131 protein-coding genes, 1 tRNA gene and 1 pseudogene (2 of these 133 only partly in view) are annotated in these 110817 nt (G+C 54.8%); 60 read left to right on the forward strand and 73 right to left on the reverse strand.

All coding sequences use genetic code 11. From position 1 onward, the window contains the following. The 13 genes from CIK78_RS00820 to CIK78_RS00880 all read right to left on the reverse strand — a co-directional run. Window positions 1-464, reverse strand: the 5' portion of a protein-coding gene (locus CIK78_RS00820; RefSeq protein ID WP_096276309.1) for a glutathione S-transferase. It extends 208 nt beyond the left edge of the window; the window shows 464 of its 672 coding nt (coding positions 1-464); the start codon lies at window positions 462-464; its stop codon lies beyond the left edge, outside the window. A gap of 176 nt (window positions 465-640) precedes the next feature. Next, entirely contained in the window at window positions 641-1219 is a 579-nt protein-coding gene (locus CIK78_RS00825) for an antibiotic biosynthesis monooxygenase (RefSeq protein ID WP_096276311.1), read from the reverse strand. Between the two features lie 223 nt (window positions 1220-1442). Beyond that, window positions 1443-1670: a DUF2835 family protein gene (locus CIK78_RS00830; RefSeq protein ID WP_096276313.1), complete on the reverse strand. Its 228-nt coding sequence runs from the start codon at window positions 1668-1670 to the stop codon at window positions 1443-1445. Between the two features lie 382 nt (window positions 1671-2052). Continuing rightward, a complete protein-coding gene (locus CIK78_RS00835; protein ID WP_096282211.1) occupies window positions 2053-2565 on the reverse strand; it encodes a C40 family peptidase in 513 nt (170 codons plus the stop codon). Between the two features lie 67 nt (window positions 2566-2632). Further along, on the reverse strand, window positions 2633-3262 hold the full coding sequence (locus CIK78_RS00840) for a histidine phosphatase family protein (RefSeq protein ID WP_096276315.1): 630 nt from the start codon (window positions 3260-3262) through the stop codon (window positions 2633-2635). A 39-nt stretch (window positions 3263-3301) separates the two neighbouring features. Further along, entirely contained in the window at window positions 3302-4117 is an 816-nt protein-coding gene (gene phnE / locus CIK78_RS00845; protein ID WP_096276317.1) for a phosphonate ABC transporter, permease protein PhnE, read from the reverse strand. A 91-nt stretch (window positions 4118-4208) separates the two neighbouring features. Further along, a complete protein-coding gene (gene phnE / locus CIK78_RS00850; protein ID WP_096276319.1) occupies window positions 4209-5045 on the reverse strand; it encodes a phosphonate ABC transporter, permease protein PhnE in 837 nt (278 codons plus the stop codon). Beyond that, window positions 5042-5887: a phosphonate ABC transporter ATP-binding protein gene (phnC, locus tag CIK78_RS00855; protein WP_096276321.1), complete on the reverse strand. Its 846-nt coding sequence runs from the start codon at window positions 5885-5887 to the stop codon at window positions 5042-5044. Before phnC ends, phnE (CIK78_RS00850) begins: the two co-directional genes overlap by 4 nt. 77 nt (window positions 5888-5964) lie before the next feature. After that, window positions 5965-6942 (reverse strand): phosphate/phosphite/phosphonate ABC transporter substrate-binding protein, encoded by a 978-nt coding sequence (gene phnD / locus CIK78_RS00860; RefSeq protein ID WP_096276323.1) that lies wholly within the window; start codon window positions 6940-6942, stop codon window positions 5965-5967. A gap of 135 nt (window positions 6943-7077) precedes the next feature. Next, window positions 7078-9009 (reverse strand): alkaline phosphatase D family protein, encoded by a 1932-nt coding sequence (locus CIK78_RS00865; protein WP_096276325.1) that lies wholly within the window; start codon window positions 9007-9009, stop codon window positions 7078-7080. 15 nt (window positions 9010-9024) lie between these two features. Next, entirely contained in the window at window positions 9025-10404 is a 1380-nt protein-coding gene (locus CIK78_RS00870) for a HAMP domain-containing sensor histidine kinase (RefSeq protein WP_096276327.1), read from the reverse strand. Then, entirely contained in the window at window positions 10401-11075 is a 675-nt protein-coding gene (locus tag CIK78_RS00875; protein ID WP_096276329.1) for a response regulator transcription factor, read from the reverse strand. The genes CIK78_RS00870 and CIK78_RS00875 overlap by 4 nt, the downstream gene beginning before the upstream one ends. A gap of 30 nt (window positions 11076-11105) precedes the next feature. Further along, window positions 11106-11474, reverse strand: a complete 369-nt coding sequence (locus CIK78_RS00880; RefSeq protein ID WP_096276331.1) for a hypothetical protein — start codon at window positions 11472-11474, stop codon at window positions 11106-11108. A 148-nt stretch (window positions 11475-11622) separates the two neighbouring features. Between CIK78_RS00880 and CIK78_RS00885 the strand changes: the two genes are divergently transcribed. Then, on the forward strand, window positions 11623-12099 hold the full coding sequence (locus CIK78_RS00885) for a hypothetical protein (protein WP_096276333.1): 477 nt from the start codon (window positions 11623-11625) through the stop codon (window positions 12097-12099). Between the two features lie 147 nt (window positions 12100-12246). Beyond that, entirely contained in the window at window positions 12247-13254 is a 1008-nt protein-coding gene (locus CIK78_RS00890) for a DUF1853 family protein (RefSeq protein ID WP_255249073.1), read from the forward strand. Here the strand turns inward: CIK78_RS00890 and proB are convergent. From proB to rplU, 4 genes are all read right to left on the reverse strand, one after another. After that, complete coding sequence (gene proB / locus CIK78_RS00895) at window positions 13249-14388, reverse strand: glutamate 5-kinase (RefSeq protein WP_096276335.1); 1140 nt, start codon at window positions 14386-14388, stop codon at window positions 13249-13251. The genes CIK78_RS00890 and proB overlap by 6 nt on opposite strands. 98 nt (window positions 14389-14486) lie before the next feature. Then, window positions 14487-15674 carry an Obg family GTPase CgtA gene (gene cgtA / locus CIK78_RS00900; RefSeq protein WP_096276338.1) on the reverse strand — a complete coding sequence of 396 codons (1188 nt, stop codon included), beginning with the start codon at window positions 15672-15674 and terminating at the stop codon, window positions 14487-14489. 171 nt (window positions 15675-15845) lie between these two features. After that, window positions 15846-16103, reverse strand: coding sequence for a 50S ribosomal protein L27 (gene rpmA, locus CIK78_RS00905; protein WP_096276340.1), 258 nt, complete (start codon window positions 16101-16103; stop codon window positions 15846-15848). A 29-nt stretch (window positions 16104-16132) separates the two neighbouring features. Next, window positions 16133-16444 carry a 50S ribosomal protein L21 gene (gene rplU / locus CIK78_RS00910; RefSeq protein WP_096276342.1) on the reverse strand — a complete coding sequence of 104 codons (312 nt, stop codon included), beginning with the start codon at window positions 16442-16444 and terminating at the stop codon, window positions 16133-16135. Between the two features lie 327 nt (window positions 16445-16771). On the opposite strand from rplU, the gene ispB reads away from it, so the two are divergent. From ispB to CIK78_RS01025, 23 genes are all read left to right on the forward strand, one after another. Next, window positions 16772-17776: an octaprenyl diphosphate synthase gene (ispB, locus tag CIK78_RS00915; protein WP_096276344.1), complete on the forward strand. Its 1005-nt coding sequence runs from the start codon at window positions 16772-16774 to the stop codon at window positions 17774-17776. Window positions 17777-17866: 90 nt separating this feature from the next. Further along, window positions 17867-17943, forward strand: a tRNA-Pro gene (locus tag CIK78_RS00920). A 126-nt stretch (window positions 17944-18069) separates the two neighbouring features. Next, window positions 18070-18738: a beta-ketoacyl synthase chain length factor gene (locus CIK78_RS00925; protein ID WP_255249074.1), complete on the forward strand. Its 669-nt coding sequence runs from the start codon at window positions 18070-18072 to the stop codon at window positions 18736-18738. Beyond that, entirely contained in the window at window positions 18735-19523 is a 789-nt protein-coding gene (locus CIK78_RS00930) for a lysophospholipid acyltransferase family protein (protein WP_096276348.1), read from the forward strand. Before CIK78_RS00925 ends, CIK78_RS00930 begins: the two co-directional genes overlap by 4 nt. Then, entirely contained in the window at window positions 19495-19770 is a 276-nt protein-coding gene (locus CIK78_RS00935) for a phosphopantetheine-binding protein (RefSeq protein WP_096276350.1), read from the forward strand. Before CIK78_RS00930 ends, CIK78_RS00935 begins: the two co-directional genes overlap by 29 nt. Then, window positions 19760-20026 carry an acyl carrier protein gene (locus tag CIK78_RS00940; protein ID WP_096276352.1) on the forward strand — a complete coding sequence of 89 codons (267 nt, stop codon included), beginning with the start codon at window positions 19760-19762 and terminating at the stop codon, window positions 20024-20026. Before CIK78_RS00935 ends, CIK78_RS00940 begins: the two co-directional genes overlap by 11 nt. A gap of 2 nt (window positions 20027-20028) precedes the next feature. Continuing rightward, complete coding sequence (locus CIK78_RS00945) at window positions 20029-20553, forward strand: hypothetical protein (RefSeq protein ID WP_225734356.1); 525 nt, start codon at window positions 20029-20031, stop codon at window positions 20551-20553. Then, window positions 20514-22247 (forward strand): AMP-binding protein, encoded by a 1734-nt coding sequence (locus CIK78_RS00950; protein ID WP_225734357.1) that lies wholly within the window; start codon window positions 20514-20516, stop codon window positions 22245-22247. The genes CIK78_RS00945 and CIK78_RS00950 overlap by 40 nt, the downstream gene beginning before the upstream one ends. Beyond that, window positions 22240-22992 carry a glycosyltransferase family 2 protein gene (locus tag CIK78_RS00955; RefSeq protein ID WP_096276356.1) on the forward strand — a complete coding sequence of 251 codons (753 nt, stop codon included), beginning with the start codon at window positions 22240-22242 and terminating at the stop codon, window positions 22990-22992. The genes CIK78_RS00950 and CIK78_RS00955 overlap by 8 nt, the downstream gene beginning before the upstream one ends. Then, on the forward strand, window positions 22989-23930 hold the full coding sequence (locus CIK78_RS00960) for a glycosyl transferase (protein ID WP_096276358.1): 942 nt from the start codon (window positions 22989-22991) through the stop codon (window positions 23928-23930). Before CIK78_RS00955 ends, CIK78_RS00960 begins: the two co-directional genes overlap by 4 nt. Beyond that, window positions 23914-25482: an aromatic amino acid ammonia-lyase gene (locus CIK78_RS00965; protein ID WP_096276360.1), complete on the forward strand. Its 1569-nt coding sequence runs from the start codon at window positions 23914-23916 to the stop codon at window positions 25480-25482. The genes CIK78_RS00960 and CIK78_RS00965 overlap by 17 nt, the downstream gene beginning before the upstream one ends. Next, entirely contained in the window at window positions 25472-25912 is a 441-nt protein-coding gene (locus CIK78_RS00970; RefSeq protein WP_096276362.1) for an acyl-CoA thioesterase, read from the forward strand. The genes CIK78_RS00965 and CIK78_RS00970 overlap by 11 nt, the downstream gene beginning before the upstream one ends. Beyond that, window positions 25909-26484, forward strand: a complete 576-nt coding sequence (locus tag CIK78_RS00975) for an outer membrane lipoprotein carrier protein LolA (protein ID WP_096276364.1) — start codon at window positions 25909-25911, stop codon at window positions 26482-26484. The genes CIK78_RS00970 and CIK78_RS00975 overlap by 4 nt, the downstream gene beginning before the upstream one ends. Then, window positions 26481-28787, forward strand: a complete 2307-nt coding sequence (locus CIK78_RS00980; protein WP_096276366.1) for a hypothetical protein — start codon at window positions 26481-26483, stop codon at window positions 28785-28787. Before CIK78_RS00975 ends, CIK78_RS00980 begins: the two co-directional genes overlap by 4 nt. Next, the gene (locus CIK78_RS00985) at window positions 28787-30073 is read left to right on the forward strand and encodes an NAD(P)/FAD-dependent oxidoreductase (protein WP_096276368.1); all 1287 of its coding nucleotides are present in this window, start codon (window positions 28787-28789) and stop codon (window positions 30071-30073) included. Before CIK78_RS00980 ends, CIK78_RS00985 begins: the two co-directional genes overlap by 1 nt. Then, window positions 30070-30639, forward strand: coding sequence for a DUF3261 domain-containing protein (locus CIK78_RS00990; protein WP_096276371.1), 570 nt, complete (start codon window positions 30070-30072; stop codon window positions 30637-30639). Before CIK78_RS00985 ends, CIK78_RS00990 begins: the two co-directional genes overlap by 4 nt. Continuing rightward, entirely contained in the window at window positions 30624-31817 is a 1194-nt protein-coding gene (locus CIK78_RS00995; protein WP_225734358.1) for a beta-ketoacyl-ACP synthase, read from the forward strand. Before CIK78_RS00990 ends, CIK78_RS00995 begins: the two co-directional genes overlap by 16 nt. Next, on the forward strand, window positions 31810-32304 hold the full coding sequence (locus CIK78_RS01000; protein WP_096276373.1) for a hypothetical protein: 495 nt from the start codon (window positions 31810-31812) through the stop codon (window positions 32302-32304). Before CIK78_RS00995 ends, CIK78_RS01000 begins: the two co-directional genes overlap by 8 nt. Then, the gene (fabG, locus tag CIK78_RS01005; RefSeq protein ID WP_096276375.1) at window positions 32301-33026 is read left to right on the forward strand and encodes a 3-oxoacyl-ACP reductase FabG; all 726 of its coding nucleotides are present in this window, start codon (window positions 32301-32303) and stop codon (window positions 33024-33026) included. Before CIK78_RS01000 ends, fabG begins: the two co-directional genes overlap by 4 nt. Further along, window positions 33026-34285: a beta-ketoacyl-ACP synthase gene (locus CIK78_RS01010; protein ID WP_096276377.1), complete on the forward strand. Its 1260-nt coding sequence runs from the start codon at window positions 33026-33028 to the stop codon at window positions 34283-34285. The genes fabG and CIK78_RS01010 overlap by 1 nt, the downstream gene beginning before the upstream one ends. Window positions 34286-34359: 74 nt before the next feature. Beyond that, window positions 34360-34809: an excinuclease ATPase subunit gene (locus CIK78_RS01015; protein ID WP_225734359.1), complete on the forward strand. Its 450-nt coding sequence runs from the start codon at window positions 34360-34362 to the stop codon at window positions 34807-34809. Then, complete coding sequence (locus CIK78_RS01020; protein WP_096276381.1) at window positions 34806-35396, forward strand: 4'-phosphopantetheinyl transferase superfamily protein; 591 nt, start codon at window positions 34806-34808, stop codon at window positions 35394-35396. Before CIK78_RS01015 ends, CIK78_RS01020 begins: the two co-directional genes overlap by 4 nt. A 148-nt stretch (window positions 35397-35544) precedes the next feature. Further along, window positions 35545-36690, forward strand: coding sequence for an MFS transporter (locus CIK78_RS01025; RefSeq protein ID WP_255249075.1), 1146 nt, complete (start codon window positions 35545-35547; stop codon window positions 36688-36690). Between the two features lie 21 nt (window positions 36691-36711). On the opposite strand, the gene CIK78_RS01030 is transcribed toward CIK78_RS01025, so the two are convergent. After that, on the reverse strand, window positions 36712-37494 hold the full coding sequence (locus CIK78_RS01030; RefSeq protein ID WP_096276383.1) for a sulfite exporter TauE/SafE family protein: 783 nt from the start codon (window positions 37492-37494) through the stop codon (window positions 36712-36714). Between the two features lie 353 nt (window positions 37495-37847). On the opposite strand from CIK78_RS01030, the gene CIK78_RS01035 reads away from it, so the two are divergent. Next, window positions 37848-38894 carry a CAP-Gly protein gene (locus tag CIK78_RS01035; protein WP_096276385.1) on the forward strand — a complete coding sequence of 349 codons (1047 nt, stop codon included), beginning with the start codon at window positions 37848-37850 and terminating at the stop codon, window positions 38892-38894. 77 nt (window positions 38895-38971) lie between these two features. Here the strand turns inward: CIK78_RS01035 and CIK78_RS01040 are convergent, their stop codons facing one another. The 9 genes from CIK78_RS01040 to CIK78_RS01080 all read right to left on the reverse strand — a co-directional run bounded on the left by CIK78_RS01040 (window position 38972) and on the right by CIK78_RS01080 (window position 48612). Further along, entirely contained in the window at window positions 38972-40735 is a 1764-nt protein-coding gene (locus CIK78_RS01040) for a peptidase M14 (protein WP_096276387.1), read from the reverse strand. Further along, a complete protein-coding gene (locus CIK78_RS01045; protein ID WP_096276389.1) occupies window positions 40732-41586 on the reverse strand; it encodes an ABC transporter permease in 855 nt (284 codons plus the stop codon). Before CIK78_RS01045 ends, CIK78_RS01040 begins: the two co-directional genes overlap by 4 nt. A gap of 2 nt (window positions 41587-41588) precedes the next feature. After that, window positions 41589-42512: an ABC transporter permease gene (locus CIK78_RS01050; protein WP_096276391.1), complete on the reverse strand. Its 924-nt coding sequence runs from the start codon at window positions 42510-42512 to the stop codon at window positions 41589-41591. Window positions 42513-42609: 97 nt separating this feature from the next. Next, window positions 42610-44139 (reverse strand): ABC transporter substrate-binding protein, encoded by a 1530-nt coding sequence (locus tag CIK78_RS01055; RefSeq protein WP_096282216.1) that lies wholly within the window; start codon window positions 44137-44139, stop codon window positions 42610-42612. Between the two features lie 114 nt (window positions 44140-44253). Further along, window positions 44254-46110, reverse strand: coding sequence for an ABC transporter ATP-binding protein (locus CIK78_RS01060; RefSeq protein WP_096276393.1), 1857 nt, complete (start codon window positions 46108-46110; stop codon window positions 44254-44256). A gap of 265 nt (window positions 46111-46375) precedes the next feature. Continuing rightward, window positions 46376-46711: a hypothetical protein gene (locus CIK78_RS01065; protein WP_096276395.1), complete on the reverse strand. Its 336-nt coding sequence runs from the start codon at window positions 46709-46711 to the stop codon at window positions 46376-46378. 88 nt (window positions 46712-46799) lie between these two features. After that, window positions 46800-47837: a histone deacetylase family protein gene (locus CIK78_RS01070; RefSeq protein ID WP_096276397.1), complete on the reverse strand. Its 1038-nt coding sequence runs from the start codon at window positions 47835-47837 to the stop codon at window positions 46800-46802. A gap of 9 nt (window positions 47838-47846) precedes the next feature. Beyond that, window positions 47847-48146, reverse strand: a complete 300-nt coding sequence (locus tag CIK78_RS01075) for a GIY-YIG nuclease family protein (RefSeq protein WP_096276399.1) — start codon at window positions 48144-48146, stop codon at window positions 47847-47849. Then, window positions 48139-48612, reverse strand: coding sequence for a YchJ family metal-binding protein (locus CIK78_RS01080; protein ID WP_096276401.1), 474 nt, complete (start codon window positions 48610-48612; stop codon window positions 48139-48141). Before CIK78_RS01080 ends, CIK78_RS01075 begins: the two co-directional genes overlap by 8 nt. A 186-nt stretch (window positions 48613-48798) precedes the next feature. Between CIK78_RS01080 and CIK78_RS01085 the strand changes: the two genes are divergently transcribed. Continuing rightward, window positions 48799-49110: a hypothetical protein gene (locus tag CIK78_RS01085; RefSeq protein WP_096276403.1), complete on the forward strand. Its 312-nt coding sequence runs from the start codon at window positions 48799-48801 to the stop codon at window positions 49108-49110. A gap of 77 nt (window positions 49111-49187) precedes the next feature. Here the strand turns inward: CIK78_RS01085 and CIK78_RS01090 are convergent, their stop codons facing one another. Beyond that, a complete protein-coding gene (locus tag CIK78_RS01090) occupies window positions 49188-50090 on the reverse strand; it encodes a LysR family transcriptional regulator (RefSeq protein ID WP_096276406.1) in 903 nt (300 codons plus the stop codon). A gap of 89 nt (window positions 50091-50179) precedes the next feature. On the opposite strand from CIK78_RS01090, the gene CIK78_RS01095 reads away from it, so the two are divergent. The 5 genes and pseudogenes from CIK78_RS01095 to CIK78_RS01110 all read left to right on the forward strand — a co-directional run bounded on the left by CIK78_RS01095 (window position 50180) and on the right by CIK78_RS01110 (window position 53932). After that, window positions 50180-50818, forward strand: a complete 639-nt coding sequence (locus CIK78_RS01095) for a 4-carboxy-4-hydroxy-2-oxoadipate aldolase/oxaloacetate decarboxylase (protein ID WP_096276408.1) — start codon at window positions 50180-50182, stop codon at window positions 50816-50818. Between the two features lie 79 nt (window positions 50819-50897). Then, window positions 50898-51863: a tripartite tricarboxylate transporter substrate binding protein gene (locus tag CIK78_RS01100; protein ID WP_096276410.1), complete on the forward strand. Its 966-nt coding sequence runs from the start codon at window positions 50898-50900 to the stop codon at window positions 51861-51863. Window positions 51864-51945: 82 nt separating this feature from the next. Next, window positions 51946-52395 carry a tripartite tricarboxylate transporter TctB family protein gene (locus tag CIK78_RS01105; RefSeq protein ID WP_096276412.1) on the forward strand — a complete coding sequence of 150 codons (450 nt, stop codon included), beginning with the start codon at window positions 51946-51948 and terminating at the stop codon, window positions 52393-52395. Between the two features lie 78 nt (window positions 52396-52473). Then, window positions 52474-52526 (forward strand): annotated as a pseudogene (locus CIK78_RS17970) (hypothetical protein); the annotation flags it as partial. 74 nt (window positions 52527-52600) lie between these two features. Further along, window positions 52601-53932 carry a tripartite tricarboxylate transporter permease gene (locus tag CIK78_RS01110; protein WP_255249076.1) on the forward strand — a complete coding sequence of 444 codons (1332 nt, stop codon included), beginning with the start codon at window positions 52601-52603 and terminating at the stop codon, window positions 53930-53932. Window positions 53933-54099: 167 nt separating this feature from the next. Here CIK78_RS01110 and argE read toward each other — a convergent pair whose 3' ends face one another. Beyond that, a complete protein-coding gene (gene argE / locus CIK78_RS01115) occupies window positions 54100-55269 on the reverse strand; it encodes an acetylornithine deacetylase (RefSeq protein WP_096276414.1) in 1170 nt (389 codons plus the stop codon). Between the two features lie 206 nt (window positions 55270-55475). On the opposite strand from argE, the gene ugpB reads away from it, so the two are divergent. The 4 genes from ugpB to CIK78_RS01135 all read left to right on the forward strand — a co-directional run bounded on the left by ugpB (window position 55476) and on the right by CIK78_RS01135 (window position 59803). Then, window positions 55476-56804: a sn-glycerol-3-phosphate ABC transporter substrate-binding protein UgpB gene (gene ugpB / locus CIK78_RS01120; RefSeq protein ID WP_096276416.1), complete on the forward strand. Its 1329-nt coding sequence runs from the start codon at window positions 55476-55478 to the stop codon at window positions 56802-56804. Between the two features lie 159 nt (window positions 56805-56963). Further along, window positions 56964-57848, forward strand: a complete 885-nt coding sequence (gene ugpA / locus CIK78_RS01125; protein WP_096276418.1) for a sn-glycerol-3-phosphate ABC transporter permease UgpA — start codon at window positions 56964-56966, stop codon at window positions 57846-57848. A gap of 49 nt (window positions 57849-57897) precedes the next feature. Continuing rightward, the gene (ugpE, locus tag CIK78_RS01130) at window positions 57898-58746 is read left to right on the forward strand and encodes a sn-glycerol-3-phosphate ABC transporter permease UgpE (RefSeq protein WP_096276420.1); all 849 of its coding nucleotides are present in this window, start codon (window positions 57898-57900) and stop codon (window positions 58744-58746) included. A gap of 1 nt (window position 58747) precedes the next feature. Further along, the gene (locus tag CIK78_RS01135; protein ID WP_096276422.1) at window positions 58748-59803 is read left to right on the forward strand and encodes a sn-glycerol-3-phosphate import ATP-binding protein UgpC; all 1056 of its coding nucleotides are present in this window, start codon (window positions 58748-58750) and stop codon (window positions 59801-59803) included. Between the two features lie 148 nt (window positions 59804-59951). Here the strand turns inward: CIK78_RS01135 and CIK78_RS01140 are convergent, their stop codons facing one another. Genes CIK78_RS01140 through CIK78_RS01150 form a run of 3 tightly spaced genes read right to left on the reverse strand, consistent with a single transcriptional unit; the run spans window position 59952 to window position 61533 of the window. Further along, complete coding sequence (locus CIK78_RS01140; protein ID WP_141393015.1) at window positions 59952-60464, reverse strand: tetratricopeptide repeat protein; 513 nt, start codon at window positions 60462-60464, stop codon at window positions 59952-59954. A 50-nt stretch (window positions 60465-60514) separates the two neighbouring features. Continuing rightward, window positions 60515-61048, reverse strand: a complete 534-nt coding sequence (locus CIK78_RS01145) for a hypothetical protein (RefSeq protein WP_096276426.1) — start codon at window positions 61046-61048, stop codon at window positions 60515-60517. Continuing rightward, window positions 61045-61533 (reverse strand): PAAR domain-containing protein, encoded by a 489-nt coding sequence (locus tag CIK78_RS01150; protein WP_096276428.1) that lies wholly within the window; start codon window positions 61531-61533, stop codon window positions 61045-61047. Before CIK78_RS01150 ends, CIK78_RS01145 begins: the two co-directional genes overlap by 4 nt. Window positions 61534-61846: 313 nt before the next feature. Between CIK78_RS01150 and CIK78_RS01155 the strand changes: the two genes are divergently transcribed. From CIK78_RS01155 to CIK78_RS01170, 4 genes are all read left to right on the forward strand, one after another. Further along, complete coding sequence (locus CIK78_RS01155; RefSeq protein ID WP_096276430.1) at window positions 61847-63088, forward strand: RNA polymerase sigma factor; 1242 nt, start codon at window positions 61847-61849, stop codon at window positions 63086-63088. 82 nt (window positions 63089-63170) lie between these two features. Next, window positions 63171-64016, forward strand: coding sequence for a YciI family protein (locus tag CIK78_RS01160; RefSeq protein WP_096276432.1), 846 nt, complete (start codon window positions 63171-63173; stop codon window positions 64014-64016). After that, window positions 64013-64375 (forward strand): YciI family protein, encoded by a 363-nt coding sequence (locus CIK78_RS01165; protein WP_096276434.1) that lies wholly within the window; start codon window positions 64013-64015, stop codon window positions 64373-64375. Before CIK78_RS01160 ends, CIK78_RS01165 begins: the two co-directional genes overlap by 4 nt. Before the next feature lie 24 nt (window positions 64376-64399). Next, window positions 64400-64768: a DUF1428 domain-containing protein gene (locus CIK78_RS01170; protein WP_096276436.1), complete on the forward strand. Its 369-nt coding sequence runs from the start codon at window positions 64400-64402 to the stop codon at window positions 64766-64768. Between the two features lie 21 nt (window positions 64769-64789). Here CIK78_RS01170 and CIK78_RS01175 read toward each other — a convergent pair whose 3' ends face one another. From CIK78_RS01175 to CIK78_RS01180, 3 genes are all read right to left on the reverse strand, one after another. After that, window positions 64790-66313, reverse strand: coding sequence for a 5'-nucleotidase C-terminal domain-containing protein (locus CIK78_RS01175; protein ID WP_255249077.1), 1524 nt, complete (start codon window positions 66311-66313; stop codon window positions 64790-64792). Between the two features lie 12 nt (window positions 66314-66325). Next, window positions 66326-66460: a hypothetical protein gene (locus CIK78_RS17975; RefSeq protein WP_255249078.1), complete on the reverse strand. Its 135-nt coding sequence runs from the start codon at window positions 66458-66460 to the stop codon at window positions 66326-66328. A gap of 200 nt (window positions 66461-66660) precedes the next feature. Next, window positions 66661-67662 carry a porin gene (locus CIK78_RS01180; RefSeq protein ID WP_096276438.1) on the reverse strand — a complete coding sequence of 334 codons (1002 nt, stop codon included), beginning with the start codon at window positions 67660-67662 and terminating at the stop codon, window positions 66661-66663. A 365-nt stretch (window positions 67663-68027) separates the two neighbouring features. Between CIK78_RS01180 and CIK78_RS01185 the strand changes: the two genes are divergently transcribed. From CIK78_RS01185 to CIK78_RS17720, 5 genes are all read left to right on the forward strand, one after another. Then, the gene (locus tag CIK78_RS01185) at window positions 68028-69191 is read left to right on the forward strand and encodes a glycosyltransferase family 1 protein (RefSeq protein ID WP_096276440.1); all 1164 of its coding nucleotides are present in this window, start codon (window positions 68028-68030) and stop codon (window positions 69189-69191) included. Then, window positions 69154-69693, forward strand: a complete 540-nt coding sequence (locus CIK78_RS01190) for a phosphatase PAP2 family protein (RefSeq protein ID WP_096276442.1) — start codon at window positions 69154-69156, stop codon at window positions 69691-69693. Before CIK78_RS01185 ends, CIK78_RS01190 begins: the two co-directional genes overlap by 38 nt. A 1056-nt stretch (window positions 69694-70749) precedes the next feature. Continuing rightward, on the forward strand, window positions 70750-70878 hold the full coding sequence (locus CIK78_RS01195) for an entericidin A/B family lipoprotein (protein WP_096276444.1): 129 nt from the start codon (window positions 70750-70752) through the stop codon (window positions 70876-70878). Between the two features lie 5 nt (window positions 70879-70883). Further along, window positions 70884-71450: a YqiA/YcfP family alpha/beta fold hydrolase gene (locus CIK78_RS01200; RefSeq protein WP_096282217.1), complete on the forward strand. Its 567-nt coding sequence runs from the start codon at window positions 70884-70886 to the stop codon at window positions 71448-71450. A 41-nt stretch (window positions 71451-71491) separates the two neighbouring features. Further along, the gene (locus CIK78_RS17720; protein WP_141393016.1) at window positions 71492-71665 is read left to right on the forward strand and encodes a DUF6435 family protein; all 174 of its coding nucleotides are present in this window, start codon (window positions 71492-71494) and stop codon (window positions 71663-71665) included. Between the two features lie 3 nt (window positions 71666-71668). On the opposite strand, the gene ntrC is transcribed toward CIK78_RS17720, so the two are convergent. The 4 genes from ntrC to CIK78_RS01220 all read right to left on the reverse strand — a co-directional run bounded on the left by ntrC (window position 71669) and on the right by CIK78_RS01220 (window position 77503). Next, window positions 71669-73102, reverse strand: coding sequence for a nitrogen regulation protein NR(I) (ntrC, locus tag CIK78_RS01205; RefSeq protein WP_096276446.1), 1434 nt, complete (start codon window positions 73100-73102; stop codon window positions 71669-71671). Then, complete coding sequence (gene glnL, locus CIK78_RS01210; protein WP_096282218.1) at window positions 73095-74156, reverse strand: nitrogen regulation protein NR(II); 1062 nt, start codon at window positions 74154-74156, stop codon at window positions 73095-73097. The genes ntrC and glnL overlap by 8 nt, the downstream gene beginning before the upstream one ends. A gap of 307 nt (window positions 74157-74463) precedes the next feature. After that, on the reverse strand, window positions 74464-75870 hold the full coding sequence (glnA, locus tag CIK78_RS01215; protein WP_096276448.1) for a glutamate--ammonia ligase: 1407 nt from the start codon (window positions 75868-75870) through the stop codon (window positions 74464-74466). Window positions 75871-76474: 604 nt separating this feature from the next. Further along, on the reverse strand, window positions 76475-77503 hold the full coding sequence (locus CIK78_RS01220) for an acyltransferase family protein (RefSeq protein ID WP_096276450.1): 1029 nt from the start codon (window positions 77501-77503) through the stop codon (window positions 76475-76477). Window positions 77504-77604: 101 nt separating this feature from the next. Between CIK78_RS01220 and CIK78_RS01225 the strand changes: the two genes are divergently transcribed. The 3 genes from CIK78_RS01225 to CIK78_RS01235 all read left to right on the forward strand — a co-directional run bounded on the left by CIK78_RS01225 (window position 77605) and on the right by CIK78_RS01235 (window position 79838). Beyond that, on the forward strand, window positions 77605-78585 hold the full coding sequence (locus tag CIK78_RS01225) for an alpha/beta hydrolase-fold protein (protein ID WP_096276452.1): 981 nt from the start codon (window positions 77605-77607) through the stop codon (window positions 78583-78585). Between the two features lie 45 nt (window positions 78586-78630). After that, window positions 78631-78933: a hypothetical protein gene (locus tag CIK78_RS01230; protein WP_096276454.1), complete on the forward strand. Its 303-nt coding sequence runs from the start codon at window positions 78631-78633 to the stop codon at window positions 78931-78933. A 236-nt stretch (window positions 78934-79169) separates the two neighbouring features. After that, window positions 79170-79838, forward strand: a complete 669-nt coding sequence (locus CIK78_RS01235) for a hypothetical protein (RefSeq protein ID WP_096276456.1) — start codon at window positions 79170-79172, stop codon at window positions 79836-79838. 367 nt (window positions 79839-80205) lie between these two features. Here CIK78_RS01235 and CIK78_RS01240 read toward each other — a convergent pair whose 3' ends face one another. Then, the gene (locus tag CIK78_RS01240) at window positions 80206-81123 is read right to left on the reverse strand and encodes an SDR family NAD(P)-dependent oxidoreductase (protein WP_217990259.1); all 918 of its coding nucleotides are present in this window, start codon (window positions 81121-81123) and stop codon (window positions 80206-80208) included. A 61-nt stretch (window positions 81124-81184) separates the two neighbouring features. Here CIK78_RS01240 and CIK78_RS01245 point away from each other — a divergent pair, with 61 nt between their 5' ends. From CIK78_RS01245 to CIK78_RS01275, 7 genes are all read left to right on the forward strand, one after another. Continuing rightward, window positions 81185-82126: a LysR family transcriptional regulator gene (locus CIK78_RS01245; RefSeq protein ID WP_096276458.1), complete on the forward strand. Its 942-nt coding sequence runs from the start codon at window positions 81185-81187 to the stop codon at window positions 82124-82126. Between the two features lie 443 nt (window positions 82127-82569). Continuing rightward, the gene (locus CIK78_RS17840) at window positions 82570-82719 is read left to right on the forward strand and encodes a hypothetical protein (RefSeq protein WP_176483343.1); all 150 of its coding nucleotides are present in this window, start codon (window positions 82570-82572) and stop codon (window positions 82717-82719) included. Then, window positions 82716-83441, forward strand: a complete 726-nt coding sequence (locus CIK78_RS01255; protein WP_096276462.1) for an ABC transporter ATP-binding protein — start codon at window positions 82716-82718, stop codon at window positions 83439-83441. The genes CIK78_RS17840 and CIK78_RS01255 overlap by 4 nt, the downstream gene beginning before the upstream one ends. Continuing rightward, complete coding sequence (locus CIK78_RS01260; RefSeq protein WP_096276464.1) at window positions 83434-84324, forward strand: metal ABC transporter permease; 891 nt, start codon at window positions 83434-83436, stop codon at window positions 84322-84324. The genes CIK78_RS01255 and CIK78_RS01260 overlap by 8 nt, the downstream gene beginning before the upstream one ends. 36 nt (window positions 84325-84360) lie before the next feature. Next, entirely contained in the window at window positions 84361-85461 is a 1101-nt protein-coding gene (locus tag CIK78_RS01265; protein ID WP_096276467.1) for a zinc ABC transporter substrate-binding protein, read from the forward strand. Between the two features lie 18 nt (window positions 85462-85479). Next, window positions 85480-86670 (forward strand): class C beta-lactamase, encoded by a 1191-nt coding sequence (ampC, locus tag CIK78_RS01270; RefSeq protein WP_096276469.1) that lies wholly within the window; start codon window positions 85480-85482, stop codon window positions 86668-86670. Window positions 86671-86828: 158 nt separating this feature from the next. Further along, window positions 86829-87494 carry a cupin domain-containing protein gene (locus CIK78_RS01275; RefSeq protein ID WP_096276471.1) on the forward strand — a complete coding sequence of 222 codons (666 nt, stop codon included), beginning with the start codon at window positions 86829-86831 and terminating at the stop codon, window positions 87492-87494. Here CIK78_RS01275 and CIK78_RS01280 read toward each other — a convergent pair. Next, window positions 87491-87859, reverse strand: a complete 369-nt coding sequence (locus CIK78_RS01280; RefSeq protein WP_096276473.1) for a DUF6164 family protein — start codon at window positions 87857-87859, stop codon at window positions 87491-87493. The two genes, CIK78_RS01275 and CIK78_RS01280, sit on opposite strands and share 4 nt — an antisense overlap. A 180-nt stretch (window positions 87860-88039) precedes the next feature. On the opposite strand from CIK78_RS01280, the gene thiM reads away from it, so the two are divergent. From thiM to CIK78_RS01305, 5 genes are all read left to right on the forward strand, one after another. Beyond that, a complete protein-coding gene (gene thiM / locus CIK78_RS01285) occupies window positions 88040-88849 on the forward strand; it encodes a hydroxyethylthiazole kinase (protein WP_096276475.1) in 810 nt (269 codons plus the stop codon). After that, window positions 88839-89462 (forward strand): thiamine phosphate synthase, encoded by a 624-nt coding sequence (thiE, locus tag CIK78_RS01290; RefSeq protein ID WP_096276477.1) that lies wholly within the window; start codon window positions 88839-88841, stop codon window positions 89460-89462. The genes thiM and thiE overlap by 11 nt, the downstream gene beginning before the upstream one ends. Continuing rightward, window positions 89459-90379: a LysR family transcriptional regulator gene (locus CIK78_RS01295; RefSeq protein WP_096276479.1), complete on the forward strand. Its 921-nt coding sequence runs from the start codon at window positions 89459-89461 to the stop codon at window positions 90377-90379. Before thiE ends, CIK78_RS01295 begins: the two co-directional genes overlap by 4 nt. A gap of 80 nt (window positions 90380-90459) precedes the next feature. Next, window positions 90460-90879, forward strand: coding sequence for a DoxX family protein (locus CIK78_RS01300; RefSeq protein ID WP_225734361.1), 420 nt, complete (start codon window positions 90460-90462; stop codon window positions 90877-90879). A 56-nt stretch (window positions 90880-90935) separates the two neighbouring features. Then, a complete protein-coding gene (locus CIK78_RS01305; protein ID WP_096276483.1) occupies window positions 90936-91673 on the forward strand; it encodes a class III extradiol ring-cleavage dioxygenase in 738 nt (245 codons plus the stop codon). A 7-nt stretch (window positions 91674-91680) separates the two neighbouring features. Here CIK78_RS01305 and CIK78_RS01310 read toward each other — a convergent pair whose 3' ends face one another. The 32 genes from CIK78_RS01310 to fusA form a co-directional block, all read right to left on the reverse strand. Next, the gene (locus tag CIK78_RS01310; protein ID WP_255249079.1) at window positions 91681-92556 is read right to left on the reverse strand and encodes a DMT family transporter; all 876 of its coding nucleotides are present in this window, start codon (window positions 92554-92556) and stop codon (window positions 91681-91683) included. An 81-nt stretch (window positions 92557-92637) separates the two neighbouring features. Continuing rightward, a complete protein-coding gene (locus CIK78_RS01315; RefSeq protein WP_225734362.1) occupies window positions 92638-94032 on the reverse strand; it encodes a D-alanyl-D-alanine carboxypeptidase in 1395 nt (464 codons plus the stop codon). 232 nt (window positions 94033-94264) lie between these two features. Beyond that, a complete protein-coding gene (rplQ, locus tag CIK78_RS01320) occupies window positions 94265-94651 on the reverse strand; it encodes a 50S ribosomal protein L17 (protein WP_096276486.1) in 387 nt (128 codons plus the stop codon). 39 nt (window positions 94652-94690) lie between these two features. Continuing rightward, on the reverse strand, window positions 94691-95686 hold the full coding sequence (rpoA, locus tag CIK78_RS01325) for a DNA-directed RNA polymerase subunit alpha (protein ID WP_009288137.1): 996 nt from the start codon (window positions 95684-95686) through the stop codon (window positions 94691-94693). A gap of 140 nt (window positions 95687-95826) precedes the next feature. Beyond that, the gene (gene rpsD, locus CIK78_RS01330; protein WP_096276488.1) at window positions 95827-96447 is read right to left on the reverse strand and encodes a 30S ribosomal protein S4; all 621 of its coding nucleotides are present in this window, start codon (window positions 96445-96447) and stop codon (window positions 95827-95829) included. A gap of 12 nt (window positions 96448-96459) precedes the next feature. Next, a complete protein-coding gene (rpsK, locus tag CIK78_RS01335) occupies window positions 96460-96846 on the reverse strand; it encodes a 30S ribosomal protein S11 (protein ID WP_096276490.1) in 387 nt (128 codons plus the stop codon). Window positions 96847-96898: 52 nt separating this feature from the next. Then, window positions 96899-97255, reverse strand: coding sequence for a 30S ribosomal protein S13 (rpsM, locus tag CIK78_RS01340; protein WP_096276492.1), 357 nt, complete (start codon window positions 97253-97255; stop codon window positions 96899-96901). A gap of 124 nt (window positions 97256-97379) precedes the next feature. Then, window positions 97380-97493 carry a 50S ribosomal protein L36 gene (gene rpmJ, locus CIK78_RS01345; protein ID WP_008959154.1) on the reverse strand — a complete coding sequence of 38 codons (114 nt, stop codon included), beginning with the start codon at window positions 97491-97493 and terminating at the stop codon, window positions 97380-97382. 69 nt (window positions 97494-97562) lie between these two features. Next, complete coding sequence (secY, locus tag CIK78_RS01350) at window positions 97563-98894, reverse strand: preprotein translocase subunit SecY (protein WP_096276494.1); 1332 nt, start codon at window positions 98892-98894, stop codon at window positions 97563-97565. Continuing rightward, entirely contained in the window at window positions 98895-99329 is a 435-nt protein-coding gene (gene rplO / locus CIK78_RS01355; protein ID WP_096276496.1) for a 50S ribosomal protein L15, read from the reverse strand. A gap of 3 nt (window positions 99330-99332) precedes the next feature. After that, window positions 99333-99515, reverse strand: coding sequence for a 50S ribosomal protein L30 (gene rpmD, locus CIK78_RS01360; protein WP_096276498.1), 183 nt, complete (start codon window positions 99513-99515; stop codon window positions 99333-99335). Window positions 99516-99521: 6 nt separating this feature from the next. Next, a complete protein-coding gene (gene rpsE, locus CIK78_RS01365; protein ID WP_096276500.1) occupies window positions 99522-100022 on the reverse strand; it encodes a 30S ribosomal protein S5 in 501 nt (166 codons plus the stop codon). Between the two features lie 11 nt (window positions 100023-100033). Next, the gene (gene rplR / locus CIK78_RS01370) at window positions 100034-100384 is read right to left on the reverse strand and encodes a 50S ribosomal protein L18 (RefSeq protein WP_008959159.1); all 351 of its coding nucleotides are present in this window, start codon (window positions 100382-100384) and stop codon (window positions 100034-100036) included. Between the two features lie 9 nt (window positions 100385-100393). Further along, the gene (gene rplF, locus CIK78_RS01375; protein ID WP_096276502.1) at window positions 100394-100924 is read right to left on the reverse strand and encodes a 50S ribosomal protein L6; all 531 of its coding nucleotides are present in this window, start codon (window positions 100922-100924) and stop codon (window positions 100394-100396) included. Between the two features lie 9 nt (window positions 100925-100933). After that, window positions 100934-101326: a 30S ribosomal protein S8 gene (gene rpsH, locus CIK78_RS01380; protein ID WP_096276504.1), complete on the reverse strand. Its 393-nt coding sequence runs from the start codon at window positions 101324-101326 to the stop codon at window positions 100934-100936. Between the two features lie 32 nt (window positions 101327-101358). Next, on the reverse strand, window positions 101359-101664 hold the full coding sequence (rpsN, locus tag CIK78_RS01385) for a 30S ribosomal protein S14 (protein ID WP_096276506.1): 306 nt from the start codon (window positions 101662-101664) through the stop codon (window positions 101359-101361). Between the two features lie 10 nt (window positions 101665-101674). After that, window positions 101675-102214, reverse strand: coding sequence for a 50S ribosomal protein L5 (gene rplE, locus CIK78_RS01390; protein WP_096276508.1), 540 nt, complete (start codon window positions 102212-102214; stop codon window positions 101675-101677). Window positions 102215-102232: 18 nt separating this feature from the next. Continuing rightward, window positions 102233-102547: a 50S ribosomal protein L24 gene (gene rplX / locus CIK78_RS01395; protein ID WP_096276511.1), complete on the reverse strand. Its 315-nt coding sequence runs from the start codon at window positions 102545-102547 to the stop codon at window positions 102233-102235. A 14-nt stretch (window positions 102548-102561) separates the two neighbouring features. Then, the gene (rplN, locus tag CIK78_RS01400; protein ID WP_096276513.1) at window positions 102562-102933 is read right to left on the reverse strand and encodes a 50S ribosomal protein L14; all 372 of its coding nucleotides are present in this window, start codon (window positions 102931-102933) and stop codon (window positions 102562-102564) included. A gap of 49 nt (window positions 102934-102982) precedes the next feature. Continuing rightward, window positions 102983-103243: a 30S ribosomal protein S17 gene (rpsQ, locus tag CIK78_RS01405; protein ID WP_096276515.1), complete on the reverse strand. Its 261-nt coding sequence runs from the start codon at window positions 103241-103243 to the stop codon at window positions 102983-102985. Between the two features lies 1 nt (window position 103244). Then, window positions 103245-103436 carry a 50S ribosomal protein L29 gene (gene rpmC / locus CIK78_RS01410; protein WP_096276518.1) on the reverse strand — a complete coding sequence of 64 codons (192 nt, stop codon included), beginning with the start codon at window positions 103434-103436 and terminating at the stop codon, window positions 103245-103247. After that, complete coding sequence (gene rplP, locus CIK78_RS01415; protein ID WP_007112000.1) at window positions 103436-103849, reverse strand: 50S ribosomal protein L16; 414 nt, start codon at window positions 103847-103849, stop codon at window positions 103436-103438. Before rplP ends, rpmC begins: the two co-directional genes overlap by 1 nt. A 15-nt stretch (window positions 103850-103864) precedes the next feature. Continuing rightward, window positions 103865-104563, reverse strand: a complete 699-nt coding sequence (gene rpsC / locus CIK78_RS01420) for a 30S ribosomal protein S3 (RefSeq protein WP_096276520.1) — start codon at window positions 104561-104563, stop codon at window positions 103865-103867. A gap of 10 nt (window positions 104564-104573) precedes the next feature. Continuing rightward, entirely contained in the window at window positions 104574-104906 is a 333-nt protein-coding gene (rplV, locus tag CIK78_RS01425; protein WP_007112002.1) for a 50S ribosomal protein L22, read from the reverse strand. 18 nt (window positions 104907-104924) lie between these two features. Next, window positions 104925-105200 (reverse strand): 30S ribosomal protein S19, encoded by a 276-nt coding sequence (rpsS, locus tag CIK78_RS01430; protein WP_096276522.1) that lies wholly within the window; start codon window positions 105198-105200, stop codon window positions 104925-104927. 33 nt (window positions 105201-105233) lie between these two features. Then, window positions 105234-106064: a 50S ribosomal protein L2 gene (rplB, locus tag CIK78_RS01435; RefSeq protein ID WP_096276524.1), complete on the reverse strand. Its 831-nt coding sequence runs from the start codon at window positions 106062-106064 to the stop codon at window positions 105234-105236. Between the two features lie 16 nt (window positions 106065-106080). Beyond that, the gene (rplW, locus tag CIK78_RS01440; RefSeq protein ID WP_096276526.1) at window positions 106081-106377 is read right to left on the reverse strand and encodes a 50S ribosomal protein L23; all 297 of its coding nucleotides are present in this window, start codon (window positions 106375-106377) and stop codon (window positions 106081-106083) included. Then, the gene (gene rplD, locus CIK78_RS01445) at window positions 106374-106979 is read right to left on the reverse strand and encodes a 50S ribosomal protein L4 (protein WP_096276528.1); all 606 of its coding nucleotides are present in this window, start codon (window positions 106977-106979) and stop codon (window positions 106374-106376) included. Before rplD ends, rplW begins: the two co-directional genes overlap by 4 nt. Before the next feature lie 15 nt (window positions 106980-106994). Then, the gene (gene rplC, locus CIK78_RS01450; protein ID WP_008959169.1) at window positions 106995-107633 is read right to left on the reverse strand and encodes a 50S ribosomal protein L3; all 639 of its coding nucleotides are present in this window, start codon (window positions 107631-107633) and stop codon (window positions 106995-106997) included. Between the two features lie 163 nt (window positions 107634-107796). Beyond that, entirely contained in the window at window positions 107797-108108 is a 312-nt protein-coding gene (gene rpsJ, locus CIK78_RS01455; RefSeq protein ID WP_096276530.1) for a 30S ribosomal protein S10, read from the reverse strand. 159 nt (window positions 108109-108267) lie between these two features. Further along, entirely contained in the window at window positions 108268-109461 is a 1194-nt protein-coding gene (gene tuf, locus CIK78_RS01460; protein WP_096276532.1) for an elongation factor Tu, read from the reverse strand. Between the two features lie 29 nt (window positions 109462-109490). Beyond that, window positions 109491-110817 carry the 3' portion of an elongation factor G gene (gene fusA / locus CIK78_RS01465; RefSeq protein ID WP_096276534.1) on the reverse strand. 797 nt of this gene lie beyond the right edge of the window, so 1327 of the gene's 2124 nt are visible here — the last part of the coding sequence; its start codon lies off the right edge, out of view — the gene reads right to left on this strand; its stop codon occupies window positions 109491-109493.

A 110817-nucleotide genomic window follows, 5' to 3' on the forward strand; every position in this document is an offset into this window, starting at 1 on the left:
TTAATAACGCTGAGATGCTGCTTAATCTGAGGCGCCAGGAAGCGCTTGCTCACCGTATCGCTAATGCCTTTTGCCAGCGGCTTTATCAGCCACGGCGACTGTTTAGGGATCTGCCCAAACACAAGCTGCATCACCAGCAGCGGCATTAGCGAGCCTTCGGCGTAATGCAGCCAGTACCGATAGTCTACCCACGCATGCATATCTTCCTGAGCAGGCTGTAGCCGGCCTTGCCCATAGCGCTGCAGCAGATAATCAATGATAGCCCCCGACTCGGCCACGGTCAGATCACCATCCGTAATCACCGGCGACTTGCCCAGTGGATGAATTTTTTTCAGCGATGCTGGCGCCTGCTGCGTTTTCTCATCGCGCTGGTAAACGACCAGTTCGTAGTCCAGCTCAAGAGCTTCGAGTAGCCACAGAATGCGATGAGAACGCGATTTTTCCAGATGGTGAACCTGAATCATAAAAGCTCCTTGGGACTGAGTTAGCCGCACGCATTGCACCAGCGACAGCGATCCTTTTCTGTCAGTACATTTCTACTAGAACCGTGCGCTTATTGCTTTAAACCACGCTTATCAAGATCCGATTAGATAGAACCTATTGACCAAGACTAGCACCATCTCAGCGAGATCCAGCATTATTATGATCGAGACGTTTGGCGCCAGCGCGCCAGCATATCCAGCGGTGACCATTTACCTTGCAGCCAGGGCGCTAATAGGCGCATAGAGAGTGGAATAAACACAAACACCATGACAGGCGTTAGCATTAAGGTGCTCACTACTACCCGCGGCACTAGTGCCCACTCGGCTAATACGCCGCCAAATAACCATTGAAACAGCAGCGAGATAGGGAAAAAAGCCAGCCAGACGGCCACCGCCTGTTTCCAGCGCGGAGGAATGCTGCTAACGCTAGTTTGAAACCAAGTATCCAGCCCCGTAGCGCGATGCTCATGGGGCGCCTCATAGAGCCCTGCCCCGCGTTCGAGCCAAGCATGGCGTGAAGCGGAGTGCTCCCAGGCTGCTAAAGTCTCACTACTGCTAAAGCGAAATATGATCTGATATTCGTTATCGTCAACCGGTGGCGCCAATACGCCAGAGCCGAGATAACCAGCAAAATCAGCCGCTAGCTCCCGCCCTTCGTTAAGCCAACGATTAAAATCGAAATAGCGACCGTGCTCAACGCGTCGAGCCACCATCAATGTGACAGGTGAGGCAGACATGGTATATCTCCTAATGTGCTGACAGCGCAGGCCGGGTAGGCAGGCTGTTTGCTTTCAAGCGGATAAGCCTGAAAGTCCAATAACCACATTATACAAGCAATGTTGATGCCATGTTATGCCTGTTTGAGTACGGCCATTGAGAGCCTGCGAGTAGGGCAATGAGCCTAATCGCGCAATGCGCGGCACTTACTAGATAGATTTTTGATAGGAATACGTTTAAAGCTCAGCGTGTATTTAAGGGGGCAATACTTATAAAGCGGCCCTGCTCAGAAAAACGTAATCGATAGATACCGCGTACACCGTCACGATTGATCACTTTGCGAATTGCCTCTGCGGGAAATATTACCCAACGGCCATCTACACTGCGTGTACGCACATTGGCAATACGTCCCTCGTAATAGGCTAAACACTCGTCGTAATGGAGATTGATGACCACATCAATGGTTGGCATAGTGCAGCGCTATGGTTAATTTATAAAAATTTAGCAACATTACGGTGCATGATGGGCTGTCTACGCTAGTGAATGCCATTCAACACGCGATGGTCAATGACCTAACCATACTGGCAATGCTCCAGCAGGCATTGGCCTTGCAATACCATAGCCTTGCGCTAGCTCGCACCTAAAAGCCATTAACGCTCTAACATGCTCAAGTGCTTCCATACACTCTGCCAACATGGGCCGTTCAAAGCGACTGTCCATATAAATGACACTCTCCGCAATCGCCATATCGACTGGTTGGCGTAACTTAACAACATGTTGCCCTGGACGTAATCATCAGGATAGATGGCTGAAGATGACGCGCATGGACGGAGATGACAGAGAGCACAGTTACTTAAGGGGCAGGGCTGGCGGCACCTAAAAAGCGCGCCTGCCAATAGTCGATTTCTAACGGCACGCTCACCACACGACGACCATTACCGGGCGCATGAATCATTTGGCCGTTGCCACGATAGATACCGACATGTGTCGCTTTGCGGCGCTCACCAAAGAAAAGCAGGTCGCCGGGGCGCGGGGCATCGGCCTTTGGCAAGGCTTGAAACTGTTCATTGGCGGTGCGCGGTACACGAATGCCCGCCGCCCGATAGGTCATTTCCACCAGCCCCGAGCAGTCTAGACCTTCCGGTGTATTGCCTCCGAAGCGATACGGCGTGCCAATGGCCTGCTGGGCATGGGAAAGAATGAGCGCACGCTCCATAGAAATACCGGCGCGGTCGGGTGGTGCATCTATCGGCGTCAGCTCGCGGCTGGCACAGCCCGCCAACACAAGCATGAATAGGCAGGGCAACAGCCACCCGCGGCGCAAGACGACCGCATAAGGTAAAGACGACAGGCGAACCAATGACATGGACAGGCGCTCCGGTAAGCTAACTGCCCTCATAATGGCGTAAAGCATGCCTAGCCGCCAACAATGCTTAACGCCCTATCCACTCAATAAAGCTAGTGTCACCAAGCGCATGGCGCTCATGACGCACTCGGCTCATCGCTGCATAGGGCAAATCCATCGCCAGCACTCGCGAAAGCGGCTGCTCAAGAACCTGTCGCAGCAGGCCGTTGCAGACAAACAGATGGGCCACGATCAGCACATGCTGACCGGGCGGATGGAGAAGCAGCCGCCGCCAAACTTCGGCGAGCCGGGCATCAAATGCTTGCAGTGTCTCACCATCAGGGGGCGCGACCTCAGCCGGATTATGCCAAAACGCACCCATTCGTGCGGTGCCTTCTACGGCGGTTACCTCTGCATAGGTTTTGCCTTCCCACTGCCCCAAGTGTAGCTCGGCAAGATCGTCTTCCACCTGCACAGGGAGATCAAACTCCTCCCCCAACCACAGAGCAAACTCTCGGCAGCGCATTAGCGGCGACGTAACAATCGCATCGTAAGGTAAATGGCCCTCGACCGTATGGCGCATGACCGCATCCGTCACCTGCTGCCATCCTGCGTCACTCAGAGGATGATCAGTTGAGCCACGCAACATGCGCCCACCCACCGGTTCACCATGGCGCAATAAATCAATGGTGGTAGCGCTTGCATCAGAAAAACGCATTTTAGGCTCCTTGCTGTTTACTCAATGCAGCGGCTAAGGCTAAATAATAGCATGACGCACGCGGGCGGAAATCCACTCAGACACCAGCACGGTGGCAAAAATCATAACAAAAATAACGCTGACCTGATCCCAAGCAAGGCTATTGATCGAGGCATTGAGCTGCAGGCCTATGCCGCCAGCACCGACCAGTCCCAGCACCGTCGATTCACGAATATTGATATCCCAGCGGTAAACACTGATGCCAGCGAAAGCGGGCATTATCTGGGGCAGTACGCCGTAATTCATCACCTGAAGTCGGCTCGCCCCGGTCGCGCTAATCGCCTCAACCGGCGTCGGGTGGATTTCTTCAATCGCCTCATATAGCAGCTTACCCACAAAGCCGATCGAGCGTAGCGCGATGGCAATAATCCCCGCCAACACGCCAGGGCCAAGAATGGTCACCAGCAGCATCGCCCAAATCAGCGAGTTGATCGAACGTGAAGAGACGATGACCAGCAGGGCAGCGCTGCGAACAAGGGGATGCGGTGTGGTATTACGGGCAGCTAAAAACGCTACTGGAAAGGCCATTACAATGCCCAAGGCGGTGCCTAAGGTCGCAATGTTCATCGTGTCCCACATGGGCTTCCACAGCACGGTGGCGTATTCCCACTTCGGCGGCGTCATGCGACTGATAAGATCCGCTCCTTGGCGACCGGCATCATGCACAAACACCCACATGGTGTTATCAGAAATTATCTTCCAACAGATTAAAAATAGGCTAACGCCCGCCAGCCAAGCCACGTATTGCAGCCACTGAGCGCGCGTCGTGCGCCGCTGCCAAGCCGGCACACCCTGCGATGTCAACGAAACAGGCATTTAATATCTCCACACATGACGAATCCAGAAACGAGGAATCTAAAAACGATGAATTTAAAAACGATAGAACCGAGGTTTACTGAACAATAGATTACTGGGTCCAGCGGCGCACATGGCTTGAGCTGTACTCACATAGCAGCACGATCGCGATAATAATCAGCAGAATCGCTGCGGAGGTGTCGTATTCATAGCGGCTTAGCGATGTGTTCAACGTAGCGCCGATACCACCCGCGCCAACAATGCCGATCACAGCTGACTCACGAAAATTGATATCTAACCGGTACATCGAAAGGCCTATCAAACGCGGCATTACTTGAGGCTGCACGGCATGATTCATGATTTGCCACCAGTTCGCACCGGTAGCGCGTATAGCCTCGACCTGACGCCAATCCAAGTCTTCAATATCTTCTGCTAGCAGCTTAGCCATAAAGCCAATGGTCGCGAAGGCCAGCGTAATCATTCCCGCCAATGGCCCGAAGCCGAACATCACCACAAACAAAATGGCGATTATGATTTCTTGAAAAGTCCGTGACACAGCAATAATCGCGCGGCATACGAAGTAGATAGGCAGCGGGGAAATATTGCGCGCGGCGCCAAGTCCCACGGGGATCGCCAGCAGAACACCTAATACCGTGGAGGTGAGCGTCATGGTTAAGCTTTCCAGCAATCCTGCAACGATATCATTTTGACGACTGACAAAATCGGGCTGCATAAACGCACCCAGAAAATTTGCCGCTCGACCGGCCCCTTCGGCAACCCGCGCCCAGTTAACGTCCACTGATGCCAATGCCAGCAGCAAATAGATAACCGCGCCGATGGCGATGCCCCAGCGCAAGCGAGGGTCATGAATCAGGGGAAGGCGCCGCCACTGGCCCTTGCGCGCCGCGTACTGGCGGGCCTGCATTTGCGCGTCTACCCGCTCGCTCATCGCACGCTCCCTGCAGCAAATTCCGGCACGGCCGATGCTAAACGAAGCTTAGTGTCGCGCTCATCGACGACGGCGTCTTCCATCGGCTCGGGCGTGGTGTCCCAATCCTCTTCACCGTAGATTGTGGTGAGAATCTCGCTGGTCAGCTCACTTGGCAGACCATCAAAGACAATTTCACCCGCCCGTAACCCGACAATACGGTCCGCAAACTGCTGGGCCAGCGTCACGTCGTGAATGTTGATAATCGCGGCCAAGTCGCGCTCGGCGCATAGCTCGCGAATCAAGCGCATGATCTGGCGCGAGGTTTTAGGATCAAGACTGGCAGTGGGCTCATCCACTAACAACAGTTTAGGGCTTTGCAAGAGCGCTCGAGCAATACCTACGCGCTGGCGCTGCCCCCCTGAAAGAGCATCGGCGCGTTTATCAATGGCATGGGGCAGGCCTACTCGCGCCAGTAGCCGGAATGCTTCAACCACGGCTTCTTGCGGATAGCGTCGCAGAAAGCTGCGCCAAAATCCTACATAGCCAAGCTGACCCGACAGCACATTTTCCATCACCGTGAGCCGATCTATCAGCGCATACTCCTGAAAAATCATGCCCATCGAGCGGCGCGCCTGGCGTAATTTATGGCCTGAGAGCTGCGTGATCTCGGTGCCTTCCAAGCGGATACTACCCTGGGTTGGTTCAACCAGCCGATTCACACAGCGAATCAAGGTGCTTTTACCGGCTCCCGATGGCCCAATGAGCGCCATGACCTGACCTTTGGGCAGCGTGAGCTCAATATCCGTCAGCGCGCGGTCGCCGGTAGGGTAACGCTTGCCTACGCCGCTTAGTGTCAACATTGTGCCACCTCATTTACATAGCGTAACGGCCAGAAGAGACGATCTCCTGGCCGAATAAAGTGTTATTAACTAAACGATTAGTCGCAGTCGTACGTCACACCGTTGGCATCGGCAATGGTGCGAACAACGGACCAGTTATCTTGATAGGTAATCGGAATAAACTGCGCTTCACCCGAATTAGTGAACTCAGCTTCAAGAGGCGTACCTTCCCAGTCGTAATTGAAGAAGGCGTTCTGAATCTTTTCAGCCAGCTCAGGGTTCAGGTTATTTGCCAGGCCGTAAGCCGTCGTGGGAAAGGTTTCTGAGGTGTAGAGAATATCGTAATCGCCTTCGTTCACAACGCCCCGCGCGATCATGCGCTTGCCCACGGAGTTGGCAATGGCAGCCGCATCATAATCCTGGTTGACCACACCCAGAATGGAGTTGTCATGGGAGCCGGAAAAGGCCGTCTCGAAGTCTTCGCCAGCTTCAAGGCCATACTCCGAGCGCAGCAGTGCCGAAGGCGCCCGGAAGCCGGAGTTCGAGGTTTCGGCGGTAAAGGCCAACTGACGGCCTTCCAGATCTTTAACACCTTCAATGCCACTGCCCGGGTAGGTGATGATTTCCATCTCGTAACCGAAGCTGCCGTCATCGGCAGCCATCATGGCGAATGGGCGAAAGCCGCCGCAGTTCACTGCCACCGGCGTACTGCCGGTATTGAATCCCGCTACATGCAGGCGCCCGGCGCGCAAGGCTTCTAGCTGTGCAGCGTTAGACTGCACGGGGAAGAACTGCACCCGCTTACCAGTAGCTTCTTCCAAATGGCTGAGAAAGTCTGACCAGACATCGGCATATACGGCAGGGTCTTCAACCGGCGTATAGGCGAACACCAGCGTATCGGGATCGACCCACTGTGATTCATCGCTGGGCACGTCCGCAACCATGTCGCCGTCATTATCGACATAGCGCGACGAGAGGTCTGCGGAGGCATTAATCGCAGCAAAGGCAAATGCACTTGCAATAGCGGCACTGATGAATGTGCGGGGTAGCGCACGGGAAAAAGAAGACGCCTGCATGAATCACCTAAAAGGTAGTCAGAAGATAGCGATATCCTGACCCCTTCAGATGACAGCACTGGGGCACTTCTGTGACGAGTTAATGACGCTTTGGAAAACGGGTGACATCATCCTGTCAAAGCCCCACCCCAACGGTTAACGCCCGCCTTTTGGCTTGAGACGCTCGGGCGGTGGGAACACCACATCGCTACCGTTCACATCGAGCTGGCGGATATCCGTTGGGTAGCCTTTCTCGTCGAGTGTGACTAAACCAATGCCGCTGGCGTTCCAAAGCCGTTCCCCGGCACTCGCCCGGTCGGGGTCACGGGGATGAACGCTGAGTTTGCGGCGCTTCGTAAACCAGTTAAGCGGCGACCACGGGGCATACATCCAGCGGTTCAGTCGATCAAAGGTATTGAGAAGATTCTTGGGAAAGGTGTTTTTAATCCCGCTGGAGGTAATCTGCCACAGATGAGGAGCGCGCCGCTGATGACGCACGACAATGTCGTAGACAAACGAGTAGTGCACATCGCCAGAAAGAATCACGTAGTTGCCCGGCGTTTTAGAGTGCTGCCAAATTTGCAGCAGCGCGTTAGCGGCGCCTCGGTGCGCCATCCAGTTCTCAGCATCCACTACTAACGGTTTACCCACGGCGGTAAATAGCTTTTGAATACTTTCAATTAATTTGACGCCAAACATCGGCGCAGGCGAAATGATCACTGCGCTCTTAGCGCCCATGAGCGCCTGCTGCATTTCCATCAGCGCTTCCCAATCCATGAGGCCAGAAGGCCGCTTGGGGCTGCGCTCACTGCGCCAACGGCGGGTGCGGGTGTCGAGCACAATAAGCGCAGGCGTACCGGGGATTTGAAACTCCCAGCCCTGAAAACGCAGCAAACGCTCAATTAATCCATCTTGTTCAGCACGCGCGAGCATCTGGCGACCATCGCCCAGCAGCGTAGCGGCATGGTGAATTAATGGATTAAGCTTATCCGGATCATTACCCCATGCTTGGCAGAGTAAATACGCGACCAGGGCATTACCGATAATGCGCTTAGAGAACGGGTGGCCGTAGGCGGTTTGCTCCCAGTCAGCGGTGAGGTTCCAGTCATCGGTCACGTCGTGATCATCAAAGATCATCAGGCTCGGCAAGTGCGCCAGCAGCCGCGCACACTGGGGCAAGCCCTCAACAAAGGTATCGATCACCTTCTGCTCTTGGCGATAAAGCTCGGCATCTTTTTCATCTAATACGGGCGGCGTGGGAGCAATCGCTTGCCAGGCCACCGGCGACCACACCAAACAGTACATGGCGAGCATTTCCGCCAGCGTCATTAAATGGTTGTGAGCATTGGCTGAGGTAAACACCGGCTTTTTGACACCGCCGAAAAAGCGCTCGCGCAGCGCGGCATTACTGGTGAAATCCGGCAGCAGCGCCGCGCGGCAATAATAGCTGTCAGGCGAGTCGTACAGCGCTTGGCTATCGTCTACCGTGGCGCCTTCTAACTGTTCGTCGACTAATCCTAGGCGTTCAATCAGTGCATGTACGGCGCGCAGCATCGGGCCGGCAACGTCGTCGGCGTAGACTTGGTCACCGGTCATCAGTAGCCAGGCAGGCCACTCGGTAGGCGCTGCCTGCTGATCGCCAAGCCAGCTGTCAGCACGCACCAAACCATCGGGGCTATCGTGATGTGGCTTACGGCAAGACCCATGCATCAGCCGGTGATGGCGCGAGGCAATCACAAACGCAGGGTAATCAGCTCCTTCATAGCACAGCCAGGGCGCCCACTCAGGCAACGACTGCACGCTACCCTGCCTCGTTTCAATCTGCAGGTCGTATTCGATACGCTCGTCGCAGGGCAGCGGCGTTTCAAGCTCAATATCGATCAGATGGATAAAGGCGCGCTTACCGATGGCAACGCACTGATGATGATGTGCTAAATAGATGGACTCGGCGTCATGCTGGCCGGGCCGTAGCACCAGCGTCATGGTCAGTGGCCGAGTGGCCACAAGCCACATCACCAGCCGGGTCGTGCTGATGCGCCGCACTAAAGGGCCAACTAAAATATCGGGCAGCGTATCCGTGCCATGCATTCAATGAAATCTCCGTTATCCGTTCGCCACTACGGGCAGCCCAACCACTACGTTTAAGCCTCCTTCGCTGGCGCGGGAAAGCTGCATATGGCCACTGTACAAAGCGACAAGGTCGGTGACGATAGCCAGCCCCAAACCACTGCCAGAGCGCTGCTCATCCAGGCGCTTTCCTCGCTGCAACGCCTGCTGGCACTGCGCGTCAGACATGCCGGGGCCATTATCACTTACGATAATAGTGAGCTGTTGCTCGTTAACCTGGGCCTGCAGCTGAACATCGCTGTGCGCCCAGCGCAGCGCATTATCCATTAAGTTACCTACCAGCTCCTGAATATCTTGCCCATCCATATGCACGTTCACGTCACGCTGCCATGTTTGGCGCAGCGTAATGCCGCGCCGCTGGCCAAGCTTGGCCAGCCCGTTTAGCAGCGGCGCTAACGTGGCATGCAGGTCAATGGGGGCAAAGCGAGCGCCCTCGCCTGCCGCCGATGCACGCGCTAAATGATGACGTACCGCGCTGTCTAAGCGCGTTAACTCCACTTCCCAGGTAGCACGGCTGTCTTCCGGCAGCTGGCGAAGCTGTAGACGCATCACGCTCAGCGGTGTCTTCAGCGCGTGGGCCAGATTACCGGCCGTGTGACGCCCGCGCTCAATTAAGCGTTGGTCCCGCGCCAGCACCGCATTCATTGAGGCGGCCAGGGTCGCCAGCTCGTCGGGCAAGCGAGTATCCAGCTGCTCTGCATGCCCCTGCTCTACCTCATGCAGGTTGGCCCGCATACGCCGCAGCGGCGCTAACCCCCAGCGAACTTGCAGCGCCAAAACGCCTAATAGCAAAATGCCTAGGCCCGCCAAACCGCCCCAAAGAAGACGTTGGAATTCGCGAATATCCGCAGCTAATACATCGTCCCGCGCGGCAACGCTGATATGCAGGGGTCTTTCCAAAGGCGCTAAATAGATATCACGCTCAACAACGCGCAGCGATTGCCCGCGCGGGCCTGACAATGAGCGCGCGCTGAGAGTGTCATTGGCAATAACCGGCAGACGTTGATCCCACAGCGAGCGGGAAGCCAACGTATGCTGGCCAGCATCGGTTATTTGCCAGTACCAGCCGGAGTAAACGTTATCAAACCGTGGGTCACCCAGCGCCCGATCGTGGACAAGCTGCTGGGCGGTGCGGTCATAGGTGACGCCGGCGATAATCACATTGAGCGTGGCCTCCAGGCGCTCGTCAAAGGCCTGGGTCGCCGCTAAATGGTAATGGTGAGAAAGCAGCGTACCGGCAACGGGGAGGGCCAGCCCGACCATCAGCAGCACCGCCAGTAGTAGCCGCACGCCGATGGAACGCCCGGCCCAACGCTTTTTCCATTGATTACGCCACGCAGAACGGGGGTGACTCATTCGCTGGCGGGCTCTTCTTCTAAGAGCCGATACCCCTGCCCCCGCAGCGTGGCAATGCGCCAGCTGCCCAACTTACGGCGCAGGCGGCTGACCTGCACGTCGATCACGTTAGAGTCCGGCTCATGGTCACGGTCGTATACGTGCTCTGAAAGCTCGGTACGACTCACCACGCGCGGTGCGGCATGCATCAAGTAGCCGAGCAGGCGCGTCTCTTGGGCGGTTAAGCCCACCGGACGCCCCGCCAACGCGACGTGCTGCGTATGCGTATCTAAGCTGAGCTCGCCGGCTTTCAATATCGGGTGTGCATGCCCGTGGCTGCGGCGAACCAGGGCGCGCAGGCGAAAAAGCACTTCCGCCGGTTCAAAAGGCTTAGTGACATAGTCATCGGCACCGGCGGTAAAGCCTGCTGCTTTATCGGCCCAGCGCTCACGGGCGGTAAGAATGAGCACGGGCAGGTCAATACCATCTTCGCGCCAAGCCGCTAGCCAGCGAGTACCGTCACCGTCAGGCAGGCCTACATCCAAAATGAGTGTGTCATAAGCTTCCGTGCGCACCAGGAAATCGGCATCTTGGCCCGTGGCCGCATGCTCTACAAGCCAATCGCCGTCGCGCAGCGCCTGACTTAGCTCGCGGGCGAGCGCGTGGTCGTCTTCTACCAGCAAACACTTCATGACTGACTACCCTTTTCTTATATAAAAAAGCTAACGGCGCATATCGTTAATGCGCGCACCTTCAATAGACATTAGCTCACCGCTTTGGCCGTCAAATTCAAATTCAACGATCTGGCCTTGGGGTCCGAGCAGCTTAATTTCATACTCTACAAACCCGCGCTCACGCTCCACCTCAACTTCGAGCACCTCACCAATATAGTGAGCTTCAAGCCAATCTAAAATAGTGTCCAGCGACACCACTTCGCCACGATTCACCTCGCCATGCAGAGATTCCCAGGGCTGATCGCCCACTGCGCTACTGACCAGTAATAGCGCTAAGGCTAAACTGGCAACACTGCGGCAAGCGCTTTTTTGGAAGCGGCCTAGTGGCGTTATAAGGTGACGTACGACATTACTCATATTGCCAGAATGCCTAAGGCAACATGAACGTTAGATGAACGGTTTTGTCAGCTTAAGGAAAGTATCCCAGTGGTATAAATTCCCTGTCGCATTGGCTGAGTGCCATTGATTCACGTAAATGATTCGTCACGTAAAGAAGGAATTTGCTATGAACACCATGAAAAAAATGCTGCTGATCCCGACCTCTGCCCTACTACTTGCCGCTGCGGCTGGCAGTGCTCAGGCTGACTCACTGCCAATGGATCGTATTGATGACGTATTGACCCACGCAGGCGACTACGGTTTCACCCATTACGAAGAAATTAGCATTAAAAGCCGTGGCCGTGTGGAAGTAGAAGGCTGGCTGGACGATGAGTGGTATGCCGATATTGATTTCTCACTAGATGACGGCGAAACGTTGCAAGAGCAACGCGAGCGCCTAGTCACCGGTGCCTGGGGTATGAGCGAAGACGATATTCGCCAAGCGCTGAATGTTGCCAGCCAGGAAGGCATGGTTGAGTTTGAAGACCTCGACATGGATAAAAGCGGCATGATCGATGTTGAAGGCCGCGACGAAAATGGCCGTGAGCTAGAAATCAGCGTACGCCAAGGTGCTGATCAAGTCAGCGAGATTGATCGCGACTAATCTATCGCATCAACTCTACTCGCGGTGTTTGAAGCCGCCCTGCGGGCTCCCTTTAAGGGAGCCCGCTGCGTTATAGCCCCAGCAATAGCCAAGCGTCATAATGACCTCAGCAGGAAGCGAATATAGCCGCAGACTGAGGAGAACGCCGTGCATAATGACAACATTGATGGCCACCCCTCCGGCGACACGCTACCCACCGCGGCGCTGCGTGATTTAGCCTGGTTAGCCGCCACGCCGGACCTTATTGAGATGGCGCCACCGATTCCCTGCGCAGGCCGCCCGACGCTTAAAGAACTAGGGCTGGAAAACTCGCTGTTGCCCTGGCTGCGCCAACTCCCAATACCTTCGCTAACAGCTTTAACGGGGTCGCGGGCCAATCGCATGGGGCATTATCACGAACGCCTTTGGCACACGTTGCTCGATCACGCCCCCAACACACGCATGCTAGCGCACAACGTACGCATTACGCGTCAGCGCATTACGCTGGGTGAGCTGGATATGCTTTACCGCACTCGCGACAATCCGGCACCGATACATTTGGAGGTGGCGATTAAGTTCTATCTGGGTTTGCCGGAAGGGCCTGGGGACGTGCGTAGCCAAAGCCGCTGGATTGGCCCTGGCGGAGCAGATAGCCTAGCGCTTAAATGTGCCCATTTACAGCGCCACCAGTTGCCGCTTTCCACAACGCTGCCTGCGCTGGCAACCCTAAATCATTGGCTAGCACCGCGTGACCTGGGCGCCTCTAAACTAACGTTAGGTGAGCAATTAACGCAACGGCTAGCCATACCTGGCGTTCTGTACTACCCCTGGAAAACGCCCTGGCACACAGAGATGCCTCCACCAGAGGGCGCCACGCTGAATCACCGCCGTGGCTACTGGTGCTACTGTCGAGATTGGCCTGCGTTTGTCGCCAGTTCAGCTGCAGTACCGACGATAGCCTGGCTGGAAAAACCGCATTGGCTGGCACCACCGCTATCCAGCGTTTTTCGCCCCATTGATAAAGTGCTGCCCGGCGTCATCGATAAAGTGCACGCATGGCGCTCGCCTCAGCAGATCATGCTCTATTACCAACATGAACACCGCTATGAGCGCGTTTTTTTGGTGCCTGACGACTGGCCGCACCAAGTGCCTTTACCGCCGCCAGCTCGCTTATAGAACCACAAGATTATCGCGGTGAATCAATTCGTGAGCCTCTACGTAGCCAAGGATCGCTTCAATCTGATGGCTGGGCTGCCCCGCCAGTTGGTGCGCTTCATCAGCGCCGTAGTTCACCAAGCCTTTGGCCACTGATGCGCCCTGCTCGTCCACGCATACCACCATATCGCCACGTTTAAAGCTGCCCTGCACACTGCGAACGCCAACGGCTAATAGGCTAGAGCCTTTATCGCGCAGCACTTTAACTGCGCCAGCATCCAGCACCAGCGTGCCGCGCACCTGCAGTTGCCCCGCCAGCCAACGCTTACGCGCCGCGATCGGCACCTGATCAGGGCGCAGCAGCGTGCCCAGCGACTCACCCGCCATTATCCGATTGATAACGTCAGGCTGACGCCCGCTCGCAATGACAGTGACCGCCCCAGAGCGCGCCGCCAGCTGCGCCGCACGCACTTTAGTACTCATGCCACCACGCCCTAGCGCACCGCCGCTGCCTGCAACAGCCGCTAAGCGAGGGTCGTCGGCGCGCCCTTCGGCTATCATCTGAGCATTTGGATTATGCCGCGGGTCAGCATCAAACAGACCTTCCTGATCGGTCAACAGCAGCAGCGCATCGGCTTCCAATAGATTTGCAACCAGCGCTCCGAGCGTATCGTTATCGCCAAAGCGAATCTCATCGGTGACCACGGTATCGTTTTCATTGATCACCGGCACCACGCGCATTTCCACCAACGTGCGCAGCGCCGAAAGCGCATTGAGGTAGCGCTTGCGGTTAGAAAGATCGTCGTGGGTGAGCAGCACCTGCGCCGTGAGCATATTGTGGCGCGCAAAATGCTGCTCATAGCACTGGGTGAGTCCGTTTTGACCCACCGCCGCAGCGGCCTGAAGCTCATGCACCGCGCTGGGCCGCACCTGCCAGCCAAGACGCACCATGCCAGCAGCCACGGCGCCAGAGGAAACCAGCACCACCTCAACACCGCGCTGATGCAAGGCTGCGATTTGATCCACCCAGCCGCCAATGGCCGGTTCGTCCAGGCCGCGACCATCGTTAGTCAGTAACGCACTGCCGATCTTTACCACGACTCGACGCGCACGACTCAACGCGCTGCGTCCGAGAATTTGCTCGTTACTTTCCATCCGCCCCACCTTTATCAGACACAATAAGGGCCGCGCGAACGCAGCCCTTATTAGCTTACTATCTTATACCCTTAGCTGGGTCACGCTATTTTGCCAAGCTATGGGGCATATTCAACTTCAACATCATAATCATCGTCGTCGAAATCTTCGTCGTCTTCATCGTCACGCTTACGCCGACGACCCAGACGCGCTTCAGTACGTGCGACCGACTCTTCTTCCATGCGACGGCGCATTTCCTGCTCACGAATCAGCGCTTCTTCATCTTCGTGCTCAAGGCGACGCTGTTCGGTCAGCCAGCGATACGCCGCCTGAACCAGCTTATCGGTGCCATCGCTACTGATGGCCGAGATACGGAACACCGGGCCTTCCCAGTTAAGCGCCTGAATAATCGCCTGGGCGCGCTCTTCGCGCTCGTCTTCCGGCAGCAGGTCAAACTTATTCAAGACCAGCCAGCGCGGACGCTCAGAAAGCGCCGGTGAGAACTGCCCCAGCTCGCGCACAATCGCCTTCGATGCCGCGACCGGATCAGACTCATCAAACGGCGCTACGTCGACGACGTGAAACAGCAGCCGCGTACGCGTCAGGTGCTTCAAGAAGCGCAGCCCTAAGCCGGCACCGTCAGAAGCCCCTTCGATCAGACCCGGCACGTCGGCCATTACGAAGTGTTCGTGCATGCCCAGCTTCACCACGCCTAAATTGGGCACTAGCGTAGTGAACGGATAGTTAGCGACCTTGGGCTTGGCGGCAGACACGGAACGAATCAGCGTGGACTTGCCCGCATTAGGCATACCCAGCAGACCCACATCGGCCATTACCTTCATTTCCAAACGCAGGTTACGGCGATCACCGTCGGTACCGGTTGTGGTACGACGCGGCGCGCGGTTGGTCGAAGACTTAAAGTGGATGTTACCCAATCCACGCCGACCGCCTTCACCAACCAATACTACCTGGCCGATCTCGGTCACATCCGCGATGACTTCCAAAGTATCTTCGTCAATCACCGTGGTGCCGACCGGCACTTTTACGTGTAGGTCTTCGCCGGCCTTGCCGCTCATTTGACGGCCCATGCCGCCCTGACCGTTTTCCGCTTTATAAAAACGCTGGAATTTGAAGTCGATCAAGGTGTTAAGCGCATCGTCACCAATCAGGTAAACGCTACCACCGTGACCGCCATCACCCCCATCGGGGCCGCCCCTGGGCACATATTTTTCGCGGCGAAAGCTCAGACAGCCATTGCCGCCTTTGCCCGCCTCAACAATAATCGAGGCTTCATCGACGAACTGCATTGGATTCTCCCGGCCGCTTCCGCCGCCCTAATATGCAATACTTTTTTTCACCGGCGCTTTTATCCACCATCGTGGTAGCAAAGCGTATGCGAAAAGAGTTTTAACCGACAAAAAAGCCCCGCCATAGCGGGGCTTTTTTACGCAGCATCTATCTAGCGCTGCGTTTTTCGTTTATGCAGAAACGATGCTAACGAACTTACGGTTTTTGGGACCTTTGGTCTCAAATTTCACAAAACCGTCGCTCAGCGCGAACAGCGTGTGATCGCGGCCTAGGCCAACGCCTGTGCCAGCGTGGAAGCGCGTGCCGCGCTGACGCACGATGATGTTACCCGCAGTCGCCGATTGGCCACCGAACAGTTTCACACCTAAGCGTTTAGACTCGGAATCGCGACCGTTACGCGTGGAGCCAGCTGCCTTCTTATGAGCCATTGCAAAAACCTCCTAAAGGGACAAACCGCTTACGCGGAAATTCCGGTAATTTTGACTTCAGTGAACCACTGACGGTGGCCCTGACGCTTCATGCTGTGCTTACGGCGACGGAACTTGATGATCGTCACTTTTTCGCCACGGCCGTGGGAAACCACTTCGGCAGAGACTTTAGCGCCGCCAATCATTGGCGCGCCAATGTTGAAGTCATCGCCGTCTGCAACCATCAGCACTTCATCAAACTCGATCGTTTCGCCGGTGGCGACTTCGATTTTTTCGAGCTTGAGGGTCTGACCTTCTTGAACGCGGTACTGTTTGCCACCGCTTTTAATAATTGCGTACATGTCACTCTCCGGACTTGTCGTTAATGCCAATTACGCCCCGCGTAACCAGCGCTCATCGCCTTCCGCTCTTATCGACCTGCTGCGAGTGGCGCCCCTTCTGGAGCCATCTGACAGGGAGCATGATGAGTGGGTCGCGGATTATAACGACTATCGCCTCTTACCACAAGACTACCTGTACTCGTCAATGGTTGGGAGAAGCCATCACGGCTGAGCGCGCCTTGACGCCCAACAGGCAGCGCCATAGCATGAGCCCAACGCATCACCATAACGAATGACATAACTACGGGCGGCACTTACCGCCTTCACCTGCCGCGATGAACGGATCCAATGACCGCTAACGTCTCCTCAGCCCAACCCGTCAGCCCAACGCCTTCACCGCTGCACGCCGTGGTGGCCGAGGACTTTGCAGCCGTCAATCGGACAATTATTGAGCAGCTCACGTCTAAAGTGCCGCTGGTCGAAACCATCGGCCAGTACATCATTGAAAGTGGCGGTAAGCGCCTGCGCCCTCTATTGGCGCTTTTAGCCGCGCGCGCGCTCAACTACACCGGCGAAAAACACATCCCGTTGGCAACGCTGATTGAGTTTATGCATACCTCGACGCTGCTGCATGATGACGTGGTTGATGAATCTCACATGCGCCGGGGCAAGAAAACCGCTAACGATGCCTGGGGCAATGCGCCGTCGGTGTTGGTGGGTGACTTTCTCTATGCTCGCTCCTTTCAGATGATGGTCGACGTGGGCTCCATGCGCATCATGGCGATTCTCTCCGGCGCCACCTGCATCATCGCCGAAGGAGAAGTGCTGCAGCTCACCAACATTGGCAATCCCAGTATTTCTGAGGCGGACTACTTCGAGACCATTTTGGGTAAAACCGCCATGCTGTTTGAGGCGGCTTCCCACAGCGGTGCCGTGCTGGCCCAAGCTACTCCCGAACAAGAGCACGCGCTTCAGTATTATGGCCGCTATCTGGGCCTCGCGTTTCAGCTGATTGATGACCTGCTGGATTATCAGGGCGACGCTGACGCCATGGGCAAGAACGTTGGCGACGACCTGGCCGAAGGCAAGCCGACGCTGCCGCTGATTCACGCCATGGAGCAAGGCACCCCAGAGCAGGCCAAGCTCATTCGCCAGGTGATTCGCCAAGGCGGGCTTGAGCAGCTAGACGCCGTACTGGAAATTGTTCATGCCACCGGTGCACTCGACTACACCCGCCAGCGCGCCGAAGAAATGGCCGACAAAGCCCTTGAGCAACTGAACACTCTACCGCCCAGCACTTATCGCGACAGCATGGCGCAGTTAGCCCGTTTAGCCGTTGATCGTAAAGCATAAAAATTGCTCGATCACGCTATCAAGGGCTTGAAAAAATGGCCCTGAATCAGTATGATCCACTCCCGCTGTTGAGCAGTGCTCGGCAGCTTTCGGAATATAGCTCAGCTTGGTAGAGCGCTGCCTTCGGGAGGCAGAGGTCGTAGGTTCGAATCCTGCTATTCCGACCAAGAACACTATAAAAAACGGCCACTTAGCTCTTTTAGCAAGTAGCCGTTTTGTCATTTATGTAACCTCTCTTTTCCAGCCCCCTTGATTAAGTTAAAGTAGCCGCCCTTTTGAGTGGTATCAAAGCAGTGTCCTTTCCCCTATATATCGAAGAATGGCTGGGCTGGCTTCCCGAAGAGACGATAATCGCCAACAGGCCAAATCGCCTTATCTCAGCTCCGCTGGGGGGCATGCTGCCCGCTATACTGCGGCGGCGACTCGATGATACCGGACGTGCCACCTGCGACATCCTGCGAGAACTCGACCCCCAGGCTGATGCCCCTTTAGTGCATGCCTCACGGCATGGCGATACGACACATACGCTTGCGATGCTGGAGAGCCTGCAGCGTGGCGAACCTATCTCCCCTACCCGTTTTTCGATGTCAGTGCATAACGCCATTCTGGGCGTTCACTCTATTGCACAGTCGCATCATCGCCCTTTGCAGGCGTTAGGGGCGTGTGGTGATGAATTTGATGCGCTTGTTTACGAGTCCCACGGGTATTTGATGGCGGGCTACTCTAGCGTCGTTGCCGTGTTCTCGGAAAGCTCACTGCCTGCTGCTTATCAAGGAGTTACGCAACACCCGGGGACGGCCTGTGTGGTTGGCATGCGCTTTACCCTGAATCAAGGGCGCGCTATTACGCTATCGAAACCCGGGCAAAGCACTTCCCCTACGCCGGTCAACGTGCTGAACTGGCTCAACGGAGAGACCACTTTCCTGGACGGCCGACAGCGCTGGCACCTGGAGCAGGAATGAGCATCAGTCAACTGTACCGCGGTGCGGGTACCGCTATTTCTTTTGCAGCCTTCGGGATCGGTGGGCTTTTTATTGGCCTGGTGATTGCGCCGTTGCTCAACCTGTGTGTGCGCGACACTGAACGGCGCCATCAACTGGCGCGACGCCTTATTCAAGCCTGCTTTCGCGGGTTCATCAATTTGATGAAAGGCCTCGGCGTGCTTGATTACCGCTTTAGCCATTCCGAGCGCCTCAAGCGTCCTGGCTTGCTAGTGATTGCCAACCACCCTTCATTGATTGATGTCATTTTCTTGATCGCCCACACGACTCACGCCAACTGTATCGTGAAGGGCCGACTGGCCCGCAACCCGGTTACCCGAGGCCCTATCCGTGCCGCAGGCTATATCACCAACGATGACCCCGAGTCAGTGCTGGAGGCTGCCCGCCAGAGCCTGCAAAGCGGCGATTCACTGATTTTATTTCCTGAAGGCACTCGCACTAGCCCGAAACGCCCTATCAAGTTTCGTCGCGGCGGGGCTAATATCGCCCTGCGCACAGGCACAGCGATCACCCCTGTTCTGATACGCTGTGCGCCAACGACCCTGACCAAGCATGAACCCTGGTACCACATCCCGGCGACCAGAGTTTTAATGGAATTTAGTGTGCTTGAAGACCTGGATGTTAATTCAACTGGCCAACAACCAACCGGCCAGCTCGCCAGGCAGCTAACGCAATGGCTGAGCGACCACTTCAACACAGAACTGGAACACCTTCATCATGACCGAAACCTGCCATCAGACGCTTGAAATCGAGCTCAAGCGTCTCATCATTGACGCGCTAGAGCTTGAGGATATTACGCTTGCCGATATTGACCCACACGCCCCTCTGTTTGGCGAAGGGCTGGGGCTTGACTCAATTGATGCGCTTGAGCTTGGACTGGCACTGCAAAAGCAGTATGGAATCAAGCTTGACTCCGAAGCCGATGAGACGCGGCGTCATTTCGCAAGCCTGGCGGCGCTGCAAGCGCTCGTGGAGGCCCGCCGTGTCAATTGAAACCGCTGACCATCAGCGCGCAGAGATACTTGCTCATATTCGCAAGACACTGGTTGAGCTGTTCGAGATCAATGCCAGCGACATAGAGCCGAATGCCCGCCTCTATGAAGATCTGGATATCGACAGCATCGATGCGGTGGATCTCGTCGTCGAGCTCAAGCAATTTACCGGACGACGCATCAGGCCCGAGGATTTCAAATCGGTGCGCACGATCAACGATGTTGTCACGGCCGTCGAACAATTGATGCAGCAGTAACAATGCCAAAATACGCAAGCTTGGTGCTCGCGCTGATATGGCCACTACTGGTGCTGCTTTTGCACGATGATATCGGCAGCTGGCCGCTATTACTTATGGGCGCGGCGCTGCTCGCCTGGAGAATGCCGCAAGCGCGCTACCTGGCAGTAACCGCGGCTATCTTACTCCTCACGTTAGGCGCCCTGGGATACACTGAACTCGGCATGCGTGCATACCCCGTGGCCGTGAACGCGATCATGCTGGCTATTTTTCTCTCCAGCCTGTGGCGGGGCATGCCGGTCATCGAGCGTTTAGCGCGCCTGCGTGAGCCCGAGTTATCCGCTGCCGGGGTACGCTATACCCGAAACGTTACCTGGGCATGGTGCGGTTTTTTTATGTTCAACGGGGCCATTGCCTGCTGGACAGCGCTGTACGCTGATTTGGCCACCTGGACGCTATATAACGGCGCCATCAGCTATGGGCTGATCGGCATCATGTTTATCGGTGAATGGCTATTGCGTCACCGGATGCGGAGTCGTTTGTCGTGACCTTTATCTCGCTTACTCAGCTACCCTGGCGCAACCTAAGCTTTCGTCATGAGTGTCTGCCCAACCACTGGGTATGTAGCGCCTCACTTGCGTTACATATTGATGAATGGCACCTCTGGCTTGCGGACAAACCCGCCGGCCGCTGGCTACTCTGCCAGCAGCAGCCGCTTGCGTTTTGCGCGGCCCTGATCGCCTTGTGGGAAAGCGGTCGGGTCGCCGTGCTGCCCGCTGATGATCGCCCGGGAACACTCTCCCGGCTGGCAAGCGAAGTCGACGGCACGCTGCCCGACGCGCCTGGGCCGAGGCTCGCGAAGAGCGCTGAAACACGCCCCCGCGTTGTGCCTCTGGATCCGAGCGCGACCGCCGTTGTGCTATCGACCTCAGGCTCTACCGGCAACCCCGTTCAGCTAGCCAAGCGTTTTGATCAGCTGGATGCCGAGTTATCAGCCCACGCCCAGCTTTGGCCGCTGACCGACAGCGGCGTTATTTCTCAGGTAAGCCATCAGCATATTTATGGGCTGCTCACCGGCATACTGCACCCTTTATGCACTTCCACGCCGTTCTGTGGTGGTGAAAGCCGCTACCCAGAAACGCTGGTGACCCGCCTGCAGGAGGCCAGTGCCGCAGGCCTACATCCGGTCGTGGTCAGCTCTCCTGCACAGCTTTCGCGCTTGCCCGAACACCTGGCCTGGCACGCCGCCACGCCGCCTGCCCGCGTGTTCTCATCTGGAGCCCCCTTGTCGCAGGCACACGCCCAGCTTGCTGAACGCCTGCTACAGGCGCCGGTCATCGAGATTTATGGCAGCACCGAAACCGGAGGTATAGCCCAGCGCCGCCAAACAAGCCATAGCGCTTGGCAGCCGCTACCCGGTGTGGCGTTAGCATTCCAAGACGGCGGACTGAGCCTGCGGTCGCCGTTTCTTGAGATGCCTCAGCAGTGGTGGCATCAGCCTGACCTAGTGGCGCCGGTAGATGACGGCTTTATGCTACTGGGCCGAGCGGATCGTTTAGTCAAGATTGGCGGCAGGCGTGTCTCGCTCGACCACGTGGAGTGCCTTCTTACGGCGCTGGAAGAGGTTAGCGAGGCACGCTGTGTCGATCTCGACCGTACCGACGGCCGCCTGGGCGCCGTGGTCGTACTAGAGCACGCGTTTATTCCGCACCAGCGTGACGCTCGCCAGTGTTTGATACAGCGTCTGCGCGCGCATCTTTTCGACCACCTGGAGCCAGTGGCAGTGCCCCGCTATTGGCGCTTTGTCGAAACGGTGCCGAGCAATACCCAGGGCAAACTGGACCGCACGCTGATCAATCGCCTGTTTGCCGATCTGGACGACCCCAAAGAGCCGCGCTGGCTGGGCGAGCATCTGCTAGATGCCAATAGTTGCCTGCTCACCCTGGAAGTGCCGGAGCGGTTGGCGTTTCTGGAAGGCCACTTTGATGAGTATCCAATAGTGCCGGGGGTAGTGATGGTGCAGTGGGCGATTCATTATGCCCACGATATCTTTGGCCACAGAGGTCTGTTTCTGGGTATCGAGCGCCTGAAGTTTACGCGCGCGCTGCTGCCCGGCACTCGATTCACCCTGCAGCTGACCCGCCGTGAAGACGGCATCGCGTTTAGCATTGACTCCCAGGAAGGTCGCCACTGTGCCGGGCAGGTTCGCCTGCAAGCGCCCAAGGGAGGTCAGCATGGCTGAGCCAAGGCCCTGTATCCTGATCCCGGTGTACAACCACCCAGCGACGATCAACCCGCTCTGCGCGGAACTGGCGGCGCTTGAGATACCGCTGGTGCTGGTCGATGACGGCAGTGATCAGCCGTGTGCCGCCGCTCTGGACCGTCTGGCGGAACAGGGTCATCACCTGCTGCGTCTTGAGGTTAATCAGGGTAAGGGCGCGGCGGTACGTGCTGGACTACGCTACGCCGAGCAGCTGGGGTTCAGCCATGCGCTTCAGGTCGATGCCGACGGCCAGCACGGCGTCGACGACCTGCCCGCGTTTCTCAGCGAACTCAAGGCGGCCCCAGATGCACTAATAGTGGGCTATCCCCGCTATGACGCCAGCGTGCCCAAAATGCGCTTTTATGGCCGCTACGCCACGCATATCTGGGTGTGGATAAATACCTTGTCGCTGGATATTCGCGACTCGATGTGTGGTGTCAGGCTCTATCCGGTGACGCCACTCAATCAAATACTCGCTCGCCACCCCTGCGGCAATCGCATGACCTTCGATACCGAAGTGCTGGTGCGCTGGCACTGGGCACAAGGCGCCATGATGCACCGGCCGGTACGCGTGCACTATCCCCGTGATGGCATCAGCCATTTTGCCGTGTGGCGCGATAACCGGCAGATATCGCTGATGCATACGCGCCTGTTTTTCGGCATGTTGTGGCGCCTGCCGCGCTTGCTCGCCCGGCGCTGGCAGCCCAATGAGGTAAGCCCATGAGCCGTCACTGGGCGCGAATCGGTGAGCGCGGCACGCTGCTGGGGATGACCCTGATGGTGGCCATACAGCGGCGCCTGGGCCGCTGGCCTTTTCGGCTGGCGCTATGGCCGGTGATGCTCTGGTATTTTCTCGTCCACACCACGGCGCGACGCGCTTCTCAGGCGTTCTTGCAACGCCTTTATCCCTCACTCAAGCAGCAGCCTGTCGCTCGTTGGTGGCAAAGCTACCGCCACTTTCTGGCCTTTGGCGAAACGCTGATGGACAAGGTTGAAGCATGGAGCGGCAATATTGCCGACGAGCGCCTCGTGGGTAGCGGGGTCGAGCGCTTCACCACCGCGATTGAAGGTGGCCAAGGTGGATTGATCCTTGTCGCTCACCACGGCAACCTTGACGTTGTGAATGCGCTGACCGAACGCCATACTAATCTCGACCTGACGGTGATGATGCACACGCGTAATGCGCGCAAGTTCAATGCTCTGCTTGAACGTGTCACGGGCAAGCCGCGCCCACAGATTCTCGAAGTCAGCGACGTCACCCCCGCCACTGCTCAGACGCTGGCAGAACGCATCAACGCTGGTGGCTATATCGTAATCGCCGCCGACCGCCGTCCCCTGTCAGGCGAGCGGACCCAGCCGCTTGATTTTCTCGGCGACCAGGCACGCTTTCCGGAAGGCCCTTTCCGTCTGGCCACCTTGCTGCGTTGTCCACTCTATACGCTGGCCTGCGTGCGCGATGATGACAACTTCAGGATCGACTTTGAGCTGCTTGGCCACACCCAGGACCTGCCTCGTCGTCAGCGTGAAACATGGATTGCCGATGCCATGCAGGCGCATGCCAACCACCTGGCAGAACGCGTTCGGCGCCACCCGTTACAATGGTTCAATTTTTATCCCTTTTGGATGAACGACACTGGATACCTTCATGACGATACTGCGTGACTCGACGGCGGGCCCTCTCACCAGCGAGCCGCTCATTCTGGATGGCTCGATGGTCAGCCTTGAAGACGTACTGGCCGTTGCCGAAGGCCGCCGCCGCGCCATCCTGTCGACGACACCCGACTTTCGTCAGCGTATTGCCAAAGGCAATGTCTTTCTTGAGCGCCTGCTCGCAGAAGATGGCGTCGTCTACGGCGTTACCACCGGTTATGGCGACTCCTGCAACCGCGAAGTCTCCGCGTTTGATCTGGAACAACTGCCCCGCCAGCTATACACCTTTCATGGTTGCGGGCTGGGCGAGGCGCTGACGGTGGAAGCCGCACGGGCGGTGATCATGGTACGTCTGGTCTCGCTCTGTCGTGGCGTTTCAGGGGTCAGCATAGAGCTGCTTGAACGCTTGGTATGGCTGCTAGACCACGATGTAATACCGGTCATTCCGGAAGAGGGCTCTGTGGGGGCCAGCGGGGATCTTACGCCGCTCTCTTACCTGGCCGCCGTTTTATGCGGTGAGCGGGAGGTATTGCATGACGGCAAGAGGCGGCCTACGGCTGAGGTGTTCGCCGAGCATGGGCTTACAGCCTATCGCCTCAAGCCCAAAGAAGGTCTGGCACTGATGAACGGCACCGCGGTGATGACCGCGCTGAGCGTGTTCGCCTTTGCCCGCACCACCTATCTGGCGCAACTGGCCACGCGCATTACGGCGCTCAGCGTGCATGCGCTGAACGGCAACCCTTACCACTTTGATGCCGAGCTTTTCGCCGCCAAACCCCATCCGGGTCAGAACAAGGTAGCTCAACGCCTGCGCGAGGATCTCCACGCGCCCGAGTCGCCGCGCAACTCATCGCGTCTTCAGGACCGCTATTCGACGCGCTGCGCCCCGCATGTAATCGGCGTGGTGGAAGATGCTCTACCCTGGTGGCGCCAATTTCTCGAAAACGAACTCAACAGCGCCAACGACAACCCGTTGATCGACGCCGAGCAAGGCAAGGTCATGCACGGCGGCCACTTTTACGGTGGCCATGTTGCCTTCGCCATGGACAGCCTCAAGCAGGCCGGTGCCAACCTCGCGGACCTGCTCGACCGCCAATTGGCGCTGCTGGTGGATGCGCGCTTCAATCATGGCTTGCCTAGCAACTTAAGCGGTGCCGCCCCCGAGCGGGCGAGCCTTAACCATGGCTACAAGGCCGTGCAAATAGGCGCGTCAGCATGGACCGCCGAAGCGTTAAAGCTAACCATGCCCGCCAGCGTCTTTTCGCGCTCCACCGAGTGCCACAATCAGGACAAGGTAAGCATGGGTACCATTGCCGCCCGCGATGCGCTGCGCATACTCACGCTGGTAGAGCAGGTCGCGGCCGCCACTCTGCATGCCGCCTGCCAGGGGGTGGAACTGCGCAGCCAAATCAGCAATACGCCGCTGCCTGATCGCCTGGCTGACTTTTTGGCAGACTGCCGTCAGATTTTCCCCGCGCTGGGCGAAGACCGCGCCCTGGAACACGAGCTACGTACCCTCTGCGACTTGATTCGCCAACGCCATTGGAACCTATATGACGCTTGATGATGGCAAACTGCCCTGCTACGAGACCGAGCTGACGATACCTTTTCATGATATCGACATGATGCAGGTGGCTTGGCACGGCCACTACGTCCGCTATCTGGAAATCGCCCGCTGCGCCCTGCTCGATGCTCTGGATTACAACTATTCACAAATGCAGGCCTCAGGGTTTGCTTGGCCGGTAATCGACTTGCGCCTGCGCTACGCGGCACCCGTGCTATTCGCCCAGCGAATCGCCATCGAAGCGCGTCTGAGCGAGTGGGAGAATCGCCTCAAGATCGACTACACCATCCGTGATGCACAAACACGCAAACGCCTGACGCGTGCGTGGAGCGTACAGGTGGCCGTCGGGACTGAAGACCATGAAATGCGCCTGGAATCACCGCCCGTTCTGCGAGAACGTCTGCTCGCTTGGCAGAAGGCCAATCCATGATGCGCTCTATTAACGCGGCCTTTTTTGCCCGTGCCCTTTTTGCCCTCACCCTGGTGACTGCCAGCGCCAACGCGTGGGCGGCTCCCACCATCGATGACCTTGCCGAACGTCTGGCCGACAATGCACCCCAGTGCGGGCGCTTCGCGCAGACACGCTGGCTAGCCGATCTCAATAGCCAGCTGGATAGCCGCGGAACCTTTGAGCATCAAGATGAGGGCCTTGTCTGGCAAACAACCTCCCCTATCAATGACCGCGTGGTGCTGAGCGCAGACAACGAAGAACTGCCGATGGGCTTTCAGGCGGTTGCTCCAGTGCTTAGTGGCCTGCTTTCCGGCGACTGGCAGGCGCTGGAGAGATACTTCACCATCGAGCTCAGCGATACCCAAGACGAATGGCAGGCCATGCTGACGCCTAGTAATGCGAACATCGCCCAACGGCTTGTCCACTTGCTGGTTCACGGTCACCAGCAGGTAGAGCGTGTCGAAATCCTGTTTACCAATGATGACCGGCTTGAGATTACCTTGAGCGCGGCGGATTGCGAGCGCCTTGACGACGATGACCGCATTCCGTGAGTGAAGCAACGCACCCCGGCCGCCTGGAGCGTCTGGCAGCTATCGGCTGGGCGGGGCTGCTGCTGGGCTGCGCCCTGCTCTTGGCTTTTCTGCTGAGTACAGGCGCGGCACTGGATACGCGCATCACCACGCTGTTGCCAGACACCCGCCAGGGGGCGCTACTCGAACAAGCCGAGCAGCATTTGACGCAGGCCTTCGAGGATCGCTTCGTGCTGCTGGTGCGAGGCGAATCACCTGCTCGGCTGGTGGCGGATCTCAAGGCATACCTTAAAGAATCGGCCAGCGTCACAACCTTCGACGATGACACGTTACAACAACCCGGCAGCGCCTTGTCAGCATACCGCTATCGACTGCTATCGCCGTCACTTGCGGCCGCCGATAGCGACGCTTGGGTGCAGCGGGGTCTGCGACAGCTGTTCACGCCGGGAAGTGACGTTGACCCACGTAAGGATCCCTTCGGCCTGTTTGATGCCTGGCGTGACCAGCGCCTAGCGGGCCCCCTTCGCTTGATCGGCGGCTTGCCAGCCGTGAGTGACGAGCACGCCCCCTGGTTCATCGTCAGCGGCCAGCTCACGGCGAGCCCCTACGATATGGCTATGCAGCAACGCCTTGTCGCGGCGCTGGCACACTTTACAGATGACTATCCTGAAGCTGAGCTGCTACGAAGCGGGCTGGTGTTCCACGCCTCCGCTGGTGCCGAGCAGGCCAAGCGCGAAACCTTGATCATCGGTATCGGTTCACTGCTGGGTATCGCCTTGCTGCTCTGGATCACCTTTCGGCGCGCTGCGATATTGGCCAGCCTGTTGTTGCCGGTGGCGTGTGGTCTGCTGTTGGCACTGCCGTTGACCTGGCTATTTTTTGGTACGCTCAACCTGCTGACGCTGGCCTTCGGCGCCAGCTTGATCGGCATCGCGATAGATTACGCCCTGCATTTTCAGTGCGCTCGCCAGCTCGCGCCCGAACAGCCGCTGGCCAGACTTTGGCCGGGGCTGTTACTGGGCTTGGTATCCAGCCTTATCGCTTATCTCGTCCAGCTCGCTACGCCGCTGCCAGGGCTACGTCAGATGGCCACCTTCGTGGCGCTGGGACTGGTCGGTGCCTGGTTAACGGTGAGGCTTTGGTTGCCGTGGTTGACTCCGCGCCCGCATGCCGCCACCGCACGCATTGCTACCCGGCTCAACCGCCTGCGCTTACCCCCTCGCGCAACTAAGTATTGGGGGCTACTGGCCCTGCTTAGCGCTCTCGCGGTAGTCATAATCGCCACGCGGCTGTCCGCTGACGATGATCTTCGCCAGCTCAATCCTTCACCTGCCGAGCTAATCACCGAACAGCAGCGCGTGCAGACCCTGCTGGATAGCCCGACCGCCAGCCGCTACCTGTTGGTCACCGCCGCGCATGAAGGTGAACTATTGGAGCGGCTTGAAGCTCTGGACGCGGACCTTGCCGATCTAAAGGTGCAAGGGCACTTGACCCACTACCGCCACTTGGCACAATCGGTACCCTCCCCAGCGAGCCAAAATGCCAACCTTGAGCGTGTGCGTCAGGCTTACAACAACGCCCTGCCCCAGCTGATAGCCAAAGCAGGCCTTCCCCCGAGCTTGCTGAAAGCCGCTCAGCGCTCGCTTGAAAGTGTGCCGCTGCTGACGATCACGACCTGGCTTAGTACACCGGAAGGGCAGGCCGACACCATGCTCTGGCTAGGCGCCGTCGCCGCCGATGGCGATGGCGAGCATGCAGGCATGGCGGCATTAGTCACCCTGGGCGACGCCGATAGCACCGCCCAACAAGTGCTCTCCCAGCTCGCGGCACCGGCGCACGTGCTCTACCAAGATCGCGTCGCCACCTTATCCAACCATCTGTCGCAGCTTCGCGACCAGATCGCCCTGTGCCTGGCCATCGCCGTGGCGGGGCTGGCGCTGATATTTGGCATTCGCTATCGCGGGCGGGCCTGGCGCGTACTGCTACCGCCGCTGGGCGCACTGCTGGTAACCGTCGCACTATTGAGCGCCTTTAACATCGGCTTGACGCTTTTCCACCTGCTGGGATTGCTGTTGGTATTGGGTATCGGTCTCGATGCGGGCATTTTCAGCACGGAACACCCAGATAGCTCCGCCGCCTGGCTGGCCATTAGCCTGTCGTGTACCTCAAGCCTGCTGGCCTTCGGCCTACTGGCGTTCAGTGCCACCCCGGCGCTGCACTTCCTGGGGCTTACCTGCCTCATTGGCCTTGCATCGGCCTGGGCGCTTGTACCGTTTGCCAGAGCGGGCGCCCGGCCTTTCTCTTCTCGACAGGACACTCCCTGATGGTCACACAAGCAACGCAGCAGATAAAAACGCAAGACACCACCGATGTCGCCATCATCGGCGCGGGTCCTTCTGGCGCGGCGGCGGCGGCCTGGCTTGCCCAGCGGGGCCTAGATGTCCGTGTGATCGAGCGCAGCTGCTTTCCGCGCTTCTCCATCGGTGAAAGTTTATTGCCGCAGTGCATGGTGCATCTTGAGGCGTGTGGCCTGCTGGATGCCGCCAAGGCCGGCGGATTTCAAACCAAGAACGGGGCGGCCTTTACTTGGCGGGACCGCTACGCCGCCATCGATTTTCGCGACAAGTTCAGCTCGGGCCCAGGCATCACGTGGCAGGTCGAACGCGCTGATTTCGACCAGCGCCTGATCGAAGGCGCCCGCCAGCTGGGCGCACAGGTTGAATTTGATACCCGCGTTGACGCTTTCGTCGCAGACCCCGAACGGCCCCGCCTTACGTTGGTCGATGCCAATGGTGAACAGCGCTCGTTGCACGCGCGCTTTGTGCTGGATGCCAGCGGCTACGGACGCGTCCTGGCGCGCTTAACCGGCCTTGCCCGCCCCTCAACACTTGAGTCACGCTGTGCGTTGTTTACCCATATCGAGGGTCGTATCGATTACGCGCGTTACGACTGCGAGAAGATACTGATTGGCTTGCACCCTGAGCACCCTGGCATCTGGTATTGGCTGATTCCCTTTACCCATGGGCGGGCATCGGTCGGCGTCGTGGGTGACCGGGCAAAGCTGGAAACTGCGGGCATCAATGATAAAGAACGCCTATGGCACTTCATTCAGGCCGAGCCGATGCTTGCCGAGCTGCTGGCAAACGCGAAAGCCACGCGCGATGTCAGCCGCCTGGAGGGGTATTCAGCTGATGTCGAGCAGCTGCATGGCCCCGGTTTTGCCCTACTGGGTAACGCAGGCGAGTTTCTTGATCCGGTTTTCTCTTCAGGCGTCACCATCGCTCTGGATTCGGCCCTGCGTGCCGCCCCCTTGGTCGAGCGCCAGCTTGCCGGTGAACACATCGATTGGGATAGTCAGTTTGAACAACCCTTGCGACGAGGCGTCGCCACCTTCCGAGAATTTGTTGACGCCTGGTACGATGGCCGCTTACCGCGCATCATCTTCAACGACCAGCAGATACCCCGCATACGCGCCATGATCAGTTCGGTGCTCGCCGGCTACGCCTGGGATGAAGACAATCCGTTCGTGGCTGCCAGCCGCCGACGGTTGAACAGCCTGGCAGAAGTGTGTACCGATAGGCACCGCCATAACGATGGGAAAGACGAATGACCATTACGTTGTTTCGCTTGACCTGTCAGACAGGGTTACTCATCGCCCTATTTCTGCTGCTCGGCTGTGCCGGGCAGCCGATGGCAGGTGTGCCCAGCCTCGCGACACTCCCGGCGATGGAAACGCAGAGGCAACGCCTGACGTTTGAACATAATAACCAGCGGCATGAGATGATTGGCATTCTGCGCCACGACGAAAAGACGTTGCGTCTGGTCATACTAAGCCCACAAGGCCAGCGCCTGCTGACCCTGATACACGACGACAACGGCAGTCGCTTTCAACACGATGCCGCCTTTGAGCCGCCTTTTACCGCTGAGTGGCTGGCGAGTCGGTTGAGCTGGAACCTGTGGCCCGCGCCTGCTATCGAACAAACCTTCCTCTCCAACGCGTGGTCAATGCAAGAGGATGAGACAGGGCGCACGATACGCTATCGACAGCGCGTCATTGCGCGAATCAGCGGTAACTCGGCATGCGCGTTAATTGACGACGTTGAGGCAGACTACCGTCTGTATATCATGCCCCTTAGTGACACCGATCAGGCAGCCGCTCCATGTTTAACTCCTTGATGTCTTCTCAGATGCCACCTTGTCGCCTCCTGCCACCGGCCCTGGTCTGTTCGATCGGTGATGACCTGACAACCATTGCCAACGCCCTTCTCACTGGCCGTCGAGGGCTTGAGTATGACGACGTGTTTACCCCCGGGCGGCCTTTACCGTTAGGCCGAGTAACGACCTCTCTACCCGCTGCCCAGACGCTGCCGCCAGCGCACCGCTCGCGCAATAACCAGCTGCTGGCCGCCGCCCTTGAGCAGCTAGCACCGACGCTTGAAGCTTTTCGCATGCGTTGCCCGGATGCCCGTATCGGCGTGGTGCTTGGCACCAGCACCTCGGGCATTGGCGAAACCGAAACAGCATTGGCTGAGCGTCTACGCGAAGGCCACTGGCCCGACGATTTCCATTACCAGCGCCATGAAATAGGCTCGCCGGCCCGCTTCGTTGCCGAGCGACTTGGCCTTGATGGGCCAGCCTATACGCTCTCTACCGCCTGTACGTCGAGTGCGCGCGCGCTGGCCAGCGCCAAACGCTTGCTGGCAAGTAGGGTTTGCGACGCAGTCATCGCCGGTGGTGCCGACAGCCTTTGCGGGCTGACCATCAATGGGTTTGCCTCGCTGGAAGCGCTTAGCGATCGCCCTTGCCAGCCCTTCTCGGCCCAGCGTGACGGTATCAATCTTGGGGAAGCTGCGGCGCTGTTTCTGGTAACGGCTGAAACCGGCGGCATTCAGCTCAGTGGCTACGGTGAAAGCAGCGATGCTCACCATATTTCAGCGCCCCGGCCCGATGGTCAGGGGGCCATTCTGGCGATGCAAGCGGCGCTTGACATGGCGCAGCTGCCCGCCACAGCCATTGATTATCTCAACCTGCACGGCACCGCCACGCGCCAGAACGACAGCATGGAAGCCAGGGCTGTTGCTCACCTGTTCGGCAATACCTTGCCATGTAGTTCAACCAAGACCTTGACCGGACATACGCTAGGCGCCTGCGGCGCTCTCGAAGCAGCTTTTTGCTGGCTGGCGCTCAATGGAGGCCGCCTGCCGCCTCAGGTTCACGATAGTGACGTCGACCCTGAACTCCCGTTACTGAATTACGCCAAGGCGACGACGCACCACGGACGCCGCGCGATCAGCAATGCCTTCGCGTTTGGGGGTAACAATATCGCCTTGTTGTTGGAACGTTGTAATGAATGATTCACAGATGCCCGCAGGGCTTGATCTGCCCTGCGATATCGCGCCGTACGTGCCACACCGCCTGGGCATGTGTCTTCTGAACACGCTACTGGCCGTGGGTGATGAGCACCTCTATGCCCGTGTGGTACCACAACGCGACGACCTGTTTGCCACGCCAGACGGTATTCCCGGCTGGGTCGGATTAGAGTGGCTTGCTCAGGCCGTTGCAGCGTGGGCGGGCGTGCAATCCGTGATGTCAGGCGATCCGCCGAAAATTGGCTTTCTACTCGGCACACGCCGCTATCAGTGCCAACAGCCGTTTTTCCCATTCGATCAGCCGATACGCATCGAAGTGGAACTCGCTTTTCGCGCGGATAATGGCCTGGGCGCGTTTCAGGGGCGCTTGCTGAATGCCCAGCAGCAGCAGGTCGCTAACGCCACACTCAACGTGTTCCAGCCCGATACGCAGCAAGCGCTGGAAATGATGCAACAAGGGAGCACCCAATGACGAACACCGTCCTGGTTACCGGTTCAAGCCGCGGTATCGGGCAAGCCATCGCCTTGCGCCTGGCGCGGGATGGCTTCGATATCGTCGTGCATTGCCGCCAGCGTCAGGCAGATGCGGAAGCCGTCGCAAGCCAAGTTCGTGAACTGGGCCGCAATGCCCGCGTACTGTGCTTTGATGTTGCCGACAGGGCAGCGGCGGCGCATGCACTGGACGCAGATATCGAAGCGCATGGTGCCTATTACGGAGTGGTGTGCAATGCGGGCATTACCGCCGACGGCGCCTTCCCCGCGCTCTCTGATGAGGATTGGGACAGCGTGATCCACACCAACCTCGACGGTTTCTATAACGTTGTGAAACCTCTCGTCATGCCGATGATTCGCCGCCGAGCACCCGGCCGCATCGTCGTGATGTCCTCGGTTTCAGGCATGATGGGCAACCGTGGCCAGGTCAACTACAGCGCCGCCAAGGCTGGGCTGATCGGGGCCATGAAAGCCCTGGCCGTGGAACTCGCGAAACGCCGCATTACGGTTAACTGCGTCGCCCCTGGGTTGATCGATACCGATATGACCGACGACCTAGTAAAAGAGGAAGCGCTCAAGTTGATCCCCATGTGCCGCACCGGCACCAGCGATGAAGTCGCGGCCACAGTGGGCTTTCTATGCTCCGAGGACGCGGGCTATATCACGCGGCAGGTGTTCGCTGTGAATGGAGGAATGTGCTGATGTCAGGCAATGCATTACGTCAGGACGGGCTGGGGCGTCGAGTGGTAGTGACCGGCATGGCCGGTTTCTCGCCTATCGGCAACGACTGGCCAAGCATTCAGGCGCGCCTTGAGCGCTTGCAAAACGGCGTTATCCACATGGATGACTGGGAATGCTATGACGGCCTCAATACGCGCCTGGGGGCGCCTGTGCGCGACTTTACGCTGCCCCCTCACTATCACCGCCGCGCTCTTCGCAGCATGGGCCGAGGCGCACAGATGGCCACACGGGCCAGTGAGCTAGCCCTGGAAGACGCAGGCCTGCTGGATACGCCGCTATTAGGTAGCGGCCAGATGGGGATCGCTTACGGCGCCTCCGCAGGAGAGCCCGATGCCATTGCCGACTTTGGCAATATGCTGATTAATAAATCGACCGATGGCTTGAACGCCAACTCCTATATTCGCATGATGGCCCACACCGCACCGGTTAATATTGGTGTTTTTCTTGGGGTTCGCGGGCGGATCTATACCACCTCAAGTGCCTGCACGTCTGGCAGCCAAGGCATCGGTTACGCTTACGAAGCCATCCGCTTTGGACGCCAGACTGCCATGATTGCAGGGGGTTGCGAGGAGCTTTCGGCTTCCGAGGCGGCGGTCTTTGATACGCTGTTTGCCACCAGCACGCTCAATGACGCACCCCACACCTCGCCGCGCCCCTTTGATGCCGAGCGCGATGGTCTCGTAATCGGTGAAGGGGCAGGCACGCTGATCCTTGAGGAGCTAGAGCACGCCCAGGCACGGGGAGCCACCATTCACGCCGAGCTTGTTGGCTTTGGCACCAATAGCGATGGCCGCCACGTCACCCAGCCGGATGCCAACGTTATGGAACAGGCGATTCGCCAAGCACTGGCGGATGCAGGTTTGCAGTCCGAGCAGATTGGTTATGTCAGTGCCCATGGCACGGCCACCGAGCGGGGCGATATTGCAGAGAGCCATGCGACACACGCTGTGTTCGGCTCAAACCTGCCCATTAGTGCTTTCAAAAGCTTTACCGGCCACACGCTGGGCGCCTGCGGTGCGCTGGAAGCCTGGGTCGCCATTAAGATGATGCAAGAAGGCTGGTTTCACGGCACCGCCAATCTTGATCGTCTTGATGACGCCTGTGCAGAACTCGACTATTTGAACGGCCCAGGACGCCACATTGAGTGTGACTATGTCATGAGCAACAACTTCGCTTTTGGAGGTATCAACACCTCGTTGATCTTCCGCCGCTGGCACTGATACCGCTTACGGCTCAGTGCCACTCTCGTTGCCTGATATCAGGCACTACCTACCCAGCAAGAAGGAACGCTAAAATGAGCCGAGGAATGATGTTATTGGGGGTGCTGCTAGGCGCTCTACTAGTGAGCACGACGAGCCACGCTCGCGATACGACACACATGCTCTCCATTGAAGAAGCCATGAGCACGCCAGACGCGAGAGCACGGCTCGATTCCAATATTCAATTCATCTTTGGCGACGCCCCGCACGGCGAGATTACCGCCGAGCATGGCCCTGCCGTCACGAATAAAAAGACCAACGCCTTCAATAAGTCTGATGTAGAAGCCTGCCAGTGGGTCATGCTCTCGGCACTCCTCAGCTTGCAAGAGCGCGTCAGAGCGGAAGGCGGTAATGCGGTTGTCAACATTGAAAGCTTCTATGACCGCCGCACGATGTCATCGGCCACTGAGTACGAATGCCATGCGGGCGCCATCATGGCCGGTGTCGTACTGCGGGGTGAGGTTGTCACGCTAGCCGACGAATGACCGCGTATTTAGACATTCTTTTGATTCAAGCCCCCGTTCACAGCAGTGGGGCTTGCTTATCGGCGCTGGGCAGAGGGCTTCTCTCAACGCTTGCCGACGCCCGCGGCTACCACTGCCCTGTTAGTGGGTGGTCTCCTAGAGGCGGCGGCGCGCCGTGGCACCCAGCACTTCCGCTGCCCTGGAAAGCGTGTCTCTCCCACCGCGATGGCCGCGTTATCGCGGGTATTGCCACGTCACCTGTTGGCATTGACATGGAACATACTCGTCTGCGGCATGAAAAGCGCTTACCCAAGCTAGTGGCGTGCCTGCCTGAGGCCGATGTGCGTCGCAGAATACATCAATCACCTAAGCCTTTAGATGCTTTCTACCGCGCGTGGACATTACATGAAGCCTTGTTCAAGCTGGATAGCCTTTCTGGTACTCCTTCTAGCCATGTATTGAGCACCCGCCTTGAGCGGCTAGCCCCAGGGGGCGATATTCATGCCTGGCAATGGCAGCAACAAGGCTGGACCATCAGCCTCTGCACACAGTCGACTTCGCTTGAAATTCGCACCCTTCCCAATATTCCATTTATGAAACTCTGCTAACTGATGCGTCGCCGCTTAACCCTCACCATCCATTACCTCCTGGCACAAAATAGTAGCTTGCTAACGACAGTGCTATCATCAACAGGCTTTGTAGATTCCATTTTATCCAGAGAAACCGACTATTAGCTCATTAACGCATATTAAAGCCGTGCTGCTGTTTGCCAGCACCATGACGGTGATGTCGGGCGCCATCATTGCGCCGGCGCTACCGGGTATCAGCCGGCATTTTCCTGACCAGCCTCAGGTGTTGATCCAGCTAATTCTGACTATCCCTGCGCTGATGATTACGCTGTTTAGCCCGCTCATGGGCTATCTGGCCGATCGATTTGGGCGCAAGAAACTGCTGCTGATGATGCTGTTTATCTATGGTTTTGCAGGGGTTGCGGGCTTTTTTATCGACCGCGTAGATTTACTCCTAAGCTCACGGGCCTTCATGGGCATAGCCGTGGCAGGCATTCTCAGCATCAGCACTACGCTGGTGGGCGATTATTTCGATGGCCACGAGCGCGTGCGCTTTCTGGGGCTGCAAAGTAGCTGCATGGCGCTGGGCGGGGTAGTGTTCATTAATCTGGGGGGAATACTTTCCGATTGGAGCTGGCGCGGGCCGTTTTTACTTTATCTAACCGGCGTTCTGCTGCTGCCATACGCATTGGCGGTACTTCAGGAGCCCAAAAACACTGGCATCACCAGCAGTGGTATAAGCGATGCGCCTGTCACCGTGGACTATTGGCGTACTGGGCTGGCTTATTTTATCGCCATGATAAGCATGATGATGTTTTACATGTTTCCCGCGCAACTGCCCTTTTTGCTTTCTCAGTCAGGCGAAATCAGCGGTTTACTAATTGGTATTGCGCTTTCCATGGCCGCTCTTACGGCCAGTATCGTTGCCTTTGGCTATGGTTACTACAAGCCCTTCTTATCGGTCATGACGATTTATATCTTAGGCTTCTTGCTGGCAGCCGCCGGATTTTTGGTGGTGGGATTAACCACAAGCTATGCCATGGCGATCGTCGGTGCGGCTATTTCCGGCCTGGGGCTGGGCGCTTTTATGCCCAACACCACCACTTGGCTAATGCGCATTACACCTCAAAGGGTGCGCGGCCGAGTGTTTGGCGGCTTTACCTCGACCTTCTTTTTCGGGCAGTTTGTGTCGCCGGTCGTGGTCGCCCCCGCGTTGATTTGGCTCGATTCCTTGCGCAATGTTTACACCGCCATGGCGATACTTTGCTGCCTGTTAGCAGCCGCCCTGCTGATACTGAGCAACACCTATTTACGCGCCGACAGCCAGCTTTAGGCTGCGGCGCTTTAGCCCACGCTACGCTGGCGGATGAACCAGCCCCACCACGCTAACCAGCAGTAATACCCCACCCAGAATGCGAAAGAACAGGCCCGTATCCGCTTTAAGCATATAGCGGTGGGCCTTCTCGCCCAGAAGATGGCCAAGAAAAGCGCAGGGCAGCAGCCATAGTTGATGGATTAGCTGAAGATCTACGCCTGCAATCAGGAACGAGACCATCTTGATGACTACCAGGATAAACCACAGCACAAACATGGTATCCCGCAGCTGCTCTTTGGCCACATGCGTGGCGAACACCGCCACAATCAGCGGTGCACCAATCAACGAGGTGCCGCTGACGTACCCACCGAGCGCCAGCAGTACGTAATCAACGTATTTATTTTTGCTTTTGAACGGTTTGTTTAGCAAATAGCCAATGGCATAGATAATCACAATGCCGAAAATAATACTGGTCATCACCTTCGCGGGTAGCGTCAGCAGCCCTATCACGCCAATAAGCTTAGGGATGATCATGATTTTCAAGGCTTTGAAAAGATAGCCCCAGTCAATATTGCTCTCTGCGCTTGAAGCCCCCAGCCCTTCTTTTTGCAGTTGGCGGTGCCCACTCCACGCAATCCAGCTGGAAAAAATCATCAGATGAATAGCGATAATCGGCAGAAAGACGAGTGGCTCGTTCACCACTAACAGCAAAAATGGTAGCGCCAGCACCGCACCGCCAAAACCCAGGCTGGTTCTAACAAAGCCGCTCCAGGCGAAAATCAACCCGATAAGAAGATACTGGTACCAGAATAAATCGGTCATTGGCTCGCTTACTGGTCTTTATAAGTGAAAGTAATTGCCCAACGCACACGCTTTGCAGTCGTGTATGCAAGCGAGCGTGAGCAAAAAAGTGGCTTTACAACCTTGCACAAGAGGCCTTGCCTGAACCTTCTCAGGTCATAAAGCAGCCCAATCCTCAGCCCTTTAAAGATTAAAGAAAACAAAACAAAAATAACAACTCTTATCGTCACATCCTTTGCTATCTTGAAAATGTATGAGGGCGTCAATACGACCAACCACGAATACGGCTTATTTCAACGGACGACAGGTCGCTGCCCACCAGCGCCGACTTGCTGAAGGGCACCTTAGTAAGTGCTCGATAAAAGGAGTAGACCATGCCAGAGACCACTATTGGATCGTTTCGCGAGTCAATCGACCGCGTGTCATGGGGAAGTGTCATTGCTGGCGTTGTGACCGTCCTCGCCCTTTCTGCTCTGCTATCACTCCTTGGGACGGCGATCGGCTCTAGCGTGATTGACCCGATGTCCGACAACCCCTTTGATGGGCTGGGTACTGCCTTTGGCATTTCTTCTGCCGTTTTCTTGATCGTAAGCTTTGCCGCAGGTGGTTTTGTGGCTGGCCGCTTGGCCAATAGTAACGGCTTCATACACGGATTTTTGAGCTGGGCAACCGCAACCATTCTGTCGTTAGCGCTGATTAGCTTCGCTGCTGGCCAAGTAGCATCGAGTGGCGCTAGCGCTATTGGCTCGATTTTATCAGGCGCCGGTCAGGTGACGGGGAGTGTTGCGCAAGGTATCGGCAGTGCAACATCGTCACTGGGCGAACAGCTGAGCGAGAATTTCGACTTCGATCCAGGCACTGATTCACCGCTGGATGACCAGAATATTCGTAATCAGGTTAACCAGATACTGCGCGACACCGGCGCTGAGTCACTGCAGCCAGAGCACCTACGTAACCAAGCGCAAGATGCTGTCGGCGATATTCAAACAGCCGTTAGGAGCCTTGCCAATAACCCTATGGAGTACGAAGCCATCCTCAATGAGCTGCTTGAAAAACAGCGCGCTCGGCTTGAAAACATCCAGCAGGACGTAGATCGCGATGCACTGGTCAATGCCCTAACAAGCAACACGGATATGACCCAGCCCGAAGCTGAAAACTTCGTCGATGAGTCCATGGCGCGTCTTGATTCAGGTATTAATGAACTTGAGCGTCAAATCGACCGCTTAGAATCCCGCATTCAGCAGGCTCAAGAAGAACTTGCGCAGGCAGAGCAATCGCTGCGTGAAACTGCCGAAAACGCCGCCGAGAACATCCGCAACTCTGCTCTGATGATCTTCATTGCCATGATTATCGCAGCACTGATCAGCAGCGCTGCCGGTTTTGCGGGTAGCAAAACGCAAACTAAGCGCCGCATCGCTTAAGCTGCGCAAAACGCCCGGCGATTGGGGTTAGCTCCAATCGCCGGGCGCTTAAATGTCATCCCGCCTTCTGCTAGTGCTTAGTCGTTCAATATGAGTGTTTGGAAAGCTTTATAGGCCGCCACTACCGTTGCCATTTGGGCGGTATGCGCTTGCACAAATGCATCGCCGGTTACGGTCTCGTCAGGATATTCGGTAATCAGCATTAATGGTGTTAGCTGATCAGCATCTTCCGACATGAGGTAAGGAAAGCCATTCAGCACCGGAAACGTGAGCGCGCCCGCATGGGTTTCAAACAACGCGATTTGCGTGGCATTAAGCTCGACAAGCCCCGGCACTTGCGCAAGCGCCTGAGTAACGGCTTCGACTAATTGCATCGCCGCCATTTCCCACCCTGGCTGGTGGCGAAGAATCAAAAAAAATCCCTTAGGAATCGTCCACATTTCAAAGCCACGCGGCACGTAGCCCGTTAATGGTCGCGTCCATTCATGAGCCGGATAGCCATGCAGATTAACATGCAGCCCGGCACCGCTGGCCGCAAAAGCCTGTTCGCGAATAGCGTGTTCGAAAGGTTGGCCTAGCGGCTGACTCTGCAGATCATTACCAAAAGCGGTATAGCGCGCGGCATGATGCATATGACGCGGCTGCGTGGCGATGAGCCGATTCTGCAGTGCGTAGCCGTCGGGATTCTCTAAAGGAGAAATAACAAAGTGTGCCTGCGGTTGCGCGCCAAGCTGCTCAGCCGCACGCAGTGCCCCGACAACACCCGATGTTTCATTGGCGTGCTGCCCAGCACTGATCATCACAGCACGGTCACTGCCGACGACATAGCGCGCTTCTACCGCTCTGCCCGCACGGGTGGTGGCATACAGCGCTTGGCCGCTCAGAGTGGCCAACGTCTGCTTGACCTGCTCAGCGCCAATAGCCTGCGAAGCAGTATCTAGCGCCACGGCGGCACGTGGCGACGGCGATGAGTCCAAGGGCCGTAGGCTCATTCGCAAGTAGGCAGTTTCACCTTGGGTCGACACTTCCGGCACAATCTGGCCCGGTTGAATCGAACGATCTCCCAATGCTAAGCCCGCTTGACGCTGAAAATACTCCAGAGTAGAAAAATACAGCTCTTCGTGGAGCGCTTCGCTGAGGCTAATATGCTCATCGTCCCACGCCAAGCGGCGGTCGCTGCTGGGCAAATGCACCGTGAAATTGAGCTCCTCAAAATACGGCGATGCGCTCTGCCACTGCGCTGACGCTAGCGTCGACATCGCCGCCTGATAGAGCGCTTCGTAGTCTGTCTCAATCACCGACTCACTCATTTCGCCCTGAGGCGAGGTTAGCCGCAGCCAACCGCAGGGTGAATACTGGTCTTCGCCAACATGATCTTGGTGATATCGATTGGGCGCGGCGACACGATACGTTTCCTGACGACCTGAGCTGCGTTCCACCTTAACGCTGTAGTGGGTCGCCGATGTCTCAACACCCTCCCAGCGTAACGTAACGTCTTTTGGAAGCAGTGCGGCCAGCGGATAGGCTTCAAGAAGGAATCGACGCGGCGAGTGTTCCAACACCGGATACTCAATCACCAGTGATGTCAGTGATACCCAACTAAGCTCTTCCAAAAAGAAATGCACTAGCGGCTTGTAGGCACTACGAAGACAAGCGCTGACCCCGGCCGCTTTGAAAGCAGCCTGCGTTCGTTGGCGCTCGGCTTCATCATCAAACACCCAGGCCTCAAGCAAATAGCCTTGATAGGCCGGCGTGGCGTATGTTTCCAGCAAGGCACGCGTGGTACGGGGAAAAGTGCGCTCAAGCAGCGTCGTTACCTGGGTGCTATTGGGCCTATTCATAAAGAGGTACGTCCAGTGGGATCAAGCGCATCGCGCAGCCAGTCGCCGAGCAAGTTAAGTCCTAGCACGGTTAACAAAATAGCTAGGCCAGGAAACACGCTAACCCACCACGCCGTTTGCAGATAAGTGCGCCCTTCCGCCAACATGCCGCCCCAGCTAGGAATGACGGGGTCCACGCCTAGCCCTAAAAAGGTCAGGCTGCTTTCCAACAAAATGTTATTCGCCACGTTAAGGGTCATCAGCACGATGACGGGGCCAATCAAATTGGGCAGCAGATGCTGGAAGAGAATACGGATATCTTTTACCCCGATCGCTTTGGCCGCCAGGATAAACTCGCGATCTCGTAGCGAAAGTACCGACCCCCGAACTAGGCGCGCGTACTGCACCCACTGGGAAATAATCAGCAAGATGATCATGTTGGTCAGGCCACCACCAATCACCGCAATAAAGGTAATCGCCAATAGAATGAAAGGCAGGGCGAGCTGTACATCGGCAAAGCGCATGACAATCATGTCGACAAATCCGCCGTAGTAGCCGGATATTAAGCCCATAACAATGCCAATAGCCACCGCGCCGAGGGCAGAGTACACCCCGACTTTCAGCGAAATTTCTCCGCCGATAATGACCCGAGCCAGCACATCCCGGCCTAGCGGGTCCGTGCCAAAGGGAAAGCCTGCTTCTGTTAACGGCGGCGTTAAGCGATAGGCTAAATTTAACTCCGAGCCGCCGCCCGGAAACAGCCAGCCGGAGAAAATGACCGCCAGGCCAATACCACCAAATAGCAGCACACCGAGAATGAACTCTAGGTTTTTAAAACGTCTTAATTTATCGGTTTTGATAGCAGCCATCATGGTTATTCCTTACGTACCCTAGGGTCGACCAAGCCATAAGCGATATCAACGATCAGATTGATAGAGATGATCATTAACGAGAGCACCGTAATGACGCCCTGTAAGACAGGATAATCACGCGACGACACCGCTTCGAATGCTAGCGTGCCAAGCCCCGGCCAGTTAAAGACTCGCTCGACCACGACAATACCGCCCAGCAGCCCGCCAAACTGCAAACCGAAATAAGTAATCAACGGGATAGAGCAGTTGCGTAGCGCATGCTTGTAGAGCACCACGTTATTAGAAAGCCCTTTGGCACGCGCCACCATAATGTATTGTGAGCGCAGCGTATCCAGCATGGTCGTTCGCACTAGGCGTACGTTAGTAGCGGTCAGAATGATCGCCATTGTGGCAGCGGGCATAATAAAGCTAGCGATTCCCTCCATACCGCTGGGCGGCAATAGATTGAAGGTAATCGAGAAGAGCAGCACAAGCATGATAGCTAGCCAAAAGTTAGGAAAAGAGAGCCCTATCAGGGAAAAAATCCTAATCATTTGATCCGGCCACTTGCCTCGCGATACGGCCGCTTTAATGCCTAACGGAATAGAGATCACAATAGACAACAGCAGTGAAACGAAGGCTAACGCGAGGGTCGCAGGTAAAGCACGCCCAATGAGGTCACTTACCGGGGTGCCACCCATAAAGCTGCGGCCAAAATCGCCCACTAATAAGCCGCGCAAGAACTCCAGATACTGCGCCAGAAATGATTGATTCAAGCCTAATGCTTCACGAATTTTTACCAGATCTGCCTCGGTAATACTGCCCGCGCCCTGCGCTAGCATCACCGCCGGATCGCCGGTAAGCCGAATCGCAAAAGACACGATTAGCGTAACGGCAATCACCACGAAAATAGCCTGCAGTATTCGATATAAAAGAAACTTTGCCACTATGACCTCTTTGCTCTTAAGCGCGTATCGCCGTTAGATGAAGTGCCTGCTGTCACGCACCTGGCCGCTCTTTCAAGCGGCCAGGTTGCGTCACCTTTCAGTCAGCGACGTCGACATCGGTCAAGCGCATACGGTTATCCGGAGCAGGCTCAAAGTTCTCGACGCGATCGTTCACACCGTACAAGGCATTAATACTGTAAAGGGGCATTTCCAGCGCGCGATCCTGGGTATAGCGTGCGATCGCCTGAAGCAGCTCTTCACGCTCATCCTTGTCTGAAATACTGCGCTGTGCTTCTAGCATTTCATCTAATTCAGGGTCGCTGTCGTAAGGGTTCCAACGCTCACCGCTGTGGTACATCAGGTAGGCCGTATTATCGAAATCGAACGTCCAACCACCCCACTTTTGCTGGAACATCTCGCCCGTACGCCCTGCGGGAATAATGTCGTTCAGCAGCACATTGGTTTCATAAGGCTGGATTGAGGCGGTGACGCCTACGGCCTGCAGATAGGAAGCGACGACTTGAGCCACCTCGCCAAAGGTCGCATCGTTACCTCGCACATCAATCTGCACGGTAGCGCCAGGCTCGATGCCGGCATCCTCTAACAGCTGGCGAGCCTGCTGTGGATCATAGGGCAGCGGTTCCATGTCAGGGTCATGACCAAACGACTGAGCGCCCTGGAAGCTGGCAATCATCTCGCCTTCACCCGCTAAAATTGCGTCAATAATAGCCTGGCGGTCGACGGCCATGATTAACGCTTTACGCACGCGCTCATCGGCAGTAATGCCTGACTGGGTGTTAAAGCGAATAGCTTCCACGGTCGGTGAAGGTACGCTGACAATGCTCACACCGTCGTGATTTTGGATCGTATCAATCATACCGATAGGAATAGTCGGTGGGATGACGATATCAACACGCCCTGCCTGCAGCTCAGCTACCGCGGTGGAGGGTTCAGAAATAAAGCGATAGGTCACGTTTTCCAGCTTCGGCGCCCCGTCCCAATGGTCGGCAAAAGCTTCCAGCTGGATATCCTCACGAGGATTGTACGCCGTTACCTTGAAGGGACCCGTACCAACGGGATGAGTATTGAAATACTCGTCGCCATGTTCTTCCAGGTAAGCCGGAGGTACGATCATTGCACCGTAACCAGCAAGCTTGGTCAATAACACCGGATCCAGCTCATTGAGATGGAAGTCAACGGTGTAATCATCAATGACTTCTACACTTTCAATCGCCGTGTAATTAGAACGCTGCGGCCCTCGCGAACCTTCCTCGCCCAGTAAACGATCAAAGGTGAACTTTACCGCCTGCGCATTGAAGGGTTCACCGTTATGGAAGGTGACGCCTTCGCGCAGCGTGAAACGAATACGGGTGCCGTCATCCAGCTCTTCCCACTCGGTAGCCAGGCCGGGTACCAGCTCCAAATCAGGCCCGCGATACGTTAAGCCATCGAAAATATTGGTAGCAACCGATGCCCAATTGACTAGAAAAGTATCGATAGGATCCCAGGTACCAGGGTCTTGGGGTGATGCGATAGTTAACGAGCCCGCTTGTGCCGACGCTGAGAAGGCAACGCTTAATGCCAGGCTCGCGATCACGCTATTGAGCACCGTTTTAGTTTTTAGCATGTTAGGTTTTTGCATGAAATTCACTCCTGTTTTTTGTCACTAACCTTGCTAGAAAATGACGAGCAAGGTGCTTTTTTTAGAGCACTATCTGCCGGGCGGTTGCTCAACAGGCAACTAAGATGCCAAACGCGCGTCAGTGTCGGTTTCCTGAGCAACAAAATGACCGGTGCTCACCTGCACTAACGGCACATGCTCAGGCTCATCACCGATCTTGCGAATGGGGCTGAGAATATCGCCTTGTAGCAACACTCGCTCTCGCCGATGGCCAGGGTCCGCCACTGGCACGGCGTTCAAGAGTTTGCGGGTGTAAGAGTGCTGAGGTGTATCGAATACCGCTTGACGCTCACCCAGCTCGACGACTTGGCCTAGGTGCAGTACTGCAACGCGATGGCTCATTTTTTCCACCACCGCCATGTCATGGCTAATGAATAGATAAGCCAAGCCTTCGTCTTGCTGCAACTCCATGAGCAGATGAATAATCTGCGCCTGAATTGACACATCTAGTGCAGACAGCGCTTCGTCCGCAATGATCAGCTTAGGCTTGGATGCCAAAGCGCGCGCGATACAGACTCGCTGCCGCTGGCCGCCTGAGAACTCATGAGGGTAGCGATCAGCCTGCGCTGCGCTTAGCCCAACGCGTTCCAACAGTTGATCGACCCGCTGGCGTATCGCTTTTGTACCGTGCAGCAAACCATGGGTACGGATCGGCTCAGCAATCGAAAAGCCCACCGTTTTGCGTGGATCTAAGGAGGCGAACGGGTCTTGGAAGATGTACTGCACCTCCTGGCGTAGGCGCATTTTTTCGGCGCGCGACATATCTGCTACCGCCTGACCGTTAAAGCGTATCGTGCCGCTGGTACTTTCTTGCAACTGCTGAATAGTGCGTCCGATAGTCGATTTTCCAGAGCCTGACTCACCGACTAGCGCCAGCGTTTCACCAGGAAAAATAGTGAAGCTGACATTTTCTACCGCATGCACTCGATGGCTAATGCCGCCAAAGAAACCCTTACGAATATCAAAGCGAGTCACTAGGTTTTCCACCTCTACCACCGGAGTGGCATCGGTTTTAGCGGTATCCTGCGTTTTGCTTTCACCCCGCGTAACCGCGGCATTCGCCTTAAATTCAACCAAAGGATCCATTCGTGGCAGCGCCTCGCCTCGCATACTCCCCAGCGTTGGCACTGCGGCGAGCAAGGCTTGAGTGTAGGGATGCTGTGGATTGGCAAATATCTCCTCCACTGAGGCTTCCTCGACCTTCTCGCCATGGCGCATGACTACTACTTGGTCGGCCATCTCTGCCACTACGCCCATGTCATGCGTAATAAAGATAACCGCCATCCCCAGCTCCTGCTGAAGGTCGCGCATGATGGTAAGAATCTGGGCTTGAATCGTCACGTCCAGCGCTGTGGTAGGCTCATCGGCTACCAGCACCTTCGGCCGGCAAGCTAAAGCCATGGCGATCATTACCCGCTGACGCATACCGCCCGATAGCTGATGAGGGTAGCGCTTCAGCAGTGCTTCTGCATCGGCCAAGCGCACCAACTTAAGCAATTTGACCGCCTCAGCTTGTGCCGTGGCCTTGGTATGTTTTTCATGCAGGACGAGCACTTCGGTAATTTGGTCACCGATAGTGTAAACCGGGTTCAGCGACGTCATCGGCTCTTGAAAGATCATGGCAATTTCCTTGCCACGTATCTTGCGCATCGCTTTATCGGAAAGCTGCGCGAGGTCTTGCGTTTGCCCCCCCTCGGCATCGCGACAAAAATGTATCGAGCCTTGGGTAATCTCAGCGTTCATGTATTCAACTAAACGCATGATGGCAAGTGACGTCACCGACTTTCCTGAACCTGACTCACCGACGATAGCGGTTGTCTTGCCAGGATAAACATCAAAACTTAGATTATTAACAACGCAGTTAGAACCAAAATTCACGCTCAAGGAGCGAACCGATAGCGCGGGTGTCGTTATCACAAGATGCCATGCTCCCTGCTCGTGGGCAGCGCTGTCTTTTGATCAGCGTCAATGTAGGCTGCCCAGAGCGTTCGTAAACCATTAGTCGTATGTAGTAATTACTTCAAACTACTTATATTGTTAAACTTTTGTCAATCTATAATCGTATAGTACCCGCCTATTTATCCCGCCGTTTACACCTGGAAATTTCAGTACACGCACAAAAAAAACTCCCATTTCGGGAGTTTTAAAGCTGCGTGCCTATACGCTTTGCATGCACACGAAATTATCCCACCCGGTGCTGCTTAAGAACGGTAAGGCTGCGTTCTTCTTCATTCTGGGGCTGGGAAGGTGCTTGGCGGGTGCCGACCAGCACGTACCATTCCGCTTCGGAAAGATACGTTTCGCACCAGCGCCCCAGGATAAAGGCGCTCTCTTCGCGGGTGCGCTGGCCACTGCGGTAATCATGGGCCAACAGTAATAAATTCTGCCGGGCAGTGCGTGCGCGGGCATTACCACCGTGTACTTTTGCCAGCGGGCAGCGTCGATCATACGCTGCGTTGGTCAACGCGTTGAGCCAACGTTCCAATTCATGTGCCTGAATGCCGCCATACACTGCCACGCTTAAGCTCCCTGCCCCGTTTAAAGGGCGTCAGCCTGCCGGATTTACCGGCCGCTGTCACTGGTTAAACTTTGTCCGTTGTTGAATATTATTGAAGGCCTTGTTCAAAACCTTGTAACACATTGACTACATTGACACCTATTGCATCCACCGCATAGCCCCCTTCCATCAGAAACACGCTGGGCAGGCCTGCCTGCGCGAGGCGTTTACCTAACGCGACAAAATCGGCGCTCTCAAAGGTGAAGGCACTAATCGGGTCGCCCTCAAAGATATCGACCCCCAATGACACAATTAGGCAATCGCATTCAGCGGCCTTAATCTGCGCCAATGCCGTTTCCAAGGTCGCCATCCAGGTAGCGACGCTGGTGCCTGGGGGCATGGGATAATTGACGTTATAGCCTTTGCCATTACCTTCGCCTTGCTCATCAGCGTAGCCCAAGTAATAGGGAAAGGTGACCTCGGGATCGCCATGCAGCGATATAAACAGCACATCGTCACGGCTATAGAAGATCTGCTGGGTGCCGTTGCCGTGGTGAAAATCCACGTCCAGAATTGCAACGCGGCGCTTGCCTGCATCCAAAGCTCGCTGGGCAGCAACCGCGGCATTATTGAAAAAGCAGTAGCCGCCGAACTGATCATAAGCGGCGTGGTGGCCGGGCGGTCGGCATAGTCCGAAGCTTGGCTCACCGGTTTGCAGAGTGTGTTCCACCGCGCCAAGTGCCACATCTTTACTCGCCATGGCGGCTTCAAAGGTGCCTTCAGAAATCGACGTTTCCGCCGCCAGCGCGTAGTAACCTAGTTGACCACTAATAGAGCGCGGAATGCGGTCACCGCGCATGCTGCGCGCCGGCCAGATGTTGGGAATCGCCTCACCTTCGTGCCCTGCCGCTCCCCACTCTTTCCAACAGTTAGCTAAAAACGTGACGTAGTGCTCGTCATGTACCGCCAGTACCGGTGCCAGGCCATAATCGTTGGGCGTACAAATATCGCCAAGGCCAGATTGACGGATTTGTTTAAGCACCAGGTCAAGGCGTTCAGGGCACTCAAATGGTGTGACCAACGCGCCATCATGTAACTCGGTACGCGCTTGGCGCAAACGGCTTTTTTCTGAGTAAAACGTCAGCATGCAGGTTCCTTAATCGGCATCTAATTGATACGGCCACTGTTTGGCCCAGCGGCGTTTCTGGCTCGCTGTTTGCTGCTTTAACTGGTATTCAGCACGGCTAGCGGCGGCGCGATCTTCAAACGGCTCGGCGCCTAATAGCGCAACGGGAGGGTTCGCCCGCGTGTAACGCGCCCCTTTACCCAGGCAATGCGCCTGATAACGCTTCGCTAGGTTATTGGTAATCCCGGTATAGGTGCCGCGCTGGCACTCAAGTAAGTACAGATACCATTGAGTACCGGCTTGCTGAGGCTCAACGATGCCACTATTCACCGCAACACACCTTTAATTTACGCCCGCTACCACATAGGCACGGATCATTACGGCGCGGCTTTAAACGCGTTAGCGTGGGCGTGCCATCCACATACCACCAACGCTGTTCTTCATGCGTAAAGCGAGACACTTCATCAAGCACATGCCAACGGCCATGCTCTCGCCTTCGTTCACAAAAAAAGGCGCGAAAATGCACGTAACCGACATTCGCAAGCGGCGGCTCGGCGGCCACAATAGTGAGCCCTTTCCACTCGGTATCGGGGTCAGGTGGCAGGCTGCTTGGTCGCGTTGATGTGTGCCATGTCGCGAGTAAATAGTCGTTAAGACCTAGCGCAAAGGCGGCATAGCGAGAACGCATCAGTGCCTCAGGCGTAGGCGCCACCTCACCGTGATGATAGCGACCACAGCAGTTATCCAGCGTTAAATCGTTACCGCAGGGGCACGTTTTAGGGGTCGTTAAGGTCATAACAGGTGCTCTTTCACAACATCGCTCATAGCCTAACCGAAAGGTGCTATGCGCGTCGCCCGGCATGTATACGTTTTGTGTCGATATTTCCGCTGGGTTGGGTATATAGTGGTAACGCAAAATATTTAAACGACGGAGTACGAATAACGACCAATCATTCTTTCCAAAATTTTGGAGGTTCTCCCTATGAAGGTTTACAAACCGGAATGGCAGTGCACGTTTAGCGTAAACGAAGGCGCGGAAGAATCAGCCACTTGGAAAGAGAGAGTCGCATGGCGGCTCAGGGGTGTTGCGGATCGACTGGAAGGCGGCGGGCGCACGGTAAAAATTGACTACCGCGTGACGCCAATGGTTAGCCCCCAAGAAGTAGATACGTGTTTAGGTAAAGGCTTTGAAGTCACTCAGCGCCTGCTAACGCAGTTAGCCCAGCAGCAGGCGTGCGAAGACGTGATGCGTCATGCCAAAGCCGAGCTTTATGAGCAACACTCTCAGCACTGATGCGCTATAAACATAGTATTTAAGTGTGTTTGAAAACAATCCCCCCCCTTTAGCAGGGTGGGATTTTTGTTAGAGCATCAGTGCATCTCTTCTTTAGCATTACTAATCAGCATACTCATAAAGCTATCTAACAGGGGGTTCTCTTCACCCTTTCGCGTGACGGCAACAAGCGTTGTGCTGATTTCAATATTATCGACAGGTAGAAACACAACATCTCTTCGATTGTTAATTGCAATTGAGCCACTTACCAGTGTTCCTCCCAACCCTGCACCTACCAGTGCCAATGCTGTATGAATTTCAATCGCATCATGTGTAACAGCAGGACACACTCCTTTTTCTTCAAGGTGTGAAAGAATTTTTTGCCCGAAAGGACTTCGGGCATCCTTTGGATAAAGAATGAAAGGAATTTGATTGAATGCGCGAATAGGAAAGGTGTCATGCTTAGCAAGTGGGTGATCAATAGGTAAAGCGACCATAAATGGATCGTTGATTATGACTTCATAATTCATATCAGAATGGCGCTCAAACATACCGATAAATCGAGCAATTCCCACATCAACGCGATGTTGTCTTAATCTTTCTTCCTGATATTCCGACAATATCTCAACAAGATCCAGATGAACATCTGGATGCTGCACTCGATAATTTTTAATCACGCTGGGCAGCAAGGAAAAAAGTGTGGAGCGAATAAATCCTATCCCCAGCCAGCCGCCACTGCCACTGGCTACCTGTTTGGATTCTTGCTCCAATCGTGAGGCCTGACTTAACAGCTCTTTTGCACGTGGATAAAAAAACTTCCCAAGCGATGTGAGCTGCATGGGACGAGTTGTGCGATCAAATAACTCGCCTCCCAGGTTTTGTTCCAAGAGAGCGAGCTGAGCGCTGATCGCTGTCGGCGCGATAAAAAGCCGCCTTGCGGCAGCACTGCCGCCACCCGCATCGACCACTTCACAGAAATAAAGCATCTGACGTAGATTCATTTTTTATGAACTTATCTGCATAATTTGCTGATTTATTAAAGATAATAAATATATGATAGTGGGACTGAGGTCAACTCAGGAGCATAATAATGATAAATACGCATCTCTCTTCACAACTCAGTCAGTTCGGTAGTGCTTCCATTTATGAAGCACAAGGTGCCATTGGAGCACTCGACAGCGGCATAAAACCACTCAGTCACACAATGCAGGTGTTTGGACCGGCGTTCACGGTAGATATACGCCCTGGCGATAACCTCATGCTGCATTACGCCCTACTGCATATTCAGCCAGGTGATGTATTAGTCGTGGATGCAAAACGCTTTACTGAAGCAGGCCCATGGGGAGATATCCTCACAGAACAAGCAATCAGTAAAGGCGTTGCAGGCCTCATTATTAATGGTTCGGTTAGGGATGCCCAAGCAATAAAAACACTTGGATTCCCTGTTTTTTGCCGCGGCTTAAGCATCAAAGGAACAGCCAAAAAACAGCCTGGAAAAATAAATATCCCTCTTTGCATCGGTGATGCGGTGATTAACCCAGGTGATTATATCTTTGGCGATGAAGATGGGGTCGTGGCAGTTTCGCCACAGAACCTAGCAGCGGTGCTTAAAGCAACTCAAGAGCGCGAAAACACTGAAGCACAATACCGTGAAAAAATAAAGCAAGGAAGTAACACCGTCGACTTACTAGGATTAAGAGACACTTTAAATAAACTAAAACTAGCTTAGATTTAAATTTAACCACAGCTTAAAAATAGAAATTAACAACTACAAAATAGCGGCATAGACAACATTAGAGAGATTTTAAATGAAAACTATAAAAGCAATTAGCATATTTTCCTGTCTTGCATTCAACATAACGTTTGCGGTTTCTTCAGGTGCGGATAGCTATCCAGAAAGGCCGATTTCCACCATTATCTCCTTCGGGGCTGGTGGAAATACAGATGTTGGTGCGCGGATCCTGTTTCCAGCAGTAGATCGTGAGTTAGGGGTACCGCTTAACATAATCAATCGACCCGGCGGCGGAGGCTGGGTAGGCTGGGCACAGTTACTCAACTCATCCAATGACGGCTATACCCTAGGCTATATAAACACTCCCAATTTGATCACCGGCTACCTGGATCCACAGTATCATCGCGACATAGATCTGAATGATTTTGAACTCATCGCGAATCATGTCACTGACTACGGCGTCATTTCGATCAATAAAGATGAGACCCGCTTTAACACTATTGACGAGTTAATCACTTATGCCCAATCAAACATATTGACAGCCTCGACAACCGGAGCAAATGGTGATGACCATATTGCGATGTTGAAGATGAACCATCACTACAATACGCAGTTTGTACCCGTCCATACCACGGGCACGGCTGAGCAGCGCGCCGCTATTCAAGGCGGGCACGTTGATGTAAATTTTTCGAATGTTGGGGATACCAACATAGCGCATCGTAATGGCGATTTAAAAATTCTTGCGGTTATGGCACCAGAGCGATCAGGTTTTATCCCTGATGTTCCTACGCTAGAGGAGCTAGGTTACTCCGATGTGATTTCTTGGTCCGCAAGAGGTATTGCGGCACCTAAAGGCACCGATCCCGCCCTGCTGGAACAGCTACAAGAAGCCTTTGTTGACGGTATGCAAGACCCTGAGCATTTAGCAAAAATGGAAGAGCTGGGGCTGTTAGTCGATATACGAACAGGTGATTCCTATCGAGAAATGCTGGAAGAGGAAGAACAAGGCGTTCGCGCTCTTGAAAACCTGCTTGGTTGGTAACTATCACTGATCGTGATATCGGTGCATATCACGATCAGAACCTTAGTTGCGAAACGTCTAAAATAATAAAATAGGTGTTTTTATGAAAACGTTACACTCCGACGTGTTAATCGGCTTGGCCATGCTGATTTTCTCAATAATATTTCTAACTTTATCCGCTCAGATGCCGTCTGACCCTGCATTATTTCCTAAACTTATTCTAACTATCTTAATAATATTTTCGTTTCTCATTACTTGGTCAGGGGTATCTAAAACATGGGCAGCCGAAAAAAAGGAAGTTAAACAAACGCCTGTTTTTAAGCATATTCGTGTCCCTCTCGTCACATTTATCGCACTTTGCCTTTATATAGCCTTAATCAACATTCTCGGCTTTTTTGCTGCCAGCTCGATCGTGGCCATCTTCTTCATGATTTACTTTGGCGTGAGATCATACGTCCAAGTTATTTTAGTACTCCTTATCATGAACACTTTCATTTATTTGCTCTTTGTTTGGCAGCTACGCATTGCGCTTCCCACGGGTTTATTGCTGTAAAGGAGAGAGATCATGGCTATTGATACGACCCTATTATTTTCAGTTCTCGCGCAGCTAGCCTCGCTAGATGTGTTGCTAATGCTATGCGTGGGTGTCTTCGGAGGTATCTTTCTCGGCGCTTTACCAGGATTGAGCGCGACAATGGGTATTGCGCTATTGATTCCTGTCACTTTCGGCATGCAGCCAGTAGCAGCCAGTAGCAGCCATGGTATTGCTTTCCGCTATATATGCTTCTGCCGTCTATGGAGGATCCATTACGGCTATCTTGATTCATACGCCGGGTACGCCGGCATCAGCAGCCACAGCATTGGATGGTTACCAAATGACACTGCGTGGCGAAGGGCTGAAAGCATTGGGAACATCCACGCTTTGCTCCGTAATAGGAGGTGTAGTTAGTGTCGTGGCATTGTTGTTACTGGCACCACCTTTGGCACAGATTTCATTACGCTTCAGTGCACCTGAGTATTTCCTGATCGCAATATTTGGTTTGACTATCATTGGCAGCCTTTCCAGCGGCGCAATGATAAAAGGCTTATCCGCAGGACTGTTGGGTCTACTCATCAGCCTAGTAGGCGTGGATGTCATGACTGCCTATCCGCGCTTTACCTTTGGAGTTGCCGAGCTAGAGAATGGCATTTCGCTGATTCCCGCTATGATTGGCCTCTTTTCAATTTCTCAAGTCATGATTCAGGCTGAAAAGCTCCATGGAGCCAATAACCTTGCGTCCCAAGCACCAAAGTTGACTGGCAATCTTTTTCCCAGTCGAGAAGAGTGGCGAAAACTTCGACGCACTATTTCTCGATCCTCAATCATTGGTGTGTTGGTAGGGGCATTACCAGGGGCAGGGGGCGATGTCGCATCTTGGGTGGCCTACAATGAGGCCAAACGTAATGCCAAAAATCCCGATCGCTTTGGCAAAGGCGACATTGAAGGACTGGCTGCAGCTGAAACAGCCAATAATGCCGTGACGGGTGGTGCCATGATTCCGCTGCTGACATTGGGGATTCCCGGCAGCGCAGCAACGGCGGTTATGCTAGGAGGTCTGTATATTCATGGATTGCAGCCTGGACACGAGTTATTCACCGCCAACGCTCATATTGTCTATGCCATTATTGTGGGGCTGCTGCTGGCGAATATCTTGATGGGTATAGTGGGCTTAGCATTGGCAAGGTATGTCGTTAAGGTAGCTTCTGTGCCTTTTGCCATTCTTGCGCCGATCATTGTGGTTTTGTCCGTTGTCGGCTCCTACACCATCAACAATAGTATGTTCGATGTGTACATCATGGCTGCGTTTGGATTGTTGGGCTACATGATGAGGAAAACCGACTTTCCTACGGCCGCCATTGTGCTCGCTATGATACTCGGTGCTATGGCTGAAATCGGCTTCCGGCAATCGCTGGTAATGTCAAAAGGCAATATGCTGGGGTACTACTTTGATCGCCCATTCTCACTGCTTATTATGGGCTTAATTCTGCTGGCACTGGTATCACCTCTTTTTGTTCGGTGGAAACGCCAAAAATCACAACACGCACTGTAGCGTTTGCAGTTAATCATACAACCAGCCATGGCACCGAGAGGGCCATGGCTTCTAACTTTATGGTATCAAAGCTTTTACCGTAAACATTACGGTTCACTCTAATGGAGATAGAACATACAGCAGTACTAAATGCGCATTTCAATAGGCTGCGGCATAACATCTTTACCTCAGCCTGCAAACGGCTGCTCTAGCGCTTTACCCATCTTGGCTAGAAAATCATCGCAGGCTTGCAGCTGTTCTATCTCGACATACTCATCGGGCTGGTGCGCCTGAGCGATGCTGCCAGGGCCGAGGATAATAGTTTGCAGGCCTTGGCCTTGAAACTGCCCGGCCTCGGTGGCGTAAGCCACTGCGTGGTTGCAGCAGGCAGCCGGCAAATGGTCTTTGGCTAAACGCAGAACGTAGTCATTATCACGATCAGCCAGCCCCGGCACTGTCGGGCTAAGGGGCGTAGTGGTGATCTCAACGTGCTTGCCTTTCGCCTGTAGTTCGGCAGTTAGCTGGGCGCAAAATGCATCGAAACGCTCATAGACCGAATCAAACGTTTCGGTGGGCAAATGGCGGATTTCCCAATCAAACTGGCACTCTCGCGCCATAATATTGATCGCCGTGCCGCCTTTAATTTTTCCTACATGCAGGCTGGTATGCGGCACGTTAAAGGCCTCATCCACACGCCCTTCTTCGACTAAGGCTGCCATTGTGTCTTCAATAACGGTCACTAGCCGCGCCGCCACATGAATCGCTGACGTACCCTGGTTGACCTGACTGCTGTGCGCTTCACGACCAATCACCGTGGTACGCAAGTTCGTTGCGCCCTTTTGCGCTACCACCGGCTGCATACTGGTTGGCTCACCCACAATGACGTTGGCCGTTTGTGAGTAGTGTTCACAAAAGAAACGGATAAGGTCCGGCGCGCCGACACAGCCAATTTCTTCATCGTATGAGAAGCCTAAATAAATCGGCTGCTGCAACGGTGCTTTCACCCAGGTAGGCACCCTGGCCAACACGCAGGCAATAAAGCCTTTCATATCGCAGGTGCCACGCCCATACAAACGCCCATCGCCACCATCGCGCAGCGTGAACGGGTCACTCGACCACGGCTGCCCTGCTACCGGCACCACGTCAGTGTGTCCAGAAAGCATGACGCCACCCGGTGCATCAGGGCCAATTCTGGCGACCAGGTTGGCTTTGGTGCCACAAGGGCTCATCACGCGGTCAGCGCTAACGCCGTACTCTGCCAAGTAACCTTCAACGTACTCAATCAACGCTAAATTAGATTCGCTAGAGGTGGTGTCAAAGGCGACCAGTTTTTCCAAAAGCGCGATGGTGTCAGACATGATCTTCTCTTTCTCAAGTGATATGACGCTAACCCTACCACTCCCACCTTATGAAACCTACTCTGCTTATCTGATGCTGAATTTCATTTCGTATTCACCTCGCATTCATCAAAACGTCACCTACACTTTCTATTGTTCAGTGCATTCAAAAATCCTAAAAAACGTACTGCACTGCCTGATGAAATTCAGGCTCACAAGGAGCTGTTATGTCTCGTTTTACGTTGCACGCCCTCTCAGTAGGTATCGCAGCGGCAAGCCTTAGCTTGTCGGCTCACGCAGCGACCGAAATAACTTGGTGGCACTCCATGGGCGGCGAGCTGGGCGATCGTTTGAGCGCGCTGGCCGAAGACTTCAATGCCACTCAGGATGAGTACCGTGTCACGCCCTCCTACCGAGGTGAATACGAACAGACCATGGTCAACACCATTGCCGCCTTCCGCGCAGGCGAGCAGCCGCACCTCGTACAGATTTACGAGGTGGGCACCGGCACCATGATGGCCGCCCAGGGCGCCATATACCCGGTTTACGAGCTGATGGAAGAGCACGGCAACACCTTTGACGCGGACGACTACCTGCCCGTAGTGACGGGTTACTACACCGACACAAACGGCAACATGCTCTCCATGCCATTCAACTCGTCCACGCCGATTCTTTACTACAACAAAGCCATTTTTGAAGCCGCTGGCCTCGACCCGGAAACGCCACCGACCACTTGGCAAGAAATGGGCGAGATGGGCCAGCAAATCGTCGACGAGGGCGCAGCCTCCTGTGGCTTCACCATGGCCTATGCCGCCAACTGGGTGGGACTTGAGAACTTCTCAGCGCTGCACAACCAGCCTATCGGCACCCAGGAAAACGGCTTCGGCGGACTGGATACCGAGTTCGTCTTCAACGGTGAGGTGCAGGCGCGCTTTTGGGATCAGTTGAAAGAGTGGTCGGATAGCGGCGTTTACAGCTACGCAGGCCCGGCGAACGGCCCGGACGCGGCGCCCTCGTTCTACTCAAGCGACTGCGCGATGTACATGAACTCGTCAGCGTCGCGGGCCGACGTGCTGGCCAACTCCGACTTCGACGTGGGCTTTGGCATGCTGCCTTACTATGATGACGTGGACGGCGCACCGCAGAACTCCATCATTGGCGGCGCGACCCTGTGGGTGCTTTCCGGCCACGAAGAAAGCGAGTACGCAGGCGTTGCCGAATTCCTTGAGTATCTCTCCTTACCCGAAGTTCAGGCCGAATGGCACCAGGGCACCGGCTACCTGCCGATTACCACCGCCGCTTATGAGCTGAGCCAGGAGCAGGGTTACTACGACGAGAACCCGGGCGCGGATATCGCCATCGAGCAGATCAACTTAAACGAGCCTACGGAAAACTCCAAAGGCCTGCGTTTTGGTAACTACCCACAGGTGCGCATGGTTCTGGACGAAGAATTCCAGGCCGTACTGGCAGGCGACAAGAGCGGCCAGCAAGCCCTGGATGACGCGGCACGCCGCGGCAATCAGATCCTGCGCGACTTTGAGTCAGCGAACAAATAACCCCACGTTGCACGCACTAAAAACCCCGGCTTTTATAGCCGGGGTTTGTTATAGGAGCCATCTCATACGCCCTGATCACCAGAGCCTATGGGATGGCTTACTTCCTGGCCGCTGTCCACAGCGGCCAGCCGCACCAACGATAGCAAGACAGGATGTGCCATGCAGACCAAACGCTCCACCTATCAAAATCGGTGGCTCCCTTTTTTACTCTTGGCGCCGCAATTAGCGATCACGCTGGTGTTTTTTATCTGGCCGGCAAGCCAGGCGGTCAAATCGAGTTTCGAGCGTACCGATGCGTTTGGCTTCAAGACGACGTTCATCGGCCTTGAGAACTATGCACGTATTCTGGCCGACCCCAGCTACCTGAATGCGCTAGGGCGCACCGCGATTTTTTCCCTCTCGGTGACGGTTCTTTCGATGAGCCTGGCGCTTTTACTCGCCGTTTGTGTCAACCGCGTACTGAAGAGCGCCAAGTTCTACACCACGCTGCTGGTCTGGCCTTACGCCGTCGCCCCGGTGGTTGCCGGGGTGCTGTGGTGGTTTCTGTTCAATCCCACCATCGGCCTTTTACCGCATCTGCTTGACTGGTTCGGCATCAGCTGGAACCACCGCGTTTCGGGCACTCAGGCGATGATTTTGATCACCATTGCAGCCGCCTGGAAGCAGATTTCCTATAACTTTCTGTTTTTTCTGGCCGGACTGCAATCGGTGCCGCAGTCGCTGATGGAGGCGGCAGCCATTGATGGCGCGGGGCCCTTCAAGCGCTTCTGGACCATCGTGCTGCCGCTTTTATCGCCCACTACCTTCTTTTTGCTGATCATCAATATCAACTACGTGATGTTCGACACCTTCGGGGTGATTGACGCCACCACTGCTGGCGGGCCAGGCCAGGCCACCATGACGCTGGTCTACAAGGTCTACACCGACGGTGTGGCGGGGCTGAATATTGGTTCCTCATCCGCGCAGTCGGTGCTGCTGATGGGCATTGTGATCATTCTGACGTTTATCCAGTTCCGATATGTGGAGCGTCGGGTCAATTATTAACTCTTACGCCTATTTACTTGGTTGAGCATGAACATGACTGGATATACACATGGTTGAAAACAGACCCTTTCTGAATATTCTGACCCACCTGGTGCTGATCGCTGGCGTGTTGGTTGTAGCGTTTCCGGTCTACGTGGCGTTTATTGCCTCCACCCACGAATCCAGCGCCTTCGTGCGCGGCGTGTTGCCGCTGCTTCCCGGTGACAATATGTGGGCCTCCTATAAACAGATGCTGGGCTCGGGCTGGCAGGTGGGCGGCACGCCGCCGGTGTGGCTGATGCTGGGCAACTCGCTGATCATGGCGCTGACCATTGCCATCGGCAAGATCAGTATTTCGATCCTCTCCGCCTTTGCGATTGTCTATTTCCGCTTCCGGTTTCGCATGCTGGCATTCTGGATAATCTTCATCACGCTGATGCTGCCGGTGGAGGTGCGCATCATTCCTACCTACGCGGTCGTTGCCGACCTGGGCATGCTCAACTCTTACGCGGGTTTGACGCTGCCATTGATTGCCTCAGCTACCGCGACCTTTCTATTCCGCCAGTTCTTCATGACCGTGCCTGAAGAGCTGATGGAAGCGAGCCGGGTGGACGGCGCAGGGCCGATGAAGTTCTTTAAGGACATTCTGCTGCCGGTATCGATCACCAATATCGCCGCGCTTTTCGTAATCATGTTCATCTACGGCTGGGTGCAGTACCTGTGGCCACTGCTGGTCACCACCGACGAAGACTTCTACACCATCGTGCTGGGCATCAAGCGGCTGATGGCCTCATCCGACCGCGTACCCGCCTGGAACCTGATTATGGCAACGGTCACGCTTGCCATGCTGCCGCCGGTGCTGGTGGTGCTGTTCATGCAAAAAATGTTTGTGAAAGGTCTGACCGAGACGGAGAAATAAGATGGCTAGCATTACCTTGGAAGGGCTTGAGAAAACCTACGCGGGCGATGTGCATGCGGTAAAGGGCATCAATCTAGCGATTAAAGACGGCGAGTTTGTGGTGCTGGTAGGCCCTTCAGGCTGCGGAAAGTCGACGCTTTTGCGCATGGTGGCCGGGCTTGAAACGATTACCGAAGGCACGCTGAAAATCGGCGATCGCGTGGTCAATAAACTCGAACCCGCCGAACGCGATATTGCCATGGTGTTTCAGAACTACGCGCTTTATCCACATATGACGGTGTACAACAATCTCGCTTACGGACTGAAAAACCGTGGCTTCAAAAAGCCCGAGATCGAAGAACGCGTGCGTAAAGCGGCCAAAATGCTCGAAATTGAGGAGTTCCTAGAACGCAAGCCGCGCAAGCTCTCCGGCGGCCAGCGCCAGCGCGTTGCGATGGGACGGGCGCTCGTTCGCGATCCCGCCGCGTTTTTGTTCGACGAGCCGCTGTCTAATCTGGATGCCAAGCTGCGCGTACAGATGCGTGTCGAAATTAAGCAGCTCCAACGGCGCTTGAAAACAACCAGCCTGTACGTCACCCACGACCAGCTAGAAGCCATGACGCTAGGTGACCGTTTAGTCGTTTTAAATGCCGGGCGGATTGAGCAAGTCGGCACGCCAATGGAAATTTATGCGAGACCGGCAACCCTATTCGTTGCAGGATTTATCGGCTCCCCCGCCATGAACATGCTGCCGGTGGACTATCTAATGGAAAAAGGCGCCAGCGGCCTGCTGGATGACTTGCCAGAAGGCACCGATATCGTCGGCATTCGTCCTGATGATATGCACTTAATACCCCCTGCCGCGCCCCACTTAATCGTCGAATCAACCCTTGCGCTATTTGAAGCCGCCGGTGCCGAAAGCCACCTGTACGTAACGCTTGCCGGAAGCGACCAGCCCATCGTCATTCGCGTTTCGGGCCAGCCGCCGGTCGCCGAAGGTGAAACTCTGCGATTTTTTGTGACCCGCGAATCGCTGCATCCTTTTAATAGTGCCACGGGAAAACGCATGGCAGATTAAAGAATATCAAAAGCAAATAACAACATCTGCTAACGAAGGAGCGATGCACTACTACATTTACAATAATAGTTAAATAGTAGTAGCTCCTCTCTTACATATAACCGAAAGGCCTAGATGAAGAGTTTAAAATTCTGATAGCTAATAACACCTAAGGCAACAACTGCTGAATGAGAGATCCTCTCTCTAATTCCAGCATTTCTTCTAGCATTGGATTCTTCATGGGATCATCGCTAGCCTGCCATTTCAATAAGAGTGAATCAGACTGTGGCGATTCAGCTAAATGTGCCGCAAGAATATAGTTCGCGTCAAGTTGGTTATTAGTGTCATTATCATAAGCACTTTCTGTTTCACCATAGCAGGCTCTCGCTTCGCCTGTGACTCCATCCAGGCGCTCAATAAGCATGCAGCGCAGAAGCATTTCCTCGTTGTTTAATTCTCTTGAATAGAGATCATCCAAATCAAGTTTGGCTTCCTCATATCGGCCAAGACTTATAAGGAGCTGCGCACGGCTACTGAGCAATTCAGAATGATTAGGATAGTGTTCCAACCCTTCTTTATAAACCATGAGCACATCTTCTAGTCGTCTCTTATCGCCCCGTGCATCAGTGAGTTCTGTACTTGCGCGCTCAAGATATTCTGCAGGTGTCTCACCGTTGGCCAAGGAACATGCCATAAGTGATAGCGTGACCACCGTTATAAGTAGGACTTTCTTCACCGTGGTTCAACCTCGATCTCGAAGGTGATATCTGTTGTTCCTGATGCTAAATTGCCTGGGCCATTGGAAAAGAAATAACCGCCAACAAGCTGAAGCGTCAAGCAGCGAGGTGACATGGGTAACGTAAAGCTAGCATGACCAATAGGAGTGAAGTCGTCATTAGGCCATGCGGAAACGCCTTCCCTATCCAGATTTTGGTTGGCAATATCCAGCACACCATCAAGAATTTTGGCTGATACGAACCAATTTACTGAGCCTACGCTGCTGGCGGCAGTGCGCCCCATAGCACTAACATTTAATGTATTGCCGCTTACCGTGACATGGCCCCGAAGGTTATAAGAAGCGTGAACACCTACTCCTTCTGCCAACATGTAATCAGGCCGAACTTTCAAGAAAGGCTCAGAGAACTCGCGATATTTTTGTGCAGGTATTTCGACGTTTTGCGGCTCAACACTGCTGCTTAGAGTAGAGAGAAAATCACCAAGATGCGTATAACCATCTTGTTCAGGGAGGGTTGTGGCTTCGCTCATACGGACCGCCCCTCTTTTATATAAACCTTAAGCTTTTCGGGTTTATCATGATCGGACACCAGACGTGTAAGCCCTTGGGCATTGCTAATACCACTCAGTTGCTCACCGTTCTCTCTTACAATCAGATACTCCATACCAGCTACGGGCTCTCCAGCTGCATTGATAAGGCGAAAGTGCTCATTAAAGAACTTAGGAAGCTCGCTGGGTAAATTGGCAGCCGACGCAGTAGGCGAATCCACCTCAGTACTTGAGCTTGTAAGTATCCGCCCGCCGCAAGAAGTGGTACTGCCATATATAGCAGCTGGCGAGCCCTCTATGACATACCAAGCCACACCAACGGTGATACTGGCGCCACAAGAACTATTGTCACCGACCCTTGCGATGGGAATGCCATCGACTTTAGCCGTTGGAGCACCAGTAACAATACGATGAGGGCCCCCTTTGCAGCTGCAAGCCACCTCATCACCAATTTTCGCGAGATCCATGGCGGACTCCTTGCTCCATATCAACGTGTATTACTTACTAAGTAAATGCATTGTTGTCAATTCTAGTCAGAATCACTTATTCAAGTGACAAATTCTCATCATTCAGATCATTCTTATATAGCCTCCTAACCGACACTTGTAGCTCTACGCTACCCTAGGGGCACTGCATCCTTTTTAACAACGTCACGAGAAGCGTATTAAGGTATAAATCACTAATACGTAGGTGAAGGCGTCATGGACTACGTTTAAGAAAGTGAACGTTACTCTTCTCTACTGTATACCCGTACTTAAGGGTGCGAATGAGCCTTCTACCATGAGTATTCCCCCCCCTTTACTCGAAACCCTGTATCGTGATCACTCTCGGCGCGTTCAGGCGACGCTGATCCGTCTACTAGGCGATTTTGAGATCGCCGAAGAAGCCATGCAGGAGGCCTTCGTGGCGGCTGTTCAGCAGTGGCCGGTTAGCGGCCAACCTGACAACCCCTCCGCATGGCTAGTTCGCACCGGCTACCACTGTGGGATAGACCAAATTCGCCTGCGCAGTACGGCACGCCGAAGGGCTCACTTACTGTTACCCACAGAGCTGCCTACAGAAGAGGCGCTGGATCTCGAGCCCACCACCATCGAAGATGATGCTTTGCGACTGCTGTTCACCTGCAGTCACCCAAGCTTAAGCATTGAGGCACGGATAGCCCTTACCCTTCGCGAGATGTGTGGCTTGACCACCGAGCAGGTCGCCAGTGCACTGCTAATGAAACCTACGACGCTGGCACAGCGTATCGTGCGAGCCAAACGTAAAATTCGCGATGCACAAATACCTTACGCCGTGCCTACCCAGGAAGAACTGCCTGAACGCCTGCCCGGTGTGCTCAAGGTGATCTATTTGGTCTTCAATGAAGGCTACTCACGCAGCACGGGGAACAGCGTGGTCGATATCAGCTTAACTCAAGAGGCCCTGCGACTGGGCAATGAGTTGGCACGGCTACTGCCCCAAGGTGAGGCGTTTGGGCTAATGGCCTTGATGTTGCTTAATGATGCTCGCCGGGATGCACGCCAGGATAGCAACGGGGAGCTGGTGACTCTGGATACTCAGGACAGACGCCTATGGCGCCAGGAAGATATCCAGGCCGGCATAGTGTGGCTGGAGCAGGCACTGGCGCTCACTCCTGCCGGGCATTACACCCTTCAAGCGTCGATTGCCGCCGTGCACGCCCAGGCTAGCTGCGCCGAGCAGACAGACTGGGGGCGTGTCGTCAGGCTCTATGATGCTCTCTGCCAACGTTTTCCATCACCGATCCTGGCGTTAAACCGTGCGGTTGCCATTGCCATGAATGGTTCGCCCGACACCGGGCTGAAGTTACTCGACGATATCGCGCACCACCCGCAAATCAGCCGCTATCATCTGTTTTATGCCGCTAAAGCGGATTTACTACGTCGCCAAGGCCAGTATGAGCCCGCGCGCAGTGCCTATCACCAGGCGCTGCAATTGGTCACCCTGGATCCAGAAAAACGTTTTTTGAAAAGGCGACTGGCAGAGCTCGAAAATTTCCCATAAAAAAATGCTTAGGCTATGTCGATTCAAGACGATGCCAAACGACTACAGAGAGTCACTACCATCACTATCAAGGAGGCTCTCAATGAAATTTATGCTAATACGGCGCGCCGACTCCGATACAGAGTACGGCGCTATGCCATCCCAGGAGATGCTTGCCGCCATGGCTGTTTATAATCAGCGCATGACCGAGGCAGGCGTGTTTTTGAGCGGCGATGGCTTACATCCGACCCGCGACGGATGTCTAATCCGTTTCAACAACGGTGAACCCACCATCATCCCCGGGCCTTTGTCTCCAGCCAGTGAGCGAATTGCCGGTTACAGTGTGCTGGAGGCCCCCTCTCTGCAGGCAGCCATTGAGTGGGCCCAGCAGTGGCCGACCCAGGACGCCGATGGCAACGTGACTCTTGAACTAAGGCGCTACTTCTCGCTGGAAGATTTTGAGCCCGGCGCCGGACTCGAACAGCACCATAACCTTGCTCGTGTCCCGGATGCCATGAACGTGCACGTTGGCTTTCCCGGCACCTGCCGGGAGGCCATGCAGTTCTATGCTGATGTAACCGGCGGGCAGTTGGAGTGCCTATTGACCTATGCTGAAACGCCAGCGGCTGAACACTCACCACCGGAACTCCATGACCGCATCATCCATGCCTCGCTGAACCTGCGTGGCCGTCGCTTGATGGGCGCCGATATGGCGGCTGACTGCTATACGCCACCCCAAGGGGTAGAGATCCAGCTGGAATATCGGGATATCGAGCAGGCCGCACGAACTTTTGCTCGGCTAGCGGAGAGAGGAAAGATTATCATGCCGTTTGAAGCTACCTTCTGGTCACCAGGGTTCGGCATGACGGTTGATCGTTTTGGCGTCGGCTGGATGGTAAACGTTCCATCAGCCAACTGCCCCTTAGCCACAGAAGGAGACTCTCCATGAAGTACGTTGCGCTGGTCTATTATCAGGAACAAATTATCAACGCCATGAGCGAACAGGCATGGCACGACCTCAATCAGGAGTGTATCGCCGGAGTAGAGCGCTTGAGCACCAACGGCCACTACCTGGCCGGACAAGCGTTACAGTCAGTAGAAACCGCTACCACCGTGCGTGTCCGCGATGGCGAGACGTTAATCTCCGACGGCCCCTTTGCGGAAACCAAGGAGCAGTTGGCGGGTTTCTATCTGCTCGACGCCCACGACTTGAATGAAGCATTGCAGCTGGCTAGCCGCATCCCACCCGCCCGGCTAGGCAGCATTGAAGTACGCCCGGTTCGAGAACTCCCCCCTAAAGCAGAATAAAACAGTAGCAATAGGAGAACAGCCATGCGCAAGCTTGCATACCCCTATATAGATGGTTTCGTCGCTGCCGTGCCAAACGCTAATAAAGATGCGTTTATTGAGCATGCCCGTGCCGCGGCTGTTGTTTTCAAGGAACACGGTGCGCTTCGAGTGGTGGAGTGCTGGGAAGACGATGTACCCGAAGGGAAAGTGACCTCTTTCTCCATGGCGGTGAAGCGCAAGGATGACGAAAGTGTCATCTTTTCCTGGATTGAGTGGCCATCCCGCGCCGTGCGTGATGAAGCAATGCCCAAAGTGATGCAGGACCCGCGCTTGCAGATGGACGTTAACCCGATGCCTTTTGATGGCAAGCGGCTCATCTTTGGAGGCTTTGAAAGCATCATTGATGAGTAAGCGCTACCCGTGGCCCGGAACTTACTGCGGCACTTCCTGGGCCACATTCTCTTGAGCCATACCTCCTTGAGCCACATCAGTAATCCGCCCTTCAACGTGATAGTCCACTTTGCTAACCGTCACCATATAGTCTCGGAGCATCTCCCAATCGGTGTTACCCACGATGGTGCTGCGTTCGTCATCATAGGCGGCCTTAAGCGCAGCATGGCTGTCGCCGCCGGCAGCGGTGAAGTTATTGGTGGCGATTGTGTAGGTACGCGCAGGGTCAACGTCCTGCAGCTCACCGTTCTGCGTTACTTTCAGGCTTATCACGCGCTCGCCTGCGAGTTCGCGGCTGTCATATTCTACCTGGGTGCCGCGAGATACCTGCAGGAAGGCGCCGCTCTCTTCCGGCGCGCCCGCCAGCGCAATCTCGAAGGTTTCTAGAAGCTCGGCGCCGGTCACGTCCATCAGCGTCAACCGGTTACCGAAGGGCTGCACCGCGATCAGCTCGCCAACGGTGATATCGCCTTCGGCAATCGGCTCGCGAATGCCGCCACCGTTTTGTAGCGCCAGCACGGTGTCCGGGTTCACCCGGCGGGCGGCCGCAAGCTGACCATCGGCAATCAGGTTACCCAGCGCGGTTTCATCGGCACGCACACTTTGTTCATCGCCATTGCCATGACGCGGGTTGGGAAGCGGTGTATTCAGGTGAGCGCCCACTTGGGTATCGCGTACTTCTTCGATTCGAGCGGTGTACGGCTCGAGCATCTCAAGCGCTTGAGCATCAGGCTCGAAATCCTCTGCCGCCAGCAGTTCGCCACGGGCATGGAGCACCAAGCCGCCGTCATCGAAGGTGACTTGCATCACGCCCAGGTACTTGCCGTACTCGTTCGCCTGGCCGATCACCGTCGATGCTTTGGGCTCGCCCAGGTCATTCTCAGCCACCGTGACGGGCGACTCCAAGCGTGTGTGGCTGTGCCCACCGATGATCACATCCATCCCTTCCACGTGCTGGGCGAGCAGCAGGTCGTTACCCACGCTCGGGTCGCTGTCGTAACCTAAATGCGTCAGCGCAATAATCTTGTTCACGCCTTGGTCTTCAAAGCTTGCCACCATGGCCTCAGCAGCCTGTTGATAATCGCTGATGGTAACTTGGCCTGGGCTTGAAATTGTCTCGCTATCTTGAGTACTTAGCCCAAAGAGACCGACTCGCTCACCGCGATGCTCGATAATAATACCGTCATAAAGCTTGCCCGCTTGCACGTCTGCGCTAAGCGGCTCGCCCAGCGAGTCAGCAAATTCATGTGCTGCGGAGAAATCTAGATTGGCGCCTAGAATGGGGAAGCCGGCACCCGCAAAAAATGCCGCTAGCGCCTGATGCCCTTCTTCCGGGTCACCCAAATCAAACTCATGATTACCGGGAACAAAAGCGTCGTAACCCATGAGATTCATAAACTCCAGCGCATCTTGGCCCTGAAACTCATTGAAATACAGCGTGCCAGAAAAGATATCGCCAGCATCCAGTAATAGCCCTTCGCCATACTGCTCACGCGCGTGATTCAACGCGGTCACCAACTAGGGATACTGATCGGTCCGCCCGTGGAGATCGTTGGTATGAAAAATCGTCAGCGTGTAGCTATCGGCCAACACAGGGGAGGCGGTAATGAACAGTGCTGTCCCTAGCGCAAGACTATATCGATTAAAATGCATGTTAACGTCTCCTTTTATATCGAGCTTATAATATTAGCAAAAAAACACCTCGTCACTTAAACAACTTTTCGGACACACTAAAAACCGGTGAGGAATCATCCACACCGGTAAAGATCGAAACATGCGAGCTAACTAAGAGCAAAGAAATAAAACAACACGACTGTTAAAAACAACGCGACTATTAAAAACAACCCTGTTAATTAAAAGTGATAGCGGGCACCCAATGCGTAATACATATCTTCCTCGAAATCATTAACAGCATCTAGATTACGATCATTAAGCTCAAGGAACATATCAAAATTGCTAGATAGCTTGTACAGTGACCCTAACGCCCAAGCGTTGCGATCACTGCTAGCGCCGTCTACCTCGATGTTGTAGTAATCGGCAAAGAACTTCCATGAATCAATCGCCAAAGTAGCGCCAACACCGATTTTATCGAAACCGCCGCCGTAGACATCATCATCGCCGCGAGTCTCATAACCAACACGAGCAGAGACGCCATCGGTAATGGCAAACTCACCTGTAGCACCATACCGGATTTCACCGTTACCGCCGCCACGCACAGTGTCTTCAACATAGCCTAGCGCCAAACGCGCTGGCCCTGTTTCATAAACCACGCCACCTTGTGTGGCTATAACACTACCTTCACCGGTTTGCTCAGCTTCGGTTAGGCCGCGTTCAGAGAAGTGCTTGGCAGAAATAACGGCTTGAAAGCCGTTCATCTCAGGCGTTTTATACCCAATTGAATCGCCTCGTGCCTGTACCCCGCCACCCGCGAATTCATAACCACGCTCAACATACACATCGAACGGGGTCATCACATAATCATCGTAATAGCTGTCGTAGTTACCGGCCATAAAGGTACCGAACTGCTTACTTTCTAAACCTAGGTAGCTGTTGCGAACTTCATCAAAACCGGGGCTGCTGCGCTCATCGGCTCTAAAGCGCCATTCTACGCGAGCAAAAGCGCGCAGGTCGCTAGAGACCTGATGGCCAGCGGTAATCCGTAGGCGCGAACCAAAGTTACGGAACTCCTCACCGTTGTCTACCCCGTTCTTAATACCGCCGCCTTCAAAACCCATCGCGATACGACCATAGATTTCTAGATCAGTACCATCTTGGTCATAAACGGTGGCTGCTTGTGCTGCAGTGGCTCCTAATAAGCTGCTAACGGCTAGGGCCAGAGTCATTTTTTTAAACATGCGTGTTCCCATTGAAGTAGTCAATACTTGAGCATTACTAAGCACGGTGAAGAACAAATAACGCCTTAGCGCAGGGAACCTTAAAGCAGTTATATTTCATTAATCTTAACGTTTTAATTTTTTTGAACTTAATTTTATTTATAGAGAATAAATAAAAACGCCATCAAATATTCACATTTAGATGTTAATAAATATTCAGATAAACGCTATTTAATAATACATTCACTCTGCATCGCGCCTGGTCAAGCAACCCTATGTCTCCCGAGCGAATGCCCGCGTGTCATCGCTTATTCATCGGTTTGACTCCGCAGTGTCATTCTCCTCACCCACACTGCGTATAAACGTGATGAAGGGATGAATCGCTCATGCGGCTCTGTATCGTTAGTGAAACATGGTCACCGGACATTAATGGCGTTGCCCATACGCTGAGCCGGCTAAGCTGCGAGCTCAATCGGCAAGGAGTGCCGGTTGACGTTATTCGCCCCCGCCCGCGCGTGGCTGGAAATACCACGCGCATTAACCACGAGCTACAGGTTTCACGCGTTGCACTACCCGGCTATACCGATGTCCAGGTGGGATTGGCAACACCGGCCGCGCTGCGACGATTTTGGCGAACGCATCGCCCCGATGTGATTTATTTGGCCACTCAAGGCCCCCTAGGCTGGGCGGCGCGCCAAGCGGCAAAACGGCTCAACATCCCTTTGGTAGCCGGTTGGCACACCAATTTCGACCACTATTGCAAAGATTACGGCGTCACATGGCTGGCGTCGACGGCCCTTCGCTATCTTCGCTACTTTCATAACGGCTGCGCCTCAACATTGGTGCCTACTCACGCGCAGGCTGCTGCGTTAACGCACCAAGGCATTCGAGACGTTCACGTGCTTTCACGGGGGTTAGACGGCGAACGCTTTTCGCCCGCATACCGTGACACACAGTTACGAAAGCGCTGGGGCGTTAGCGAGCACCAGCCAGTCGCACTGTACGTTGGCAGATTAGCCGCCGAAAAAAATCTCACTTTACTGCAAGAAAGCTTTCACGCTATGCGTGAAGTGCGCCCCGACATGGCTCAGGTGATCGTGGGCGATGGCCCCGCCCGGGCACAATTACAAAGGGCTCTACCCGATGTGCATTTCACTGGCTTCATTAACCAGGAGGCCCTCGCTCGCCACTATGCCAGTGCCGACTTATTTGTTTTTCCCTCGCTTTCAGAAACCTGGGGCAACGTGGTGGGGGAAGCTATGGCCAGCGGCTTGGCCGTGATGGCCTATGATCACGCCGCCAGCGCTGAGCTCATCAGCAGCGGCCACAATGGCGTCACCGTCACCGCAGGAGATAGCGCTGCATTTCGCCGGGCAGCGGTAGACCTTTGCCAGCATCCCGCTGACTACGCACGTCTAGGCCGCGTGGCACGCTCACGCGCGCTTGAGCAAAGTTGGTCAGGTATTACCGAGCAGTTTCTGCGTTATTTACACCAAGCCCAGGAGGCACACCATGCGCCCACGTCCGCTTGTCGTATTCGATCGTCTTGACCTGCTGGAATGGCAGTTTTGCCAGCGCATCTCACGCCTATCGCTGTACTCGCCATGGCGTATTACGCTGCAGGCCGCCAGCCGTTTAGGCGACTGGCCTGCCTGGGTGCTGCTCATCATGGCCCAACCCTGGCTTCAGCCGAATGGTACTTGGCGAGTCATGCAGTACAGCGTCGTCGCGCTGTTTGCCATGGTCGTTTATCGACTGGTGAAAACACGGCTATGCCGCGAGCGACCGTTTATTACCTACGGTGAGGGTATTCAGTGCTGCGAACCCGCGCGTGATCGCTACAGTTTTCCTAGCGGCCATACCATGCATGCGGTCATGTTTAGCGTATTAGTCGCCGCGCATACTCCCTGGCTGCTGCCGGTGATTGTGCCGTTAACCCTGCTAATTGCGATTTCGCGGGTGGGCTTGGGATTGCACTACGTAAGCGATGTGCTGGCAGGCGCCGCCTTGGGCTACGCATTTGCGTTGATCAGCCTTTACTGGATGGGCTGAACGCAAAAGCGCCCGCTTAACGGGCGCTTTTCATGTACGTATAAAAACCTCAAAATCCGAGGAAATTTTCAAAAGACACGCACCATAATGGAACAGTGGCGGATTACATACCGGGAGGCATGTCATCGCGCTCATCCAATCTCGCCATAAATGATGTTTTAAACATCATGTACAGCCCAACGCCCGAAAACCCTAAGAACAAAAAAAACATGAACAACATCAGTGCCATGGCCATAGTCTTGTCCCTGTCAGTGCGCGGCTGCGACGTTGACGTCTTCTAACCGCAACATATTTTTACCTGTTCAAAGGATAGACCAAAACAAGCCGTTAATCTGTACAAAATTTTTATTTATGCAAAACCTGTGCAAAAAGAAGTTAAAGAACAACATCCATTCACCTGGCCAAATTCCAGACGCAAAAAAACCACCTCATTTTCATGAGATGGTCGTTTTGCATCGATTCCGGTCCCTGGTGTTGATGAACAGCGCCTCTATGCGCTGTAACCAATGAGCGGGTGGGTTGTCCTTTTCACTCCCTGTTCTTTTGCTCGGCTTCCTGCCTTCCTTAATGTACTCGGCCCACTCACTCAGTCTTTTGAAAAAATCTTAACTACCCGCCACAACGGCTGCTTAAAATGAAAAATAATACTCAACAACTATTACATCGCTATTACTTAACCTTATTTAACATTTACGATGTTTAACACTAATTATAGGTGACTACGCCTGTTGCTATATCTTAAGTAAAGCACACGACGGGCCAAATGATCATAAAAACAAATAATTGATTTAAAAACATATACTTAAAAAACTCAAAATGCTACAAACTAGCTTTTTTAACATCTAATTAATGTGTAGAACTGACACATGCGACATAAGCACACGACATAAGTGCGCATTTCTCTTACTCAGCCGTAGCGAAACGTCGCGACAGGGCTTAGTTTATTATCTGAGGGTGAAAAGTATCTGATGGTGAAAAGAGTGCCCTCGCCAAGGGATGCCAACCGTTAGCGCTCAGTCCAAACTATTAGCAAACCATGCCTTCAAGGAGGCCGCCATGAAATCAGCTGTTGCCATTGGTACTCTCATCATCACCGCGCTGCTGCTCAGCGGCTGCAATACTATTCGCGGCGCAGGGGAAGACATTGAACAGGGTGGCCAGGCTATCCAACGCTCAGCGGAATAACGATGATGATGACTGTTTACTTGTCTCACGGCTTGGAAAGCGGGCCGGGTGCATTGAAAACTCAAGCACTGAAGAACGTCGCCGAAAAGCTGGACGACTGCGAACCCGTCGTTATGGACTACCGGGGAATGGCAGAACCGCAGCAACGCCTTTCTCACCTACTTGCGGTGTTGGCCGAACGTGGAGATGACCCCGCCTGCTGCGTGCTAGCAGGCTCAAGCCTAGGTGGCTGGCTAAGTGCGACGGTCAGTGCCCAGCAGCCGGTGCTGGGCTGTTTTCTCTTGGCTCCGGCCCTGGGTTTAATTGATTACCCTGAAACGTCCCCCAACATTCAAGCACGCCATACTCACATTATTCACGGCTGGCGTGATGATGTGATTGCTCCAGGGCCAGTGATCGAACGCGCCCGCCTTCAGCGGCTGTCGCTACGCATGGTCGATGACGATCATCGCCTTCATGCCAGCCTCGATACGATATTGCTCGATTTCGAACGCTTCTTACACCAGTGCAGTGCCGATGCTCGTCAAGCCATTGCTGACCAACATGCAACAAACATTCGACACGAGACTTAAAAAGCTATACAAATAGTATACATTCAGTGCGGAGTTTGCTCATGTTAGGCATGTTTAAGCGCGACCCCAAAAAGAAACTGCAGCAAGATTATGAACGTAAACTTCAGGCGGCGATGGAGGCATCACGTAATGGCGACATGCGCGCCAACGCCACGCTAACGGAAGAGGCCGAGGCCATCAGGGCCGAGATCCTGCGTATAGAAGCGCAAGAATAGCGCTCACTCGTCTGCCAGCGCCGGTAATAGCGTTTTCAATTTACGGGTCAGCGTATTGCGGCCCCAGCCAAGCAGCTCCGCTGCTTCCCCTTTGCGACCGCCGGTATGCTTCAAGGCAGTCTCAATTAAAATCCGTTCGAAATCCGGTACCGCTTCTTCGAGCAAATGCGTGTGACCCTCGGCCAGCGCATGATCGGCCCAATCGCGAAACGCCGTGCGCCAGTCGCCGTGAACACGGCTATCCGTGGCGTTGGGCGAACGCAGCTCGGGAGGCAGATCCTCAACAAGGATTTCACGCCCTGAGGCCATGACGGTCAACCAGCGACAGATGTTTTCTAACTGGCGGACGTTGCCAGGCCACGGTAAATGCGTCAGGTGCGTTTCTGCTTCACTGGTGAGCACTTTAATATCGGTGGTTAGCTCTTTTGCCGCTTCGGCTAAAAAATGCCGCGTTAGCCGGGGAATGTCTTCGCGCCGCTCAGCAAGCTTGGGCAGATGAATGCGAATCACGTTCAACCGATGGAATAGATCTTCGCGAAAGCGACCATCGTCCACCAGTACCTCTAAGTTTTGATGGGTAGCGGCGATAATGCGCACATCGACCCTGACCGGCGTATGCCCTCCAACGCGATAAAACTCACCATCGGCCAGTACGCGCAGTAAGCGCGTTTGGGTTTCAGCGGGCATGTCGCCAATTTCATCTAGAAACAGCGTGCCTCCGTTGGCCTGCTCAAAGCGCCCTTGGCGCTGCTGCGCGGCTCCGGTAAAGGCGCCCTTCTCATGGCCAAACAGCTCCGATTCAATCAAGTCACGTGGAATGGCCGCCATGTTTAAGGCGATAAACGGTTTCCCTGATCGCGGGCTATGCTGATGTAGCGCCTGGGCGACGCGCTCTTTGCCGGTGCCCGACTCACCATTAATCAACACCGTGATATGCGAGTGCGAAAGCCTGCCAATCGCGCGAAATACCTCCTGCATCGCCGGTGCTTCACCAATAATTTCGGTATTTAAGCCTTCCGGCACAGTGGCCGGGCGCTGACGTTCGCGCTCCCGCGCATGCGCCACCGCGCGGCGAACTAACGCCAGCGCTTCATCAACGTCAAACGGCTTGGGCAGGTACTCAAACGCGCCGCCTTGATAAGACGCAACGGCGCTGTCTAAATCGGAGTGCGCCGTCATCACAATGACCGGCAGGTCAGGATGCGCCTCGCGAACTCGCGACATTAAATCCAACCCATCGATACCCGGCATACGAATGTCGGTCACCAGCACGTCCGGCGGGTTTTCCAGCACGCGGGCCAATGCAACATCCGCACGCTCGATACATTCAACGTCAAGATCAGGTTGCGCTAATGCGCGTTCAAGTACCCAGCGGATAGCGCGGTCGTCATCGACAATCACCACCCGTGCAACATCAGTACGTGTCGCCTCAGTCATGACGTTTCTCCGGTGAAATTAAGACCAGTGGAATCAGTAAGCGAAATTCGGTATGTCCGGCTCGGGAATCGCATTCAATCAATCCTTGATGTTGGTGCAAAATCGACTGGGCAATAGAGAGCCCAAGGCCACTGCCTTCAGCACGCCCCGATACCATGGGGTAAAAAAGCGTTTCGTGTAGCGCATCGGGAACGCCAGGGCCGTTATCAATAACCGCAACTTCACTGACCAAGCGATGACGCTCAGCGCCGAGGGTAAACTGGCGCCGGGCGCGGGTACGCAGTATTAGGGTGGGCTCAGGCGTTTGGGCATCGCTCATGGCCTGCACCGCATTACGCGCCACGTTGAGCACGGCTTGAATTACCTGCGATTCATCGCCGGAAAGATCGGGCAAGCTCGGGTCATAATCGCGGTTAATCGCCACATCGGGGTGCTCAGCCATTAATAGCGTGCGTACGCGCTCCAGCACCCGATGAATATTCACCGGCTCATGTTTGAGAATCCGGTTGGGGCCCAGCATGGAGTCGACCAGATCGCGAAGCCGATCCACCTCTTCCACAATAATGTGGGTATATTCGCGCAGCGCCGGATCGTCTAAATCTCGCTCTAGCAGCTGTGCAGCACCACGAATGCCGCCTAGCGGGTTTTTAACTTCGTGGGCAAGCCCTCGGGCTAATATCTTGATGGTTTCTTGACGCGTGGTCAGCGCCTCTTCTCGGGAGATCTGCATCAATCGATCGCGAGGCTCTACTTCCAGCAGCAGCTCATTGTCTGATAGCGGCGTGACCGTATAGTCGACCGTCAGCGGATCGCTATTCAGCGGCGTAATACGCGCCTCACGCTGGGTATAAGGGTGAAAGGCATCGCGGGCCTTGGCCAACACCTCATCGATGCTTTCATCACCGCCTAGTAACGTATCCAGGCTGCTCCCACGCACACGGCTCAGGCTAACCGCTAGCAGCGCCTCGGCCGCAGGATTCATCCAGCGCACGCTTAGCTCGCCATCTAGCAGCAACACTGCCGTGGTGAGATGTTCAAGCAAGCGCTGGTGCATTGCATGTTCAGAGAAACCGTCCTGAGAAATCGCGTCTTCCATCGCCATTACAGACCTACAGGTGGATGATGAATGAGAGACTGCAATAAGCGCGCCAATTACGCACCTATGCCCGGTTGCACGGCCTGCGAGCAACGTAATAGCAAGAGTTGAGCCCTTTTAGCGCATCGCACTGCACTAACGCTTTTATTATTGCACCACATTGGTGCTCGCCATAAAAAAACCCCGCCGAAGCGGGGTTTATCACTGCTATTAACATCTCGTCAGCAACAGTAGACGGCTAATGCGGCTGATTAGCAGCTGTCGTTTAGCAGCTATAGTACATATCAAACTCAATCGGGTGAGTCGTCATGCGGATACGATTCACTTCTTCCATTTTGAGTTCAATGTAAGCATTGATCATATCGTCAGTGAACACGCCACCTTCGGTCAAGAACGCACGGTCAGCGTCGAGTGCTTCCAGTGCTTGATCCAGGCTGTTCGCGACCGTTGGGATCGCCTTGCCTTCTTCTGGCGGCAGGTCGTACAAGTTCTTATCCATGGCATCGCCAGGGTGAATCTTGTTTTTAATGCCGTCGATACCGGCCATCAACATGGCAGAGAACGCCAAGTACGGGTTAGCGGTCGGATCAGGGAAGCGAGCTTCTACACGCTTGCCTTTCGGGCTAGCGGTGTAAGGAATACGAATAGAAGCAGAGCGGTTGCGCGCGCTGTAGGCCAGCATTACCGGCGCCTCAAAGCCAGGTACTAAACGCTTGTACGAGTTGGTAGAAGCGTTGGTGAACGCGTTCAACGCACGAGCGTGCTTGATGATGCCGCCAATGTAATACAGCGCCATTTCAGACAGGCCTGCGTACTCGTCACCGGCGAACTGGTTGTTACCATCTTTCCAGAACGACTGGTGAACGTGCATACCAGAACCGTTGTCGCCTACCAACGGCTTGGGCATGAAGGTAGCCGTTTTGCCGTAAGCATGTGCCACGTTGTGGATCACGTACTTCATTTCCTGCACTTCGTCAGCTTTCTTCACCAGCGTGTTGAATTTAACGCCGATTTCGTTCTGACCTGCGTTGGCAACTTCGTGGTGATGAACTTCCACGGTCTGGCCAATCGCTTCCAACGTGTTACACATAGCGCCACGAATATCGTGGAAGCTATCAACCGGCGGAACCGGGAAGTAACCGCCTTTCAGACGCGGACGGTGGCCTAAGTTACCACCTTCCACGACGCTGTCAGTCGCCCAAGCGCCTTCATCAGAAGAGATTTTGTACATGGAACCCTGCATATCGGTTTTCCAATGTACTTCATCAAAGATAAAGAATTCAGGCTCAGGACCAAAGAAAGCGGTGTCGCCAAGGCCTGTAGACTGCAGAAACGCTTCTGCACGCTTAGCGATGGAGCGCGGGTCACGATCATAGCCTTGCATCGTCGCAGGCTCGATGATGTCGCAACGCAGCACCAGCGTAGCGTCTTCAGTGAAAGGATCGAGGTAGGCAGAGCCGTCCTCTGGGCTCAGAATCATGTCGGATTCGTTGATGCCCTTCCAGCCGCCGATGGAAGAACCATCAAACATCTGGCCATTTTCAAAAAACTCTTCGGTCACGTCGCGAGCAGGCACGGTGACATGGTGTTCTTTACCGAGCGTATCGGTGAAACGCAGGTCTACCCACTTAACATCATGTTCTTCAATTAGCGCGATGGTCTTGGCTGACATAGTGTCCTCCGGTATGAGCGTGGCTTAAAGCTAGCGACAGTAAGCTATCGATAAAAGTGTTGTGCGACAAAATACGTGCAAAAACGCACGCCTGTCATTTTTTTGCTCACCCAACGTTTGCTGAAAAATATAAACAAATCGCTGAGCAAACCTTTCAGGCCGGCTATCGTTTTATCACGCCGCAGGGCTTCTGCCTACGACTCGTAGCCGTTGTAAAACTTACTGCACAGGAGAAAGCATAGATCATGCCAACACTGCACCATTATGGTATTAAAAAACAACAACCATTTGTTTTTTAAACATTAAAAAATACCTCCCGGTGCCTCGTGATGACGCATAGCGCCTTAGCTGCAGCCAATCAGGCGCTAAAAACATGCTCAATGCACCAAAATAAAGCAAAAACACCCGTCAATGCCCCAAAAAGGGGCGCTCGACATGATGGTGCTCTTGTTTGGCTCGCACATTTTTTCTTGTTGCCTAAAGAAACAAGACGCTACAATCAGTTACATTATGAGAAATTAACACACGCGGAGTCGGCTGCGTCAAACACGCTTAGTACTGCATACACGCTGCGCCTTTAATGCCTATTTTACGCCTTCCGCCCTTAAGCCACTTTAAGCTGTTTACCAAACAACATCGCCCCCAGCGTAAAGGTATTCGCCAGCTTATTCAGCGCTACCGACCCCACTATGCCCACCACGATAAGCACCAAGGCATATACCACAACCGGCAACGCCAGCGGCGCAACGGCCAAATCGGCCAGCACAAAAAACATGGGGTGCGCTAAGTAAATGCCAAACGAATGCGCATTCACGTGACGTACCCACACCGGCACCGGTCGCCCGGCTAAGTAGCGCATCGCGCAAAGCGTAAACAGCACAAAGAAAGGGATCACCCATACTTCTTTCGATGAAAAGGCCAGCTGGCCCGCGAAAGTGCCCGCAATGATCAGCGCAACGAGCAGCGCCAGCCAAACGGGCTGAGCCAGCCGCTGCATCCAAGTTGGCCGTAGGGCAAGCACGCTTTCTGGCGCTAGCGGGTAATAACGTACCAGCACCAATGCTAAGAAAAACACATAGATCCAACCTAGTGGCGCGACCCACAGCAAGTAGCCGGGCAGGTCAATACCCAACCAGTAAGCAAGCCCCCAGTAGGCCATACTGATCACACAAGAGCCCCATAACCATGGCACCGGATTTAAGCGCCACAGCTGAAAGCGTGTAAACAGCCAGTACGCCATATAAAACTGCATCGCAATGATTAAAAAATAGCCGTGCCAACCCGCGTAGACAAAATACTCAATGGCATTGGCGATAAACCCCACTGGCTCATCCGATCCTTGTAAGCGCACCCACTCGGCCGTTGAGTAAATAAAGCCGTACACAAAATACGGCACCATCACATATTTTACGCGCTGGATGAGAAAACCTTCTGGCACCGATTTATCGTAGCGAACGGCAAAAACAAACACCGAAATAAACAGAAAAATGGGCGTACCCAACACAAGTGGCAAGCGCAAGAGATCGGTGGCAACGTTATCAACGCGTTGATTCACATGGTCTAATAGGTGAAATAAAAAAACGGCGATGCAGCCGTAAGCACGCAGCCAATAAATCTCTTCAACTTTCCGCATTGGGCCTCCCGCCGCTACACAACGCCATCCTTACTATAATGAACATCTAATGCCGTCCCGTTGTCCGACCTTATTGAACCGTTTTAATTCCCGGAGGCAAGGTGCCCAAACTCAAGCTATCGCTGTGCTCGTACCGATCTCAAGCCCTTTTAACAGCGCTAATTGGGTGGCTAACGTTTAGCGGCCACAGTTTGGCCAGCGAGATTGAGCATCATCAATTCTTCTCACCCACGCTCGGCTACGACTATCCGTACAGCGTTTATTTACCCGATCATTATGACGCTCAGGCGACAGACGCGTACCCGGTTATCTATATGCTGCACGGCTCGTTTGGAACCGACCGCGACTGGGTGTCACGCGGCAACCTGCAGCAAGTCGCCGACAGGTTAATTAGCGCAGGGCACATTCCTCCTGCCGTTTATATTATGCCCGGCAGCCGCAGCTGGTGGGTAGATGGCTACAACGAGCCCGCTCGCAGCGCGTTTTTTAACGATTTAATGCCCCACGTGGAAGCTACCTACCGTGTAGGCCAAGAACGCCGCCTACGTGGCGTTGCCGGCCTTTCAGCCGGTGGCTATGGCGCGCTTAACTTCGCGCTGGAACGGCCTGACTTATTCGCCGCTGTTGCAGCGTTAAGCCCTGCCAGCTACTCACCGCAGCCACCGCGCAACTCATCAGCCCATCGTCATCCGGCCTTTCTCGATGAACAGGGCCGGTTTGATCCTGACCTGTGGGAATCGCTCAACTATACCGCTCATCTTGAGGAGTACCGGCTACGCGTAACACCTCGCGGCGTTGGACAAGAGGCCGAGACTCCACCCGTGCCGCTGTATATCAGCGCGGGGCGCAGTGACGTTTACGACGCTGAGTTTCATGCCCGCCTAATGCGCCAAGCCATGGAGCGCATTCAACCTAACGACGTACGTCTCGACCTTTACCCCGGCGGCCACACTTGGCATGTTTGGCGCGCCAGCTTACCCGCCGCGCTCAACTTCTTATTTCAATACGTTGGGCAAGAAAATAGCGTAGAAACAACAGAAAAATCAGCGGAGGAGCAAAGCACAGAGGAAGTGAGCGGTTGAACGCACTACACTGCAGAAACACCCAACACGATAAGGAAAACAGCGATGCATCAACATGTCGAATGGGATGCCCCAGGCAGCGCCAGCGTATCTGAGTACTTTAAGAACGACCCTGACCATCACGCCCCCGACCCGGGCGATATTATTTCCGCGCGCTACCAAGGCGCGATGGTACGCGTCAAAGTAGAAGCCTATCGAGAAGATGACGCCGTTAGCATTGGCGAAGTTGCCGCGATCATTGACGCCAACGGCGGCCGCCACCAGCGCCATGAAAAACTGGAAGTCGGCAACATGGTCAGAGTACCCGACGACAAACGCGCCATGGAAACATCACCGAAAGAAGGTTAAACGCACTAGCGTTGATAACTCAGCACTGACAGCCACCTTGCGGGGTGGCTTTTTTGTGGGTGGTGCAGGCATATCGGCAGAGCATGATTAAATGGGTATAGCATTTCATTCCTGCCTGCACGGGGATCGGTATTAACAACAACCTCAGCGCTCTTCGCTACACGGTTCATCCGCGCTCGTGCGGGGATCGGCGTGCTACGCTTAGCACTACTGCTCCCTTTCTATAGGCACTCCTCATGCATGCTTTTCGTCTCTTTGCGATGATTACCACCCTGGTGGTCGTTATGCCTGTCTCTCTACAAGCCCAGGCACAAACAGATGGGCAGTGGAGTGAATACGATGAGGTATTTGAGAACGGCGCCAGCCATGCCAACGTTTGGCAATGGGGCTGGACGGGCATTTACGGCACAAGCCTGGCGGTGAATGCGTACCAGTCGAGCGAGGCAAGCGATCCGGAGGACCGCTTTGATGCCCGGGTGGGCGTGGTGAAATCAGCCCTGGCCGTGGCCGGTATGTTGACCGACCGCCAGCCGCACCCGGCGGCTTTGGCCGAATATGAGCGTTTGAAAGCCAGCGGCGATTTAAGTAGCGTGCAGGCCCTGGGATTACAGCTTGCCCAAGCAGAGCATGAACGGCGCGGCTGGGGTGCTCGCGTGGGCTCTTTGGTGGTGAATGGCGTGGCGGGCGCGGTAATTGCTACCGATGGACGGGGTGACGATGGCGCGATTAACTTTGCCACCGGCATGCTGGTGAATGAGCTACAAATCTGGTCGCAGCCGAATCAGGCGTCTTCGGCCATTAATCGCTTCCAGCCCGCTAACCTCTCGCTAGGGCCGATCACTATTCCTGGTGAATATGCACTGAATGTGGGGCCACAGCAGCTTGGCGCTACCTGGCGTTACTGATTTATATATTCCATCCTTTTGAGAGGTATATGGAGTGAATGGTTAGTGAGGCACCCTTCCCCCACCAGCCTGACACCACCTTCAGATGATTGATATCTCCCCACATCAAAACTCATTTGAGAAGCACGACAGACCGTAATCGCTGATTTGCTTATAGAAAGAATAAGCTGTCGCCGTCGAAGCCCTCTTCCTCTTTTGCTTTGTGGTGAAGAAAATTTGTGCCTGTATCTCTTCGAAGGAGTAACCACAATATCCACAACTTTTATCTTTGCCCGTGTATACGTGGTGTCTATCATGTTCATTTCTAAAAATGATTATAATCTCTTTGCGCAAGCTACCCACTTCTCTTATTAGATCACTGCCATCTTCATTCTTTCACCAGCTTCCCGGCAAGCTCCCACAATCGCATAGCATTAGACTGATCCAGCGCATAGGAAGCTACACCGTCCGGAATGCCATCTGAACGCCCTTGAACTACCTGAGCCTCATTGCAATTGTCGAAATATCGACCGGTCACGCCCTCTACTAAGGGCGAAGCAGCGAGAAGAACTGAGGTAGAAGCGCCCTGAGCCGGTGTTTTGCGCCGGTTTTCTGGCGTCTTGAGCCCGCCCGTGTGCCGCTGCAAATTAGTGGCGATAGCACCGGGGTTTAGAGCATTTGAAACAATGCCGTCATCTGACCAATGTTGGGTAATTCCAATTGATAGCAATATGCATGCTGTCTTGGACTGCGCATACGCGAGCAGCGGGTTGTAAGGAATGAAACGGAAATGTGGATCATCCCAAAAGACCGGTCCAAACAAGCTACCTGTAGAGCTAACCGAGACAACCCGAGCCCCCTGCGCCTTTGCCAGATACGGGTGTAAACCAACGGTCAAAGCAAAGTGTCCAAGATAGTTTGTGGCAAATTGCATCTCGTAGCCTTGAGATGAGCGCTGTAGCTCAGGCAAGGCCATGATTCCCGCATTGTTAATAAGGGCGTGAAGAGGTCTATCCCAGGTTTCCACAAAGCTTCGTACAGATTGTAAGTCGCAAAGGTTAAGAGCACGAACGGAGATGGCTGGATTGCCCGTCTCCCGTCGCAACATACTGGCGACTTCTTCAGCAGCGTCTGGGCGTCGGGCTGCGATCGTGACTTCAGCACCGGCCAATGCCAAGGCCCGGGTAGTCTCTATACCGATACCACTTGCACCACCTGTAACAATCATCGTCTTACCCGCTAGGTCGATGTTCGCAAGCACTTCACTGGCGGTGCTGGAAAAACTGAAGGGGGTCTGAATAAACATTGCTTTTCTCTAACTGACATTAGTTGCAAACATAATACATTCAGATTAACGTCTTTATAATATGGACACTTATCCGCACACTAGTGAGATATTTAGGACAGTTTCCGCACTCCCACCAGCGGAACTTGCTGCGTTTCTGGCTGTGGCCCAATATGGAGGCTTCCGTGCGGCGGCGAGAGAGTCCGGCCTTAGCTCCTCTGCCTTGAGCCATGCAGTAGCAGGGCTTGAAGCGCGTTTAAAGGTACAACTGTTCCACCGAACAACTCGGCACGTATCGTTGACGGCAGCGGGACAAACCCTTTTCACCCGCCTCACTCCCGTACTGGCAGATATTGCCGATGCTATTCGCGATCTCAGCGATTATGCGACTCGTCCAAACGGCCTATTACGAATCAATGCCGATGGCATAGCCGCCGAACAGATTTTGAAACCACTCGTGCTGAACTTCATGCGAGCGTATCCCGATATGCATGTAGAGATTCTCTGCGAGAAGCGTCTAGTCGACCTCGCTGAAGACGGCTTTGACTGTGGAATACGCACGGCGGAACTTGTGCCAAACGATATGGTGGCGGTGCCTATAGGTCCCGAACAACAACATATCGTGGTAGGCGCACCGTCTTATCTTAATAATGCCCCTCCTATTTATTCACCGGCTGATCTTGCCCAGCATCGTTGCATCCAGCTTCGAATGCCCACTGGCGTTTTCTATCGCTGGGAGTTCGAAAGCCATGGAAAAGCGATTGTCGTCGAAACAAAAGGCGGGCTGATCCTGGATAATTCGCGCCTTATTCTCTCCGCTGCTATTGAGGGCTATGGGCTGGGATATGTGACGAAATGGGCCGCTGAGGCGGCATTAGCTTCCAGCCAAATTGCTCAGGTATTGACCGATTGGACTCCGCCTTACCCGGGCCTTTGTCTTTACTATCCTAAACACCGTCACATGAGTACTGGCATGCAGGCATTCGTCGCTTTTTCCCGAAGTATTGCCCAGAAAATGTCATAAGGCATCTTGAAAGCGATAAGCAGCCAAGTGCAATACAGGATCGATTAAAAACGCACATACGCTGCTCTAGCTGGATATCATTGATGTCTCAGCAACACCATCGAATATAAGGCAAGAAAATTTATAAAGGCCACAAAACCTGGATAGGCGCTACCTATCTTGTGTCAGGATTACTTAGCTATTTACCGGAAAAAATGCTGCGGATCGCTCTAACAAAGAGATTTCCCGTTAAGAGAATAAAATTTTCTTAACGGGTGCTTTGGTGGGTGCCAAACAGATATTAAATCGTGGATGCCTTTTTAATTACTCTAAAGCGCTGGCGGCGGCTTGTGTCCAGTGTTTTGTTATTGCCAATACGGCGTGAGCGCGTAAAATATCCAGCAATTTTTTGGCTTTGCAACATGTTATGTTATAACCTATTTTATATTACACGAGGCCGCTTGATGAGTGAGCATACGCACCGCCATAACAAGGAAGGTCCTTGTCACTTCTCCTTAATGTCATTGTCGGCGGTTAAACGGCTGTTGTTTGTTGCCGTGCCGCTGCTAGCGCTGTGGGGTTTAGTGAGTTGGGCTGGCGGGTGGTGGGGATGAGTGAGCGTTCTGTCTCTCGTCTTCAGCTGCACGACCTACATTTGGCCCAGGCGCGCCGCACGGTGCTGGAACACATTGAAGGCGACTTCAAACCGGGTGCCATTACCGCTCTGATTGGCGCTAACGGTGCCGGTAAAAGCACATTGATTCAGGCAATCATGGGGGAACTTCGGCCGATTAGCGGCGAAGTGGTCTGCACGGTAGCAAACGAGCGCCGGGCATGGCTGCCCCAGCAGCTAGCGCTGGACCTTACCTTCCCAATGAGCGTGGAAGAGCTGGTGATGACCGGCAGCTGGCCTAGCCACGGTGCGCTAACCGGCTATTGCGCCGGGCACTATCGAAAAGGCCGCGAGATTATGGCGCGGCTGGGTATTTCGCACTTGGCCCACCGCCCGCTGGGCGAGCTTTCCGGCGGCCAGCGCCAGCGTGCGCTGATTGGGCGCACGCTGATGCAGGAAGCCGAGCTATTACTGCTGGATGAGCCGTTTGCCAATGTGGACAGTGAAACGGTCGACATTTTGATTCGTATCCTGCGACAGATGGCCGATGACGGTGCGACGATTATTGTGGTGTTACACGATATGGATCATTTGCGCCGTCTTGCCGATGAAGTGCTGATGCTCAACGGCGGCCACGCGCGCTGGGTTGCCCCCGCTGCGCTGACTCCTCAGCATGCGCCCGTTCAGGCGATGCCATTTAGCTTGGGGGATCAGCATGCTTGACCTACTGAATGCGTGGTTTGTCGCGCCGTTCGACTACGGCTTTATGCGCCGTGCGGTGGTGGGCGGTTTAGCGCTTTCGCTAGCGGCCCCTCCGCTGGGCGTGTTTTTGGTATTACGCGGGATGAGCCTAATTGGCGATGCCATGGCTCACGCGATTCTCCCCGGTGTGGCGCTCGGCTTTCTGCTGGCAGGATTCTCGCTACCCATTATGAGTATTGGCGGCGTGCTGTTTGGTTTGCTGGTGGCACTGCTGGCGGGCGCGGTATCGAAAATGGGCGGCCAGCGTGAAGATGCGGCCATGGCGAGCTTTTTTATTATTTCGCTGGCTGCGGGCGTCATGCTGATTTCGCTAGGCGGTAGCAGCGTGGATCTAACCCACGTGCTGTTTGGCTCTATTTTGGCGATTAATGGCACCGCCCTAATGCTGATTGCCGGTATCAGTACGCTGATTGTGGTGACGCTGGCGGTGGTTTTTCGTGCCTTAGTGGTGGAGTGTTTAGACCCGCTATTTTTGCGCGGCCAAAGCCGCCGTAGCGGCTGGGTGCATAGCGTGTTTTTGGGGCTGCTGGTGCTGAATTTAACGGCCGGCTTTCAAACTCTAGGCACGCTGATGGCGGTGGGCTTAATGATGCTTCCCGCCACCTCGGCACGCTTTTGGAGCAAGCGCTTAGAAGGGCTGATCGGTATTTCGATTGTGCTTGCCATGGTGTCTAGCACCGGCGGCCTACTGCTTTCGTTTCATTTGGATATCCCTTCAGGCCCGAGCATTATTCTGCTGGCCGGGGCGGGTTATCTATTCTCGGCGCTGTTTGGCCGTTATCACAGTTTAGCAGCCAAGCTACGGCGTAAAACGACGCCGCTGGCCGTCGATCACGGGTGTTAATGGCGCCCGTTCACGCTTAATCGTAAGGAGTTTTATATGTCGCTTAGCCATGTTTCATACCGGTTATCACACCGGTCGGCACGCTGGTTAGTCGGTGTTTCTGCCCTGTTGGCACTGCCTGCTGCCATGGCTAATGAGCGTATTCAGGTCGTGACCAGTTTCTCTATATTGGCGGACATGGTGGAAAACGTAGGCGGTGACCATGTTGAGGTAAGTTCCCTGGTCGCGGCCGATGGCGACGCCCATGTTTACTCGCCCAGCCCTGGCGATGCACGCTCACTGGCCGATGCCGATTTAGTCGTGTTTAACGGCCTGCTATTTGAAGGCTGGATGGAGCGGCTAATTAGCGCCAGCGACTACGATGGCGCCCTGGTCACCGCGACCGACGGCATTGAGCCCCTCTCTTATGCCGGACATGACGATCACGGCCACGATCATGAAGGACACGATCACGAAGCGCATGAGCATGAGCATGAGCATGAGCATGAGCATGCCGATCATGGCGACGACCATGCCGGTCATGATCATGGTGATGAGGACCCGCACGCATGGCAGGATATGCACCAAGCCGAGGTGTATATCGCCAACATCCGCGATGGATTAATCGCCGCTGATGCTGACAACGCCGATGCGTACCGCGCCAATGCGGAGCAGTATTTACAGGAAATAGCCGAGGTAGACGCCGAGATTCGTGCGCTAATAGAGGAAATTCCAGCCTCCACCAGTGTGATTACGGGTCACGACTCTTTTGGCTACTTCTCAAACGCTTATGGAGTTAACTTCCTGTCTCCAGTGGGACTTTCCACGGAAGCGGATCCTAGTGGCGCCAGCATGGCAGCGCTGGTAGACGTGATTAATCAAGAGAACGTTAAGGCACTGTTCCACGAGAACATGACCAACCAATCGATCATCACCCAGCTAGCTGAAGAAACCGGCTTGCCCATTGCAGGCACGCTGTACGCAGACGCGCTAGCCAGTGAAGGCGAGGCCAGCACGTATCTGGGTATGATGCGCCACAACGCTCGCGTGCTGCACGACTCGCTGGCAGAAGCAGGTCATGATGATCATGCATCTGACGACGATCACGATCATAGCCATGAGAATAAACACGACCATAGCGGTCACTCTCACCACTAATATCAGCAGGGTTCTGATATGCCTAAATACTTAGCAGCACAGATTAGTCTTCTTATGGCGGGCTCACTCTTACTCGGTAGCTCCGCCTGGGCGCATGACGGCGTGGATAACGAACGCATTGAGGCGCTGGTAAATAACACTATCGTACCCCTGATGGCCGAACATCGTATTCCCGGCATGTCGGTTGCGCTGAGCATTAACGGCCAGCCGCATTACTTTCAGTTTGGTAACGCCGACCTGGAAGCAGGCATAGCGGTCACCGAAGAGACGCTTTTTGAGCTTGGTTCGGTGAGTAAGATTTTCACTGCAACGCTCGCGGCTTACGCGCAGTCTAGCGGGGCGCTGTCGCTTTCTGATCGCGCAAGCCTTCATTTGCCGGCCTTGGAAGGCAGTGCCTTCGATGAGATCACGCTGCTAGAGCTGGGCACCTACACCGCCGGTGAGCTGCCCCTGCAGTTTCCAGACGCGGTCGATAGCGAAGAGGCAATGATCGACTACTATCGCCAGTGGCAGCCTGAGTCGGCCCCTGGCAGCCATCGCCTCTATTCCAACCCGAGCCTGGGCCTGTTTGGCTACCTGGCCGCACACAGCCTTGGCAAACCGTTCGAGACGCTGATGCAGGAAGATGTGTTCTCACCGTTAAGGATGGCGCACAGCTATTTTCAGGTGCCAGAAGAGCAGCAGGCAAACTATGCCTACGGCTACTCAAAAGAAGATGAGCCGATTCGGGTCAATCCCGGCGTGTTAGATGCACAGGCCTACGGTTTAAAATCGACCGCTGCCGACGTGCTGATGCTGGTCGATGCCAATATGGCTGAGCTGGGTGAGGCGGCTGAGACTGAGCGGGATGAGCCACTAAGCCAAGCCATGGCGGCCACGCGGATGGGCTACTTTAGCGTGGGTAACATGACCCAAGGCCTCGGCTGGGAAAGCTATGCGTACCCGGTGGCCCTTGAGGAGCTGCTGGAAGGCAACTCGGTTGAGATGGTGCTAGAAGCTAACCAAGCGAACCGGCTAAGCCCGCCGCTGCCGCCCCGCCAGAATGCGCTGTACAACAAGACCGGCGCGACTAACGGCTTTGGTGCCTATGTGGCCTTTGTGCCTAGCGAGCAAATCGGCATTGTGCTGCTGGCTAATCGCAACTATCCCAACGGTGCACGTATTGAAGCGGCTCATCATATCCTGACGGCACTGACCGACGCGCCCTGACGTATTCTTCACGCATGCTTTTAAGATTGCCGCCTTCGGGCGGTATTTTTATGCCGTCACCGCGCGTATCGCACCACTGAAAGTTGCATTCTCGGCTCTCGATAAGGAGACTAGCACCCCTTCCCCCTTACTTTACGTCCCCTGCGAAGAGCCTTCCTATGCGCCTAAACGCTGATTTTAGCCACTTTGCCTGTGTTACTCCGGAAGAGTATCAATGGGTCGACTCCCCCAGTCCGGGAGTAGAACGCATGATGTTTGACCGGATTGGTGACGAAGTCGCACGTGCGACTAGCCTGGTTCGCTACGCCCCCAACTCGCAGTTCGAGCGGCATACCCACGGCGGCGGTGAAGAAATTTTGGTGTTAGAGGGTGTCTTTGCCGATGAACATGGCCGCTACGCAGCGGGTAGCTACTTAAGAAACCCCGTGGGTACCGGTCATACGCCGCAGATTGGCGAGGAAGGCGCGCTGATTTTTGTCAAACTGCATCAGTTTGATCCTAACGACACGCTACAGCTGGCGGTACCTGCCCACCGACTTCCCTGGCAGCCTGATAGACGCCCGCGCATTGTCTACAAAATGCTGCATACCTATAAGCAGGAGCGCATCAGCCTAGAAAACTGGGCTGCGGGCACGTCTATTACGTACCCGACCCTGATGGGGGGCATGGAGTTTTTGGTCTTAGAAGGTACCCTCAGCGATACTGAGCAAAGCTACTCTGCGGGTACTTGGTGCCGCTACCCTAGCGGCGCGGCCCCGGCGCTCACCGCCGGTAGCGAAGGCGTCATGATGTATCTTAAACGCGGTCATTTGCCGGCCGCTTAGGCATGCGATAGACCTAAAAAAGGCAGCAGCGTGAGGGCGGCAATAAGCCCTACCGCTATCAGCACCAGCACGACTTGTACCGGGTGCGCGGCTAGGCGGCGCCACAGCGTTGCCGCCTCACCGCGCTCAACCGCTGACTGGTGCTCACGCTGCATGCGCTCAAAGCGCTCGGCTTGATAAGCGTTCAACGCAGCGGTCGCCGCTTCATGCTGATGTGGATTACGCAGCCAAATGGCATCGACACCCAAGCGGAAAAAGCCCGCCTGGGTTTCATAAGTATCAAAGCCGTGCGCTGCGAATAGATCGCGCACTTCCATCGCTTCCTCATCGGTCACGTGACGCAGCCGGAACAGTAGCTCAGCCATTGGTTTTCCTCATGTATCACTGCTTCGCAGATTGTTTCTGTGGCAAGTTTATAGGCTTTTATTACTCTAAGCCTGTCATCAAGCGCTGTCTTTCATGAATCTCGGTCAGCATTGATGATGAAGAATCGTTACCATGCTGGCCTTCAGCCAGTAACGCTGGCCGCTTTATAGGAACAGACCATGCCCCTCCGCCCGCTTGGCGATTATCTTGAGGCACTTCGCTCAGAGACACCGCTGGTTCACTGCATGACGAACTACGTCGCCATGAATAGCACCGCTAACTTACTGCTAGCCACGGGGGCCTCGCCCGCCATGCTGCATGCGCCTGAGGAAGTGGCTGAGTTCACCGCTATCTCTGCGGCACTGTCTGTCAATATTGGTACGATTTCTGCTCACTGGGCCGATGCTATGCTGATCGCTGCGGCTACTGCCGATAAATATGACATTCCGTGGGTGTTAGACCCTGTCGCGGTTGGCGCAACGCGCTATCGCCAAGCGCTTTGCACACGCCTGCTGGCCTTGAAGCCTGGCGTTATTCGCGGCAATGCTTCTGAAATTCTTGCCCTCAATGGCTTGGCCAGCCAAGGCCGCGGCGTGGATGCAACGGCCACCACAGGGCAAGCCGTCGAAGCTGCAATAGCGCTGGCACAAAAGCACGGCTGCGTGGTGGCTATGACCGGCGAAAGCGACTGGGTGACCGATGGCACACAGCATTATCGAATTGAGGGCGGCCACTCATTGATGCCGCATGTCACGACGCTAGGCTGCGGGCTGAGCGCACTAGTGGCCGCTTTTGTGGCCGCTAATCGCCAGGCGGCACTGGGTGCCACAGTGGCCGCATTGGCCTGTTTTGCCGTTGCCGGCGAAAGTGCAGGCAGCCGCGCGCAAGGCCCTGGTAGCTTTCAAGTAGCCCTTCTGGATGCGCTCTACCAGCTCACCCCTGCGGATCTCACTACTCATACTCATCTGGAGGCGGTCCATGTCGTTTGATCTGTCGCTGTATTTAGTCACCGATGCCGCGCTATGCCACGATTACGGATTGGAAAAAACGGTCGAAGCCGCGGTAAACGGCGGCGTGACGATCGTCCAGCTACGCGATAAGCACGCCAGCGACGCCCAGATGATTGCGCAAGCAAAACGGCTGAAAAGCGTACTGGCAGGCACCGGCGTACCGCTGATTATTAACGACCGCTTAACAGTGGCGCTAGAAAGCCAGGCAGACGGTTTGCACGTAGGGCAAAGCGACACCGCCGTGCAAGCGGCGCGGGCAGCTATGGGCGAGCAGGCGATTATTGGCCTTTCGATCAACACGCATGCCCAGCTGGATGCAGCGCCACTGACACTGCTCGACTATGTAGGAATCGGCCCGGTGTTTGCCACCGGAAGTAAGCAAGATCACGCGCAGCCAATTGGCTTTGACGGCTTAGCCGCGCTTGTCGCCGCATGCCGGCTCCCCAGCGTTGCCATTGGTGGGCTAAAGGCTGAACACGCGAACCATGTACGGCGCGCAGGCGCAGACGGATTAGCGGTTATTTCGGCTATTTGCGGCCAGCCTGACCCGGCTCAAGCCGCGCGGGCGTTTAAAACGGTAACAGCCTCATGAATCAGCTAGAGCATCTTGTTACGTTTGTGCGAGTTGCCGAGCTGGGTAGCTATACACAAGCAGCACAGGCGCTGGATCTTTCACGCACTCGAGTGTCGCGTCAGGTCATGGCACTGGAAGCATCGCTGGGCGCGCGGCTGATTCAGCGCACTACGCGACGCTTGCATCTCACTGAGGCCGGGGAGCGCTATCTGGCACGTGCTCAAAGCATTCTACAGGCGCTTGATGAAGCCGCCGCCGAGGTCGGCCAGGGCACCAGCGATGTGCGCGGGCAGCTGCGCGTCAATGGGCCCATGAGCTTCGGTACTCGTTACCTGGCCCCGCTGGTCGCTCAGTTTATGCTGGCGCATCCAGCGCTTGAAGTACGTCTCGACCTTAACGATCGCCGCGTTGATTTATTGGAAGAAGGCTATGACGTCGCAATTCGTATCGGCAGCCTGCCCGACTCCAGCTTAGTCGCCCGCCGTCTAACTCGCTGCCGCCTACTGTTTTGCGCCTCGCCGGATTATCTGGCCACCCACGGGGAGCCAGAGAGTATTCAAGCGCTGGCACACCACCGCTGCCTACGTTATCGCAGCGGCCAAAATACCGCGGACTGGCAGCTAGCCACGCAGCCCATCAGCGTTCGTGGCCCGTTGGAAAGCAACAATGGCGATGTATTAACCCACGCTGCAGAAGCCGGGCTGGGCATCGCTCAGCAGCCCAGCTTTTTAGTCACTGAGAGTATCGCCAGTGGCCGTTTAGTGCCTATTTTGATCGATGAGCCCACCGTGCGACTCGATGTTCACGCACTTTATCCCGCTCGGCGCTATCTACCTGCCAAAGTGGAACGCTTTGTCGAGCAGCTATCCGTAGCATGGGGCGACCCCCCTATTTGGGAACAACAGATCGGATTGTCGCAACCAGCGCAACAGTGATGTGCAATGCGCGCTGATTATCTCAGCAAAGTCTGGCGGTAAAGTAGCCCCATCGACCACCCTTGATGGAAGCGACTCATATGACCACTCTCTCACCGCCTGCGACAGCCACCTCTCTACAGCCTCATGCTATTTCGCTATTGCGCGTCGCGCTAGGCGTGATGGCTCTCGCCCACGGCTCGCTCAAACTGTTTGTATTTACCCTGCCCGGTACTGTCGGCTACTTTGAGTCACTTGGGTTGCCAGGGTTTTTGGCCTACCTGACTATCGCTGCGGAAATTGGCGGCGGCGCTGCGCTGCTGCTGGGTGTGTATACCCGCTGGGTGAGTCTGGCGTTGATTCCTGTATTACTTGGCGCCACCTGGGTGCACCTTGGCAACGGCTGGATGTTTTCTAATGCCGGGGGTGGTTGGGAATTCCCAGTATTTTGGACGCTGGCGCTGATAGTTCAAGCCGGCCTAGGAAGTGGGCGCGGGGTGTTAGATCGCCGCTTTGCCTGACGTTATCGCCAGCGCTTGCTTACCGCTCGCGCTGGCACTGCGATGGAGAGTCAATCATGTTACCTAGCCTGTTTATATCCCACGGCTCGCCGATGCTGGCGCTGAACAAAACGCCCGCTCATGCTTTTTTACGCGAATTGGGCAGGTGTCTCTCGCCTAAAGCCGTTATCGTGATATCGGCACATTGGGAGAGTTCGTCACTCAAAGTCAGCACCACCGCCAAGCCAGAAACGATTCATGATTTCGGCGGATTCCCACAAGCGCTATTCGAATGCCAGTACCCAGCTCCAGGCGACCCTGAGCTGGCCGAACGGCTGGCGCTGTTACTGGGTGCCGAGCGAGTAGAGCGTGGCATGGATCACGGTGCCTGGGTGCCACTTTCATTGATGTTTCCAGCTGCTGATGTGTCCGTCGTGTCACTATCATTGCCCGTGCATTGGCGTAATAGCGAGCTTGTCGCACTTGGAGAACAGCTGTCGGCGCTGCGAGAAGAAGGTATTTTGATTATCGGCTCAGGCAGCCTGACCCATAACTTGTATGAGCTGATGCCGATGGGCAGCCAAATGCCTACCTGGGTAGATGAGTTTTCAAGCTGGGTGACGACCCATATAGTCGCCAATGATCGTGACGCGCTGCTGCACTGGGAAAAGGCGCCGCAGGCCAATAGGAACCACCCTACGCCTGAGCACTTTCAACCGCTGCTTGTCGCGATGGGCGCCGGTAACGAGGCAACTCAGCTGCATCACAGCGTTGAGCACGGCGTGCTGGCGATGGATGTCTACCAGTTTGCTTGAGGGCAGATTAAGAGGTTGGGCGGCGTTTTAAGGTAGTCCGACGGTCGTAGTACGCCACGGCAATCCCACTGCCCACAATCAAGACGCTGCCCACCCACACCCAGATGTCCGGCATTTCACCCCAAAACCACCAGCCCAGTATCACTGCCCACAGCATGGCGGTGTAATCAAACGGCGCGGCGATGGCCGCCGGAGCAAACCGAAAAGCCAACGTGATAAACACCGTTGCCGCCACGCCAAGCACGCCCGATGCTATAAAGCCTGCCCAATGCCAAAGTTGGGGCATTTGCCACACCCAAGGCAGGCTCACCGCGGTCACTATAAACGGCACTAAAGTGACATAGAACACCATCGCCCAGAGATGCTCGCGAGCGCCGTAGCGACGCGCCGTAATCATCATCAGTGCATAAAACAGGGCGGCCGCTATCATGCTGAGCGTGCCAATGTGAAATGCACCCTCGCCAGGACGAACCACCACCAACACACCGACAAAACCCACCAGTGAGGCGGCTAGCACCGGCGGCGCAATTCGCTCGCCAAGCAAAGGCACCGACAGCAGTGTGACAAACAGCGGAGCGACAAAGGCAATCGCCGTCGCCTCAGCCAGCGGAAGCAGTGTTAAGCCCACGACAAAGAACACCATGGTGCCGGTATAAATCAAACCTCGAACGGCATGCATCCCAGGCCTTCGAGTGCCCAGTTTACGCAGCCCTCCCGAAAAATGGGCCAGCAGCGCAATCAGCGGCAGCGATATCAGCGTGCGAAAGAAAATAATCTGCAGGGGCGAGTGCACCTCACCAAGCCACTTGGCGACGGCATCACCCAGCGCTAGAAAAAAGACGCCGATACACATGCTGAGTATGCCCTTTAGCGACGTTGTCACCACAGCCTCCTGTTTATTAATCACCCAAAACAAAAAAACCCGCCAACGCAGATTGGCGGGGTGATATGCCAGTGAAATGCGCTATAAGCTGGCGTTAACCACCATGCAGTCCAGGCCTTGAGAGTGCAGCTGGCGGCATGCCTGACGCGCACGCTGCTCATCAAGCGCGACTAAGCGGGCACGGTAAACCGGCGTTTGACCAGCGATGGTATCTACTTCAACACGGCCACCAACGCTTTGGTCTACTCGCTGCGCCGCCTGCTGGGCAAGATGCCTTGCCTGCATTTCTTGGCTAAAGGCGCCTACCTGGATTCCCCAACTGCCACCGGCTTCAGATACCGAGGCCATCTGCTGCTCACGCTCAATAAAAGCCTGTAAGGGGTCATGCTGCGGCGCGGCTTGCTGTTCATTGGGGCGCTGTATACTCGACACATCAGCCAGCTGCGCATCGAGATCTCGCGCGGGCGCTGAAGACAGCGATGAAGAGGGAGCGGGCGACGGCACGGTTTCCACCACAGCTAACATCGGTTGTCGCTGTGCAGGCGGGGCAACAGGCTGGGGCGGCATCAACGCGGTGGGCCCAAACGTCATAAATTCCTGGGCGACATTGGTGCTGGCCATCCAGTTTTGCTGATCGCGTAACGATGCGCGCAAAAAGCTGCGGTCGAGCAAGTTAGCCATATGCGTGTCGCGAGACTGAGCGGAAAAGCCGCCCATCACCACAGCCATCAGCCGACGATTGCCGTGCACGGCCGTCGTCGCCACGTTAAAACCAGAGGCACGAATAAACCCAGTTTTAAGGCCATCAGCCCCGGGATAATCACGCACTAAGCGGTTGTGGCTGGTATGTCGGGTGCCACGATAAGTGAACTCTTGCAGGCCAAAATAATGATAGTACTGAGGAAAATCCTGCATAACCCGCACAGACAGCGTCAGCATATCGCGCGCAGTGGTCACCTGGCCGTCATCTGGCAAACCGGATGCATTGCGAAAGGTTGTGGCGTGCATACCTAATTCACGCGCTTTGGTCGTCATCATGTCACTGAAGCGTTCTTCGGTGCCGCCTAGCGCTTCGGCTATCACCGCAGCGACATCGTTAGCTGAACGCACCGCCAGTGCACGTATCGCCGTATCAACAGGAATAGAGCTGCCCGCCGCCAGCCAGAGTTTTACAGCAGGCTTAGCAGCGGCAACGCTAGAAACGGGCAGGGGCTGGTCAATACGCAGGGTACCCGCTTGAAGCGCCTCAAAGGTCAAATACAGCGTCATCATTTTAGTCAGCGATGCAGGATAACGCTGGTCATCAATATTTTCAGCATACAGCACTTCGCCATTATCCAAATCGACCACAATGCCCGCATAGCGCGGATTATCAGCGTGAGCGCTGGTGATCAACGACAGCATCAGTAGTAGCCCCATATTCACTGCCCATGCCGCCGATGCTTTACCGACAGCGTGTTTTACCCTCGCATACATGCCTGTGCCCCTTGCTCGTTATCAACGCGCTCATACTGTTCCACTACCTTGCCACACTCAAGGCGCAACGCAAGGCTTTCCCATGACGGCAAAGTAGTCATTATGGCTACCTATAATAGGCGCAGTATATACCCAGTTCGGTTCACCCAGAGAGTGTTAGCTGAGAGGTATAAAAAAACCGACCCAAGAGGGTCGGTTTTCATTCGCTATTCAAGACGCTAACGACAGAGGATTACTCTTCTGCTGCGGCTTCTTCAACAACGGGACGATCAACTAGCTCAACATACGCCATAGGCGCGTTGTCGCCGGTGCGGAAACCGCACTTAAGAATACGGATGTAACCACCCGGACGCTCAGCGTAACGCGGACCTAATTCGTTGAACAGTTTGCCGACCGCTTCTTTAGAACGCGTACGGGCAAACGCCAAGCGACGGTTTGCAACGCTATCCTGCTTAGACAAGGTGATCAGCGGCTCGATAACGCGACGCAGTTCCTTGGCTTTCGGCAGGGTTGTCTTAATGACTTCATGCTCGACCAGCGAGACAGACATGTTTTTAAACATTGCCTGGCGATGCGAGCTGGTACGATTCAGATGACGACCACTCTTACGATGACGCATGGTTGTAATTCCTTACCAAACTGGGACTCAAGTCGACACTCACGCGGAGGCCTTGTCGTCCTTCAGGCTTGCCGGTGGCCAATTTTCCAACCGCATGCCGAGGGACAAGCCGCGCGCCGCCAATACATCTTTGATTTCGTTCAAAGACTTTTTACCGAGGTTCGGTGTCTTCAGCAGCTCAACTTCTGTGCGCTGAATCAGATCACCAATGTAGTAAATATTCTCGGCTTTTAGGCAGTTCGCGCTACGAACGGTCAACTCAAGATCGTCTACGGGGCGCAATAGAATTGGATCAACGTGATCCTCTTCTTCTTCGACTTCCTGTTCTTTATCAGCTTCCAGGTCGACGAAGGCGGCCAGCTGCTCTTGCAGAATGGTCGCACTGCGACGGATAGCCTCTTCCGGATCCAGGGTACCGTCGGTTTCCAAATCGATAATTAGCTTATCGAGGTCGGTGCGCTGCTCAACACGAGCGGCCTCAACCGAGTAGGAAACGCGGCGGACAGGGCTGAAGGTGGCATCCAGCTGCAGGCGGCCAATAGCACGTGACTCTTCATCAGAGCCACGGGCGTCAGCCGGTTCGTAGCCACGACCCAGCGCTACCTTAAGCTGAATTTTCAGCTCGGCACCTTCATTGACATGAGCAATGACGTGGTCCGGGTTGACGATTTCGACGCTATGATCAAGCGCAATGTCGCCTGCTGTGACGACGGCTGGGCCCTGCTTGTTCAGCGTAAGCACCGCCTCATCGCGGCTGTGCATCTTGATCGCAACATCTTTCAAGTTCAGGAGGATTTCAATAACATCTTCCTGCACCCCTTCGAGCGCACTGTACTCATGCTCTACACCGGCAATTTCAGCCTCTACCACGGCACAGCCGGGCATAGACGAAAGCAGAATGCGACGCAGTGCATTCCCAAGGGTGTGACCAAATCCGCGCTCGAATGGTTCGAGTACGATTTTGGCGTGATGTGCGCTGATTTCTTCGACCTTGATGTCGCGAGGGCGGAGAAACTCTGTCACTGAACGCTGCATATGAACACCTTTCAGGCTGCCAAACGGATACTCAGTCTCAAGAGCATAGGCTCAAGAGCATGTACTCAAGAGCAACCGGACGGAGAGCTACGCTACCCGCCCGGGCTTCAAGAAGCAGACTCTTACTTAATTAACGCTGCTTACTTGGAGTACAGCTCGACGATCAGGTTTTCGTTGATGTCGGCAGTCAGGTCACCGCGTTCAGGCAGAGCCTTGAAAGTGCCTTCCATCTTCTTGGCGTCGATCTCGATCCAAACGATATCGCCACGGTTTGCCGCAATGGACAGTGCGCTTTGAATACGTGCTTGGTTCTTCGCCTTTTCGCGAATGGAAACAACGTCACCCGGCTTAACCTGATAGGAAGCCACGTTAACGGTACGTCCGTTCACGGAAATCGCCTTGTGGCTTACGAGCTGACGCGCTTCAGAGCGAGTCGAGCCAAAGCCCATACGGTAGACGACGTTATCCAGTCGGGATTCTAACAACTGCAACAATACTTCACCGGTCGCGCCTTTCAGGCGAGCAGCTTCTTTGTAGTAGTTGCGGAACTGTTTTTCGAGTACGCCATACATGCGACGTACTTTTTGCTTCTCGCGAAGCTGCAAGCCGTAGTCTGAAAGACGTTGACGACGCTGGCCGTGTACACCCGGGATTTGCTCGGATTTACACTTTTTCTCGAAGGGAGTCACGCCACTCTTCAAAAAGAGATCGGTGCCTTCACGACGAGACAGTTTGCACTTCGGTCCAATATAACGAGCCATGAATCTGTCTCCTTAAACGCGGCGTTTCTTAGGCGGACGGCAGCCATTGTGAGGAATGGGCGTCGCGTCTGTGATGCTTTGCACGCGGAAGCCGGCGGCGTTAAGTGCACGCACGGCGGATTCACGACCGGGTCCTGGGCCTTTAACCAGTACGTCTACGTTTTTCACACCATACTCGGCTGCAGCAGTTGCTGCACGTTCACTTGCTACTTGAGCAGCGAACGGGGTGCTCTTGCGAGAACCACGAAAACCCGAACCACCGGCAGTTGCCCAAGAAAGCGCATTGCCCTGGCGGTCTGTGATCGTCACGATCGTGTTGTTAAAAGAGGCATGGATATGCGCAATCGCGTCCACTACCTGCTTTTTAACCTTTTTACGGTTACTACGCGGGTTAGCCATGTTGATGTCTATTCCTGTCGTTACGCCGGCTCTCTATTAAAGAGCCTGCGTATTATTTGCGGATCGGCTTACGCGGGCCCTTACGGGTGCGCGCGTTAGTCTTAGTCCGCTGACCACGCAGCGGAAGACTACGACGATGACGCAGACCACGGTAGCAACCTAAGTCCATGAGACGCTTAATATTAAGCGTAACATCACGACGAAGGTCGCCTTCTACGGTGTACTTGCCAACTTCAGAACGCAGGGTGTCGACTTCTTCAGAAGACAGATCCTGGATCTTGGCAGTAATGGCGATACCGGCTGCTGCACAGATGTGCTCAGCACGAGTACGGCCAATCCCGAAGATATAGGTCAGCGAGATCGCCGCATGCTTGTTGTCCGGGATATTGACGCCTGCAATACGGGCCATCAGCTTACTCCGAAATTTGAGCGGCTTGCTCGTTTATTCATCTACAAAAGGCGCAACAGCATACCCCTTCATTTGCCCGAGGGCAAGGGGTATGCTGGCACCCGCTTAAAACAACCCAGAGGTATTAGCCCTGACGCTGTTTGTGCCGTGGTTCGCTGCAGATGACGCGGACAGCGCCATTGCGACGAATGATCTTACAGTTACGGCACATTTTCTTTACGGAAGCTCGAACTTTCATCGATCTTTCTCCAAAAACCGGCTCGCGGCTCGCCACCTAAACTAAATTAATAGGGGTGGGCGGCGCCTCTCAGCGCATGATACCGCCGCTACCGTAGCCTTTCAGGTTGGACTTCTTCATCACTGAGTCATACTGATGCGACATGAGATGCGATTGCACCTGGGCCATGAAGTCCATGATGACCACGACTACGATTAACAACGAGGTACCGCCGAAAAAGAACGGCACGTTCCACGCCACAATCAAGAACTGGGGCATCAAGGAAACCGCAGTGATATACAAGGCACCGAACAGGGTCAAGCGTGTCATGACCTTGTCGATATAGCGAGCGGTCTGCTCGCCGGGGCGAATGCCCGGCAGGAAAGCGCCTGACTTTTTAAGATTGTCAGCCACATCCTTGGGGTTGAAGACCAGCGCTGTGTAAAAGAAGCAGAAGAATACCACTGCCGCCGCGAAAAGCAAGATGTAAAGCGGTTGACCTGGACCTAATGCCTGGGATGCACGCTGCAACCACTCCATACCTTCACCGGCACCTACCCACTGACCAATAGAGGCCGGGAAGAGTAGAATACTGGAGGCAAAGATAGCTGGAATAACGCCAGCCATATTCACCTTCAAAGGCAGGTAACTGCTTTGGCCTGCATACATCTTATTGCCCACCTGACGCCGCGGGTAGTTAACCTTAAGGCGGCGTTGGCCGCGCTCAATGAAAACCACGAAAGCGACAGTGGCAATACCTAACACAGACAACGCTAACAGCGGCAGAACATTCCAGGCGCCTTCGTTACGGGCAAGCTCAAAGGCTTGGCCCACGGCACTCGGTAGCCCAGCGACAATACCCGCAAAGATCAGCAACGAAATACCGTTGCCGATACCCTTCTCGGTAATTTGCTCACCCAGCCACATCATAAACACCGCGCCTGATACAAACGTAACCACGGCGGTGAAGAAGAAGCTGAAGTCAGCGCTGTACGCGATACCTTGGCTAGCCAGACCGACGGACATGCCGGTAGCCTGGACAAATGCCAGTATCACCGTGCCGTAGCGGGTGTACTGGCTGATCTTGCGGCGGCCAGCCTCACCCTCTTTCTTGAGCTGCTCAAGATGAGGGGAGACCGCAGTCATGAGCTGCATGATAATCGACGCCGAAATATAGGGCATTATACCCAGGGCGAGGACACTCATGCGCTCCAGGGCACCACCCGAGAACATGTTAAACATGCCTAAGATAGTACCCTGTTGCTCCCTAAACAAGGCAGCAAGCTGGTCAGGATTGATACCGGGAACGGGAATGTGGGCACCAATACGGTACACCACGATGGCGAGGAGCACGAAGCGCAAACGCGCCCACAGTTCACTCAGACCGCTGCCCATCGCCGGCATTTTTCCTGACTTGGCCATTTAGTCCTCTACCTTGCCGCCAGCAGCTTCGATCGCTTCACGGGCACCTTTGGTGACCTTGATTCCGCGAACGGTAACTGCCGTTTTCAATTCGCCAGAAAGGATAATCTTCGCGTGTAGCGTAGAGTCCTTCAGCACGTTGGCTTGCTTCAATGTCGCCATAGTGACTTCGCCACCGGCTACTTTAGCAAGTTCGGCCAGGCGTACTTCTTCAGATACTAGTGATTTTGCAGACGTAAAACCGAATTTCGGCAAACGACGCTGCAAAGGCATCTGACCGCCTTCGAAACCAGGCTTGACGCTACCGCCACTGCGTGATTTCTGACCTTTGTGACCACGGCCACCGGTCTTACCAAGACCGGAACCGATACCACGACCAACGCGCTTTGCAGCGTGCTTGGAGCCCGGTGCCGGGCTTAAGGTATTAAGTTTCATGGATTACTCTCCCTCAACGCGCACAAGGTAGTTAACCTTGTTGATCATGCCGCGTACGGCTGGGGTGTCTTCCAGTTCAACCGTCTGACCGATGCGACGCAGACCCAGGCCTTTCATAGTGGCCTTGTGCTTAGGCAAAATGCCGATGGTGCTGCGGATCTGAGTAAACTTGATCGTTGCTGCCATGGTGTCTTACCCCGTGATCGCGTCGACAGACAGACCGCGCTTAGCGGCGATGTCTTCCGGTGCTTGCATGGAGGAGAGACCTTTAACAGTCGCTCGTACCACGTTAACCGGGTTGGTGGAACCGTAGCACTTGGCCAGTACATCGTGGACACCAGCGAGCTCTAGTACAGAGCGCATGGCGCCACCGGCAATAATACCGGTACCTTCGGAAGCCGGCTGCATGTACACCTTAGAAGCACCGTGACGGGCTTTAATCGGGTACTGCAGCGTGTGGCCAGCAAGGTTCACCTTGACCATGTTGCGACGAGCTTGATCCATCGCTTTCTGGATAGCGACCGGCACTTCACGCGCCTTGCCACGACCGAAACCGACACGACCTTTACCATCACCAACGACGGTCAGTGCGGTGAAGCCGAAAATACGACCACCCTTGACCACCTTGGCGACGCGGTTGACCTGCACTAACTTCTCTTGCAGATCACCGCTTTGCTGTTCGTTCTTCGCCATCGTAAAACCCTTTAGAATTCCAGGCCGCCTTCACGTGCGGCGTCGGCCAGAGCCTTGACGCGGCCGTGATACTTAAAGCCAGCACGGTCGAAGGCCACCTGGGTGATGCCTGCTTCTTTAGCGCGTTCGGCAATCAGTGCACCTACTTTAGAGGCAGCATCTGAGTTACCGGTCGCACCCTCGCGCAGTGCTTTGTCCAGCGTAGAAGCACTGGCTAACACTTTGCCACCATCCGGCGAGATAATCTGCGCATAGATGTGACGCGGGGTACGGTTGACGCACAGGCGATACACGCCCAGCTCGCGGATCTTTGCGCGAGCGCGGCGGGCACGACGGAGACGAGATTCTTTCTTCGCGTTCATAACCCTGCCTTACTTCTTCTTGGCTTCTTTGCGACGCACCTGCTCGTCGGCGTACCGTACACCTTTGCCTTTATATGGCTCAGGCGGACGGAAAGCGCGGATTTCCGCGGCGCACTGACCGAGCTGCTGCTTGTTCGCGCTTTTCAGCACGATCACGGTGTTTTTCGGCGTTTCCGCTGAGACACCTTCAGGCAGTTCGTAGTCGACCGGGTGCGAGAAGCCCAGTGAAAGATTGAGCGTCTGGCCCTTAGCTTGGGCACGATAACCGACGCCAACAATTTCGAGAGTTTTTGTGAAACCCTCGGATACGCCCGTTACCAGGTTCTGAACTAAGGCGCGGGTAGTACCGGCCATTGCCCAGCTCTTGGCAGATTCGCTCGGGGCGAAGGTCAGCTGGCCATCTTCTTGACCGACCACTACATCTGAGTGGATGGTCAAAGATAGCGTGCCCTGGCCGCCCTTGGCGGTCAGCTGGTCAGCATTGATTTTAATATCAACGCCGGCGGGCACTTTAACCGGATATTTCGCTATGCGGGACATTCCAGCCTCCTAGAATACGGTGCAGATGACTTCGCCACCCACACCGGCTTGGCGCGCGGCACGATCGGTCATGACACCACTTGACGTAGTGACAATCGCAATACCAAGACCATCGGCGACCTTAGGCAGGTTGTCCTTGCCCATATAGCGGCGCAGGGACGGCTTGGAAACCCGCTGAATATGCTCAATAACCGGCTTACCCTCAAAGTATTTGAGAGTCACGGTCAGCTCAGGTTTAACACCCTCTGCAACCGTAAAGTCGGCAATGTAGCCTTCTTCCTTTAGCACTCGGGCCACTTGCACTTTCAACTTGGAGGACGGCATGGTAGCCGTCTCCTTGGTGGCCATCTGCGCATTGCGGAGACGAGTTATCATATCCGCTAGAGTATCTTGCATGCTCATTTAATGTGCGCTCCTGATGATTCTACGTGGCGTTACCAACTAGACTTTTTGAGTCCAGGGACGTCGCCACGCATGGCGGCTTCACGCAGCTTGTTACGGCCGAGGCCGAACTTGTTGTAAAAACCGTGCGGGCGACCAGTGATGCGGCAGCGATTACGCTGACGCACCGGGCTTGAGTCGCGCGGCAGTTGCTGCAGCTTCAGCGTCGCCTCGAAGCGGTCTTCCTCAGACGAATCAACGCCTGAGATGATCTTCTTGAGCTCGGCACGCTTGGTGGCATACTTCGCCACCAATTGCGTACGTTTGAGCTCACGCTCTATCATACTTTTCTTAGCCATGATCCCACCCTTATTTCTTGAAGGGGAAGTTCAGCGCCGCTAGCAGCGCACGACCTTCCTCATCGGTTTTGGCGGTAGTAGTGATAGTGACGTCCAACCCACGGATGCGATCGATTTTATCATACTCGATCTCCGGGAAGATGATCTGCTCACGCACACCCATAGAATAGTTGCCGCGACCGTCGAAGGACTTCGGGTTGAGACCACGGAAGTCACGCACGCGGGGAATCGCGATGTAAACCAAACGGTCCAAGAAGTCCCACATACGCTCAGCGCGCAGAGTTACCTTGATGCCGATTGGCCAACCTTCGCGCACCTTGAAGCCCGCGATGGACTTACGTGCCTTGGTCACCAACGGTTTTTGACCAGAGAGTTTCTCTAGGTCGCCGATGGCATTGTCAATCAACTTTTTATCGTTGACTGCTTCGCCGATACCCATATTCAGAGTCACTTTCGTGATCCGGGGTACCTGCATAACGTTGGCATAGCTAAACTGTTCTTTAAGTTCAGCTGCTACCTCGTTTTGATAACGTTCTTTCAAGTTCGCCATTTTGCTACCCGACTCGCGTTAGGCGTCGATCTGCGTCTGCGTCGACTTGTAGATACGTACCTTGGTACCGTCTTCCTTAACTTGGAAGCCGACGCGATCCGCCTTACCGGTCTCCGAATTGAAGATGGCTACGTTGGACGCGTGAATCGGAGCCTCACGCTCGACGATACCGCCCTGATTACCCGCCATGGGATTTGGCTTGGTGTGACGTTTAATCATGTTCACACCGGACACCAAGAAGCGGCTTTCTAATACCCGCTTAACAGTGCCACGTTTGCCTTTGTCCTTCCCGGCGATGACGATGACTTCATCGTCACGTTTGATCTTTTGCATATCCGCCTCGCTCCTTACAGCACTTCAGGCGCTAAGGAAATGATCTTCATGAACTTTTCATTACGAAGTTCACGAGTCACCGGCCCAAAAATACGGGTACCGATGGGCTGTTCGTTGGTGTTATTCAACAAAACTGCCGCATTTCCATCGAAACGGATGAGCGAACCGTCGGGACGACGGACGCCACTACGGGTCCGGACCACGACCGCTTTTAGCACCTGGCCTTTTTTGACCTTGCCACGCGGAATCGCTTCCTTAACCGTGACCTTGATGACATCACCTATACGAGCGTAGCGACGGTGTGAACCGCCTAGCACCTTGATGCATTGCACCCGGCGCGCTCCGCTGTTGTCGGCGACATCCAGCATTGTCTGAGTCTGAATCATCGGTTTTCTCCAAACCTAATCTGACTACACTGATTGGACAGCCTCGGGATTAACCCTTGGCGTGTTCAACCACCTCGACGAGCGTCCAGGCTTTCTTCTTGGAAAGCGGACGGCACTCCTGAATGGAAACCGTATCGCCTGCCTTTGCCTGGTTCGCCTCATCATGGGCGTGCAGCTTGGTGGAGCGCTTAACGTATTTTCCGTAGATCGGGTGACGCTCGCGCCGCTCGATCATAACGACGATGGACTTGTCCATCTTATCGCTCACCACTTTACCGGTGAGCGTACGCGTTGTTTTCTCTTCGGCCATCTCAATCACCTGCCTTCTCGTTGAGCATAGTCTTAACGCGGGCGATATCCCGACGGACCTGCTTGAGCAGATGAGTCTGGCTCAGTTGGCCAGTGGCCTTCTGCATGCGCAGGTTAAACTGCTCGCGGAGGAGTTCGAGGAGTTGCTCCTGGAGCTCTCCTGCGGACTTTTCACGAATTTCCTGGGCTTTCATCACATCACCGTCCGTTTCGCAAAGGTGGTGGATAAGGGCATTTTCTGTGCGGCGAGCTCAAACGCTTCACGAGCAAGCTCTTCCGACACGCCTTCTATTTCATAAAGGACCCGACCCGGTTGGATCTGGGCAACCCAGTACTCAACAGAACCTTTACCTTTACCCATACGAACTTCGAGCGGCTTCTTAGAGATCGGCTTATCAGGGAAGACGCGGATCCAGATTTTACCGCCACGTTTAACGTGACGTGTGATCGCACGACGGCCTGCTTCGATCTGGCGCGCAGTGATGCGGCCGCGACCGGTAGCTTTAAGGCCATATTCCCCGAAGCTGATCTTGCTTCCGCGATGCGCCAGGCCACGGTTGCGGCCTTTCATCATCTTACGGAATTTCATACGCTTGGGCTGTAACATCGACTCGCTCTCCCCTTACCTGGAACCTTTCTTCTTGGGCGCGTTGCCGGCAGGCTGTTTGGCCTTGGCACGTACTTCCTCGATACCGCCGAGGATTTCACCCTTGAAGATCCACACTTTGACGCCGATAACGCCATAGGTGGTGTGAGCTTCGTAAGTGGCGTAGTCGATATCCGCACGCAACGTGTGCAACGGAACGCGACCTTCGCGGTACCATTCGGTACGTGCGATTTCAGCGCCACCAAGACGACCTGACAGCTGAATCTTGATGCCACCAGCGCCAAGACGCATTGCGTTTTGTACCGCGCGCTTCATAGCACGACGGAACATTACGCGACGCTCAAGCTGACCCGCTACGTTAGCAGCGACTAGCTTGGCATCCAGCTCCGGCTTGCGAACTTCTTCGATGTTCACATGCACGGGGACACCCATCATCGTGGTGAGATCGCGACGCAAACGGTCGACATCTTCACCTTTCTTACCAATCACAATACCCGGACGGGCGGTGTGAATGGTGATGCGGGCATTGTTCGCCGGACGCTCGATGTGGATGCGGCTCACAGAAGCGCTTTTAAGACGCTCTTCCAAGAAGCTACGCACTTCGAGATCGTTATTGAGCTTATCGGCGTAAGCGCCGCGCTCAGCATACCAGACAGAAGCATGGTCTTTGACGATGCCCAGTCGAATGCCTGTTGGATTGACTTTCTGACCCATCGGTCGACTCCTACTTCTCGGCTACCTTGACGGTGATGTGGCACGTGCGCTTCAAGATACGATCCGCACGCCCTTTGGCACGCGGCTTGATACGCTTGAGCGTCATGCCCTCATCGACGCAGATGGTCGAGACACGCAGCTCGTCAATATCCATGCCGTTATTTTCTTCCGCATTCGCAATCGCGGATTGCAGCACCTTCTTAACCAGCTTGGCAGCCTTCTTCGGTGAGAAGGTCAGCAGGTCGAGTGCCTCGGCGACAGGTTTACCGCGCACCTGGTCAGCCACCAAACGGGCCTTCTGGGCGGATAAACGAGCGCCAAGCAGCTTAGCTGTGACTTCCATCTCTCAATCCTCTCTGGCTTACCGTTTGGCTTTTTTATCCGCCGCATGCCCGCGATAAGTGCGAGTAGCAGCGAATTCGCCCAATTTGTGGCCAACCATTTCCTCGGATACGTGCACCGGGATGTGTTGACGACCATTATGGACAGCGATAGTGAGGCCTACCATGTTTGGCAGGATCATTGAACGACGCGACCAAGTCTTAATTGGTTTGCGATCGTTCTTCTCCACTGCAGCCTCTACCTTCTTCAAAAGATGAAGGTCAATGAAGGGACCTTTCTTTAGTGAACGTGGCACAGCCGTTACCTCTTAATGTCTGGGCAATTTAGATCAGCGCGTCTTATTACGACGACGGATGATCAGCTTGTCGGTGCGCTTGTTCTTACGCGTCTTGTGACCCTTAGTCGGCACACCCCAAGGGGAGACCGGGTGACGACCACCACTGGTGCGGCCTTCGCCACCACCGTGTGGGTGATCCACCGGGTTCATCGCGACACCGCGAACAGTCGGACGCACGCCTCTCCAGCGCTTCGCACCGGCCTTGCCAAGTTGACGCAGGCTGTGCTCAGAGTTGCTCACCTCGCCCAACGTCGCGCGGCACTCAGCCAATACTTTACGCATTTCGCCAGAGCGAAGACGTAGCGTGGCGTAGTTACCTTCACGAGCTACCAACTGGGCGCTTGTACCGGCACTGCGTGCAATCTGCGCACCTTTACCCGGCTTGAGTTCGATGCAGTGCACCGTAGAACCCAATGGGACGTTGCGCAGCGGCAATGCATTGCCTTTCTTGATCGGCGCATTAACACCAGATTCCAGCACGTCACCCGCGCTGACACCTTTCGGTGCAATGATGTAACGACGCTCACCATCGGCATACATCAGCAGCGCAATGTGCGCACTGCGATTGGGATCGTGTTCTAAACGCTCAACGGTGGCTGGAACGCCATCTTTGGTACGTTTGAAATCGATCAACCGATAGTGGTGACGATGACCACCGCCTACGTGGCGAGTGGTAATGCGACCGTTATTATTACGGCCACCGGACTTGGACTGTTTTTCCAAAAGCGGCGCATAAGCACGGCCTTTAAACAGTTCCTCGCCAACGATCTTGACGACGTGGCGACGACCGGCGGAAGTGGGTTTGGTCTTGACGATTGCCATTATCCGTACTCCTGCCCTATTCGGCGCCTGAGAAGTCTTCGAGCGTTTCACCCGCAGCCAGGGTCACATACGCTTTGCGGTAACCCTTACGTAGGCCAACGCCGTTCGCAGTACGCTTCGTTTTACCCTTCATGTTCAGCACCTGAACACTGCCGACCTTCTTACCGAAAAGTGCTTCTACGGCTTTCTTGATCTCGGGCTTGGTAGCATCGCGTGCCACCTTGAAAACGTACTGGTTGCGCTCGGCTGCCATCGCGGCCTTTTCGGTCACGTGCGGTCCAAGCAGAACCTTGAATACGCGTTCCTGGTTCATGCCAGCTTCTCCTCGAATTTACGCAGGGCGGAGACGGTAATCAGGACCTTATCAAAGGCTACCAGACTTACCGGGTCAGCTGCCGCGACATCCACCACGTCAACGTGGGGAAGGTTGCGTGCGGCCAAATAGAGCTTTTCGTCAACTTCTTCTGTGACGATCAACACTTTTTCAAGGTTGAGCTCTTTCAGCTTGGCAGCTACCTGCTTGGTCTTAGGCGCATCGACGCTGAACTCTTCAATCGCGACTAGGCGCTCTTGACGTACCAGCTCAGACAGGATGGAGCGCATCGCTGCGCGGTACATCTTGCGGTTAACCTTCTGGGTGTAGTCTTGCGGACGAGCCGCGAAGGTTACGCCGCCGCTACGCCATAGCGGAGAGCGGATAGTACCGGCACGTGCACGACCGGTGCCTTTCTGACGCCAAGGCTTTTTGCCACCGCCACGAACGTCGGAACGACTCTTTTGTGCGCGAGTTCCCTGACGGCCACCAGCCAAATAGGCAGTAACCACTTGGTGAACGAGCGCTTCGTTGAATTCTTTGCCAAAAGTGGCGTCGGCTACTTCAACGGTACCCGCGCCTGCAGCAAGATTCAGATTCATTGGTAATTATCCCCTTCAGCCTGCTTTCACGGCGCTGCGAACGATAACGTCACTACCGGGAGCACCCGGTACTGCGCCTTTGATCAGCAGCAGGTTACGCTCGGCGTCGACACGGACGATCTCAAGGCTTTGAACGGTGCAACGGGCGTTACCCATTTGACCGGCCATCTTTTTGCCTTTGAAAACGCGACCCGGAGTCTGACACATGCCGATAGAACCCGGCGCGCGATGCGACAGAGAGTTACCGTGAGTCATGTCTTGGGTACGGAAATTCCAGCGCTTAACAGCACCCTGGAAGCCTTTACCCTTAGAGGTGCCAGTCACGTCAACCATTTGACCAGCTTCGAAGAGGGATACGGTGATTTCGCCACCCACCTCAGGAATTGTTTCGCCTTCTGCAAGACGAAATTCCATCAGTGCACGACCAGCCTCAACACCCGCCTTGGCAAACTGTCCAGCTTGCGCTTTGGTGAGGTGCTTGGCTTTACGAGAACCAGATGTGACCTGAATCGCTGCGTAACCGTCAGACTCGACAGATTTAACGCGTGTAACACGATTAGGATCAACTTCAATAACGGTTACGGGCACAGACGCGCCGTCTTCGGTAAAGACACGGGTCATCCCGGCCTTTTTACCGACTAAACCGATAGTCATACTCAGTCTCCTATAGTGTACGGGGCTATCACCCGCTATGGCTGCCCTTTCCAGAGCATTCCACTAGCACATTGTATGGCGCCTCACGGCGTGGCGGCTGCTGCTCATACTAAGCTTGTCTAAAACAAGCGATGAACGCTGGGCCGCAAAGTGACTAGTGTAATTAGTTGAGCTTGATTTGCACGTCAACGCCAGCGGCGAGATCGAGCTTCATCAGCGCATCAACAGTTTTCTCAGTCGGCTCAACGATGTCGAGCACACGCTTGTGAGTCCGAATCTCATACTGGTCACGCGCATCTTTATTGACGTGCGGCGAGATCAGAATGGTGAAGCGCTCACGATTGGTTGGCAGCGGGATCGGCCCACGAACCTGAGCACCAGTACGCTTAGCGGTTTCAACAATCTCCGCTGTGGACTGATCGATCAGGCGATGGTCGAACGCTTTCAACCGAATGCGAATCTTTTGGTTCTGCATTTGCCCTAAACTCCAATGGATGTCGACGGCGCGAGCCGTCTACCCACGCATTCAAAGGATGCGCATTATAGGCACGCCACAAGCCCATGTCAAACATTTGCTGATGGTGCGCAGAAAAGGGGGCTCATCAGAGCCCCCTTCATCATTCAAGCAAATAGCTTACTTGACGATCTTAGCTACAACGCCAGCACCGACAGTACGACCACCTTCGCGAATTGCGAAGCGTAGACCGTCGTCCATGGCAATCGGAGCGATCAAGGTAACAACCATTTGCACGTTGTCACCAGGCATAACCATTTCAACACCTTCCGGCAGCTCACAAGTACCCGTTACATCGGTGGTACGGAAGTAGAACTGAGGACGGTAGCCCTTGAAGAAAGGCGTATGACGACCACCTTCTTCTTTGGACAGAACGTAAACTTCTGCTTCGAAGGTAGTGTGCGGGTGAATGGTGCCCGGCTTGGCCAGTACCTGACCACGCTCGACGTCATCACGCTTAGTACCACGTAGCAGGGCGCCAACGTTCTCACCAGCACGACCTTCGTCGAGCAGTTTGCGGAACATTTCAACGCCAGTAACGATCGTTTTAGTGGTGTCACGAATACCGACGATTTCAACTTCTTCGCCCGCTTTCACGATACCGCGCTCTACACGACCGGTTACAACAGTACCGCGGCCAGAGATAGAGAACACGTCTTCGATCGGCATCAGGAACGGCTGGTCGATCGCACGCTCCGGCTCAGGAATGTAATCATCCAGAGCTTTGATCAGATTAGCAACGGCGGTGGTACCCATGCCGTTCTCATCTTCACCGTTCAACGCCATCAGCGCAGAACCTGTGATGATCGGCGTGTCGTCGCCCGGGAAATCGTACTGGTCGAGGAGTTCACGAACTTCCATCTCTACCAGTTCGAGCAGCTCTTCGTCATCAACCATGTCCGCTTTGTTCAGGAACACAACGATGTACGGTACGCCAACCTGACGAGACAGCAGGATGTGCTCGCGAGTTTGCGGCATCGGGCCGTCAGCGGCAGAACATACCAGGATCGCGCCGTCCATCTGCGCAGCACCGGTGATCATGTTCTTGACGTAGTCAGCGTGTCCTGGGCAGTCAACGTGCGCGTAGTGGCGCATTTCAGACTGGTATTCCACGTGCGACGTAGCGATAGTGATACCGCGCTCGCGTTCTTCAGGAGCGTTATCGATAGACGAAAACTCACTCCAGTCGCCGCCGAAAACTTCAGCAGACACGCGGGTTAGGGCCGCTGTCAGAGTCGTTTTACCGTGGTCGACGTGACCAATGGTGCCGACGTTGACGTGCGGTTTGGAACGTTCAAATTTTTCCTTAGCCACTGCTATAACCTCTTTACGTTAGCTAACGGTTAACCGTTTTGATTGATGACGGCTTCAACGACGCTGGAGGGCGCCTCCTCGTACTTCGAGAACTCCATAGAGTAGCTCGCACGGCCCTGGGATTGCGAGCGTAGGTCGGTTGCGTAACCGAACATCTCACCCAGCGGTACCGTTGCACGAATGACTTTACCTGCGGAAGAGTCATCCATGCCCTGCACCAGACCGCGACGACGGCTCAGGTCGCCCATGACGTCACCCATAAACTCTTCGGGGGTCACGATTTCGACCTTCATCACCGGCTCCAGCAGCACGGCCTTGGCCTTCCTGGCACCTTCTTTAACGGCCATAGAAGAAGCAATCTTGAACGCAGTCTCGTTAGAGTCTACGTCGTGAAAAGAGCCATCGAACAGCGACACTTTAACGTCGATCATCGGGTAACCCGCAATGACGCCGTTTTTGAGCTGCTCATAAGCACCCTTCTCAACCGCGGGGATGTATTCCTTAGGAACCGTACCGCCCACGACTTCAGAGTTGAATTTGAAGAAAATTTCATCTTCGCCTTCACCCTTTTCTTCTGCAGTCAGCGGCTCGATACGCAGCCAAACGTGACCATACTGACCACGACCACCGGACTGACGCACGAACTTGCCTTCTTGCTCAACGCTGCCGCGAATCGTTTCGCGGTAAGCTACTTGAGGCTTACCGATATTAGCTTCAACTTTGAACTCGCGACGCATACGGTCAACGATAATATCCAAGTGAAGCTCACCCATACCAGAAATAATCGTCTGGCCGGTTTCTTCGTCGGTTTTAACCTGGAAGGAAGGATCTTCCTGAGCCAATTTGCCCAGAGCAACACCCATCTTCTCCTGGTCACTCTTGGTCTTCGGCTCAACAGCAACCGAAATAACCGGGTCCGGGAACTCCATACGCTCGAGAACAATTTTGTTGTCGATATCGCACAGGGTGTCACCAGTAGTGACGTCTTTCAGACCGATACAAGCAGCGATATCGCCAGCCAGGATCTCTTTGATCTCTTCGCGTGAGTTGGCGTGCATCTGAACGATACGACCAACGCGCTCTTTCTTCTGTTTAACGGAGTTATAAACACCGTCACCAGATTTCAGAACACCCGAATAGACGCGAATAAACGTCAGCGTACCAACGAAGGGGTCGGTAGCGATTTTAAACGCCAATGCCGCAAACGGAGCACTGTCATCTGCTACGCGAGTAGCGATGGTACCGTCTTTATCGTCAAGCTCACCTTCGATCGCCTTAACTTCAGTCGGCGAAGGCATGTATTCGATAATGCCGTCCAGCACTGCTTGGACGCCCTTATTCTTAAAGGCAGAACCA

The organism is Halomonas sp. JB37 (genome assembly GCF_002332255.1).
GTDB classification, from domain to species: Bacteria; Pseudomonadota; Gammaproteobacteria; order Pseudomonadales; family Halomonadaceae; genus Vreelandella; species Vreelandella casei.

Coding starts and splice junctions, on each gene's coding strand:
- thiE (WP_096276477.1), top strand. CDS start 88,839: ATGTCGTTTGATCTGTCGCTGTATTTAGTCACCGATGCCGCGCTATGC.
- rpsJ (WP_096276530.1), bottom strand. CDS start 108,108: ATGCAGAACCAAAAGATTCGCATTCGGTTGAAAGCGTTCGACCATCGC.
- phnD (WP_096276323.1), bottom strand. CDS start 6,942: ATGCAGGCGTCTTCTTTTTCCCGTGCGCTACCCCGCACATTCATCAGT.
- rpsM (WP_096276492.1), bottom strand. CDS start 97,255: ATGGCCCGTATTGCAGGCGTCAATATCCCGGACAACAAGCATGCGGCG.
- CIK78_RS01155 (WP_096276430.1), top strand. CDS start 61,847: ATGAGTATTCCCCCCCCTTTACTCGAAACCCTGTATCGTGATCACTCT.
- CIK78_RS01280 (WP_096276473.1), bottom strand. CDS start 87,859: ATGGCTGAGCTACTGTTCCGGCTGCGTCACGTGACCGATGAGGAAGCG.
- rpmC (WP_096276518.1), bottom strand. CDS start 103,436: ATGAAAGCCCAGGAAATTCGTGAAAAGTCCGCAGGAGAGCTCCAGGAG.
- rpoA (WP_009288137.1), bottom strand. CDS start 95,686: ATGCAGCGTTCAGTGACAGAGTTTCTCCGCCCTCGCGACATCAAGGTC.
- CIK78_RS01030 (WP_096276383.1), bottom strand. CDS start 37,494: ATGACCGATTTATTCTGGTACCAGTATCTTCTTATCGGGTTGATTTTC.
- CIK78_RS01010 (WP_096276377.1), top strand. CDS start 33,026: ATGTCAGGCAATGCATTACGTCAGGACGGGCTGGGGCGTCGAGTGGTA.
- CIK78_RS00950 (WP_225734357.1), top strand. CDS start 20,514: ATGGCTATTGCGTCACCGGATGCGGAGTCGTTTGTCGTGACCTTTATC.
- CIK78_RS00935 (WP_096276350.1), top strand. CDS start 19,495: ATGACCGAAACCTGCCATCAGACGCTTGAAATCGAGCTCAAGCGTCTC.
- rplV (WP_007112002.1), bottom strand. CDS start 104,906: ATGGAAGTCACAGCTAAGCTGCTTGGCGCTCGTTTATCCGCCCAGAAG.
- CIK78_RS01275 (WP_096276471.1), top strand. CDS start 86,829: ATGCGCCTAAACGCTGATTTTAGCCACTTTGCCTGTGTTACTCCGGAA.
- CIK78_RS00875 (WP_096276329.1), bottom strand. CDS start 11,075: ATGAAGTGTTTGCTGGTAGAAGACGACCACGCGCTCGCCCGCGAGCTA.
- glnL (WP_096282218.1), bottom strand. CDS start 74,156: ATGCACCAGCGCTTGCTTGAACATCTCACCACGGCAGTGTTGCTGCTA.
- fabG (WP_096276375.1), top strand. CDS start 32,301: ATGACGAACACCGTCCTGGTTACCGGTTCAAGCCGCGGTATCGGGCAA.
- CIK78_RS01085 (WP_096276403.1), top strand. CDS start 48,799: ATGAAGGTTTACAAACCGGAATGGCAGTGCACGTTTAGCGTAAACGAA.
- CIK78_RS00835 (WP_096282211.1), bottom strand. CDS start 2,565: ATGTCATTGGTTCGCCTGTCGTCTTTACCTTATGCGGTCGTCTTGCGC.
- rpsH (WP_096276504.1), bottom strand. CDS start 101,326: ATGAGCATGCAAGATACTCTAGCGGATATGATAACTCGTCTCCGCAAT.
- rpmA (WP_096276340.1), bottom strand. CDS start 16,103: ATGGCTCATAAGAAGGCAGCTGGCTCCACGCGTAACGGTCGCGATTCC.
- CIK78_RS00975 (WP_096276364.1), top strand. CDS start 25,909: ATGATGCGCTCTATTAACGCGGCCTTTTTTGCCCGTGCCCTTTTTGCC.
- phnE (WP_096276317.1), bottom strand. CDS start 4,117: ATGCCTGTTTCGTTGACATCGCAGGGTGTGCCGGCTTGGCAGCGGCGC.
- CIK78_RS01070 (WP_096276397.1), bottom strand. CDS start 47,837: ATGCTGACGTTTTACTCAGAAAAAAGCCGTTTGCGCCAAGCGCGTACC.
- rpsQ (WP_096276515.1), bottom strand. CDS start 103,243: ATGGCCGAAGAGAAAACAACGCGTACGCTCACCGGTAAAGTGGTGAGC.
- rplB (WP_096276524.1), bottom strand. CDS start 106,064: ATGGCAATCGTCAAGACCAAACCCACTTCCGCCGGTCGTCGCCACGTC.
- rpsK (WP_096276490.1), bottom strand. CDS start 96,846: ATGGCTAACCCGCGTAGTAACCGTAAAAAGGTTAAAAAGCAGGTAGTG.
- rplC (WP_008959169.1), bottom strand. CDS start 107,633: ATGACTATCGGTTTAGTCGGTAAAAAGGCCGGGATGACCCGTGTCTTT.
- CIK78_RS01145 (WP_096276426.1), bottom strand. CDS start 61,048: ATGAGCGAAGCCACAACCCTCCCTGAACAAGATGGTTATACGCATCTT.
- CIK78_RS00990 (WP_096276371.1), top strand. CDS start 30,070: ATGACCATTACGTTGTTTCGCTTGACCTGTCAGACAGGGTTACTCATC.
- CIK78_RS01295 (WP_096276479.1), top strand. CDS start 89,459: ATGAATCAGCTAGAGCATCTTGTTACGTTTGTGCGAGTTGCCGAGCTG.
- CIK78_RS01135 (WP_096276422.1), top strand. CDS start 58,748: ATGGCTAGCATTACCTTGGAAGGGCTTGAGAAAACCTACGCGGGCGAT.
- CIK78_RS01165 (WP_096276434.1), top strand. CDS start 64,013: ATGAAGTACGTTGCGCTGGTCTATTATCAGGAACAAATTATCAACGCC.
- CIK78_RS01235 (WP_096276456.1), top strand. CDS start 79,170: ATGCATGCTTTTCGTCTCTTTGCGATGATTACCACCCTGGTGGTCGTT.
- ampC (WP_096276469.1), top strand. CDS start 85,480: ATGCCTAAATACTTAGCAGCACAGATTAGTCTTCTTATGGCGGGCTCA.
- CIK78_RS01090 (WP_096276406.1), bottom strand. CDS start 50,090: ATGAATCTACGTCAGATGCTTTATTTCTGTGAAGTGGTCGATGCGGGT.
- CIK78_RS01185 (WP_096276440.1), top strand. CDS start 68,028: ATGCGGCTCTGTATCGTTAGTGAAACATGGTCACCGGACATTAATGGC.
- CIK78_RS01245 (WP_096276458.1), top strand. CDS start 81,185: ATGGACACTTATCCGCACACTAGTGAGATATTTAGGACAGTTTCCGCA.
- CIK78_RS17975 (WP_255249078.1), bottom strand. CDS start 66,460: ATGCATTTTAATCGATATAGTCTTGCGCTAGGGACAGCACTGTTCATT.
- rplE (WP_096276508.1), bottom strand. CDS start 102,214: ATGGCGAACTTGAAAGAACGTTATCAAAACGAGGTAGCAGCTGAACTT.
- rplX (WP_096276511.1), bottom strand. CDS start 102,547: ATGCAAAAGATCAAACGTGACGATGAAGTCATCGTCATCGCCGGGAAG.
- rplN (WP_096276513.1), bottom strand. CDS start 102,933: ATGATTCAGACTCAGACAATGCTGGATGTCGCCGACAACAGCGGAGCG.
- CIK78_RS00865 (WP_096276325.1), bottom strand. CDS start 9,009: ATGCATGGCACGGATACGCTGCCCGATATTTTAGTTGGCCCTTTAGTG.
- CIK78_RS01015 (WP_225734359.1), top strand. CDS start 34,360: ATGAGCCGAGGAATGATGTTATTGGGGGTGCTGCTAGGCGCTCTACTA.
- rplD (WP_096276528.1), bottom strand. CDS start 106,979: ATGAATCTGAATCTTGCTGCAGGCGCGGGTACCGTTGAAGTAGCCGAC.
- proB (WP_096276335.1), bottom strand. CDS start 14,388: ATGGAAAGTAACGAGCAAATTCTCGGACGCAGCGCGTTGAGTCGTGCG.
- CIK78_RS00880 (WP_096276331.1), bottom strand. CDS start 11,474: ATGAGTAATGTCGTACGTCACCTTATAACGCCACTAGGCCGCTTCCAA.
- CIK78_RS01045 (WP_096276389.1), bottom strand. CDS start 41,586: ATGATGGCTGCTATCAAAACCGATAAATTAAGACGTTTTAAAAACCTA.
- CIK78_RS01080 (WP_096276401.1), bottom strand. CDS start 48,612: ATGACCTTAACGACCCCTAAAACGTGCCCCTGCGGTAACGATTTAACG.
- CIK78_RS00955 (WP_096276356.1), top strand. CDS start 22,240: ATGGCTGAGCCAAGGCCCTGTATCCTGATCCCGGTGTACAACCACCCA.
- phnC (WP_096276321.1), bottom strand. CDS start 5,887: ATGTTGACACTAAGCGGCGTAGGCAAGCGTTACCCTACCGGCGACCGC.
- CIK78_RS00960 (WP_096276358.1), top strand. CDS start 22,989: ATGAGCCGTCACTGGGCGCGAATCGGTGAGCGCGGCACGCTGCTGGGG.
- CIK78_RS01100 (WP_096276410.1), top strand. CDS start 50,898: ATGAAAACTATAAAAGCAATTAGCATATTTTCCTGTCTTGCATTCAAC.
- ugpE (WP_096276420.1), top strand. CDS start 57,898: ATGGTTGAAAACAGACCCTTTCTGAATATTCTGACCCACCTGGTGCTG.
- CIK78_RS00985 (WP_096276368.1), top strand. CDS start 28,787: ATGGTCACACAAGCAACGCAGCAGATAAAAACGCAAGACACCACCGAT.
- rplO (WP_096276496.1), bottom strand. CDS start 99,329: ATGAAACTTAATACCTTAAGCCCGGCACCGGGCTCCAAGCACGCTGCA.
- CIK78_RS01095 (WP_096276408.1), top strand. CDS start 50,180: ATGATAAATACGCATCTCTCTTCACAACTCAGTCAGTTCGGTAGTGCT.
- CIK78_RS00965 (WP_096276360.1), top strand. CDS start 23,914: ATGACGATACTGCGTGACTCGACGGCGGGCCCTCTCACCAGCGAGCCG.
- ispB (WP_096276344.1), top strand. CDS start 16,772: ATGACCGCTAACGTCTCCTCAGCCCAACCCGTCAGCCCAACGCCTTCA.
- rpsC (WP_096276520.1), bottom strand. CDS start 104,563: ATGGGTCAGAAAGTCAATCCAACAGGCATTCGACTGGGCATCGTCAAA.
- CIK78_RS00830 (WP_096276313.1), bottom strand. CDS start 1,670: ATGCCAACCATTGATGTGGTCATCAATCTCCATTACGACGAGTGTTTA.
- rplR (WP_008959159.1), bottom strand. CDS start 100,384: ATGAACGCGAAGAAAGAATCTCGTCTCCGTCGTGCCCGCCGCGCTCGC.
- ugpA (WP_096276418.1), top strand. CDS start 56,964: ATGCAGACCAAACGCTCCACCTATCAAAATCGGTGGCTCCCTTTTTTA.
- ntrC (WP_096276446.1), bottom strand. CDS start 73,102: ATGACTGAGGCGACACGTACTGATGTTGCACGGGTGGTGATTGTCGAT.
- CIK78_RS01035 (WP_096276385.1), top strand. CDS start 37,848: ATGCCAGAGACCACTATTGGATCGTTTCGCGAGTCAATCGACCGCGTG.
- rpsN (WP_096276506.1), bottom strand. CDS start 101,664: ATGGCTAAGAAAAGTATGATAGAGCGTGAGCTCAAACGTACGCAATTG.
- CIK78_RS00995 (WP_225734358.1), top strand. CDS start 30,624: ATGTTTAACTCCTTGATGTCTTCTCAGATGCCACCTTGTCGCCTCCTG.
- CIK78_RS00870 (WP_096276327.1), bottom strand. CDS start 10,404: ATGAGTCACCCCCGTTCTGCGTGGCGTAATCAATGGAAAAAGCGTTGG.
- CIK78_RS00945 (WP_225734356.1), top strand. CDS start 20,029: ATGCCAAAATACGCAAGCTTGGTGCTCGCGCTGATATGGCCACTACTG.
- CIK78_RS01055 (WP_096282216.1), bottom strand. CDS start 44,139: ATGCTAAAAACTAAAACGGTGCTCAATAGCGTGATCGCGAGCCTGGCA.
- rpsE (WP_096276500.1), bottom strand. CDS start 100,022: ATGGCGAAGAACGAACAGCAAAGCGGTGATCTGCAAGAGAAGTTAGTG.
- CIK78_RS01160 (WP_096276432.1), top strand. CDS start 63,171: ATGAAATTTATGCTAATACGGCGCGCCGACTCCGATACAGAGTACGGC.
- CIK78_RS01200 (WP_096282217.1), top strand. CDS start 70,884: ATGATGACTGTTTACTTGTCTCACGGCTTGGAAAGCGGGCCGGGTGCA.
- CIK78_RS01230 (WP_096276454.1), top strand. CDS start 78,631: ATGCATCAACATGTCGAATGGGATGCCCCAGGCAGCGCCAGCGTATCT.
- CIK78_RS01020 (WP_096276381.1), top strand. CDS start 34,806: ATGACCGCGTATTTAGACATTCTTTTGATTCAAGCCCCCGTTCACAGC.
- rplQ (WP_096276486.1), bottom strand. CDS start 94,651: ATGCGTCATCGTAAGAGTGGTCGTCATCTGAATCGTACCAGCTCGCAT.
- thiM (WP_096276475.1), top strand. CDS start 88,040: ATGCCCCTCCGCCCGCTTGGCGATTATCTTGAGGCACTTCGCTCAGAG.
- CIK78_RS00930 (WP_096276348.1), top strand. CDS start 18,735: ATGAGCATCAGTCAACTGTACCGCGGTGCGGGTACCGCTATTTCTTTT.
- rplF (WP_096276502.1), bottom strand. CDS start 100,924: ATGTCCCGCATAGCGAAATATCCGGTTAAAGTGCCCGCCGGCGTTGAT.
- CIK78_RS01260 (WP_096276464.1), top strand. CDS start 83,434: ATGCTTGACCTACTGAATGCGTGGTTTGTCGCGCCGTTCGACTACGGC.
- CIK78_RS17840 (WP_176483343.1), top strand. CDS start 82,570: ATGAGTGAGCATACGCACCGCCATAACAAGGAAGGTCCTTGTCACTTC.
- CIK78_RS01110 (WP_255249076.1), top strand. CDS start 52,601: ATGGTATTGCTTTCCGCTATATATGCTTCTGCCGTCTATGGAGGATCC.
- phnE (WP_096276319.1), bottom strand. CDS start 5,045: ATGAGCGAGCGGGTAGACGCGCAAATGCAGGCCCGCCAGTACGCGGCG.
- CIK78_RS01170 (WP_096276436.1), top strand. CDS start 64,400: ATGCGCAAGCTTGCATACCCCTATATAGATGGTTTCGTCGCTGCCGTG.
- CIK78_RS17720 (WP_141393016.1), top strand. CDS start 71,492: ATGTTAGGCATGTTTAAGCGCGACCCCAAAAAGAAACTGCAGCAAGAT.
- CIK78_RS01315 (WP_225734362.1), bottom strand. CDS start 94,032: ATGTATGCGAGGGTAAAACACGCTGTCGGTAAAGCATCGGCGGCATGG.
- CIK78_RS01240 (WP_217990259.1), bottom strand. CDS start 81,123: ATGTTTATTCAGACCCCCTTCAGTTTTTCCAGCACCGCCAGTGAAGTG.
- CIK78_RS00840 (WP_096276315.1), bottom strand. CDS start 3,262: ATGCGTTTTTCTGATGCAAGCGCTACCACCATTGATTTATTGCGCCAT.
- rplU (WP_096276342.1), bottom strand. CDS start 16,444: ATGTACGCAATTATTAAAAGCGGTGGCAAACAGTACCGCGTTCAAGAA.
- ugpB (WP_096276416.1), top strand. CDS start 55,476: ATGTCTCGTTTTACGTTGCACGCCCTCTCAGTAGGTATCGCAGCGGCA.
- rpmD (WP_096276498.1), bottom strand. CDS start 99,515: ATGGCAGCAACGATCAAGTTTACTCAGATCCGCAGCACCATCGGCATT.
- CIK78_RS01300 (WP_225734361.1), top strand. CDS start 90,460: ATGACCACTCTCTCACCGCCTGCGACAGCCACCTCTCTACAGCCTCAT.
- rplW (WP_096276526.1), bottom strand. CDS start 106,377: ATGAACCAGGAACGCGTATTCAAGGTTCTGCTTGGACCGCACGTGACC.
- CIK78_RS01150 (WP_096276428.1), bottom strand. CDS start 61,533: ATGGATCTCGCGAAAATTGGTGATGAGGTGGCTTGCAGCTGCAAAGGG.
- CIK78_RS00825 (WP_096276311.1), bottom strand. CDS start 1,219: ATGTCTGCCTCACCTGTCACATTGATGGTGGCTCGACGCGTTGAGCAC.
- rpsD (WP_096276488.1), bottom strand. CDS start 96,447: ATGGCTCGTTATATTGGACCGAAGTGCAAACTGTCTCGTCGTGAAGGC.
- CIK78_RS01180 (WP_096276438.1), bottom strand. CDS start 67,662: ATGTTTAAAAAAATGACTCTGGCCCTAGCCGTTAGCAGCTTATTAGGA.
- CIK78_RS00885 (WP_096276333.1), top strand. CDS start 11,623: ATGAACACCATGAAAAAAATGCTGCTGATCCCGACCTCTGCCCTACTA.
- rpmJ (WP_008959154.1), bottom strand. CDS start 97,493: ATGAAAGTTCGAGCTTCCGTAAAGAAAATGTGCCGTAACTGTAAGATC.
- rplP (WP_007112000.1), bottom strand. CDS start 103,849: ATGTTACAGCCCAAGCGTATGAAATTCCGTAAGATGATGAAAGGCCGC.
- argE (WP_096276414.1), bottom strand. CDS start 55,269: ATGTCTGACACCATCGCGCTTTTGGAAAAACTGGTCGCCTTTGACACC.
- CIK78_RS01305 (WP_096276483.1), top strand. CDS start 90,936: ATGTTACCTAGCCTGTTTATATCCCACGGCTCGCCGATGCTGGCGCTG.
- secY (WP_096276494.1), bottom strand. CDS start 98,894: ATGGCCAAGTCAGGAAAAATGCCGGCGATGGGCAGCGGTCTGAGTGAA.
- CIK78_RS01105 (WP_096276412.1), top strand. CDS start 51,946: ATGAAAACGTTACACTCCGACGTGTTAATCGGCTTGGCCATGCTGATT.
- cgtA (WP_096276338.1), bottom strand. CDS start 15,674: ATGCAGTTCGTCGATGAAGCCTCGATTATTGTTGAGGCGGGCAAAGGC.
- glnA (WP_096276448.1), bottom strand. CDS start 75,870: ATGTCAGCCAAGACCATCGCGCTAATTGAAGAACATGATGTTAAGTGG.
- CIK78_RS01190 (WP_096276442.1), top strand. CDS start 69,154: ATGCGCCCACGTCCGCTTGTCGTATTCGATCGTCTTGACCTGCTGGAA.
- CIK78_RS01220 (WP_096276450.1), bottom strand. CDS start 77,503: ATGCGGAAAGTTGAAGAGATTTATTGGCTGCGTGCTTACGGCTGCATC.
- CIK78_RS01255 (WP_096276462.1), top strand. CDS start 82,716: ATGAGTGAGCGTTCTGTCTCTCGTCTTCAGCTGCACGACCTACATTTG.
- CIK78_RS01000 (WP_096276373.1), top strand. CDS start 31,810: ATGAATGATTCACAGATGCCCGCAGGGCTTGATCTGCCCTGCGATATC.
- CIK78_RS01265 (WP_096276467.1), top strand. CDS start 84,361: ATGTCGCTTAGCCATGTTTCATACCGGTTATCACACCGGTCGGCACGC.
- CIK78_RS00970 (WP_096276362.1), top strand. CDS start 25,472: ATGACGCTTGATGATGGCAAACTGCCCTGCTACGAGACCGAGCTGACG.
- CIK78_RS01040 (WP_096276387.1), bottom strand. CDS start 40,735: ATGAATAGGCCCAATAGCACCCAGGTAACGACGCTGCTTGAGCGCACT.
- CIK78_RS01195 (WP_096276444.1), top strand. CDS start 70,750: ATGAAATCAGCTGTTGCCATTGGTACTCTCATCATCACCGCGCTGCTG.